Raw genomic sequence first — 106187 nt, 5'->3', positions numbered from 1 at the left:
TGAAAATGTCGCCACCATCCCACGGAGGCAGGACAGCAACAACCCATCAACCGAAAAAACATTCGGTATCAACAAACATGGCACACTATTGAGTTCTCAAACAACAGACCAGCAACCAGGCACCACACCCGGAAACCGTGTTGGAATTTTCGGTGCCCTCCGCGTCGGAACGTCTGTTCCCCGCCTCAGGCAGCTCGACCATCCTACGCAGTCCGTTCTCGGCGTGTCAACTTGCGTTGTCCCGGGTCCGGACCGACCTGAACGGTCGCTCCCGCATGAACTAGGCAGCACCCGTGGGTCCTGCTGCTCTTTGCGGTTCTGCCGTCCGCCGGCCTCTCGGCCCTGCCTGACGACTCGATGAACACTACACCCCCGCCCAGGGGCCTGCAAGCCGAGCTCCGGGACGGGGGTGGGGGGGTGCGTCGACCCGCGGCTCAGGCCTCCACGGTGACGGCCGCGAGGTGCTTCTTGCCGCGGCGCAGGAGTGCCCACCGGCCGTGCAGGAGCTGGTCGGGGCCGAGCTCGGCGTCCTCGCCGACGACCTTCTCGTTGTTGACGTAGGCCCCGCCCTCCTTGAGGGTCCGGCGGGCGGCGGACTTCGACTCCGACAGCCCGGTCGCCACCAGCAGGTCGGCGACCTGGAGCCGGCCCGGTTCCACACTGGCCCCGGGGAGCTCACGGGTCACCGAGCCCAGCGTCTCGGCGTCGAGCTCCGCGAGCTCGCCGCGGCCGAAGACGGCGGCCGAGGCCGCGATCGCCTTCTCGGTGGCCTCCACCCCGTGCACCAGCGAGTTGACCTCCCAGGCGAGGGTCTTCTGGGCCGCCCGCTTGTAGGGCTCCTCCGCCACCGCCCGGGCGAGCTCCTCGATCTGCTCGCGGGTGAGGAAGGTGAAGACCTTGAGCCGGTCGACCACGTCCGCGTCGGCGGTGTTGAGCCAGAACTGGTAGAAGGCGTACGGCGAGGTCAGCTCCGGGTCCAGCCACACGGCGTTGCCCTCGGACTTGCCGAACTTCGTGCCGTCGGAGTTGGTGATCAGCGGGGTGCCCACCGCGTGCACGGAGGTGCCCTCGACCTTGCGGATCAGCTCGGTGCCGGAGGTCAGGTTCCCCCACTGGTCGGAGCCCCCGGTCTGCAGGGTGCACCCGTGCTCGCGGTAGAGGTTGAGGTAGTCCAGGCCCTGCAGGATCTGGTAGCTGAACTCGGTGTAGGAGATGCCCTCGTCGGAGTGCAGGCGCTTGGCCACGATGTCCTTCTTGATCATCGTGCCGACCCGGAAGTGCTTGCCGATGTCCCGCAGGAAGTCGATCGCGGAGAGCTGGGAGGTCCAGTCCAGGTTGTTGACCATCACCGCCCGGTTCCCGCCCTCGAAGGAGAGGAACCGCTCGACCTGGGCGCGCAGCAGGTCGACCCACTGCGCCACGGTCTCCTTGGAGTTCAGGATGCGCTCGGAGCTCTGCCGGGGATCGCCGATCAGACCGGTCGAGCCGCCGACCAGGCCGATGGGGTGGTGCCCGGCGAGCTGGAGCCGGCGCATGAGCAGCAGCTGCACCAGGTGCCCGAGGTGCAGGGAGGCCGCGGTGGGGTCGAACCCGCAGTAATAGGTGACCGTCTCCTCCGACAGCGCCCGCTCGAGGGCCGCCTCGTCGGTCGACACGTGCACGAGGCCGCGCCACTGCAGCTCCTGCCAGACGTTGGCGAAGGACGGATCGTTGTGCTGGAGGTCCAGGTCTATTGCGTTCGACACGGCTTCCAAGGTACCAGGACGCGGAGGGGGAACCCCTCCGCGTCCTGGTGTCTCCGGCCCGCCCGACTCAGAACCGGTCGAGGCCGGCCGGGAGCGGGCGGGCCGCGACGACGCGCAGCCGCTGGGTGGGCCGGGTCATCGCCACGTAGAGGTTGCCCACGCCGCCGCCGACCTCCTCGACGAGGGCCTGCGGTTCGACGACCACCACGGAGTCGAACTCGAGCCCCTTGGCGTCCCACGCGGAGAGGACCACCACCTGCCGGTCCAGCCGGCGGACCCCGGCGCCCACGAGCCCGGGCAGGGCTCCGGCGAGCGCGGTGCCGATCTCCTGCACCCGGTCCTCGGGCACGATCACGGCCACGAGCCCCCCGTTGACGAGCTCGAGCTCGGTGCGCACCTGCTCGAGCACGCCCTCGACCACGTCCTCGGCGCCGACGCGCTGCACGATCGGCGCCGCACCCTCGCGGACGGCCCGTGGGGCCGAGATGTCCAGGCCGGCGGCCCGGGCGACGTCGACCGCGGCCTCCGCGATGGCGGCGGGCGTGCGGTAGTTGACCGTGAGCTCGTCGAGGACGAACCGCTCCCCCACGAAGGGCTCGAGGGCGTCCCGCCAGCTGCGGGCGGCGGTGGCCGAGCCAGCCTGGGCGATGTCGCCGACCACGGTGAAGGACTTCATGGGGCACCGGCGCATGAGCACGCGCCACTGCATGGGCGTGAGCTCCTGCGCCTCGTCGACGACGACGTGCCCGTAGGCCCACGTGCGGTCCGCGGTCGCGGCCTCCGCGGCGGTCATCCGGTGCTGGCTCACCGCGTTGAAGTCGGTGAGCTGGGCCGCGGTCACGATGCCGTCCGCGCCGACGTCCTCGAGGCTCTGGTGCATGTTCTGCAGCGCGTGCTCGGCGTTGTCCGTGGCCTTGCGGTGCTCCCGGTCCGCCTCGGCCCGCCGGCGCACCCCGGCCTCGTCGAGGTCGCCGAGCAGCTCGGCGGCCTCGTCCAGCAGCGGCACGTCCGCCACGGTGAAGGGGGCGCCGGCCGGGCGCAGCAGCGCCTCGATCTGCGCGACGTCCAGGTGCGGGGCGGCGGACTCGAGATAGTGCCGCTTGCTGAAGAGCTGGCCGACGAGGGTCTGGGGCGACATCGGCATCCACGCGAGGTTGAGCGCGATCCGCACGTCCCGGGACTGCCGGATGTCCTCCGCGAGGTAGGAGCGGTCCATGACGTTGCCGCTGGTGCTGTTGAGGTGCTCGCCGAGCTGCTCGGTGAGCTCCCGCAGCGCGATCTTCACGAAGGTGTTGCGCGCCTCGTTGTGCGGCTTCCCGGTGGCGCGCGCCTTGTCCCGGGCGCGCTTGACCATGCGGGGGGTGAGCGTCACGCGGTGCGTGTCGACGCGCAGGACCTGGTCCTGGGCGGGGACCTTCTGCCGGTCCCGCACGGCGCGCGCCACGACGTCGGCCATGTCGAGGCCCGCCTTGAGCCGGGCGGCGAGGGGGTCCCGCTCGGGGACGGCGGCCACGCCGGGGAACAGCTCGGACAGGGAGGACATCACGACGCCGGTCTCCCCGAGCGCCGGCAGCACCCGCTCGATGTACCACATGAACGACGACGACGGACCGACGATCAGCACCCCCGCCTTGCGCAGCCGCTCCCGGTGCTCGTAGAGCAGGTACGCCGCCCGGTGCAGCGCCACGGCGGTCTTGCCGGTGCCGGGCCCGCCCTGCACCACGCGGACGCCGGGCAGCGGGGCGCGGATGATCCTGTCCTGCTCCGCCTGGATCGTCGCGACGATGTCCGACATCCGCCCGGTGCGCTTCTGGTTCAGCGCCGCGAGCAGGGCGCCCTCCCCGTGGAGCACGCCCTCGTCCCCGAGCATGTCCGGGTCGAGGACGTCGTCCTCGAGGGCGGCGACGTCGCGGCCCTCGAGGATCAGGTGGCGGCGCCGCCGGACGCCCATGGGGCTCTGCGCGGTGGCCTGGTAGAAGGCGGCCGCCTCCCGGGCGCGCCAGTCCACCATGAGCCGCTGGTGGTCCGCGGTGGCCAGGCCGATCCGCCCGACGTACCGGCGCTCGCCGTCCTGGCCGTCCAGGCGGCCGAAGACCAGCCGGTGGTCCACGGCCTCGAGCTGCGCGAGACGGTCCTCGTAGTGGGACGCGAACGCGTCCCGTTCCGCGCGGTTCTGGTGGTTGCCGGAGGACTCGCTGCGGCGCACGGCCGCGAGCTCCGCGGTCTTCTCGGCCCGCAGCTCGTCGAGCCGGTCGTAGAGCATCGCGACGTACGCGCGCTCGACAGCAAGTTGCTCGGCCGCCATCGTGGCGACGGTCTCTGCCATGGGGGGACACCTCGTTCCGGATCGAACAGACCATCGAGTCTAGCGGTCCGCGGGCGTTCGCACGGCGACGGCGCCGCCCGGCGCGTAACAGGGCTTCGCCGCGTGGTGACGTCCCTGGTCAGACCCGGTACAGGGCCCGGACGCGGTGCCCGCCGAGCTGGCTGCGTCCCCGGAGGTCGGTGAGCTCCATGATCAGCCCGAAGCCGGCGACGTGCAGCCCCGCCCGGTGCAGCAGCTGCGCCGTGGCCCCGAGGGTGCCGCCGGTCGCGAGGATGTCGTCGAGCACGAGCACGCGGGCGCCGCGGGGGACGTCGTCGGTGTGGATCTCCAGCACCGCCGACCCGTACTCCAGGACGTACTCCTCCCGGAACGTCTCCCGCGGCAGCTTCCCGGCCTTGCGCACGGGGATGAGGCCCACACCCGTCGCGTAGGCCACGGCCCCGGCCATGAGGAAGCCGCGGGCCTCGATGCCGGCCACGTAGTCGAACTGGCCGCGGAAGGCGTCGGCCAGGGCGTCGACGGTCCGCCGGAAGCCGGCGCCGTCCGCGAACAGGGGCGTCAGGTCGCGGAAGAGGACCCCCGGTTCCGGGTAGTCGGGGATCTTCACGCACAGGCGCTCGATCATCTGCTCAACGGATTCAGTCACGCCGCTCATGCTATCCGTCCGGGCCCCGGGCCCGGTCAGCGGCGTCGGCGCGGGACCGCGCGGCGGTACGGGGAGACGGAGGGCTCGCCGGGGAGCCACCACCGCCAGGGGAACTCCGCGGTCCCGCCGGGGCCGGACACCCCGGTGCGCGGGCCGTGCCCGGCGGAGGCACCGGTCCCCGGGCGGGGCAGGCGCAGGAAGAAGCCCGGTGCCGCGGCGTCCTCGCCCGCGGTCAGCGGGGCTCCGTCGTGGCTCAGGTCGATGCCCAGGGCCTTGGCGAGATTGCCCGGCCCCCGGGCCAGTGCGGCGTCGGGCACGGGGCCGGACCGGCCCACCGCGCGGCGGGCGCGGGCCAGGTCCGCGCCCGCCACCACCTCGCCGGCCCGGATCAGGCACCCTCCGGCGGTGCCCTCGGGGCGGCAGACCAGGTTCACCGCGTGGTGCATCCCGTACGTGAAGTAGACGTAGACGTGCCCGGGGGCACCGAACATCGTGGCGTTGCGCGCGGTCCGCCCGCGCCACGTGTGCGCCCCGGGATCCGGCAGGTCGGAGCCGTCCGGACCGCCGTAGGCCTCGACCTCCGTGATCCGCAGGACCACGGCGCCCTCGCCGGTCCGGTGGCCGAACAGTCCGCCGAGCAGCCGCGGGGCGACCTCGGGAGCCGGCCGGGACAGCAGCTCGAGCAGCTCCGGCTCCGCGCCCGGCCCGGCACCGGGCCGGTTCATCCGGCGACGATCGGGGCCCGCCGCGAGAAGGCCGCCGCCTCGGCCACCTGGCGCTCGAGCTCGCCGATCTGGGCGGCCACGGCCGAGGGCGCCGTCCCGCCCTGCGCGCTGCGCGAGGCCAGCGAGCCCTCGACGGTGAGCACCTCGCGCACTCCCGGGGTGAGCCGGGCGGAGATGGCGGCGAAGTCCTCGTCGGAGAGGTCCCACAGCTCGATGCCGCGCTGCTCGCACACCCGCACCGCGTCCCCGGCGATCTCGTGGGCGTCCCGGAAGGGCACTCCCTGGCGCACGAGCCACTCGGCGACGTCCGTGGCGAGGGCGAAGCCCTGCGGGGCGAGCTCGGCCATGCGCCCGGTGTTGAACGCCAGCGTCCCGATCATCCCGGCCACGGCGGGCAGCAGGACCTCGAGCTGGTCGATCGCGTCGAAGACGGGCTCCTTGTCCTCCTGCAGGTCCCGGTTGTAGGCCAGGGGCAGGCCCTTGAGCGTGGCCAGCAGGCCGGTGAGGTCCCCGATCAGCCGGCCGGCCTTGCCGCGGGCGAGCTCGGCGATGTCCGGGTTCTTCTTCTGCGGCATGATCGAGGACCCGGTCGAGAAGGCGTCGTCCAGGGTGACGAAGGAGAACTCCTTGGTGGCCCACGTGGTGATCTCCTCGGAGATCCGGGACATGTCCACGGCGATCATCGCGGTGACCCACGAGAACTCGGCGTAGACGTCCCGGGCCGCGGTGCCGTCGATGGAGTTGTGCACGGCGGAGTCGAAGCCCAGCTCGGCGGCGACGGCGCCCGGGTCCAGCCCGAGCGAGGACCCGGCGAGCGCCCCGGAGCCGTACGGGGAGACCGCGGCGCGGGCGTCCCAGTCGATCAGGCGCTGGACGTCGCGGAGCATCGCCCAGGCGTGGGCGAGCAGGTGGTGGGACAGCAGCACGGGTTGGGCGTGCTGGAGGTGGGTGCGCCCGGGCATCGGGGCCTCCGGGTGGGCCTTGGCCTGGTCCAGCAGGGCCTGCACCACGTCGAGGACGTTGCGGGCGATGATCGCGGCGTGGTCGCGCAGGTACATCCGCCCGAGCGTGGCGATCTGGTCGTTGCGGGAGCGCCCGGCGCGCAGCTTGCCGCCGAGCTCGGGGCCGGCCCGCTCGATCAGGCCCTTCTCGAGGGAGCCGTGCACGTCCTCGTCCGAGGGGGCGGGGGTGTAGACCCCGGAGCGGACGTCGGCCTCGAGCCGGTCCAGGGCGGCGAGCATGCCCTCGAGCTCCTCGCCGCTGAGCAGGCCCGCCGTGCGCAGGACCCGGGCGTGGGCGCGGGAGCCCGCGATGTCGTAGGGGGCCAGCCGCCAGTCGAAGTCCGTCGACTTGCTGAGCGCCGCGAGGGCGTCGGCCGGCCCCCCGGCGAAGCGCCCGCCCCAGAGCGCGCCCTCGTTGGTCCCGTGCTTGTCCTGCTGCGCCATGTCTCTCCTCGTTGCGTCCTGGCCGGTCGGTCCCGGCCGTGCCCGGCCGTCCGGGCCGGACCGGGTGCTCCGGCGTGCGCGGAGGGCCCCACCGCCGGGATGGGGCCCTCCGTCGTCGTGCCCGTTCCTGCTCGGCACGAGCCTACGTGCTCCTGGCCTACTTGCCCTCGGCCGCGAGGCGCTGCTCGCGGGAGGCCGCGACCTTCGAGGACATGCCGAACAGCTCGATGAACCCGCGGGCCTGGGACTGGTCGAAGGCGTCGCCCTCGTCGTAGGTGGCGAGGTTGAAGTCGTACAGCGAGGTGTTCGAGCGGCGGCCGGTGACCGTGGCCTGGCCGGCGTGCAGGGTCATCCGGATGTCGCCGTCCACGTACTTCTGGGTGTCCTGGATGAACGCGTCGAGGGACTGCTTGAGCGGGGAGAACCACTGGCCGTCGTAGACGAGCTCGGTCCAGCGCTGGGTGGCGATCCGCTTGAAGCGGGCCTGCTCGCGCTCGACCGTCACGTTCTCCAGCTCCCGGTGCGCGGCGATGAGGGCCATGGCGCCGGGGGCCTCGTAGACCTCACGGGACTTGATGCCCACGAGCCGGTCCTCCACGATGTCGATCCGGCCCACGCCCTGGGCCCCGGCGCGCCGGTTCATCTCCTGGATCGCCTCGAGCGGCGTGACGGGCTGGCCGTCGAGCGCCACCGGGATGCCGCCCCGGAAGCTGATCACGACCTCGTCGGCCGGCGGCGGGAACGTGGGGTCGTCCGTGTAGTCGTAGACGTCCTTGGTGGGGGCGTTCCAGATGTCCTCGAGGAACCCGGTCTCCACCGCGCGGCCCCACACGTTCTGGTCGATCGAGAAGGGGTTCTTCTTGGTCGTGGCGATGGGCAGGTGGTGCTTCTCGGCGTAGTTGATCGCCTTGTCGCGGGTCAGGGCCAGGTCGCGGACCGGGGCGATGCACTTGAGCTCCGGGCCCAGCGTCTGGATGCCCACCTCGAAGCGGACCTGGTCGTTGCCCTTGCCCGTGCAGCCGTGGGCCACGGTGGAGGCGCCGAAGCGCTTGGCGGCGGCCACGAGGTGCTTGACGATCACCGGGCGGGACAGCGCGGAGACCACGGGGTAGGCGTCCATGTACAGGGCGTTCGCCTGCAGCGCCGGCATGCAGTACTCCGCGGCGAACTCGTCGCGGGCGTCGGCCACGTAGGCCTCGACGGCGCCGCAGTCCAGCGCCCGCCGGCGGATGGTCTCGAGGTCCTCCCCGCCCTGCCCGACGTCGACGGCCACGGCGATGACCTCGGCCCCTGTCGCCTCGCCGATCCAGCCGATGGCCACGGAGGTGTCGAGACCTCCGGAGTAGGCCAGCACAACGCGCTCGGTCACGGTGTTCTCCTTCGTCGGTGGTCCGGGCGCCACGACGTGGCCCCGCCTTCTGTGCATGACTATACACGTCAGCTTGTATTTATGCATACCGCGCGGGCCGCTCCCGCCCGCACCGGCGCGCCACTCCGCAATTATGAATCGCTAGCAATAGCCCGGCGCTTCCGACATACTGGTCGGCAGGTGTCGTCCTCACCGATGAGCACACCCGGGCGGGCCGGAGCACTCGTGCGCCGGCCCGGCCGAACATCCGGTCCCTACCCCGAGAGGAACCCCATGACGAACGTTCCCGACCAGACCCTGACCACGCGCCAGGGCCACCCGGTCCACGACAACCAGAACACCCGCACCGTCGGCTCGCGCGGGCCCGCGACCCTCGAGAACTACGCGTTCCTCGAGAAGATGAGCCACTTCGACCGCGAGCGCATCCCCGAGCGCGTGGTCCACGCCCGTGGCACCACGGCCTTCGGCTACTTCGAGGCCTACGGCAAGCTCGGCGACGAGCCCATCGCCAAGTACACCCGCGCGAAGCTCTTCCAGGAGGCCGGCAAGCGCACCGAGACCGCCGTGCGCTTCTCCACCGTGGCCGGCGGCCGGGACTCCTCCGAGGTCGCCCGCGACCCCCGCGGCTTCGCCGTGAAGTTCTACACCGAGGACGGCAACTGGGACCTCGTCGGCAACAACCTCGGCGTCTTCTTCATCCGTGACGCCATCAAGTTCCCGGACTTCATCCACTCCCAGAAGCCGGACCCCGTGAACTTCGAGGCCGGTGTCGCCAACCGCGCGTTCGACTTCTGGAGCCAGTCCCCCGAGGCCATGCACATGGTCACGATCGTCTTCTCCCCGCGCGGGATCCCGGCGGACTACCGCCACCAGCAGGGCTTCGGCGTGAACACCTACAAGTGGGTCAACGCCGCCGGCGAGTCCGTGCTGGTGAAGTACCACTGGATCCCGAAGCAGGGCGTGAAGTCCCTGACCTCCGAGGACGCGGCGAACATCCAGGCCGAGACGCTCGGCTCGCACACCAAGGACCTCTACGACGCGATCGAGGCCGGCGACTACCCCGAGTGGGAGCTGCAGGTGCAGATCATGGAGGACCACGACCACCCGGAGCTGGACTTCGACCCGCTGGACGACACGAAGGTCTGGCCGGAGGAGCTCTTCCCGCCGAAGCCGGTCGGGCGCATGGTCCTCGACCGCAACCCGCAGAACTTCTTCGCGGAGAACGAGCAGATCGCCTTCGGCACCGGCGTGCTGGTGGACGGCCTGGACTTCTCCGACGACAAGATGCTCGTGGGCCGCACCTTCTCCTACTCGGACACCCAGCGCTACCGGGTGGGCCCGAACTACCTGCAGCTGCCGGTCAACGCGCCGAAGGCCCCGGTGGCCACCAACCAGCGCGACGGCCAGATGGCCTACGGTGTGGACGTGGCCCCCGGTCAGAACCCGCACGTGAACTACGAGCCGTCCATCACCGGTGGCGTGCAGGAGACCCCGAAGCCCGAGGGCTACCAGCCCGAGGTCGGCCCGCGGATCGACGCGCGCCTCACCCGCGCCCAGATCGAGCGGACCAACGACTACAAGCAGGCCGGCGAGCGCTTCCAGCTCCAGGAGGACTGGGAGAAGGAGGAGCTCATCGACAACCTGGTCGGCGCCCTGTCCCAGTGCGACCGCCCGATCCAGGAGCGCATGGTCTGGCACTTCTACATGATCGAGGACGAGATGGGCCGCCGCGTGGGCGACGGCATCGGCGTCTCCCTCGAGGACGTCAAGGACCTGGGCCCGCTGCCGACCCAGCGCCTGACCGAGGAGGAGCTGCAGCGCGTGGCCAACCTGGGCAACAACGGTCCGCGCAGCGTGGAGGGTCTCACCATGACCCACTGCGTGCCCAACGAGCGCGTCGTCGTGGAGCGGGAGCCCCAGCGGAGCCCCGCGATGATGTCCAGCTGATCCCGTGCCGGAGGCGCCCCGCGCGGGGCGCCTCCCCGGGGTCCCGGTGGACCCGCGCACGGAAGGGGCCGGCCGCTGTCCAGCGGCCGGCCCCTTCCGTGCGTCCGGGAGACGGACTCAGCCGCGGCGCCCGGCGCCCTCGAGGTCGAGGGAGCGCTTGAGGATCTTGCCGGTCGGGCCCTTCGGCAGCTCGTCGACCACCTTGTAGTAGCGGGGGTGCTTGTACTTGGCCACGCGCTCGCGGACGAAGGCGTCCAGCGCGTCCACCGTCGCGCCCCGCTCCCCCTCGGGCACGTCCCGGAAGGCGACGACGGCGGCGACCTCCTCGCCCATCGCCTCGTCCGGGACCCCGACGACCGCGGCCTCGGCGATGCCCGGGAACTGGTAGATGACCTCCTCCACCTCGCGCGGGTACACGTTGTAGCCGCCCCGCAGGACCATGTCCTTCTTGCGGTCCACGATGTAGTGGAAGCCGTCCTCGTCCACCCGGGCGAGGTCCCCCGTGTGGAACCAGCCGTCGCGGATCGCTGCCTCGGTGGCCTCGGGGTTGCGCCAGTAGCCGGCCATCACGTACTCCCCGGCCACGACGAGCTCGCCGATCTCGCCCACGGGGACCTCCTCGTCGAGGTCGTCGACCACCTTGAGCTGCGCCCCGCGCACCACGGTGCCGATCGACCCCGCCCTGCGCCCGTGCGCCTCCTGGTTGAAGCACACCACCGGGGAGGTCTCGGACAGGCCGTACCCCTCGTAGATCGGCGCCCCGAACACCTTCTCGAACCGCTCCAGGACCTCGACCGGGAGCGGGGACCCGCCCGAGACCCCCGCCCGCAGGCGGGGCAGCTCGACCGGTCCCTCCCCGGCCGCGGAGAGCAGTGCCACGTACATGCTCGGCACCCCGGCGAAGACCGTGACCTCGTCCCGCGCCAGGATCTCCAGCGCGCGGGCCGGGTCGAAGCGCGGCAGGAGCGTGACGGCGGCCCCGGCCTGGACCACGCCGTTGAGCGCCACGGTCTGGCCGAACACGTGGAAGAACGGCAGGGCCCCGAACATGACGTCCCCGGGGCCCAGGTCGAAGAGGCTCGCGGACAGCTCCGCGTTGGTCCGCAGGTTGTGGTGCGTCAGGACGGCGCCCTTGGGCCGGCCCGTGGTGCCGGAGGTGTAGAGCAGGACGGCCGGCTCGTCGTCGTCGCGGTCGGCGACCCCGGGACGCGGCGGCACGTCCGCGAGGGCCTGCAGGGTCCCGGCGGCCGAGACCTCGACCACGGGGACCTCGCGGTCCAGGTCGGCGACCGCGGCCCGCGTGGCCTCGGCCATGGCCTCCCAGACCAGCACCAGGGACACCTCGGCGTCCGTGAAGTGGTAGGTGAGCTCCCGGGGGCTGAGGAGGGGGTTGAGGGGCACGACGACGCCGCCCGCGCGCAGGATCCCGTAGTAGGCGATCGGCATGTGCGGGACGTTGGGCAGGATCATGGCCACCCGGTCCCCCGCCCCGATGCCCCTGGCGGCGAGCATCGACGCGACCCGCGCGGACAGGTCGTCGAGGGCCCCGTAGGTCAGGACCCGGTCGTCGAGGACCACCGCCCGGGAGTCCGGGGAGGCCGCGGCCGTGTCGGTGAGCAGGGTGGCGAGATTCGTCATGGAGGAACTCCGGATCCCCGGTGCGCGGGCACCGGCGCGTGGTGAGCTGTGTCACACGAGCGTGCCAGCCGGTTACTGCAACGTCAAGACCCGGGTATTCCCGGGGCGGCGCGTGTCGCGGGCCCCGCCTTCGATAAACTGGGCGGCAGGAACTCCGTACGACCGACCGAACCTCGTAGGACCGACCGCGAAGGACCACCAGTGACCGAGAACTCCCAGCAGCCCCAGGATGGGGCGGCCCCCCAGCTGACCGAGGAGGAGATGGCCTACGTGCTCTCCCTGTTCGAGATGGCCCGGACCGGGGACACCGAGAACCTGCTGCCGGCCGTGCGCGCGGGCGTCCCGGCCGACCTCACCAACGGCAAGGGCGACACCCTGCTGATCCTCGCGGCCTACCACCAGCACGAGGAGACCGTCGCGGCGCTGCTCGAGGCCGGGGCGGACCCGGACCGGGTCAACGACAACGGTCAGACGGCGCTGATGAGCGCGGTCTTCCGGGGCAACGAGACGATCGTCCGGACGCTGCTCGGGGCCGGGGCCTCCCAGACGGCCGGCGCCCACTCCGCCCTGGACTTCGCCCATGTCTTCGAGCGCACGGAGCTCGTCCCCGTCCTGCAGGAGCACGCGGACCGCTGAGCCCGCCGGGCGTCCGCGCGCCGGCGGCCCGGGCTCACTCGGCGAGCTCCAGGAAGCGGCGGGCCACGGCGGGACCGCCGTCGGCGTCCCGGCACACCACCACGATCGTGTCGTCGCCGGCGATGGTGCCGAGGACGGCGGGCAGCACGGACGTGTCGATGGCGGACGCGAAGTACTGGGCGGCCCCCGGCGGGGTGCGCAGCACCACGAGGTTCGCACTCGCCTCGGCGGTCACCAGCAGCTCGCGGCACAGGCTGGCCAGACGCGCGTCCAGCACCTCCTGGGTGATCCCCGAGGCGGGCGAGCGGTCGGCCCCGGCCTGCGGGACGGCGTAGACGAGGGAGCCGGAGCCGTCCCGGACCCGGACGGCCCCCAGTTCCACGAGGTCGCGGGAGAGCGTGGCCTGGGTGACCTGCACGCCGTCCTCGGCCAGCCGGGCGGCGAGCTCGGCCTGCGAGTGGATCGCCCCGCCCGTCACGAGGGCCACGATCCGGGCCTGCCGCGCGGTCTTGGTCGCGGGGATGCTCATGCCGGGACGGAAGGCGTGCCGGCGGCGTCCAGGTCGTACCGTCCGGAGCGGGCCATGAGCCACACGAGAAGGGCCTTCTGGGCGTGCAGCCGGTTCTCCGCCTCGTCCCACACGACGGACTGCGGGCCGTCGATGACCTCGGCCGCGACCTCGGCGCCGCGGAACGCGGGCAGGCAGTGCAGGAACAGCGCGCCGGGCGCGGCCCGGGCCATCGCCGCGGCGTCCACGGAGTACGCCCGGAAGATCTTCGCCCGGGCCTCGGTCTCCGCCTCCTGCCCCATGGACACCCAGGTGTCGGTGCAGACCACGTCCGCCCCGGCGAGCGCCTCGGCCGGGTCCGCGGTCACCTGCACGGACCCGCCGGTCCGTGCGGCGCGCTCCTCGGCGGCGCGCACCACGGCCGGGTCCGGGTGGTGGCTCGCCGGGCCGGCGACGCGCACGTGCATGCCGGCGGTGGCCCCGCCCAGCAGGTAGGAGTGGGCCATGTTGTTGGCGGCGTCCCCGAGGTAGGCGAAGGTCAGCCCGGCCAGGCGTCCCCGGTGCTCCCGGACCGTGAGCAGGTCCGCCAGGATCTGGCACGGGTGGTAGGCGTCGGAGAGCCCGTTGACGACGGGCACGGTCGAGGCCGCGGCCATCTCCTCCAGCCCGGACTGCGCGTAGGTGCGCCACACGATGGTCGAGACCATGCGGGAGAAGACGCGCGCGGTGTCCGACACGCTCTCCTTGCCCAGCTGGGACTCCCCCGGGTTGATCATCAGGGGGTTGCCGCCGAGGTCCGCGATCCCGGCGGAGAAGGAGGTCCGGGTGCGGGTCGAGGTCTTGTCGAAGACCACGGCCACGGTCTGCGGACCGGCGTAGGGCCGGTGGGCCCAGCGGTCGGCCTTGAGGCGGAGGGCGAGCTCGAGCACCTCGGCCTGCTCCTGCTGGGAGAGATCGGTGTCGACGAGGAAGTGGCGGGGGGTCATGGACGGGTTCATGCTTCTTTCGGCGGGGTCTCGGCCGAGGCCGCGGCGGGGGCCGTGACAGCGGCGGTGGCGGTGCTCAGGATCGCGGGGAGCGCGTCGAGGAAGGTGCGGGCCTGCTCCTCGGTCAGGACCAGGGGCGGGGCCAGGCGCAGGGTGCCGGGGCCGGTCGCGTTGACGATGAACCCGGCGTCCCGGGCGGCGTCGACCACGGCGGGGCCGAAGGGGGCGGTGGCCCCCTCGGGGACCTCGAGGTCGGCGCCGATCAGCAGCCCGCGCTGGCGCACGTCCCCGATCCCGGGCACCGCCCGCAGGCCCTCGCCGAGCACGGCGCCCACGGTGCGGGCGTGCTCGAGCAGGCCGTCCTCCTCGATCACGGTCACGGTCGCGAGGCCCGCGGCGGTGGCCGGCGGGTTGCCGCCGAACGTCGTGCCGTGCTGGCCCGCGCCGAGCAGCGCGGAGACCTCGGCACCGACGGTGAGCATCGCGCCGATCGGGAAGCCGCCGCCCAGGCCCTTGGCCAGGGTGATCGCGTCCGGCAGGTCGCCGCCGGTGAGCTCCGCGGAGGAGGCGAACCAGCGGCCGGTGCGGCCCATCCCGGTCTGCACCTCGTCCACGACCAGCAGCGCGCCGTGCCGGCGGGTGAGCTCCCGTGCCCGCCGGAGGTAGCCCTCGGGCAGCTCGCGCACGCCGGCCTCGCCCTGGACGGGCTCCACGATCAGCGCGGCGACGGTCCCGTCGAGGTGCTCCTCGAGGGCCTCGACGGTCGCGGGGATGTGCTGCACCCCGCCGGGCAGGGGCTCGAAGGGCGCGCGGTAGGCCTCCTTGGCGGTCAGGGCGAGGGCGCCCATGGTGCGGCCGTGGAAGGCGGACTCGAGGGCCAGGACGGTGCCGCGGGGCCGGCCGTCCGGGCCGGGGTGCTCGTGGCCGTGGCGGCGGGCCAGCTTGAACGCGGCCTCGTTGGCCTCCGCCCCGGAGTTCGCGAAGAAGACGTGGGAGCCCGCGGGCGCGCCGGCCAGGGACAGCAGCTTCCCGGCGAGCGCGATCTGCTGGGGGGAGGTGAAGAAGTTGGAGACGTGGCCCAGGGTTGCCAGCTGGCGGGAGACGATCTCCACCCAGCGCGGGTGGGCGTGGCCGAGGGCGTTGACGGCGATGCCGGCGAGCAGGTCGAGGTAGTCCCGGCCGTCGGCGTCGGTGACCACGGCACCCCTGCCGTGGGTGAGCACGAGCGAGGGGCTGCCGAAGACGCCGAGCAGCGAGTCGGCGTACTCGCCGAGCAGGGCGGTCTGGGCGGAGTAGCGGGACGCGGTGTGCTGGCCGGCGGTGTGCTGGGCGGTCATGACGATGCTCCGTGGTCGGGGACGAGCTGGGTTCCGATGCCGGTGTCGGTGAAGATCTCGAGCAGGCACGTGTGCGGGCTGCGCCCGTCCACGATGGACGCCCGGCGCGCCCCGCCCTCCACGGCCCGCAGGGCCGCCTCCATCTTGGGGATCATCCCGGCCTGCAGGCTCGGGAGCATCGCGCGCAGCTCGGAGGCGGAGAGCGACGCGATGAGCGAGTCCTTGTCCGGCCAGTCCGCGTAGAGCCCCTCGACGTCGGTGAGGGCCACGAACTTCTCGGCGCGCAGGGCCACGGCCACGGCGGCGGCGGCGGTGTCCGCGTTGACGTTGAGGATCTCCCCCGTGGGGCGGCCGCGGGCGTCGACCTCGGGCGCCACGGAGGAGATCACGGGGATCCGTCCCGCGTCGAGCAGCTGGGTCACGGGCTCGGGGTTGACGCCGACGACCTCCCCCACGTGGCCGAGGTCCACCTCCTCGCCGTCCACGACGGTGCCCCGGCGGACGGCGCGGAACAGCTCGGCGTCCTCCCCCGAGAGCCCGACGGCGTACGGGCCGGTGGCGTTGAGCAGGGAGACGAGCTCCCGCTGCACCTGCCCGGTGAGCACCATGCGGATGGCGTCCACGGCCTCCCGGGACGTGACCCGCAGCCCGCCGCGGAACTCGGACTCGATGCCCAGCCGCTCCAGCATCCGGTTGATCTGGGGGCCGCCGCCGTGCACCACGACCGGCTTGATCCCGACGTGGCGCAGGAACACCATGTCCTCGGCGAAGGCCTGCCGCAGCGGCTCGGACACCATGGCGTTGCCGCCGTACTTGAAGACCATCACGGACCCCGCGTAGCGCTGGATCCAGGGCAGGGCCTCCATCAGGGTGCCCGCCTTCAGCTGGGCGGTCTCGTAGCGGGTCGGGTCACTGGGGTCGGTCATGGTTCTCCTGCGCCGTGGGTCGGTGCTGTCCCGGTCGGTGGGCCGGTCAGCTGGAGTAGGCGCTGTTCTCCTCGACGTAGTCGTGGGTGAGGTCGTTGGTCCAGACGGTGGCGTCGGCGTCCCCGGCCTTGAGGTCGACCAGGACGGTCACCTTGCGCCCGGCCGCCAGGTCCACGCCCTCGCGGGGGTCACCGATCATGCCGTCGCGGCAGACCATGACCCCGTTGATCGTGACGTCGAGCCGGTCCGGGTCGAACGCGGCGTCGGTGGTGCCGACCGCGGACAGCACGCGGCCCCAGTTGGGGTCGTTGCCGAAGATCGCGGCCTTGAACAGGTTGGAGCGGGCCACGGAGCGGCTCACGTCCTCCGCCTGCCGCTCGGTCGCGGCGTTGACCGTGGTGATCTCGATGTCGTGGGACGCCCCCTCGGCGTCCGTGATGAGCTGCTGGGCCAGCGAGTGGCACACGGCCGTGACGGCCTGGCTGAACTCGAACTCGTCCGGGGTGATCCCGGAGGCGCCCGAGCCGAGCAGGACCACGGTGTCGTTGGTCGACATGCAGCCGTCGGAGTCGGTGCGGTTGAACGTGACCTTCACCGCGTCCTCGAGCGCCCACTGCAGGGCGTCCGAGGAGAGCTCCGCGTCGGTCGTGAGCACCACGAGCATCGTGGCGAGGCCGGGGGCGAGCATGCCCGCGCCCTTGGCCATGCCGCCGACCGTCCACCCGTCGCGGACGTAGGCGGCCTGCTTGGAGACGGAGTCGGTGGTCATGATGGCCCGGGCGGCGGCGGCCCCGGCGTCGTCGTCGTCCCCGAGCGCCGCCACGACCCCGGGGAGGCCGCGCTCCATGACGTCCATCGGCAGCTGGACGCCGATGAGCCCCGTGGAGCACACCACGACGTCGCCGCCCCCGACGCCGAGCGCCTCGCCGACGAGCTCCGCGGTCCGGTGGGAGGCCTGGAACCCCTGCGGTCCGGTGCAGGCGTTGGCCCCGCCGGAGTTGAGGACCACGGCGGCGGCCCGGCCGTCCGCGGTGGCGGCCTTGGACCACTGGATGGGCGCGGCGGCGATCCGGTTGGTCGTGTACACGGCCCCCACGTGGTGCTGGGGCCCGTCGTTGACGACGAGGGCGAGGTCGGGCCCGCCGGAGTCCTTGAAGCCCGCCGTGGTGCCGGCCGCGCGGAAGCCCTGGGCGGCGGCCACACCGCGGGTGGTGTCGACCTGCAGGGTGCCGGCCGGCTGCTGGGACGGGTACGTTCTCACGGTGCGACTCCTTGGAGGTTCAGGCCGGTGTCCTCGGGCAGGCCGAGGGCGAGGTTCATGGACTGGACGGCACCGCCCGCGGTGCCCTTGACGAGGTTGTCGATGACGCAGGTGACGATGACGCGGCCCGCCCGGGCGTCGAGGGCGAGCTGGAGCTGGGCGTGGTTGGAGCCGGCCACCGACTTCGTCGCCGGCCACCGGCCCTCGGGCAGGACCGTGACGAACTGCTCGGCCACGTAGGCGGACTCCCAGGCCTCCCGCAGCTGCGCGGCGCTCACGCCCTCCGCGACGCGCGCGGTGGCGGTCGTGAGGATGCCCCGGGGCATGGGGGCCAGCGTCGGAGTGAAGGAGACCCGCACGCGGCGCCCCGCGGCCTTGGCGAGGCCCTGCTCGATCTCGGGGGTGTGCCGGTGCGCGCCGCCCACCCCGTACGGGCTCATCGAGCCCATGACCTCCGAGCCCAGCAGGTGCGCCTTGACGGCCTTGCCGGCCCCGGACGTGCCCGACGCCGCGACGATCACGACGTCCTCGGGCTCCAGGAGCCCGGCCGCGAAGCCGGGGCCCAGGGCCAGCAGCGCGCTGGTCGGGTAGCACCCCGGCACCGCGATGCGCGTGGCGCCGCGGAGCTGCTCGCGCTGGCGGGTGCCCTCGGTGTCCACGACGAGCTCGGGCAGCCCGTACGGCCACGTCCCGGCGTGCGGGGAGCCGTAGAACTGGTCCCACTCCTCGGCGGAGTCGAGCCGGTGGTCGGCGCCGGCGTCGATGACCACGGTCTCCGGCGGCAGCTGCGCGGCGATCGCGGCGGACGCGCCGTGCGGCAGGGCGAGGAAGACGACGTCGTGGTCGGCGAGGTTCTCCACCGTGGTGTCCACGAGCACCCGGTCGGAGAGGGAGTGCAGGTGCGGCTGCAGCTCCCCCAGCCGCTGGCCCGCGTTGGAATGGGCCCCCATGGCCCCGATCTCGATCTGCGGGTGACCGGCGAGGATCCGCAGAACCTCGCCACCGGCGTAGCCGGAAGCCCCCGAAACTGCTGCGCTGAACGTCATAGGACCCACTCTAGCTCAAAGTTATGCATAGTCTTCAATAATTATGCACGCTACGGGGAGAGGACCGGCGGCGCGGAGGAGCGGATGCCCCTCGGCGGGGCGCGTCGGAACCCCCTGTCGTCTCGGCCGCTCGTCCCGGCCACGGCCGTCGTCGCATCCCCCCGGAACGGCTGTGCCCCCGAATCTACGCTTCCCGTGTGCAAATCTCGATGATTACGGGGGCATTCCCGTGCCCCCTCTTGTGCTCACGCTACCCCTCGGGGGTCCCCGCAGGCAGAGCGCGGCCGGGCTTCCCGCCTACCATGGCAGGAGTTCCCGTCCGCGATCCCCAGGAGGTACCCGTCATGGTCCGTTCCGTCATGGTCGAGCGAGCCGGAGGCCCCGAGGTCCTGACCCTCGGCGAGCGCCCGGACCTCGAACCGGGCCCCGGCCAGCTGCTCGTCGAGACCCGTGCGGCGGGGGTGAACTTCATCGAGGTGTACCAGCGCGAGGGCGTCTACCCCGTGGAGCACCCCTTCACGCCCGGCTCCGAGGGCATGGGCGTGGTGACAGGCGTGGGCCCCGGGGTGGAGCACTTCGCCCTCGGCGACCGGATCACCACCTCCCAGGCGTCCCGCACCTACGCCGACGCCTTCCTGGTGGACGCCGGCAAGGCCCTGCGCGTGCCCACCGGCGTCTCCGACGAGGTCGCCGCCGCCGTCCCGCTGCAGGGGCTCACCGCGCACTACCTGGTGCGCTCGACGTATCCGGTCCAGGAGGGCGACGTCGCCGTGGTCACCGCGGGCGCCGGCGGGGTCGGTGGCCTCGCGGTGCAGCTGCTGAAGTCGCTCGGGGCCACGGTGATCGCCCTGGTGGGCTCCCAGGACAAGGCGGAGACCGCGCGCTCGCTGGGCGCCGACTTCGCCCTGGTCGGCTACGAGGGCTTCGCCGAGCACGTCCGTGCGGTCACCGGCGGCCGCGGCGCCGACGTCGTCTACGACTCCGTGGGCAAGGACACCTTCGACGAGTCCCTCCGGGCGCTGCGCACGCGCGGGATGCTCGTGCTCTTCGGCGGCTCCTCCGGCCAGGTCCCCCCGTTCGACCCGCAGCGGCTCGCCCAGCACGGGTCCCTGTACATCACCCGGCCCACGCTCAACGACTACCTGCTCGACGAGAAGGAGCGGAACTGGCGGGCGGGCGAGCTCTTCGACGCGGTGCTCGACGGGTCCCTGACCGTCCGGGTCGCCGAGACGTTCCCGCTCGAGCGGGCACGGCAGGCCCACGAGCTGCTCCAGTCCCGCGCCGCCCAGGGCAAGCTGCTGCTGGTCCCGTGAGCACGGCACAGACGCACCGCTTCCTCGGCGCGGACGGCGCGCGGGACCCGTACACCCCGTTCGTCGGATGCTGCACGGCCACCGTGGAGCACTACGACCTGGACCTCGACTACGACGTCGAGGACAACGGCCTCGAGGCGCGGGCGACCCTGACCTGCCGGGCCCTGCAGGACACGGACCGGATCGAGCTGGACCTCACCGAGCTCGCCGTGACCGACGTCCGGTTCGGCACCGGCGGGCTCGGCGGGCTGCTCGGCGGCCGCAGGGTCCGCGCGGACCACCGCGGCAGCCGCCTCGTGCTGAGCCTGCCGCGCACGGTCCCCGCCGGGGAGTCGTTCACGCTCACCGTGGCCTACGAGGGCTATCCCGAGTCCCTGGACGGGCCCTGGGGCGAGATCGGCTGGGCCGAGCTCGACGACGGCGTCCTCGTCGCGGGCCAGCCCACCGGGTCCTCCACCTGGTTCCCGTGCGTCGACCACCCCTCCCACAAGGCCACCTACCGGGTCGCCGTGCACGCCGACGCCGACTACGAGGTGGTGGTCCACGGCGAGCTGGAGTCCGTGGTGGAGCGCGACGGCGAGCGCCACTGGGTCTACACCTCCCGGGTGCCGCTCCCTCCGTACCTGGCGACCGTGCAGATCGGTCCGTACGAGCGGCGGGAGCTCACGGGCTCCCGCGTCCCGCAGCACCTCGTGTGCTCCAAGAAGCGGCGCAAGAAGGCGGAGAAGACGTTCGCGGAGCAGGGCCGGATGATCGAGGTGTTCGGCGACTGGTTCGACCCATACCCCTTCCCGAGCTACACCGTGGTGGTCGTCGACGAGTCCCTCGAGGACCCGTTCGAGTGCTACGCGTGCTCCGTGTTCGGGAAGAACCAGCTCGGCACGGACTGGGAGGAGCAGCGGCTCGTGGCCCACGAGCTCGCCCACCAGTGGTTCGGCAACAGCCTGGTCCTGTCCTCGTGGCAGGACATCTGGCTCAACGAGGGGTTCGCGTCCTACGCGGAGTGGATCTGGTCCGAGGCCTCGGGCGGCCGGCCGGCCAGCTGGCACGCGGAGAAGGCCCACCGCACGCTCTCGAAGATGCGCCAGGACCTCGTCATCGGCGACCCGGGGCAGGTGCGCCTCTTCGACGACGTGGTGTACGTCCGGGGCGCTCTCACCGTCCACGCGATCCGCGAGACCGTGGGCGAGGACGCCTTCCGCGCCCTGCTGCACGGCTGGGCCACCGCCAACCGGGACGGGTGGGTGAGCACGGCGGGCTTCCGGGAGCACCTGCGCGGCTTCGTGCCCCAGCACCGGTGGGCGGAGGTCGACGGGCTGCTCGACGCGTGGCTGCTCCGGCGGGAGCTGCCCGCCCTGCCCTGACCCGGCTCGGCGCCGGGTCTCCGGCGCCGAGNNCCCGCCGGACGCACAGCGTCCGGCGGGGGCCGTTCCACGGCGCGGGCCGCGGGCCGTCCTCAGCGCTCCCGGCGGTAGAGCCGGCGGGCGAACCAGACCCCGCCGGCGGCCGCGCCGAGTCCGGCGAGCAGCAGCAGGGCGGCCTGCACGCGCTGCCACGCGATGGTGCCCGCGGTGATGCCGTCCCCGAACTCGCCGGCCTCGGCGGTCTCGACCACCTGGAGCGTGCCGTCCTCCACGGCGAGCAGGGCGTCGGCCTCCTGGTGGAAGTCGTCCTCGCCGGAGCCCGTCTGCGTGCCGCGGAAGACGATCTCCTCGCCCGCCTCCGGGACGCGCGGGTCGGCGAGGCCCGAGTCGAAGGGCTGCTCGGTGACCGCCTCGTCCGCGGGCAGCACCCCGCGGTAGATGGGGTTCCAGGTCTTGGTCCGCAGGTCGTTGGTGAGGTCCTGGTACTGCCCGGAGATCACCCACGACCGGTCCGCGTAGCCGGCCAGCTTCCGGGAGTCGTCCCAGGCGAGCGCGGCGCTCACCGCCAGGACCAGCCCCAGGAGGAGCCCGAGCAGCCCCACGGCCGTCGGCTTCCAGGCGATCGACCGGCGGGCGCGTCCGCGCTCCTGCTCGTCGTCGTCGTCGAAGGCGAAGAACGCCTCCTGCCGGTCGGTGGTCTCCTCGGTCATGCTGAACTCCTGGAAAGGGGTCGGGGAAGGGGGCGACCGCGGCGCCGGGCGGCGGTCGGGGACCCGGTGCCACAGTACCGAAGTTCCCCCGCCGCACCCGGACCCCGTTCGCGTTTGTTACCGGCGGCGTCCCCGGACGGCGCGCGGCCTCACGGCACGACACGGCCCGCTCCCCGGTGCGGGAAGCGGGCCGTGCCGCGCGGGGTGCGGCGGGTGCGGTGGCGTGCCGGTCAGCCGCGGAGCACGGCGCCGTGGCGCTCGGCCGCCACGGCGACGGCCGCCGCACGGGCCGCGGAGGCCTCGTCCGCGGTCAGGGTGCGGTCCGGGGCCCGGAAGCGCAGCGCGAAGGCCACCGACTTCCGGCCCTCCTCGATGCCGGGGCCCTGGTAGACGTCGAAGACGCGGACGTCCTCGAGCAGCTCCCCGGCGCCCTCCTCGAGCGCGGCCCGCAGCTCGGCGGCCGGCACGGCGGCGTCCACCACGAGGGCGACGTCCTGGGTGGCCGCCGGGTAGCCGGAGATCGGGCGGGCCTGCACGACCTCGACCTCGGCCCCGACGAGCGAGCTGAGGTTCAGCTCCATCGCCACGGTCCGCTCGGGCAGGTCCTGGGCCGCCACCAGCTGGGGGTGCAGCTCGCCGGCATAGCCCAGCGGGGTGCCGTCGGCGGTGGCGAGCACCGCGGTGCGGCCCGGGTGGAACGCCTGGTGGGTGCCCTGCCGGACGGTCAGCTCGACCCCCAGGACCTCGGCGGCCAGCCGGGCGGCGTCGAGGGCGTCCTGCCAGTCGAAGGCCCGCGGTGCGGTCCACGGACCCTGGGCCGCGTCCCGGCCGGCCAGGACCGCGGCGAGGTGGCGCGGCTGCGCGGGGATGCCGGCCTCGATCTCGTCGAGCACCGCCCGGCCCGGGTGCGCTCCGAGCGGGGGGATGCCGGCGCTGCCGAGCTGCTCGCCGGGACGGAAGACCCGCCCGACCTCGTAGAGCGCCAGGTCCCGGAAACCGCGGGAGGTGTTGCGCCGCAGCACCTCCAGCAGCCCCGGGAGCAGGGAGACGCGCAGCATTCCCTGGGCCTCGCTGATCGGGTTGGCCAGCTTGACCGACGGCACGGGCACGCCGGGCTCCGGGGCGCCCCACAGCTCGTTGTCCGCCTGCGAGACGAACGGGTAGGCGAGCACCTCGGTGAGCCCGGTTGCCGCGAGCGCGTCGGCGACCCGCTTCCGGGCCTGCTGCTCGGCGGTCAGGCCGCGGCCCGGGGGCGCCACCGGCAACCGCGAGGGGATCGTGTCGTAGCCGACGAGGCGGGCGATCTCCTCGACCAGGTCCTCCTTGGCGACCAGGTCCGGGCGCCACGACGGGGGCACGACGCGCCAGCCGTCGTCGGTGGCCTCGACCTGCGCGCCGAGCTCGGTGAGGGTCGACACGACCTGGTCCGCCGTGTACTCCACGCCCGTGCGGCGCCCCGGGTAGTCCCAGGGCAGCTCGATGGGCGCGGGGGCGGTGGTGTCGTCCACGTCCGTGACCCCGGGACCGGGCGTGCCGCCGGCCAGCTCCACGAGCAGCTCGACGGCGCGCTGGGCCGCCACCGGGGCGATCTGCGGGTCCACCCCGCGCTCGAAGCGCTTGGACGCCTCCGAGGGCAGCCGGTGCCGCCGGGTGGTGCGGGCGATCGAGACCTCGTCGAAGCGGGCCGCCTCCACGAGCACGTCGGCGGTGCCGTCCGAGACCTCGGTGGCGGCGCCGCCCATGACCCCGGCCAGGCCGATCGGTCCGGAGCCGTCCGTGATCAGCAGGTCCTCGGGGTCCAGGGCCCGCTGCCGGCCGTCCAGGGTGGTCAGCGTCTCGCCCGGCGCCGCCCGGCGGACCCCGATGCCGCCGGTCAGCTTCCCGAGGTCGTAGAAGTGCAGCGGCTGGCCCAGCTCGAGCATCACGTAGTTGGAGACGTCCACGGGCAGGGAGATCGAGCGGATGCCCGCCAGGCGCAGCCGCGCCGACATCCACGGGGGCGTGGGGGCGGTCGCGTCGATGCCGGTCACGGTGCGGGCGACGAAGCGGGTGCACCCGGGGTTGCCGTGGATCGGGGCGTCGTCGTCGACGGCCACGGGGAACCCGTCCCCGGTGGGGGCGGGCACCCGGGCGGCCACCGTCCCGGCCGGGTCCGTGAAGGGCTCGTGCACGGCGTGGCAGTACTCGCGGGCCACGCCGCGGATCGAGAACGCGTAGCCGCGGTCCGGGGTCACGTTGATCTCGGCGGCCTCGTCGTGCAGCCCGAGCAGCTCCAGGGCGTCGGAGCCGATCTCCGGGTCCAGGCCGAGGGTCGAGAGCACCAGGATGCCGTCGTGGTCCTCGCCGATGCCGAGCTCGCGCACGGAGGCGATCATGCCGGCGGAGGTGTGGCCGTAGGTCTTGCGCGCCGAGATCCTGAAGTCCCCGGGCAGGACGGCACCGGGCAGGGTCACGACGACCTTGTCCCCGACCTCGAAGTTGTGGGCACCGCAGATCACGCCCTGCACTCCGGAGGGGTCGATGCCCTTGCCGGTCAGGGTCTGCTCCTGGCCCTCGGGGACCACGCGGACGGTGCACCAGTTGACGGTCTTGCCGTTGGAGTGGGTCTCCGGCTCCTTGGAGAGCACCTGGCCGACCACGACCGGGCCCTTCAGGTGGTCCGTGGGGCGGTGCACGTCCTCCTCCTCGAGGCCCACCGTCACGAGGGTGGCCAGGACGTCCTCGGCGGTCGCGCCGGCCGGGACGGGGGCGTGCTCGCGCAGCCATGACAAAGGAACTCGCATGTCTTAGATCTCCATCCCGAAGTGCTCGCTGAAGCGGACGTCGCCCTCGACCATGTCGCGCATGTCCGGGACGTTGTTGCGGAACATCAGGGTCCGCTCGATGCCCATGCCGAACGCGAAGCCCGAGTGGACCTCGGGGTCGATGCCGGCCGCGCGCAGCACGTTCGGGTGGACCATGCCGCAGCCGCCCCACTCGATCCACTGCGGCCCGCCCTTGGCGTGGGGGTGCCACACGTCCAGCTCGGCGGACGGCTCGGTGAAGGGGAAGTAGTTGGGCCGCAGCCGGATCCTCGCCTCGGGGCCGAACATCTGCCGGGCGAAGTGCTCGAGCGTGCCCTTGAGGTCGGCCATCGACAGGCCCCGGTCCACGGCCAGGCCCTCGACCTGGTGGAAGACGGGGGTGTGCGTGGCGTCGAGCTCGTCGGTGCGGTAGGTGCGCCCCGGGACGACGACGTAGACCGGCAGCTCGCGGTTCAGCAGCGTGCGCATCTGCACCGGTGAGGTGTGCGTGCGCAGCACGAGGTGGGCCTCGGGCGGGTCCACGAAGAACGTGTCCTGCAGCTCCCGGGCCGGGTGGTCCGGCTTGAAGTTGAGGGAGTCGAAGTTGTACCACTCGGACTCGACCTCGGGGCCGTCGGCGACCTCCCAGCCCATGGCCACGAACGTCTCGCCGACGCGCTCCATGAGGTTGGTCAGCGGGTGCCGCCCGCCCAGGCGCCGGCGCCGGCCGGCGGCGGTGACGTCCACGGCCTCCTCCACGAGGATCCGGGCGTCCCGCTCCTCCTCGAGCACCGTGGTGCGGGCGGCGATCGCCTGGTTGACGCGGCCGCGGGCCTGGCCGACCAGCTTGCCGGCGGCGGCCTTCTGCGTCTTGTCGAGCGAGCCGATCCGCCGGTTGGCCAGCGCCAGCGGCGAGCGCTCCCCCGCGTGGGCGAGCCGGACCTCCTTGAGCCCGTCCAGGTCGTGGGCGTTCTGCACGGCGGTCAGGGCCGCCTCGACGGCGGCGGCGACCGCCGCCTCGTCGGTCGGGTCGACCGCGCCGCTCGGGGCGGTCTCGGGTGGCAGTTCAGACATCAGCTGGCGACTTCTTCGGCTCGGGGACGGCTTCGTCCGGGCGCGCGGGTCCACGGTGCGTGGAGCGCGTACCACGGGAAAGCCCGGATCGGCACGGATCGCGGGCGGGTCCCAGTCTATGGCACGTCCCCCGGGGCCCGCCCACCGCTGCCCGGGCTCGTCACGGCCCCTCCGGGCCCGGGAGGACCGCCCCGCCGGTCCCGGAGGAAGTCCGCCCCGGGACCCCGATCCGGGCGGGGCGCGCCGGGCGGGCCTAGGCTGGTGCCATGAACCCCGGTCCGAGCCGCGCAGCACGCCTGCGGCAGGTGTGGAACATGATGAACCTGTCCACGCCGCTGGGTCTGCTGGTCGCCGCGGCCACGCGCACGCCGGTGGTCCGCGGGCCCGAGGGGCTGCTCCTGGGGTTCGGCTACCGGCCGCGGCTGCCGCGGGCCGGGGCCTTCACCGTGGGCAACGTCGTCCTGTTCCGGGCCGGGATCGGCGACGTCGCGGCCCGTCCCCGGCTCCTGGCCCACGAGTCGCGGCACGCGAGCCAGTGGGCCAAGTGCCTGGGGCTGCCGTTCCTGCCGGTCTACCTCGTGGCCGCGGGGTGGTCCATGCTGCGCTGCGGGCACCCCGCGCTGCACAATCCCTTCGAGGTGCGCGCCGGCCTCGCCGACGGCGGCTACCGCCCGCCGCGATCCCCCGGGCCGTGACTGACCACGGGATCCCGTGGTCAGTCGGCGAGGTGGTCCAGCAGGGCGTGGACGATGGGCAGGTCCGCCGGGATCCAGGGGAGCTCGAGCGCGGCGGCGGGGTCGGCCAGCGGGAGCCAGCGCACGGCCAGGTGGTCCTCCCCGACCACGGGCCGGGGGTCGCCGCCGGCGGCCACGGCCGTCCAGACCCGCATCGCCGCGGTGTCCTTGAGCGGCCAGCCCTGGGCGTGCGGTCCGCGCACCTCCGCGAGCAGCCGGACGTGCACGCCGAGCTCCTCGGCGCACTCCCGCACCAGGGCCTGCTCGCAGCTCTCGCCCGGCTCCTGCTTGCCGCCGGGGAACTCCCAGAGGCCCCGCAGGGCCTCGGGATAGGCCCGCTGCGCGGCGAGGAAGCCCGTGGGCCGCTCGGCGTCGTCGAGGAGGGCGGCACCCACCACCTGGGTGCGGTAGACGGCGGGCAGCGGCGCGCTCATCGGCTCACCGCCCGGCCCCGGGGCGTCGCTGGGCGCGGGCCGAGGCGTAGAGGCACACGGTGGCGGCGGTGCCCACGTTGAGGGACTCCGCCCGCCCGTGCACCGGCACGGCCACCCGGTGGTCGGCCAGCGCCTTCTCCTCCTCGGAGAGGCCCCGGGCCTCGTTGCCGAACAGCCACACGGTGGGCCGGGCCAGGTCGTAGCCGGAGTCGTCGGACGGGACTCCGGCGGCGCGGGCGGCGGAGGCGTCCTGGAGCCGGTCGAGGTCGACGTCCCCGTGGCCGTCGGCGGCCAGCACGCCGCAGCCGGCGGCGCGGGCGGCGTCGAGCAGCGCGGGCAGGTCGGCACCGACGACCACGGGCAGGTGGAAGAGGGAGCCGGCGGTCGAGCGCACGGTCTTGGGGTTGTAGACGTCCACGCTGCCGGTGGTGAGCACCACCGCGTCCGCGCCGGCGGCGTCCGCCGCGCGCAGCACGGTGCCGGCGTTTCCGGGGTCCTGGATACGGGCCAGCACGGCCACGAGCCGCGGCCGGGCAGCGAGCACCGCCCCCAGGTCCGTGTCGAGGGGTCGGCACACGACGACGACGCCCTGCGGGGTCACCGCGTCGCTCATGGCGGCCAGCACCTCACGGGTCACGAGGCGGACGAACACGGAGCGGTCCTCGGCCACCCGCTCGAGGAGGGCGGCGATGTCCGGGTGGCGGTCCAGGGCGTCCTCGGTGACGTAGACGGCGTCCGCGCACGGGGACTCCAGGTGCCGGGCGAGGGCCTCCCGGGCGTTCTGCGGGCCCTCGGCGAGGAACAGCCCGCGCTTGGCACGCGCGGAGCGCCCGGCCAGTCCCGCGACGTCCCTGACCCGATCGGCTCGGGGGTTGGACATCGGCTGGGCGGCCAGGCGCTCCGTGAGGTTCACTGCTCCGACTGGGCTCAGGCGGCGGCTTCGCGCGGCGCGGAGGTGTCCTCGGGCAGCGCGTTCTTGGCGATCTCGACGAGGCCGGCGAACGCCTTCTCGTCGTTGACGGCCAGCTCGGCCAGCATGCGGCGGTCGACCTCCACCTCGGCGGCCTTGAGGCCCTGGATGAAGCGGTTGTAGGTCAGGCCGTTGGCGCGGGCCGCGGCGTTGATGCGCTGGATCCACAGCCGGCGGAAGTCGCCCTTGCGCTTGCGGCGGTCGTTGTAGCTGTAGACGAACGAGTGGGTGACCTGCTCCTTCGCCTTGCGGTACAGGCGCGAGCGCTGGCCGCGGTAGCCGGAGGCCTGCTCGAGGATCTCCCGGCGCTTCTTGTGGGCGTTGACCGCCCGCTTCACACGTGCCACGTGTGTACTCCTTCGCTTCGGTCCCGGCCGGTCGGCCGGGAGGTCAAATCTGTGGGGGCGGGGAGGCTGGCTCCCCTGCGGATGCGGTGGGGACTACTTGCCCAGCATCTTCTTGATGACCTTGGCGTCGCCGGGGGCCACGATCTGGTCGGAGGCCAGGCGGCGGGTCAGCCGGGAGGACTTGTGCTCCAGGTAGTGGCGGCGGTTGGCCTGCTGGCGCTTCACCTTGCCGCTGCCGGTGAGCTTGAAGCGCTTCTTCGCCCCGCTGTGGGTCTTCATCTTCGGCATCTGGGCCGCTCTCCTTGCGATTCTTCCGGTGGTGGCCACCGGAGGGCACGGCGACGTCCGCCGCACCTCCACGGTGCCCCCGGGCGCAGCCGGTCCCGGCTGCGCCCGCGGGGCGCTGTCAGTTCTGCTCCGCTCGCGCGGAAGGTCGTGCGCCGCTCAGGCCTGGGGCCCGGGCTTGGCACCCGGCTTGGGGCCGGGCCGGGGGGCCTTCGGCGCCGCGGCCGGAGCCTTCGGCGCCGGGGCCTGGGGCGCCGGCGGCTTCGGGGCCGCCTGCGGCGCCGGGGTCTCGACGACCTCGGGCTCCGGGGCCTCGGCGGCCGCAGGCGCCTCGACGGCCTCGGGGGCGGCGGGCTGCGCCGTCTCCGGGGCCGGCTGCTGGGCCTCGGGCGCCGGCTGCTGCACCGGCTCCTCGGTCCGGCCGGCCTGCTCGCGCAGCTCGGCCGGGAAGGAGTCCCCGATCGTCTGGGTCACGGGCGCCGCGGAGGACGTGTCGACCTTGTCCTTCGCCTTGCGCTCGTTCTCGGCCTTCGCCTCGTCGCGCTGCTTCTGGCGGCGCGCCTCGGCCTTGGCCTCGGCCTTGTTCTTCAGCGGGCCCACGACCATCACCATGTTGCGGCCGTCGACCCGGGGGCTCGACTCGACCGCGCCGACCTCGGCGACGTCGTTCGCGAAGCGCTCGAGCAGGCGGACGCCCATCTCGGGGCGCTGCTGCTCGCGTCCGCGGAACTGGATCATGGCCTTGACCTTGTCACCGGCCCCGAGGAACCGCTTGGCGTGGCCGACCTTGGTCTCGTAGTCGTGGGTGTCGATCTTGAGCCGGAACCGGACCTCCTTGAGGACCGTGTTCGTCTGGTTCTTGCGCGACTCCCGGGCCTTGACCGCGGCCTCGTACTTGTACTTGCCGAAGTCCATGAGCTTGGCCACCGGCGGCTTGGCGTTGGGCGCCACCTCGACCAGATCGAGATCCGATTCGCGGGCCAGCCTCAGTGCGTCCTCGACGCGGACGATGCCGACCTGCTCGCCTGCGGGTCCGACGAGACGGACTTCGGGGACTCGGATTCTGTCATTGATACGTGGATCGCTAATGCCGTGCTCCTGATGTCTGGCGTGATCGCCCGGAGGTTTCCGGGGACCTCATGGTTCGGTCCGGTCCGCAACGACAAAAGCCCCCGCTGCGGTCGGCAAGCGGAGGCTCATCGGTGCGCCGCCCGAGGGTGGCGCATTGCGTGACGGTGCGGACGAGGGATGCCCCGGCCGTGCCGTCGTGCGGACGATGTCGTCGCGGACCCGGCGGCCGTGCTCCGGTCCTCCGAGAGGCTCGCAGGACCGTGGCCGGCGCGGGTGGGAGTCTCCTCCACTTGCACACTGCCGACCAGTCTAGCCCATGGGCCGCCGGTTCGGGAAACGACGGCCGCGCCGGCGTCTCACTCGTCCTCGGTGCTGTGCAGGGCCCGGCGGGCCGAGAGCAGCTCCGTCTCCGGCCGGGCGGCGACGAAGCGCTCGACCTCGTCGAGGACCTCGACGAGACGGGCGGCGTCCGCGGCGACCACGGCGGTGCCCACGAGGGCGCGCCGGTGGAGCTCGAGGTGGCCGACCTCGGCGGCGGTCACCGGGAACCGGCGGCGCAGCTCCGCCACGAGGGGCCGCACCACGGAACGCTTGGCCTTGAGGGAGTGGACGTCCCCCAGGAGCACGTCGAACTCGATCCACCCGATCCACACGGTGCTCCGCCTCCTTCCGGCCGGCGCCCGGCCTCCCCTGCAGGATAGTGCGCAGGGCCGCTGGGACGGTCCGGGCGGCGACCGGCGGTGTGGCAGAGTTGGGCCATGACTTCCGAGAACACCTTCCGCTTCGACGACGACGCCGCACGGTCCGGCCAGGAGATCCCGCAGGAGACGGTCAGCGCCGTCGACGAGCAGATGCGCGACATCGCGGAGGTCCCCGCCATCGAGGTCATCACCACCGCGGCCGTGCACCTCATGAGCGCGGCCGCCGTGAAGTGCGGGCTCGCCGCCGGCGAGGACGCCGAGGAGCTCAAGGACCTCGACGAGGCGCGCAAGCTCATCACCGCGCTGGCCGGTTTCGTCACCGCCGCGGCGCCGGAGATCGGCTCGCAGCACGCCGCTCCCCTGCGCGACGGCCTGCGCACCCTCCAGCTCGCGTTCCGCGAGGCCTCGCGCTTCCCGGACGCCCCCGGCCAGGGGCCCGGCGAGCGGTTCACCGGCCCGGTCAGCTGAGCACCGCCGCCTCCGTCCGTCGCGGGCTGGTCCGGGCTTCCCGGGTCAGCCCGCCGTCGTGAGGCGCAGCTGCATCGAGTCGACGTCCTCGGCGAGGGCCGGCTCGACGCTCAGCCGGGCCTGGAACCGGGCGACGACGTCGTCCAGCTGCCCCTGGTCGAGCCCGGCCTGCAGGGACAGCACGACGGCGAGCTCGGGGCCGGCCCCGCCGCCCCGGACGAGCGTCCCGTCCGCGGCGCGCACGGCCACGCCGTCGCCGGGGGCGGTCCCCACCCCGACGAGCCCGGGCAGGCCGGTGGCGCAGCGCCGGACCGCCGCCTCGACGTCCGGGCTGCGGTAGGAGGGGGTCCAGGCCCTGCCCCGGGCCAGCGCCCAGAGGGCCGGGCGGCGCACCACGAACGGGAGGTCGGTGCCGGGGTCGAGCACCAGCAGCTGGGTGCCGTCCTTGACCGCGGCCACGGCGGCCCGGCGGAGGTCCGTGGCCACCGGCCGCGCCCGGGCGTGCCAGTCCGCGAGCGCCGCCGTGGAGCTGAAGACCGGCAGCACCTGCCGGCCGTCCGCGGCCCGCAGGGACACGAGCGCCATGTCGGCCTCCTTGTCGGCCACGAGACCGGCCTCCGTCACGGTCGAGGACGAGACCTCGGCCACGACGGGCACGAACACGCGGGTGCCGGCGAGCGCGGCGACCACGGCGGACTCGTCCCCGGTGCCCGCCCGCAGGGCCCGGAGGGCCTGCAGCACGGCGGGGGCGGCGGCGCCGTCGTCCGCGGGGAACCGGTGGGTGTGGCTGGTGCCCTCCCCCAGGTTGCGCCCGGCCCAGGCCTGGCCGCCGGTGTCCTCGGTGCCGCCGGCGCCCGCGAGCTGGGCGGCGATGTGCTCCGGCAGGGGCCGCTCCGTCACCGCGCTCCCGGCCGGCCCGCCACGTCGAGGGCCTCCTCGAGGGTGAACCGGCCAGCATAGAGGGCCTTGCCCACGATCGCGCCCTCGACGCCCGAGGGCACGAGCGTCCGCAGGGCGGAGAGGTCGTCGAGGGAGGAGATCCCGCCCGAGGCGACCACGGGCTTGTCGGTGCGGGTCGCGACCTCCTTCAGGAGCTCGAGGTTGGGGCCCTTGAGAGTGCCGTCCTTGGTGACGTCGGTGACCACGTAGCGGGCGCAGCCGTGGTCCTCGAGGCGGTCCAGGACCTCCCAGAGGTCCCCGCCCTCCTCGGTCCAGCCGCGGGCGGCGAGGACGGTGCCGCGCACGTCGAGGCCCACCGCGATGACGTCGCCGTGCTCGGCGATGACCTTCTGCGTCCACTCCGGGTTCTCGAGGGCCGCGGTGCCCAGGTTGATCCGGGCGGGGTCCAGGGACAGCGCCCGCTCCAGGGACGCGTCGTCCCGGATGCCGCCGGACATCTCGACCTTCAGCTCGAGCTCGGCGGCGACACGGCGGAGCACGTCGATGTTGTCGCCGCGGCCGAAGGCGGCGTCGAGGTCCACGAGGTGGATCCACTCGGCGCCGGCCTCCTGCCAGGCGAGGGCGGCCTCCAGCGGGTCGCCGTAGCCGGTCTCGGAGCCGGCCTCGCCCTGGACCAGGCGCACGGCCTGGCCGTCCGCGACGTCGACGGCGGGCAGCAGCTGGAGGCGGGGGGTCTCGCTCAGGGGCATGGGATCTCTCTTCTCGGGTTGCGGGGTCTCGGACGGACGGGCGGACGGGACGTGCTCAGCGGCCCTGGAACCAGGCGTACCCGCCGTAGCCGATGAGGGCCGCCGCGACGGCGGCCAGGAGCACGACCGTCCAGACGGGCTTCTGCTGCTGCTGGAAGGAGATGGCCCCGCCGGCGAGGAACGCGCCGAGGACCATCACGAGGACGGCGGCGCTCACGCCGCGCCGTCCCCGGCCTCCAGGGTCGGCCGGCCGGCCAGGGTGTCCCCGCCCAGGGGGTCACCGGCCTTCAGGTGGTCCAGGCGTCCCGTGCGCGGCAGCGTGCCGAGCCAGTTGCGCAGGAGCTGGATGCCGGCCTCGGAGGACTTCTCCGGGTGGAACTGGGTGGCGCACAGCGGCCCGTTCTCCACGGCCGCGACGAAGCGGCCCCCGTGGTCGGACCAGGTGACCTGCGGCGCCCGCATCTTCTCGATGTTCTGCGGGAAGTCCCACTCCTGCACCCCGTAGGAGTGCACGAAGTAGAACCGCTGGTCCTCGATCCCCCGGAACAGCACCGAGTCCTCGGGCGGCTCGACCGTGTTCCAGCCCATGTGCGGGACCACGTCGGCCTTCAGCCGTTCGACGACGCCGGGCCACTCGCCCATGCCCTCGGTCTCCTGGCCGTGCTCCACGCCGGAGTCGAAGAGGACCTGCAGCCCCACGCAGATGCCCAGCACGGGGCGGCCGCCGGCGAGGCGGCGGCCGATGAGGCGCAGGCCGTCCACGGAGCGCAGTCCTTCCATGACGGCGGCGAACGCGCCGACGCCGGGGACCACGAGGCCGTCGGCGTCGAGCACCGCCTCGGGGTCGGCGCTGAGCACCACGTCCGCGCCGGCCGCCTCGAGGGCGCGCACGGCCGAGCGCACGTTGCCCGCGCCGTAGTCGAGGACGGTGACGGTGGGCCGGGAGCCGCCGGGGCCCGTGGTGCTGTCCTCGGTGCTCACAGGGCTCCCTTCGTGGACGGGATGCCGTGCACCCGGGGGTCGGGCTCCACGGCTTGGCGGAGGGCTCGGGCCACGGCCTTGAATTGGGCCTCGGCGATGTGGTGCGGGTCCCGGCCGGCCAGCAGCGTGACGTGCAGGCAGATCCCGGCGTGGTGGGCCAGGGACTCGAAGACGTGCTGGACCATGGAGCCGGTGAAGTGCCCGCCGATGAGGTGGTACTGCTGGCCCTCGGGCTCGCCCGTGTGCACCACGTAGGGCCGCCCGGAGATGTCGACCACGGCGTGGGCCAGGGCCTCGTCCAGCGGGACCGTCGCCTCGCCGAAGCGGCGGATCCCGGCCTTCTCGCCCAGCGCCTGGCGCAGGGCGTCCCCGAGGACGATCGCGGTGTCCTCGACGGTGTGGTGGACGTCGATGTGGGTGTCGCCGGTGGACCGGATCCGCATGTCGATCAGGGAGTGCTTCGACAGCGCGGTCAGCATGTGGTCGTAGAACGGCACGGAGGTGTCGATGTCGTTCTCGCCGGTGCCGTCGAGGTCGATCTCGACGGACACCGATGACTCGCTCGTGCGCCGGTCCAGGGCCGCGCGGCGGGGCGCGCGGGCGCCGGTGGGGGTCTGCTCGCTCATTTCGGTGGGAACTCCTCGCGGACGCGGCGCCGCCCTCGGCGGGCCGCGGATGGTCCGGGCCGGGCCGCGGGCGGCGGCTCGGGCCCAGGGGTGGTCTGCTTCCATGCTATCCGGGCCGGGGCACGCCCCGGCCCGGGCTGCTCAGGCGCCGGAGAGGATCCGCTCCAGGCTGGTCAGGAACGCGGTGGTCTCCGCCTCGGTGCCGGCCGTGACCCGCAGGTGGCCGGGGATCCCGACGTCCCGCACGAGCACCCCGTCCTCGAGCAGCGCCTCCCACATGCCCCGGGAGTCGGCCATGCCGCCGAAGAACACGAAGTTCGAGTCCGACGCGGCGGGCTCGAGCCCGAGCCGGGTCAGCCCCTCGACGATCCGGTCGCGCTGGACCTTGATGTCCTCGACGTTGGCCAGCAGCGACCCCGAGTGGCGCAGCGCCGCGAGGGCCGTGGCCTGGGTGACGGCCGAGAGGTGGTAGGGAAGCCGGACGAGACGCACGGCGTCGGCGACCTCCGGCGCGGCCGCGAAGTAGCCCAGGCGGGCGCCGGCGAGCGCGAACGCCTTGCTCATGGTGCGGGAGACGATCAGGCGGGGCCGGCCCTCGAGCAGGGTGAGCGCGGTGGGGGTGCCGCCGTGCGAGAACTCGGCGTAGGCCTCGTCCACCACCACGACCGTGCGGAACTCCTCGCCCGCCTCATACACCGCGGTCACCACGTCCGCGCCCAGCGCCGTGCCCGTCGGGTTGTTGGGCGAGCACAGGAAGACGACGTCCGGCCGGTGCCGGCGCACCTGCTCGGCCGCGGACTCCGGGGACAGCCCGAAGTCCGCCGCCCGCTCCCCCGCGACGAAGGCGGTGTGCGTCCCGGAGGCCAGGAGCGGGTACATCGAGTAGGTGGGGACGAAGGTGAGCAGGGTGCGGCCGGGGCCGCCGAAGGCCTGCAGGATCTGCTGCAGGATCTCGTTGGAGCCGTTGGCCGCCCACAGGTTCTCGGCCCCGAGCCCGTGGCCGAGGTACGCGGCGAGCTCCTCGCGCAGGGCGGTGAACTCGCGGTCGGGGTACCGGTTGAGGGCCCAGGCCGCCCCGGTGACCTCCTCGACGATCGCCGCGTGCACGTCCGCGGGGACCGGATGGGTGTTCTCATTGGTGTTGAGCGCCACGGCGACGTCGAGCTGCGGGGCGCCGTACGGCGTCCTGCCGCGCAGGTCGTCGCGGAGCGGGAGGGCGTTGAGTCGGTCCAGGTTCTGCGTCACCCGGACAGTTTAGTGCTCCGCCCGGACCCTCCGGCCCAGGAGCCGGTCACGGGCCCAGGGCTCCCGCGGCGGCTCGGGGCCACCCGCGGCCGGCCGGACCGGGCGGGCGGCTCAGGCGGCCGGGACCTCGAGCAGCTGGCCGGCCACGAGCACGGAGCTGTCCAGGTCGTTGAGCTCCACGATCTCGTCCATGACCTCCCGCGGGTCCCGGTCCGGGTCCGCGGTCACGGCGAGCTCCCACAGGCTCTGCCCGGGGAACACGGTGGCCTGCTCCGTCCCGGGGCCCGGGACGGGCTCGCTCGTGGCCGTGGCCGTCGAGGGGACGAGGAAGATCACCGCCAGCACCACGAGGGCGGCGGAGCCGGCGAGGACGGGCAGGCCCAGGAACACCAGGCGGCCGCGGCGGGTCAGGGTCAGCGGGGTGCGGGAGCCGGAGCCTGCGGGGCGGGCCCGCCGGGCCGCACGGCCGAGGCCGCCCGCCGCCGCGGTTCCGCGGCGGCGCTCGACGACGGCGCTGAGGGTGGCACTGGCACTCATGACATGAACTCCTTGACGTTCCCGCACGGGCGGGCGATCTCGAACACCGGTCCGGTCGACGGCCCGTGCGGGCCTTCATTCGATCGAACATACTTTCGAATACCGATGACCCATGTCTAGCACGTGCCTGCGAACGCTGTCGACACCGGCTCGTACATATGTTTGAACACCCACGGCGTGTCGCCTAGGCTGAGGACGTGTTCGGGCCTCGGGCCGGCGCGCGCTGCGGACCCCCTGCGCGTGCCGACCGGGACTTATCGAACCACCCGGGTCCGACATCGGAACCGGGACCGTGAGGACCGGCGGCACCGGCAGCCGGACGGGAAAGGACGACGCTCCCATGGCCCAGCCCCCCACCCCCGAGGAGCCCCGCGCCCGGGGCGCCCGCCCCGGGGCGCGCTCGCGCAGCCGCGGGCTCAGCGTGCGCCAGCGCACGATCCTCGAGGCCATCCAGCGCTCCATCGCCGAGCACGGCTATCCGCCGTCCATGCGGGAGATCGGCGACCTCGTGGGCCTGGCCTCGCTCTCGAGCGTCACCCACCAGCTCTCCCAGCTCGAGAAGCTGGGCTACCTGCGCCGCGACCCCAAGCGGCCCCGGGCCATGGAGGTGCTCACGCCGCTGCAGCTGCGCGGGACCGCCGGCGCGGAGGCCCCCGAGCCGCCGGCCGAGACCGCGGCGGCGCCCGCCGGCCACGCGGTCCACGATCCCGTGGCCGAGCTGTCCACCTCGGCCGACGTGACAATGGTCCCGCTGGTCGGCCACATCGCCGCCGGCGGGCCGATCACGGCCGAGCAGGCCGTCGAGGACGTCCTCGCGCTGCCCCGCCAGCTGGTCGGGCACGGCGAGCTGTTCATGCTGCGCGTCAAGGGCGACTCGATGATCGACGCCGCGATCTGCGACGGCGACTGGGTGGTGGTGCGGCGGCAGAGCGCCGCCGACAACGGGGACATCGTGGCGGCCCTGCTCGACGACGAGGCCACGGTCAAGACCTTCCGCCAGCGGGACGGCCACACGTGGCTGCTGCCGCAGAACACCCGCTACGAACCGATCCTCGGCGACCACGCCACCGTGATGGGCAAGGTCGTCTCGGTGCTGCGCAGCCTCTGAGCCGCCGCGCTCCCCGGTGACCGGGCCCCCGCCGCCGGCGGGGGCCCGGTCTCGTGCGGCCCGGCGTCGTACGGTTCCCTGTCGAACGCGCCGGCCGGGCCCGGCCGGTTCGCACCCCGCCCGCACGGACGTCCGGGCGGGGGCGGCACCGGGTCGGCGCCGGGCCTGCTCAGCCCGTGGCGAGCCGCTGCAGGGCCCCGAGCACCACCGAGCGGTCCGTGGTGGTCCACAGGGGCGGCAGGGACCCGCGGAGGAAGCCGCCGTAGCGGGCGGTCGCGATCCGCGAGTCCAGGATCGCCACGACGCCCCGGTCCCCGCCCGAGCGGATGAGCCGCCCGGTCCCCTGGGCGAGCCGCACGGCCGCGTGCGTCGCGGAGACGGACATGAAGCCGTTGCCGCCGGCCCGCTCCGCGGCGCGGCTGCGGGCGCTCGCCAGGGGGTCGTCCGGGCGGGGGAAGGGGATCCGGTCGATCATCACGAGCCGGCAGGAGGCCCCCGGGACGTCCACGCCCTGCCACAGGCTCATCGTGCCGAACAGGCTCGTGGAAGGGTCGTCGGTGAACTCCTGGACGAGGCCCGCGAGCGAGGACTCCCCCTGGCACAGGATCGGCAGGTCGGTGCGCGCGCGCAGGGCCTCGGCCGCCTCCTCCGCGGCCCGGCGGGAGGAGAAGAGCCCGAGGGCCCCGCCCCGGGAGGCCTCCAGCAGCGCCAGCATCTCGTCCAGCTGGGCCTCCGTGAGCCGGCGGCCGGGCTTCTCCAGGTGCTTGGCGAGGTACAGGATGCCCTGTCTCGGGTAGTCGAACGGGCTGCCGACGTCCACGCCCTCCCAGCGCGGGGCGCCCTCGCCGCGCAGGCCCAGGGCACCCGCGGCGGAGTCGAAGGACGAGCCGACGGACAGGGTCGCCGAGGTGAGGACCACGGTGCGCCCGTCGAAGAGCCCCTCCCGCAGGGTGCCGGCCACGCTGAGCGGCGCCACGTGCAGGGTCGCCGGATCGGTGTCCTCGGCGGGCACGTAGCCGCGGCCGGGCTCCCAGCCGCCCTGCCGGGAGATCCACAGCACCTCGCGGTGCTCCTCGGCGGCGAGGATCCGCTCGGCGAGGTCGAGGACGTCGCTGACCCGGGAGCGGGCCAGCTGCCGGCCGGCGTCCCCGTCCTTCTCCCCCGCACCGGCCTTCGACTCGGTCATCACGGTGCGGGCGGCGTCCCGGATCTGGGCCACGGCCGCCGCCTGGACGTCCCCGAGGCCCCGGTGCAGCAGCTCGGCCGCAGCGCCCGTCAGGGCGGCCTCCAGGTTGGCGGCCCCGGCCGTGAGGGAGTCGGCGCTCGCGGAGGTGTGCTTGCGCACGGACGCGGCGGCCGAGCGCACCATGGCCGCGGAGAGCTGGCCGGTGACCGCACCCGTCACCCGGTCCTGGAGCTCGTGGGCCTCGTCGATGACCACGACATCGTGCTCGGGCAGCACGGTGATCCCCTCGAACGCGTTGATCGCGAGCAGGGCGTGGTTGGTGATGACGATGTCGGCCTCGCCGGCCCGCTGCTTGGCGAGCTCGGCGAAGCAGTCCTCGACCAGGGGGCAGCTGCGGCCCAGGCACTCCTTGGCGGTGACGGACACCTGGCGCCAGGCGCGGTCGCTGACACCGGGGAGCACCTCGTCCCGGTCCCCGGTCCCGGTGTCCCGGGCCCACTCCCGCAGGCGCTGGACCTCCTGGCCCAGCCGCCCGGGCTGCTCGGCGGCCTCCGGCTGCGGCGCACCGGGGTGCGGGGCGGCGTCGGGCAGGGCGAACAGCGCGCCGGGGTCGTCGTCGGACGGATAGCCGCCCTCGATCTTGTGCAGGCACGCGTAGTTGCTGCGGCCCTTGAGCAGGGCCACGTCCACGTCGCGCTCGAGCTCGCCCTCGAGGGCGGCCAGCAGCCGGGGCACGTCCCGGCCCACGATCTGCGACTGCAGCGCGAGCGTCGCCGTGGCCACGACCACGGGCTTGTCCGCGTGCTGGGCGTGCTCGACGAGCGGTGCCAGGTACGCGAGGGACTTCCCCGTGCCGGTCCCCGCCTGGACCAGCAGGTGCCGGCCGCGGTCCAGGGCCTCGGCGACCTTCGCGGTCATCAGCCGCTGGCCGTCCCGGACCTGCCCGCCCATCGCGGTGACGGCGGTGTCCAGCAGGGCCAGGGCGTCCTTCGCCCCGGGCAGGGTCTCGGGGCGCACGTCCGGGACGGCGTGCCCGGACTCCTCCACGGATGCGGCGGCCACGCGCTCAGGCGCTCTCGGCGCCGAAGCCGGGAGCGCGCTCGGGGGCGAACTCCGCGAGCTCGGCCGCGAGGTCCTCGCGGACCTTCACGAGCAGGTGGGTGCCCTCGGCCAGGTGCTCGGTGCGCAGGATCTCGGCGTCCCAGTCGTGCAGCCGGCTGACCACGTCGCCGCGCTGGTACGGGACCAGCAGCTCCAGCACCGTCTCGGGGCGCGGGATGGACTCGCTGATCCGCTGCCGGAGCTCGTCGATGCCCTCCCCCGTGCGGGCGGAGACGACGACGACGTTGCGCTCGCGCTGCTTGATCCGCTCGACCACGAACGGGTCGGCGGCGTCCACCTTGTTCAGGGCGATGATCTCGGGGATGTTCTGGGCGTCGATGTCCGTGAAGACCTGGCGGACCGCGCGGATCTGGCCCTCCGGGTCCGGGTGGGAGGCGTCCACCACGTGCAGGATGAGGTCGGAGTCGGCGACCTCCTCGAGGGTGGAGCGGAACGCCTCGACGAGCTGGGTGGGCAGCGAGCGGACGAACCCCACCGTGTCCGAGAGCGTGTAGCCGATGCCGTCCGGGGTCTGCGCGCGGCGGACCGTGGGGTCCAGGGTGGCGAACAGGGCGTTCTCCACGAGCACCCCGGCGTCCGTGAGCCGGTTGAGCAACGAGGACTTGCCCGCGTTGGTGTAGCCGGCGATTGCCACGGAGGGCACGGAGTGGCGGCGGCGGTTGAGCCGCTTCGTCTCGCGCGCCGGCTTCATGGCGGCGATCTCGCGCCGCAGCTTGGCCATGCGGGTGCGGATGCGGCGGCGGTCCAGCTCGATCTTGGTCTCACCGGGGCCGCGGGAGCCGATGCCCTCACCGGCGGCGGCGCGGCCGCCGGCCTGGCGGGACAGGGACTCGCCCCAGCCGCGCAGGCGCGGCAGCAGGTACTCGAGCTGGGCGAGCTCGACCTGGGCCTTGCCCTCCTTCGACTTGGCGTGCTGGGCGAAGATGTCGAGGATCAGCCCCGTGCGGTCGATGACCTTGACCTTCACGACGTCCTCCAGCCCGCGGCGCTGGGAGGGGGCGAGCTCGGAGTCGACGACGACGGTGTCCGCGCCGGTCGCGGCGACGATGTCCCGCAGCTCCTTGGCCTTGCCGGAGCCCAGGTAGGTCGCCGGGTCCGGCTTGGTCCGGCGCTGGACGATGCCGTCGAGCACCTCGGAGCCCGCGGTCTCGGCGAGCGCGGCCAGCTCGCGCAGGGAGTTCTCGGCCTCGGCGAGCGTGCCGTCCGTCCACAGCCCCGCGAGCACCACGCGCTCCAGGCGCAGCTGCCGGTACTCGAGCTCGGTGACGTCCTCGAGCTCGGTGGACAGTCCCGCGACGCGGCGCAGGGCGCGGCGCTCCTCGAGGTCCTGCTGGTCGCCGTCGTGGACGGTGTGCCCGTCCTCGGCGTCGGCGAGCTCACGGGCCCGGCCGGAGAGCCGGCCCGGCGTGCTGGGGTCGTCCTCGGGCGCGGCGTCCTGGCCGGCGGCCTGCTCCCGGGCGCGGGCCCGGGACAGCACGCGCTCGACGACGTCCTCCAGGTCCTGCCGGCTCAGGCCGTTCTCGGGCTCCGCGGCGGCGCGGGGCTCGGCAGGGGTTTCACGGGGGTGGGTCATGGTTCCTTTCGAAACGGGCTGCTGATCGGCCCAGTCTAGTGGCGGCGCCGGACATCCCGGCGGCGGAGGCGGTGGTCCCCGCCCGGCCCGCGCCGAGGGCCGGCCCGGCTCGCGGTGCGGGGGCCGGCGGGCGCTGTCGGTAGCATGGGGCGCTATGGCACCGCGTCCCGACTCCCCCGATCCCGTGGCCGGCCCGGCGACCCCGAACCCGGGGACCGAGCACTACTTCTCCGAGGACCCCTCGGCGCCCGAGGTGCGGCGCTCCGTGGCCGTGACCCTGCGGGGGCGGGAGGTCGTGCTGCAGACCTCCAACGGGGTGTTCAGCCCGCGAGGCCTCGACAAGGGAACGTCCGTGCTGCTGGAAAATGTTCCCGATCCCGCCGGTGCGGAGCTCCTCGACATCGGCTGCGGCTGGGGTCCGATCGCCCTGGGCCTGGCCGCCGCCGCCCCGGGGGCCCGGGTCACGGCCGTGGACGTCAACGAGCGCTCGCTGGGGCTCACCCGGGACAACGCCGCGGCCCTGGGCCTGGCCGGCGTGGAGGCGCTGCTGCCGGAACAGGTGCCCGCGGACCGGCGCTTCGACACCATCTGGTCCAATCCGCCCATCCGGATCGGCAAGCAGCAGCTGCACGAGCTGCTGCTGCAGTGGCTGCCGCGGCTGGCCCCCGGCGGCACGGCGTGGCTGGTGGTGCAGAAGAACCTCGGCGCGGACTCGCTGCAGAAGTGGCTCGGCACCGCGCTGGGCGGCGGCTTCCGGGTCTCCCGGCACACGACCGCCAAGGGTTTCCGGGTTCTGCTGGTCGAGCGCCGGGACTGAGCCGAGCGCCGGGACCGAGCGGCCGTCCCGGGCGGTACCCGCGGCCGGGCCCCGGCGGCAGCCCCGGTCCGGGTCGAATCCTGGGCAATGGCGGACGGGACCGGGCGCCCGCTCCGGTGCGGGGCGCCGGGCCGGGCGCGTCAGACGAAGGTGCCGTCCGCCACCAGCACGGCCGGTCCGGCGAGCACCACGTGCTCGGCGCCGTCGGGCGCCGGCACGAACGTCACGGAGACGACCCCGCCGGGCACCTGCACGAGCCACTGGTCGGGCGCCGTGGCGCCGCCCCAGAAGCGGGTCGCCGCCGCCGCGGCGCACGCGCCAGTCCCGCAGGACTGCGTCTCGCCCACGCCGCGCTCGTGCACGCGCATCCGCACCCGGCCCACCCCGTCGTCGTCGCCGTCGGCGGGAACCACGAACTCGACGTTGGTCCCGTCCGCGGGCTCCGGGCGCACGACCGGGGCGGTGTGCAGCTCCAGCTGGTCGAGCTTCTCCCCCTCGGCGAGCGCCACCACCGTGTGCGGGTTGCCCATGCCGATCGACAGCGCGGGGCGGGACACCGTCAGCCCGCCGGCCGTCACGACGGCGTCCGAGCCCCGGGTCCGGGCCGCCTCGCCGTCGAGGAAGGTCCACGGCCCCATGTCCACGGCCCAGCCGGAGTCGGTCCGGGCCACGGTCTTCACGCCGGCGCGGGTGCCGATGCGCAGCACGTCCCCCTCCGGGACCTCGGCGAGGCCCCGCTGGACGAGGTAGTGGACGAACACCCGCACCCCGTTGCCGCACATCTCGGCGACGGAGCCGTCGTTGTTGCGGTAGTCCATGAACCACTCGGCGTCGGGCGCCTCCGCGAGGACGGCCCTGCCCTCGGGGATCGCCTCGGAGCGCACGGCGCGGATCAGCCCGTCCCCGCCGATGCCCCGGTGCCGGTCGCACACCAGGGTCACCAGCTCCGCGTCCAAGGCGAGCTGGGCGTGCGGGTCGGTCAGCAGTACGAAGTCGTTGCCCGTGCCGTGGCCCTTGGCGAAGCGGCGGCCGCCGAGCTCTCCCCACGGGCCGGCGTCGGCGCCCGGAACGGCGTCCGGGGCGGGGCGGGTGTCGTGCGTCGGGGCGGGGCTGGTCCGGGCGGAAGTCACCCGACCATGATACGCGGGCCCGGACGGGGTCGTGGGCTGGGTCCTGGGCGGGGTCCCGCCGGCCGGGCTGCACTCCGGGACGCGGAGGGCGCCGCGAACCGGGACGCGCTCGGTGTCGCGGGGCGGGACGCGCTCGGTGCCGTGGGCCGGGCCACGGCCGGGGCCACGGGCCGGGCAGCGGCTCAGCGTGCGGCGCCGGCCCGTTCGACGGTCCGCACGGCGCGCTCCACGAGGCCGGGCTCGGCGGGGTCCAGCCAGTGCACCCGCGGGTCCGCGCGGAACCAGGTCCGCTGGCGGCGGGCGAACCGGCGGGTGGCCGTCACCGTGGCCTCGGCCGCCTGCGCCACGGTGGCACGCCCGTCCACGACGTCGAGGAACTGCCCGTACCCCAGGGCCCGGGACGCCGTGCGGCCCTCGCGCAGCCCGCGGGCCGCCAGGGCGCGCACCTCGGTCTCCAGGCCGGCCTCGACCATGGCCCCGACCCGCCGGGCGAGCCGGTCGTGCAGCGCGGCGCGGTCGACGTCCAGGCCGATCTGCACCGTGGGCTCCACGTGCTCGCGGCGCGGCATGAACGCGGTGAAGGGGCGACCGGTCAGCTCCCACACCTCCAGGGCGCGGACCAGCCGCCGGTCGTCCCGCAGGCGGGCGGCGGACTCGGGGTCCACCTGCCGCAGCCGCTCCCGGAGGGCACCGGGGCCCTGCTCGGCGAGCTCGCCCTCGATCCGCGCCCGCACCGCGGGGTCCGTGCCGGGCAGCTCGAGCACGTCCAGGGCCGCGCGCACGTAGAGCCCCGAGCCGCCCACCAGGACGGGGACCCGCCCGCGGGAGCGGATCCGGGCGAAGCACGCCCGGGCGTCGCGCTGGAAGTCCGCGACCGAGGCCTCCTCGGTGACGTCCAGGACGTCCAGGAGGTGGTGGGGCACCCCGCGCCGCTCCGGCACGGTCGCCTTGGCGGTGCCGATGTCCATGCCGCGGTAGAACTGCATGGAGTCGGCGTTGACCACCTCCCCGCCCAGCCGCAGCGCGAGCTCGACGCCCAGCGCCGTCTTGCCGGTGCCCGTGGGACCGACGACGGCGACGACCGGCAGGTCCGCGCCGGTCACCGGACGGGCAGGCCCGGCATGCCCAGGCTCACGGGTCCGGGGCCGGTGGCGGTGCCCGGGGCGGCAGGAACGCCGCAGGACGCGGCCTGGCGGCGGTCCCAAGCGTCCCCGGCGCGCGAGCGCCGCAGCGCGTAGTCCTGCGGGGAGCGCGGGTCGGCGACGAGGTGGTAGGCGGCGGCGCCGGTGACCTCGACCGTCACGAAGTCGCCGGGGCGCGGGACCTCGGCGCCCTCGGGCACGGAGAAGTGCACGAGCCGCTGGTCCCGGGCGCGGCCCGAGAGCCGGTGGGTCTGCTCGGACTTCTTGCCGGCCTCCGCGGTGACGAGCAGCTCGACCTGCCGGCCGACGACCGCCCGGTTCTCCTCCGCCGCGATCCGGTCCTGCAGGGCCACGAGCCGCTCGAAGCGCTCCTGCACCACAGCCTTGGGGACCTGGTCCGCCATCTCGCCCGCCGGGGTCCCGGGCCGGACGGAGTACTGGAACGTGTACGCGGAGGAGAAGCGGGAGGCGGCCACGACGTCGAGGGTGGCCTGGAAGTCCTCCTCGGTCTCTCCCGGGAAGCCAACGATGATGTCGGTGGTGATGGCGGCCTCCGGGATCCGTTCGCGGACGGTGTCCAGAATACCGAGGAACCGCTTCGAGCGGTAGGAGCGGCGCATGGTCTTCAGGATCCGGTCGGAGCCGGACTGCAGGGGCATGTGCAGCTGGGGCATGACGTTCGGGGTCTCCGCCATGGCGTCGATGACGTCGTCCGTGAACGCGGCCGGGTGCGGGCTCGTGAAGCGCACGCGCTCGAGGCCCTCGATCTGCCCGCACGCGCGGAGCAGCTTCGCGAACGCCCCGCGGTCCCCGAACTCGACGCCGTAGGAGTTCACGTTCTGCCCCAGCAGGGTGACCTCGACGGCGCCGTCGTCGACGAGGGCCTGCACCTCGGCGAGCACTTCCCCGGGCCGGCGGTCCTTCTCCTTGCCGCGCAGGGAGGGGACGATGCAGAACGTGCAGGTGTTGTTGCACCCCACGGAGATCGAGACCCACCCGGAGTAGGCGCTGTCCCGCTTGGTGGGCAGGGTCGAGGGGAAGACCTCGAGGGCGTCGAGGATCTCCAGCTGCGCCTCGGCGTTGTGCCGCGAGCGCTCCAGCAGGGCGGGCAGGGAGCCGATGTTGTGGGTGCCGAAGACCACGTCCACCCACGGGGCCCGCTCGAGGATCGTGTCCTGGTCCTTCTGCGCGAGGCAGCCGCCGACGGCGATCTGCAGGTCCTGGTTGCGCTTCTTGGCGGGCACGAGCTGGCCGAGGTTGCCGTAGAGCTTGTTGTCAGCGTTCTCGCGCACGGCACAGGTGTTGAACACCACGAGGTCCGGCTCGCCGCCGGCGGCGGGGACGTAGCCGGCGGCCTCGAGCAGACCCGTGATCCGCTCGGAGTCGTGCACGTTCATCTGGCACCCGAAGGTGCGCACCTCGTAGGAGCGCGGGGCGGGCGCGGCGGAAGACGCGGTCGGGGACGGGGTTACGGGGGTCGACATCACCGGACAATTGTACGGGCCCGGCCCGGTCACGGGGTGTCCAGGTGCTCCTCGCCGTTCCCGTCGTCCTGGACCGGGGCGCCCGAGCGCGCCTCGAGCTCCTCCTTCACCACGGCGAAGGCCAGGCCGGGCGGGTAGCCCTTCCGGCCGAGCATGCCGACCAGGCGCCGCACGGCCTTGTCCCGGGCGGCGCGATCGGCGGGGTCCAGCCCGGCGGGGAGCTTGCGGCGCACCAGCTCGGCGGCGTCCTCCCGCTCGTCCTCGTCGGTGCGCTGCTCGAGCGCCGACTCGGCGATCTCCCCGGTCACGCCGCGGGTGGCGAGCTCGCGGCGGATCGCGGAGCGGGAGAGCTTGCGGGAGCTCGCGCGCGAGCGGACGTAGAGCTGCGCGTACTGGGCGTCGTCGACGAGGTCGACCTCCTCGAACCGGTCCAGCACCTCCCGGGCCACGTCCTCGGGGACGTTGCGGTCGGCGAGCTTGTCCTCGAGCTGCTTGCGGCTCTTCGCGGAGGCGGTGAGCTGACGCAGGACGATCGCCCGGGCCACCTCGCGGGGATCCGGCTCGGCATCCTGCGCCGGGGACGACGACGCCGCCGGGCCCTCCGGCCCGCGGTGGCGGGCGGAGGACCGGCGGCGCCGGCGTGCGTACGGGCTCTCGGTCACGGGCCCGCTCAGAAGGCCGGGCCGGGGACCTCGGTGGGCAGGCCGGCGACCGGCGGCTCCGCCGCGGTCTCCTCGGCCGCCTCCGGCTCCTGGACGACCCCGAGCTTCACCAGGATCCGGCGCTCGATCTCCTCGGCCAGCTCCGGGTTGTCCTTGAGGAACCGGCGGGAGTTCTCCTTGCCCTGTCCCAGCTGGTCGCCCTCGTAGGTGAACCACGCCCCGGACTTCTTCACGATGCCGTGCTCCACGCCCATGTCGATGAGCCCGCCCTCGGTGGAGATGCCCTCCCCGTAGAGGATGTCGAACTCGGCCTGCTTGAAGGGCGGGGCCATCTTGTTCTTGACGATCTTGGCCCGGGTCCGGTTGCCCACCGGGTTGGCCCCGTCCTTGAGGGTCTCGATGCGGCGCACGTCCACGCGGACCGAGGCGTAGAACTTCAGCGCCTTGCCGCCGGTGGTGGTCTCGGGGCTGCCGAAGAACACGCCGATCTTCTCGCGCAGCTGGTTGATGAAGATCGCGGTGGTGTTGGAGTGCGAGAGCCGGCCGGTGATCTTGCGCAGCGCCTGGCTCATGAGGCGGGCCTGCAGGCCCACGTGGCTGTCGCCCATCTCGCCCTCGATCTCGGCCTTGGGCACCAGGGCCGCCACCGAGTCGATGACGATGATGTCGATGGACCCGGAGCCCACGAGCATGTCCATGATCTCCAGGGCCTGCTCGCCGGTGTCCGGCTGGGAGACCAGCAGGCTGTCCGTGTCCACGCCGAGCTTCTCGGCGTAGGCGGGGTCCAGGGCGTGCTCGGCGTCGATGAAGGCGGCGATCCCGCCGGCCTTCTGGACGTTGGCCACGGCGTGCAGGGCCACGGTCGTCTTGCCGGAGGACTCCGGGCCGTAGATCTCCACGACGCGCCCGCGCGGGAACCCGCCGATGCCCAGCGCGACGTCCATCGCGATGGAGCCGGTGGGGATGGTCTCGATCTTGGTCGCCGGGCGGTCGCCCAGGCGCATCACCGAGCCCTTGCCGTAGTTCTTGTCGATCTGCGCGAGAACGGTCTCGAGAGCCTTCTCGCGGTCGCTGCCGAACTGCTGGTCGGAGCTCTGCTTGTTGCCCTTGGCTGCCATGGTTCACCTCGTGGTCGGGGGGCTCCGCCGGTGCGGCCGGAACCGTTGCTGCTGGTCTTTTCGTGTTCCACGGTATCGCCGGGGTCGGACACCGTAAGGCGTTCGCGCGGGGTCTGGGGAGGATCGGCGAGCACCGTCCCGGACGGCACGGGCTGTGCAGTCCGCCCTCGGTCTTCGAATATACCTTCGAAGCGCCCCGGGATCCACGCCCGCGCCGGGACGAGCCCCGCGCGTCAGTCCCGGGGCGGGCGGTCCACGCCCCACCAGCGGGTCTCGGGGACGTCCTGGGCCCGGCAGAGGGCGAACCACACGGTCCGCGGGTCGACCCCGGCCTCGATGGCCTCGGCGGCCGTGCGGTGGTCCAGCTCCCCGAGCACCAGGTCCCGGGCCAGGACCTTGCTGTAGCCCGCGCCGAACTCGTCGGCCATGAGCTGCCAGAAGCTGCTCAGCCGCATCCGCGTCCTCCTTCGTCGTGCCCCCGCCCGGCGGCGTGCCGGGCGTCGTGCCCGTCCATCCTGCCATCCGCGGCCCGGCCGCCGCAGACCGGAGGGCCCGCCGGTCCTGGGACCGACGAGCCCTCGGGAACGTCGTGGACGGGCGGCGGGCCGCCCGGGCGGATCAGCGGGCGCCGGCCGCGGCGGCCTCGCCGCCGTTGACCCGGCCGAACTCCCGCGAGTACTGCTCGGTGAGGTCGCTCGGCACGGTGTCCGGGACCAGGAGGCCCTCGGCGTAGGCCAGGCGGTCCGCGACCTCGCGCAGCATCTGGGACATCGGGATGTCGAGCGCGGCGCAGATCGACGCGAGCAGCTCGGAGGAGGCCTCCTTCTGTCCGCGCTCCACCTCGCTGAGGTAGCCGAGGGACACGCGGGCGCTGTGGGAGACCTCTCGGAGGGTGCGCCCCTGGCGCTGGCGAACGCTGCGCAGAACCTCACCGATCTCCTGGCGGAGTACACCCATCTTCATGTCCTTCGTCTCGGTGCTGTCGTCCTCGTCCAGGCCCACGTCCTTCCAACGGACGACGCCATTGACGGACACGGGTTGCTTGGTCATGTGAATCGCTTGTCTCCTCGTGTGTACGGCAGCTTCACCGCCTGGTGCGGGCGGTGCCCCGGCGCCGGCCGGTCGACGCCTTGACGTCCACCGGCTCAAGTCGAGCCTGCGATCATTGCTAACCCCGCTGACGGTTCCATTCTTCCCCCCGGGAGGCCTTTTTTCACTGGGAGTTGGCTGGGAGCACCATCGCCGCGGTGAGCCGCTCCAGCGCGGCGTGCACCGCGGCCGTCCGGACCGCCGCCCGGTCCCCTTCCGCGGCCAGCTCGTGGACCGCGGAGCCGGCCGGTCCCGCGATGCCCAGGTAGACGGTGCCCACGGGCTTGCCGTCGTGCGGTTCGGGGCCCGCGACGCCCGTCGTGGAGACGGCCCAGTCCGCGCCGAGGCGGCGGCGGGCGCCCTCGGCCATCGCGACGGCGACGTCCGGGTCGACGGAGCCCCGCTCGGCGAGCAGCCGGGCCGGGACGCCGAGGACCTCGGTCTTGACCCGGTTCGAGTAGGACACGACCCCGCCCTCGAAGCAGGCCGAGGCCCCCGGCACGTCCACGACGGCGGCGGCGAGCGCGCCCCCGGTGAGGGACTCCGCCGTGGCGACCGTGAGCGCCCGGCGGACGGCCTCCTCGACGAGGGCCCGGGCCGCCGGCCGCGGCTCCGTCACGCCGCGTCCCGCTCGGCCAGCGCCCGGCGGCGCAGCTGCACGGCCTTGACGACGTAGTCCACGCCGGTCACGACCGTGACCACGAGGGCCGCGCCCATCACGGTCCAGCCCAGCCACGGCCACCACGCGCCGACCAGCGGCACCAGCGGGAGCAGCAGGAGCAGGAGCGCCACGGTCTGCAGGACCGTCTTGAGCTTGCCGCCCTTCGAGGCCGCCATCACCCCGTAGCGGATGACGACGAAGCGCATCAGCGTGATCCCCCACTCCCGGACGAGGATCACCACGGTCACCCACCACCACAGCTCGCCGAGCATCGAGAGCACCACGAAGGCGGCGCCGGTCAGCAGCTTGTCCGCGATGGGGTCCGCGATCTTGCCGAAGCTCGTGATCAGCCCGCGCGCCCGGGCGATGTCGCCGTCGAGCTTGTCCGTGTACATCGCGACGGCGAAGACGGCCAGGGCCGCCCACCGCATGCCCAGGGAGTCCTCCCCCTGGGTGCCGCCCGCCCACAGGAACCAGACGAAGAAGGGCACCAGCACGATGCGCAGGGCGGTCAGCGCGTTCGGGAGGTTGAGGTTGGACGCCGGGTCGGCGGGGCTCATCGTGTGCTCGCTTCCAGGTGGGGTGGGGCCGGCTCAGCGGCCGGTCAGCTGCCAGGCGTCCTCGGAGCCCTCGGGGTCCTCGGCGCCGTCGCCGTGGTCGGCCGCGGTCCGGGCCAGCGAGGCCTCGACCGGGTCCTCGCCGTAGTCCACGGACCCGCCCTGCGGCGCGGGCGGGTCCTCGCCGCGGATCACGGCGAGGGTCGCGGCGAGGTCGTCCGGCTTGACGAGCACGTCGCGCGCCTTGGACCCCTCCGAGGGGCCGACGACGCCGCGGGACTCCAGCAGGTCCATGAGCCGGCCGGCCTTGGCGAAGCCGACGCGCAGCTTGCGCTGCAGCATGGAGGTCGACCCGAACTGGGTGGTCACCACGAGCTCGGTCGCCTGCAGCAGGACGTCGAGGTCGTCCCCGATGTCCTCGTCGATGGTCTTCTTGGGGGCCTCCTGCACCACGTCCGGGCGGTAGTGGGCCTTCATCTGGCCCTTGACGTGGTCGACGACCTCGTGGATCTCGGACTCGGAGACCCAGGCGCCCTGCACGCGCATCGGCTTGGAGGCGCCCATGGGCAGGAACAGGGCGTCGCCCTGGCCGATGAGCTTCTCGGCGCCCGGCTGGTCCAGGACCACGCGGGAGTCGGTGACCGAGGACGTCGCGAACGCCATCCGGGAGGGCACGTTGGCCTTGATCAGCCCGGTGACCACGTCCACCGAGGGCCGCTGGGTGGCGAGCACCAGGTGGATGCCGGCGGCGCGCGCGAGCTGGGTGATCCGCACGATCGCGTCCTCGACGTCGCGCGGGGCGACCATCATGAGGTCCGCGAGCTCGTCCACGATGACCAGCAGGTACGGGTACGGCCGGATCACGCGCTTCGAGCCGGGCTCGGGCTGGACCTTGCCGTTGCGCACGGCCTTGTTGAAGTCGTCGACGTGCTTGTACCCGTAGTGGGAGAGGTCGTCGTAGCGGGCGTCCATCTCCCGCACGACCCACTGCAGCGCCTCGGCGGCCTTCTTGGGGTTGGTGATGATCGGCGTGATCAGGTGCGGGACGCCCTCGTAGGCGGTGAGCTCCACCCGCTTGGGGTCGACCATCACCATCCGCACCTCGTCCGGGGTGGCGCGCATCAGGAGCGAGACGATCATCGAGTTCACGAAGCTCGACTTGCCCGCGCCGGTGGCGCCGGCGACCAGCAGGTGCGGCATCTTCGCGAGGTTGGCCACCACGTAGCCGCCCTCCACGTCCTTCCCCACGCCCATGACCATGGGGTGCTCCGTCTTGCGGGCGTTGTGCGAGCGCAGGACGTCGCCCAGGGACACGGTCTCGCGGTCGGTGTTCGGGATCTCGATGCCGATCGCGGACCGGCCGGGGATCGGCGAGAGGATGCGCACGTCCGCGGAGGCCACGGCGTAGGCGATGTTCTTGGACAGGGCCGTGACGCGCTCCACCTTGGTGCCGGAGCCGAGCTCGATCTCGTACCGGGTGACGGTGGGCCCCCGGGAGAAGCCGGTGACCACGGCGTCCACGTTGAACTGGTCCAGCACGCTGGTGAGGGCGGCGACCACGGCGTCGTTGGCCTCGGAGCGCTCCTTCGGCGGCGGCCCCTGCACGAGGGCCCCGGGCGCCGGCAGGGAGTAGGCGATGTCGCCCTCGAGCTTGAGCTGCTCCGCGCGGGCGGGGATGGGCGACTCGGGGGTGTGGGTGCGGGCGGTGACGGCCGTGGAGCCGGTGGGCTCGGCGGCCACGTCCTCGAGCGCCGGCGAGCCGGAGCCCGCCGCGGTGTCCGCGGCCGGCTCCAGGCCCTGCTCACGGCGGAGCCGGCGGGCCGCCAGCTGCTCCTGGGTGGGCCGCTTCTGGCCCGGCCGCGGGGTCCCGCCGCCGTCCTCCGCGTCCGCCGGACCGGCGGCCGGTCCGGCGGGCGCGGCCGCCGGACCCGTCCCCGCCGCGGCGGCCCGCTGCCGGGCGGCGCGCGCGGAGTCGACGTCGAAGACGCGGGTGGGCGCCTGGCCGTCGGCGGCCTCCTCGTCGACGACGGCCCGCTCGAACGCCTCGTCCCCGCGGTAGCCGTCGAGGGCGCGACGCTCGGCCTCGGCCTCCTTGCGCTCGCGGCGCTTCTCGCGGCGGGTCTTGGCGGCCTCGGCGCGCGCACGGTGCTCGTCCAGGTAGGAGCGGTCGTGCCGGGCGGCGGAGACGTCGGTCGCGGAGACCGGGCCGTCCTGGCCCATGAGCCGCCAGTAGCCCTGCCGCAGGCGCGGCAGGATGAGGTTGACGGGCGTCGCGGTGACCACGAGCACCGACAGGAACAGGGCCGCGACGAAGATGGCGCCGGCGCCGGCCGGGGTGATGAGGGCGCTCAGCGGGTCCGCGGCGAGGAAGCCCACGTAGCCGCCGGCGCTCCGCAGCGCCTCCTGGCCCTGGCTCGGGGACGGCCGGCCCAGGAGCACGTGCGCCAGGCCGGAGCCCGCGACGACGGCGGCGCCGAGCCCGATCGCGATGCGGTTGTTGGCCGAGGTGTCCTCGGGGTGGCGGAAGCGGCGCAGCGCGAAGCCCACGAGCGGCAGCGGCAGCACCAGGGCCGTCCAGCCGAACGTCCCGGCGAGCACCTCGTGCACCGCGACCGCGGGGACCGCCAGCCACGGCGCCGAGGCGCCGGGCAGGTTCCACCACTCGACGGCGGCGGCGAGCAGGCCCAGCAGCAGCAGGAACAGGGCGCCGCCGTCCCGCAGCGACTCCGCGGGCACGTCGGTGCGCAGGGTGCCCATGCGGCGCACGGCGCCGCCGACCACGTGGGCGATGGCCGTCCAGAGCCCTCCGACGAGGCGGGCGCACCACGCCAGGGCGGCGCCCAGACCGTGCAGCACCCGCGGGGAGGCCGGGGCGGGGGCGCCCCGCCCGGCGGACGCGGGACGGCGGGAGGAGGTGGACCGGCTGGATCCCGACGACCGCGCAGAAGACGTGCTGTTCTTGCCACGCGACGTCGAGGCGCCCTTGCGGGCGGGGGAAGTACGAGTCGCCATGCTCCCAGGGTAGACCACGGCCCCCTCCCGCCCGCGGTGCCGCACGGGCGGGAGGGGACCCGGCGCTCAGGCCTCGATGACGACCGGCACGATCATCGGCTTGCGGCGCAGCCGGCGGCTGACCCAGGAGCCGATGGTGCGGCGCACCACCTGCTGGAGCTGCTGGGTGGTGTGGTTCTTGCCCGAGTGGTTGATGGCGTCCTCGAGCGCGGCGGTGATCTTCGGCTTGATCTCGTCGAACACGCTGTCGTCCTCGGCCACGCCGCGGGCGTGCACGTCCGGGCCGGTGACGACCTTGCCGGTGTCCCGGTTCACCACGGTGATCACGGAGATGAAGCCCTCCTCGGCCAGCACCAGCCGGTCCTTGAGGTCGGCGTCGGTGATGGTGCCCACGGAGGAGCCGTCCACGTAGACGTAGCCGCACTCGATCTGGCCGGTGATCCGCGCCTGCCCGGCGGCCATGTCCACCACGGTGCCGCCCTCGGCCATGAGCACGTGGTCGGTGGGCACCCCGGTCTCCTCGGCGAGCTTGCCGTTGGCGATGAGGTGGCGGACCTCGCCGTGCACCGGCATGACGTACTCCGGCTCCACGATGTTGTAGCAGTACAGCAGCTCGCCCGCGGCCGCGTGCCCGGAGACGTGGACCCGGGCGGTGCCCTTGTGGACCACGGTGGCGCCCAGCCGCATCAGCCCGTTGATGATCCGGAAGACCGAGTTCTCGTTGCCGGGGATGAGCGAGGACGCGAGGATCACGGTGTCGCCCTCGGTGAGCTGGACCTTGTGGTCGCCGTTGGCCATCCGCGACAGCGCGGCCATCGGCTCCCCCTGCGACCCGGTGCACATGATGACCAGCTCCGAGTCCGCGTGGTCGTCGATCCGCTTCTGGTCGACCAGGGTGTTCGGCGGGACCTCGAGGTAGCCGAGCTTCTCGGCGATGGTCATGTTGCGCACCATGGACCGGCCCATGAACGCCACCTTGCGCCCGTGCTCGGCGGCGGCGTCGAGCACCTGCTGCACGCGGTGGACGTGCGACGAGAAGGACGCCACGACCACGCGCTTCGGCGCGCGCCCGATCACGTCCGCAAGGACGGGGCCGATGTGCTTCTCCGTGGGGGTGAACCCGGGGACCTCGGCGTTGGTGGAGTCCGTGAGGAACAGGTCCACGCCCTCCTCCCCCAGCCGCGCGAAGTGCCGCAGGTCGGTGATCCGGCCGTCGAGCGGCAGCTGGTCCATCTTGAAGTCGCCGGTGTGCAGGACGGTGCCGGCCTTCGTGCGCAGGAACACCGCGAGCGCGTCGGGGATCGAGTGGTTGACGGCCACGAACTCGCACTCGAACTCGCCGAGCCGCTCGACCTGCCCCTCGCGCACCGCCATGGTGTAGGGCTTGATCCGGTGCTCCTGGAGCTTCGCCTCGATGAGCGCGAGCGTCAGCCGGGACCCGATGACGGGGATGTCGGGGCGGCGCTTGAGCAGGTACGGGACGGCGCCGATGTGGTCCTCGTGGCCGTGGGTCAGCACCACCGCCACGACGTCGTCGAGCCGGTCGACGATGTGGTTGATGTCCGGGAGGATCAGGTCCACGCCCGGCTGGGTCTCCTCGGGGAAGAGCACGCCGCAGTCGACCACGAGCAGCTGCCCGTTGATCTCGAACACCGTCATGTTCCGTCCCACCTCGCCCAGCCCGCCCAGCGGGACGACGCGCAGGACGTCCTTGCCGAGGGCGGGCGGGGCCGACAGGTCAGTGTGCCACTGGGTCATGTGACCTCTTTCGTCAGTCGATGGTCTCGAGGAGGGTGTCGGAGATGACCGAGCCCGCCAGGTCCGCGCGGATCAGGGCGGCCTCGGCCTCCGTGGGCGGGACGTGCGGGAGCCGCACGGTGTTGTGCGGCAGGCGGCCCTGCCACTTGAGGATCGTCTTGGCCGCGACGGCGCCGGGGGCGCGGGTCATGGTCGCGCGGACCACGGGCTCGAGCTCGCTGTTGATCCGCTGGGCCGTGGCCAGGTCCTGGGCGCGGACCGCGTCGACGAGACGGCGGTACCGGGCGGTGGCCACGTGGGTGGTGACGCCGATGAGCCCGGCGGCGCCGATGGCCATCCAGGGCAGGGTCAGCCCGTCGTCGCCCGAGTAGTACAGCAGGTCGGTCTCGGCCAGGACCCGGGTCGCGGCGACCAGGTCCGCCTTGGCGTCCTTGACGGCCACGATGTTCGGGTGCCCGGCGAGGGAGACGAGGGTCTCCGTGGCGATCGGGATGCCGGCGCGGCCCGGGATGTCGTAGAGCATGATGGGCAGGTCCACGGAGTCGGCGAGGCTGCGGAAGTGGGCCTCGACGCCGGCCTGGGAGGGCTTGTTGTAGTACGGGGTGACGATGAGCAGCCCGTCCATGCCGATCTTCTCGGCGGCCCGGGAGAGGTACCGGGAGTGCTCGGTGTCGTTGGAGCCGGTGCCCGCCAGCAGGGGCACGCGGGAGCCCACGGCGTCCTTGACCACGCGGAACACGGAGAGGTTCTCGTCGTCGGTCATGGTGGAGTACTCGCCCGTGGTGCCGCACACCACCAGGCCGTCGCAGCCGTCGTCCACGAGCTGCTCGGCCATGGTCGCGGTGGCGTCCAGGTCCACGGAGCCGTCCTCGGCGAAGACGGTGATCATGGCGGTGAGCAGCGTCCCGAACATGGGCTCGGACCGGGTCGCGGGCAGGTCGGCGGGGGAAGGTGAGGCGTTGGCAGTCATGGGTGCCAGGTTACCGTCTTCGCTGCGGGCGCACCGCCGGGGGACGCGTCCGGGCGCACTGTGCCCGCCACGGGCTTCAGGCCCGCTCCCCGCCCGGGGGGTCGGCGGGCTCCGTGCCGCGGGCGGCGCGCCCGCGGGAGAGGGCCACGGCGTCGCGCATCGCGGCGCGGGCGCGGGTCCGGTCCCCGGCGGCCGCGTAGGCGAGGGAGAGCCGGTACCAGTTGCGCCACTCCCCCGGGTCCTCCTCGGTCTGCGCCCGGTACGTCCCGAACCGCTCGTCGGCGGCCTCGCGCACGATGCGCCCGCCGGGGGTGCGCGGCAGGTCGTCGGGCGGCAGCCCGCCCTCCTCGTGCAGGGTCCGGCCGAGCTGCTCGGTCCGGACGCCGAAGAGCACCTCGCGCACCAGCGCCCACACGCCCACGGCCGGCAGCACCAGCATGGCCACGCCGAAGGCCTTGGCGATCCAGCCGTCCGTGCCCAGCAGCAGCACGGCGCGGTGCAGGCTCAGCCCCAGGTAGACGACGAGCAGCGACACCATGGCCGCGGCGAGCAGCTTCGCCTTGCTCGTGGACTCCAGGAGCGTGAAGACGCCCGCGAAGACGAGCACCGCGAGGATCCACAGCTTCGAGCCGCCGGGGATCGGCAGCAGCCACAGGGTCAGCAGGGCCACCGCGAACAGGCCCAGGACCCAGGTCCGGATCGAGTCCATCGGCGCTACAGGCCCAGGTCGAGGTAGTCCTCGAGACCGTGCGTGAGCCCGGGGTGGGAGACGACCTGCCGGACGCCGAGCACCACGCCGGTCATGAAGGAGATGCGGTCGAAGGAGTCGTGCCGGATGGTGAGCTGCTCGCCGAGGTTGCCGAGCAGCGTCTCCTGGTGGGCCACCAGCCCCCGCAGGCGCACCGAGTGCACGCGGACGTCGTCGACGAGAGCCCCGCGGGCCCCGTCCGGGTCCTGCTTCGTGGCGTCGGGCGAGGGCGCGACCCCCGCGGCCCGCCGGGCCTCGCCGACGAGGGCGGCGGTGCGGGCGGCCGTGCCCGAGGGGGCGTCGACCTTGTCCGGGTGGTGCAGCTCGACGATCTCGACGGACTCGAAGAACCGGGCGGCCTGCGCGGAGAAGCGCATGGCCAGGACCGCGCCGATGGAGAAGTTGGGGGCGATGAGCACGCCCACGCCCCGGTGCCGCTCGAGCAGCGCCCGGGTCCGGTCCAGGCCCTCGTCGTCCCAGCCGGTGGTGCCCACCACGCAGTGGATGCCGTGCTCCACGGCGAAGCGCACGTTGTGCTCGGTGACCGACGGCACGGTGAAGTCGATGACGACCTGCGCGCCCGCCGAGACCAGGACCTCCAGGGAGTCCTCGTGGTCGAGCTCCGCGACGAGCTCCAGCCCCTCGGCGCGGCGGACCGCCTGCGCGGCCTCGCTGCCCATGCGGCCGCGGGCGCCGAGGACGGCGACCCGGAGCCCGCCGGTGGTGGTCGCCGCGGCGGTGGTGGTCTCGGTGGCTGTGCGCTCGGTCATGGCTCCAACTCTAGGTCACGGGCTCGCGGGTCACGGTCCCTGGGTCGCGGGGCGGGCGGGCCCCGGCGGCGGGGCGGGCTCAGCGCCGGGTGGGCGCCACGATGGTGGTCACGACGGGCCCCTCGGCCAGCCAGGCGGCGAGCTCCCGGACCTGCTCCGGCGTCACGGCGCGCACCCGGTCCAGGGACTCGTCGATGTCGAGGAACTCCCCCGACTTCAGTTCCGCGGAGCCCAGCCGGGACATCCGCGAGCCGGTGTCCTCGAGGGCGAGCACGGTGCCCCCGCCCAGCTGGCCCACGACCTTGCGCAGCTCCTCCGCGCCGATGCCGTCCCGGGCGAGCGTCTCCAGCTCGCCCGTCATGAGCGCCACGACCTCGTCGGTGCGCGCAGGCAGGCACCCGGCGTACATCCCGAAGTAGCCGGCGTCCGAGTAGGCCCCCGAGAAGGAGAACGTGCTGTAGGCCAGGCCCCGCTTCTCGCGGATCTCCTGGAACAGGCGGGAGGACATCCCGCCGCCCAGGGCCGCGTTGAGCACCGTCATCGCGAACCGGCGGTCGTCCCCGGACACGAGCCCGGGCCGGCCGACGACCACGTTGGTCTGCTCCACGGGACGCTCCAGGAAGTGCTCGCCCCAGTCGGGGGCCAGGGGCGCCGGGGTGCGCTCGCGCCGCGGGACGGGCGCCGCGGGGACGGCGGGGTCCCAGCCCGCCCGCTCGAGGGCCTCGGCGACGAGGGCGACGACGACGTCGTGCTCGAGCCCGCCCGCCGCCGTCACCACGAGGCCCTCGGGCCGGTAGTGGCGGCGGTAGTGCTCGACCACCGCGTCGCGGGGCACCTCGAGGATCTCCTCGGGGGTGCCGCCGATGGGCCGGCCCAGGGGGTGGTCGCCGAGCACGCGCTGGGTGAACTCCTCGAAGGCGACGTCCTCGGGGTCGTCCTTGTCCATGGCGAGCTCCTCGAGGATGACCCCCCGCTCCCGCTCGAGCTCCTCCGGGTCCAGGGCGGCCGACGTCACCATGTCGGTGATGACGTCGATCGACATCGGCAGGTCCTCGGCGAGCACCCGCGCGTAGTAGCACGTGTGCTCCTTGGCCGTGGCCGCGTTGGACTCCCCGCCCACCTCGTCGAAGGCCTCCGCGATCTGCAGCGCCGAGCGCCGCGCGGTGCCCTTGAACAGCAGGTGCTCGAGGAAGTGCGTGGAGCCCAGCCGGCCCGGCTGCTCGTCCCGGGAGCCGACGCCGACCCAGAAGCCGACGGTCACGGCCCGCTGGGCGGGCATCCGCTCGGTGAGCACGCGCGTGCCGCACGGCAGGACCGTGCGGCGGACCACGTTGCCGCCCGCGCCCTCGTGGAGGGTGTGGCTGAAGCCCGCGGCGGCCGTGGTCAGGGCCGCCGCCGCGGCGGAGGGGGAACTGCGGGGAACCGCCGAGAGGCGGGCGTCCGGGCCCGGGGTGCTCCCCGGGCCGCGGTCGCCCGCCTCCAGCGGCAGATCGACTGCCGTCATCCAGCTGTGCTGCCTTCTCTGCTCGTGCGGTGCTGTGCGCGGGACGGGCCCGGCTCAGGCCTCGGTGTCGTCGTCGTCCTCCGGGAAGACGTTCGGCTCCTCGGCGACCACGGGGGCCAGCGAGAGCTTGCCGCGGTCGTCGACCTTGGTGATCTCGACCTGGACCTTCTGGCCGACGCCCAGGACGTCCTCGACGTCGGTGACGCGCTTGCCCTCGTTGAGCTTGCGCAGCTCCGAGATGTGCAGCAGGCCGTCCTTGCCGGGGGTGAGGGACACGAAGGCGCCGAAGGTCGTGGTCTTGACCACGGTGCCGAGGTAGCGCTCGCCGACCTCGGGGACCTGCGGGTTGGCGATCGCGTTGATCGCGGCCCGCGCCGCCTCGGCCGAGGGGCCGTCGGTGGCGCCGATGTAGACGGTGCCGTCGTCCTCGATCGAGATGTCGGTGCCGGTGTCCTCCTGGATCTGGTTGATCATCTTGCCCTTGGGGCCGATGACCTCGCCGATCTTGGAGACGGGGACGGTCACGGAGATCACGCGCGGGGCGAACTCGCTCATCTCGTCGGGCTGGTCGATGGCCGCGTTCAGGACGCCGAGGATGTGCAGCCGGGCCTCGCGGGCCTGGGTCAGCGCGGCGTCGAGCACCGAGGAGGGGATCCCGTCGAGCTTGGTGTCGAGCTGGATCGCGGTCACGAACTCGGAGGTGCCGGCGACCTTGAAGTCCATGTCGCCCAGCGCGTCCTCGGCGCCCAGGATGTCGGTCAGCGCGGCGTAGCGGGTCTCCCCGTCCACCTCGTCCGAGACCAGGCCCATGGCGATGCCGGCCACCGGCGCGCGCAGGGGCACGCCGGCGTTGAGCAGCGACAGGGTCGAGGCGCAGACCGAGCCCATCGACGTGGAGCCGTTGGAGCCCAGCGCCTCGGAGACCTGGCGGATCGCGTAGGGGAACTCCTCGCGGGAGGGCAGCACCGGGGTGATGGCCCGCTCGGCCAGCGCGCCGTGGCCGATCTCGCGGCGCTTCGGGGAGCCCACGCGGCCGGTCTCGCCGGTGGAGTACGGCGGGAAGTTGTAGTGGTGCACGTAGCGCTTGTGCTTGACCGGGGACAGCGAGTCGATCTGCTGCTCCATCTTGAGCATGTTCAGCGTGGTCACGCCCATGATCTGGGTCTCGCCGCGCTCGAAGATCGCGGAGCCGTGCACGCGGGGCAGGACCTCGACCTCGGCGGTGAGCTGGCGGATGTCCGTCAGGCCGCGGCCGTCGATGCGGACCTGCTCGGTGAGGATGCGCTGGCGCACGGTCTGCTTGGTGAGGGCCTGGTAGGCGCCGTTGACCTCGTCCTGACGGTCGGCGAAGGGCCGGCCCTCACCGGTGAGCTCGGCCAGGGTGGACTGGTGCAGCTCGTCGGTCGCGGCCTCGCGCTCCTGCTTGTCGGCGATCGAGTAGACCTCGGCGAGCCGGGACCCGACGGAGGCCGCGACGGCCTCCCGGACGTCGTCGCCGAAGCCGCCGAAGCGGGGCAGCTCCATCTCCGGCTTGCCGGCGCGGGCCCGCAGGTCGGACTGGGCGTCGCACAGCGCCTTGATGGCCGGCTTGGCGGCCTCGAGGCCCTGGGCCACGAGCTCCTCGGTGGGGGCCACGGCGCCGTTGTTCTTGATGAGGTTCCAGGAGTTGTCGGTGGCCTCGGCCTCGACCATCATGATCGCGACGTCCTCGGAGCCGTCCTTGCCGGTGACGACGCGGCCGGCCACGGCCATGTCGAACACGGCGTTCTGGAGCTGCGAGTGCTTGGGGAAGGCGACCCACTGGTGCTGGCCGTTCTCCCCGGCCATGAGGGCGACGCGGACGCCGCCGACGGGGCCCTGGAAGGGCATGCCCGACAGGGTCGTGGCCATCGACGCGGCGTTGATCGCGACGGTGTTGTAGATCTCGTCCGGGTTCATGGACAGGATCGTGACGACGACCTGCACCTCGTTGCGGATGCCCTTGCCGAAGGCGGGGCGCAGCGGGCGGTCGATGAGCCGGCAGGTGAGGATCGCGTCCGTGGAGGGACGGCCCTCGCGGCGGAAGAACGAGCCCGGGATGCGCCCGGCGGCGTACATCCGCTCCTCGACGTCGACCGTCAGGGGGAAGAAGTCGAAGCCCTGGCGGGGGGACTTGCCCACCGTGGTGGCCGCGAGCATGGTGGTGTCCTCGTCGATGGAGACGAGGGTGGAGCCGGCGGCCTGCTTGGCGAGGCGGCCGGTCTCGAAGCGCACGACGCGCTTTCCGTAGGAGCCGTTGTCGATGACGGCTTCGGCGTACTGGATTTCGGGACCCTCCAAGGGTCACCTCCGTTTCGTGTCGGCGGGACCGTCCGCGCGTCACCCGGTCTTCGATCGAGATCCACGGAAGGGCCGGGGCCGCGAGGGCCGTCCGGTGTCCGGAGATCACTACCGAGGACCGCGAATGATCGGCGCGGTGGCCCCGTCTGGTGTTCGATGGTGCTGTCTGTGGTGGTGCACCACGCCCGTCCGGCTGCCGTGCCGGGCGGGCCCGGTGCTCCGGCGGCGTCCTCCCGTTGCCGGGCGGACGCCGCCGGGTGCCGACTAGCGGCGCAGGCCGAGCCGCTCGATGAGCGTGCGGTAGCGCGTGATGTCGGTGTCGCGCAGGTAGGTCAGCATGCGGCGGCGGCGACCGACCAGGGCCATCAGGCCGCGGCGGGTGTGGTGGTCGTGCTTGTGCTGCTTCAGGTGCTCCGTCAGATCGGCGATCCGGCGGGTCAGGACCGCGATCTGCACCTCGGGCGAACCGGTGTCGCCCTCGTGGGTCGCGAAGTCCTTGATGATCTCCTGCTTGATGGCGGCGTCGAGTGCCACGTGTAACTCCGTTCGAGTCAGTACCGTGCGGCCCGGACGACGGGCTCGTCGCCGGGTCCCGGGGCTCCCCGGGGGTCCGACAACCACGGACTGCAGTCGGACCGCCGTCCAGTCTAGCGGACGCGGGCGCGCCGCCCCACCCTCGCCCCGCGCGGCGCGCTGGGCTGGGCGCGCCCCGCCCGGTGGGCCAAGATGGGAGGGACACGACGGCGGGGTCCCGGCGCACGGGCGCCGGGACGAGCAGCACGAGACGAGCAGGAGCAGCGCGTGAGCAAGGACGAGAAGGACGGGCGGGGGACGGCGGTCGCCGACCGCACGCACACGATGCGGGACGGCCGGCGGATCCCCGCGATCGGTCTGGGCACCTATCCGATGGACGACGCCGCGGCCGAGGCCGACGTCGCCGAGGCCCTGATGCGGGGGTACCGGATGGTGGACACCGCGGTGAACTACGGCAACGAGACGGGCGTGGGCCGCGCGGTCGCGGCCGCCGGCGTGCCGCGCGGCGAGCTGTTCCTCACCACCAAGCTGCCCGGCCGGGACCACGGCACGGACTTGGTGCGGCGCTCGCTCGAGGGCTCCCTGCGGCGGCTGGGCACCGACCACGTGGACCTCTACCTCATCCACTGGCCGAACCCCTCGGTCGGCCGGTACGTGGAGACGTGGCGGACGATGCTGGAGCTGCGCCAGGAGGGCCTGGTCCGCTCGGTGGGAGTGTCCAACTTCACGCCCGCCCACATCCGGCGCCTGATCGAGGAGACCGGCGAGACGCCGGCGGTCAACCAGGTGGAGCTGCACCCGCAGTACCAGCAGGAGCGGCTGCGGGAGTTCCACGAGGAGCACCGCATCGTCACCCAGGCCTGGTCCCCGCTGGGCCGCAAGACCGACCTGCTCCAGCACGAGTGGATCGCCCGGATCGCCCGGCAGACCGGGCGGACCCCGGCCCAGGTCGTCCTGCGCTGGCACCTGCAGTCGCACACCGTCCCGATCCCCAAGAGCTCCGACCCCCGGCGCATGGCCGAGAACCTCGACGTCCTCGACTGGGAGCTGGACGAGGACCAGATGCGCCGGATGCGGATGCTGCACACCGGCATCAGCGGCTCCGGCTTCGACCCGAACACGCACGAGGAGATGTAGCCGGCGCGGGCACGGCCGAGGGGGGCGCCGCCGGGCGGTGCGGGGCGGCGGCGCGGGCCGCCGGGGCTCAGGCCTCGGCGGCCAGGATGCCCCGGGTGCGCTCGACGTCGTCGTCCATCTGCGCCACGAGCTTGTCCACGCCCTCGTAGGCGACCATCCCGCGCAGCCGGGCGACGAACTCCACGACCACCTCCTGGCCGTAGAGGTCGAAGTCCTCGACCCGCTCCTCGGGGCGGTCGATGACGTGCGCCTCGACCTGCCGGGGCACGTTCTCGAAGGTCGGGTTGGACCCCACGGAGATCGCGGTGGGCCAGCGGGTGCCGGAGGCGTCGACCAGCCACCCGGCGTACACCCCGTCGGCGGGCACGAAGCCGGCCGCCTCCGGGGAGAGGTTGGCCGTGGGATAGCCCAGCTCCCGCCCGCGGGCGGCCCCGTGCACCACCTCCCCGCGCATCCGGTGGTGGCGCCCGAGCAGCCGGGCGGCCGCGCGCACGTCCCCCGCCTGCAGGCAGGCCCGGATCCACGTGGAGGAGCAGCGCCGCTCCCCCGCGGTCGTCACGGCCGGGGCGTGCTCCGGGTGCTCCTCGTGCAGCGCGTCGAGCAGGTCGTCGACCACCCGGACCTCGAAGCCGTGGCGCTCCCCCAGCTCCCGGAGCGTGTCGATGTTGCCCGTGTTGTCCTTGCCCAGGCGCGTGTCCTCCCCCACCACGAGGCAGCGGGCGCCGAGCGGCCCCACCAGGGTGCTCAGCACGAACTGCTCCGTGGACTGGTCCGCGAACTGCAGGGTGTACTCCAGCACGAGGGCGGCGTCCGCGCCGGTCCGCTCGAGGGCGTCCAGCTTGTCCTCGGTGCCCATGATCAGTCCCGGGTGGCTGCCGGGACGGTGCACCTGTGCGGGGTGCGGGTCGAACGTCACGACCACCGAGGCCCAGCCCCGCTCGCGGGCCGCGTCGACGAGCTCGGACAGCACCCGCTGGTGACCCCGGTGGACGCCGTCGAAATTGCCGATGGTGACCACCGACGGGCCGAAGCCCGGGGGGACGTCAGAGAGATCTCGCCAGCGGAACACGGTTCTCCTCGCAGGAACGACAACAGGCAGGTACGGGTGGGGCTCGTCAGCGCGGGCCGGGTCGGTGCGGGCCGCCGGGCTCCTCCGCCGGCGCCGCGGACGGGGACGGCGGGCCGTCCCACTGGGTCTGCGGGGTGCGGGGGTCCTCCGCGCCGAGGGTCAGGATCCAGGCGTCCACCGAGGCGCCGCGCTGCTCCATGAACCCGTCGATCCGCACCGGGGAGCGGAAGCCGAGCCTCCACGCGAGCTTGCGGCTGGCCCAGTTGGGGACCTTGGCCATCCAGTAAGCATAGGTGAGGCCCAGGGACCCGAACGCGTGCTCGAGCAGCAGCCGGCAGGCGGCCTCCGCCGCGCCGGAGCCGCGGGCGTGCGGGCCGAAGTTGAGCCCGATGTCGGCCGTGGTCCCGCGCAGGGCGTTGAGCCCCACCGTCCCGTGCAGGCGGTCGGTCCGGGCGTCCGCCACGGCCCAGTTGTACTCGCGGCCGGCGCGCCAGGCCGCGGGGACGAACTCCTCGACGTACCAGCGGGCGTCCGCCTCCGTGTAGCCGAGCGGCACGGTGGTGAACTCCGCCGCCGCGGGGTCCGCGCAGTTGCGGGCCAGCTGCGGGACGTCGCGCTCCTCGAGCCGGCGCAGCACCACGGTGCCGTCGGTGAGGACGGGGACGTCGTAGTCCTCGGCGCCGTCGGGGCGTACGGGCATCGGCGGGAATCCTTTCGAACGGCGTGCGGCGCGGGGCGCTGCGGCCCGCGACCGAGCCTACCCGGTGCGTGCCGGGGCGCCGCGCCGGGCAGGACCGGCGTGCGGTCAGGGCGGGGCGGGCGGTCAGGCCGGGGCGCCCCCGCCGCGGGGCCGGGACCGGCGGAGCCAGGCGAGGCCGACCACCGGCAGCACCAGCGGCACGTAGCCGTAGTCCTGCCCGAAGCGGGACCACACGCTGGCCTCGGGGAACAGGGCCGGGGCGAGCACGGAGAGCAGCCCCACGCCGAGCACCCCGAGCAGCTCCACGCCCACGGCCGCCGTGGCCAGTCGGTGCCACCGGGGGCCGGGCCGGGCGAGGGCCACGGTGGCCACCACGTAGACGGCCGCGGCGAACGCGGAGAGCAGGTACGGCAGCGGCGCGGTCCCGAAGCCGGTCAGGATCTGGTACAGCGAGCGGACACCGGCCGAGAGGGAGAAGACCGCGTAGACCACGACCACCAGGCGCCCGAAGCCCGAGGACTTGCGGTCGCCGCGCGCCGTGCCGGCGCGCGGCCCGAAGCGCTGCTGCAGCCGGGTGGGCCCGCTCTCCGGGGCGTCGTGCGTCATCGGGGTGCCTCCTGCGGGGTCGGGGCGGTGCGCGGGCTCACTGGTAGTACCAGATGAAGTTCATGCGGTAGACCATGATCGCCACCACGGGGCCCGCGGCCGCGAGCACCCAGTTGGACCAGCTCGAGCGCTCCACGAGCGACCACACGAAGGTGCCCGCCGGGACGAGCAGCGCGGTCAGGAGGTAGCCCCAGTGCTCGAGGGCCGAACCGGTGGGCCCCGGACCCAGCACGTGCATGACCACCGTGCCCACCGCGTGGACGAGCAGGAACGCCTCGAGCAGCAGCACGGAGCCCTGGGTCCAGTCGTCGGGCCGCCGTCCGCGCACGGCCTGCACGGCGCACACCAGGAAGGAGAGGCCGCCCAGCAGCACCGCGGCCCAGAACCAGCCGTCGTAGCCCCACAGCATCAGCGCTCCCCCGGCGGGGTCCCCGGCGGCCCGGGAAACCGCTCCCCGGGCAGGAAGACGAGCACGGGCTTGGCGGTGCGCTCCCCGCGGTGGCCGCGGTCCGAGAGCAGGGCCACGAGCCGCCCGTCAGGGGCGAAGCCGCCCGTGACGGCCTCGTTGTCGAGCGGACCCGCACCGGGGTCCGCAGTGCTGGCGCCGATCCGGCGGCCGTGGGCGACGTCCTCGGCCTCGGCCGCCGTCAGCCGGCGGACGGGGAACAGTCCCGCCGCGGCGTCCTCGAGGCTCGTCACGGGCAGCCGGCGGCCGGCGGCCACCTCCGCGGCGAGCTCCTCGAGGGTCGAGGCGTCCTCGAGGCCCCACGCGCCCACCCGGGTCCGGCGCAGGGCGGTCAGGTGGCCGCCGACCCCGAGGTCGGCGCCGAGGTCCCGGGCCAGGGCCCGGACGTAGGTGCCGGAGCTGCAGGTCACGGTGACGTCGACGTCGAGGACGTCGCGCCCGGCGTCGTCGCGGGTCCGCACCAGCCGGTGCACGGCGAACTCGGACACGGTGACGGGGCGGGCGGCGAGCTCGACGTCCTGCCCGGCCCGGACCTGCGCGTAGGCGCGCCGGCCCTCGACCTTGATGGCGCTGACCTTCGCGGGGACCTGCTGGAGGTCACCGGTGAGCCGGGCGACGCCGGCGGCCACCGCGTCCTCGTCCACGGCGGCGACGGCTCCGGGGCCGGCGACGTCGAGGACCTCGCCCTCGGCGTCGTCGGTGACGGTGGTCAGGCCGAGCCGGATCGTCGCGGCGTACGTCTTGTCCCGCCCGACGACCCAGGTCAGGAGGCGGGTGGCACGGTCCACGCCGAGGACCAGGACGCCGGTGGCCATGGGGTCCAGGGTCCCGGCGTGGCCGACCTTGCGGGTGCCCGCGAGGCGCCGGGCGCGGGCGACGACGTCGTGGCTGGTCCAGCCGGCGGGCTTGTCCACGACCACGAGCCCGGACGGCGTCGGCAGGGACGGGTCCGGGCTCGGGACGTCAGGCTTCGTGCGGGTCACTTCCCCGGTGCCTCCGCCCGCTCAGCGGTCCCGGGAGGACTCGTCGTCCTCCTCGGCCGGCTTCCGGTAGGGGTCCTCCCCCGCGGCCCAGCTGGCGCCGGCCGCCTGGGCCGCGACCTGGGCGTCCTTCTCCTTGGCCGCGCGCAGCACCTCCTCGAGGTGCGAGGCGTTGACCGGGATCTCGTCGGGGACGAAGGTCAGCGTGGGCGTCAGGCGGGCCGTGATGTTGCGGCCGACCTCGCTGCGCAGGACGCCCTTGGCGGACTCCAGGGCGGCGCGGGTGCTCTCCTGCTCCTCCGCGGTGCCGAACACCGTGTAGTACAGGGTGGCGTGCTGGAGGTCGTTGGTGACGCGGGCGTCCGTGATGGTCACGAAGCCCAGCCGGGGGTCCTTGACCCGGCGCTCGAGCGCCTGGGCCACGACGACCTTGATCCGGTCGGCGAGTCGGGCGGCGCGTGCTGCGTCAGCCATGGTGGATGCTCCTCGGGTCGGGACGGTGCACGAAGCGGTGCTGGAAGGGTCGCGGCGGCACGGGCGGGCGCTGGGCCCGCCCGTGCCGCCGCGGGCGTCCCGCGCGCGGGGCGCGGGACGCGGGACGGGTCAGGCGCGCGGCTTCTCGCGCATCTCCCACGTCTCGATGAGGTCGCCCTCGTGGATGTCGTTGAAGGAGCCGAGCCCGATACCGCACTCGTAGCCCTCGCGGACCTCGGTCGCGTCGTCCTTGAACCGGCGCAGCGAGTCGATCGTGAGGTTGTCCGCCACGACGCTGCCGTCCCGGACGAGCCGGGCCTTGGCGTTGCGCCGGATGGTGCCCTTGGTGATGTAGGCACCGGCGATGTTGCCCCACTTGGAGGACCGGTAGACCTCGCGGATCTCGGCGGTGCCGAGCTCCACCTCCTCGTACTCCGGCTTGAGCATGCCCTTGAGCGCGCTCTCGACGTCGTCGATGGCGTTGTAGATCACCGAGTAGAACTTCATCTCGACGCCCTCGCGGTCGGCCAGCTCCGTCACGCGCTCGGCGGGACGGACGTTGAAGCCGATGATGATCGCGTTGTCCACGGTCGCCAGGTTGACGTCGTTCTGCGTGATCGCGCCGACACCGCGGTGGATGACGCGCAGCTGGACCTCCTCGCCCACGTCGATCTTGAGCAGCGAGTCCTCGAGCGCCTCCACGGCACCGGACACGTCGCCCTTGATGATGAGGTTGAGCGTGTCGATCTTGCCGGCGGCCACGGCCTCGTCGAAGGACTCGAGCGTGATCCGCTTGCGGCGCTTGGCGAGCAGGGCGTTGCGGTCCGCCGCCTGGCGCTTCTCGGCGATCTGGCGCGCGGTGCGCTCCTCCGGGGTGGAGAGGAACGTGTCGCCGGCCCGGGGCACGGAGTCCAGGCCCAGCACCTGCACGGGGCGCGAGGGACCGGCCTCGTCGACGGCCTGGCCGTTCTCGTCGAACATGGCGCGCACGCGGCCGTACGCGGCGCCGGCGACGATCGCGTCGCCGACGCGCAGCGTGCCGGACTGCACGAGCACGGTCGAGACCGCACCGCGGCCCTTGTCCAGGTTCGCCTCGATGGCCACGCCGCGGGCATCCTTGTTCGGGTTCGCCTGCAGCTCGAGGGCGCCGTCCGCGGTCAGCACGATCGCGTCCAGCAGCTCGTCGATGTTGAGGTCCTGGCGCGCGGAGACGTCGACGAACATGGTGTCGCCGCCGTACTCCTCGGGGACCAGGCCGTACTCGGTGAGCTGGCCGCGGATCTTGTCCGGGTTCGCCTCGGGCTTGTCGATCTTGTTGACCGCCACCACGATCGGCACACCGGCGGCCTGGGCGTGGTTGAGCGCCTCGACCGTCTGCGGCATGACGCCGTCGTCCGCGGCGACCACGAGCACGGCGATGTCCGTCACCTGCGCACCACGGGCACGCATGGCGGTGAACGCCTCGTGGCCCGGGGTGTCGATGAACGTGATCTGCCGCTCCTGGCCGTCCAGCTCGGTGCTGATCTGGTAGGCGCCGATGTGCTGGGTGATGCCGCCGGCCTCGCCCTCGGTCACCTTCGTGTTCCGGATGGCGTCGAGCAGGCGGGTCTTGCCGTGGTCGACGTGGCCCATGACGGTGACGACCGGCGGGCGCGCCTCCAGGACGTCGTCGCCCTCGGCCGCGGCCTCGGCCTCCAGGTCGATGTCGAAGGACTCGAAGAGCTCCCGCTCCTCGTCCTCCGGCGAGACCACCTGGATCCTGTACCCGAGCTCGGCACCCAGCAGCTGGAAGGTCTCCTCGTCGAGGGACTGCGTCTGCGTGGCCATCTCGCCGAGGTGGATGAGCACCGTGACGAGGGAGGCCGGGTTCGCGTTGATCTTCTCGGCGAAGTCCGTCAGGGACGCGCCGCGGCGCAGCCGCACGACCGTGGTGCCGTCGCCGTGGGGCACGGAGACGCCGCCGACGGACGGGGCCTTCATCTGCTCGAGCTCCTGGCGCTTCGCCCGCTTCGACTTGCGCTGCTTGCCGCGGGCGCCGCCGCGCCCGAAGGCGCCCTGGGTGCCGCCGCGGCCGCCGCGGCCGGGGCCGCCGCCGGGACGGGAGAACCCGCCCCCGCCGCCGGGACCGCCGCGGCGCGGACCGGCGCCGCCGCCGGCCGGCCGCGAGCCGATCGGGGCCACGCCGGTGGTGTGGCCGGGCATCATGTTCGGGCTGGGGCGCGCCCCACCGGGACGGGGACCGCCCTGGGGACGGGGTCCGCCCTGGCCCTGCGGACGGGGACCGCCCTGACCCTGGCCCTGCGGACGAGGTCCGCCCTGGCCCTGGGGACGGGGACCGCCCTGGCGCTCGGGACGGCCCGAGCGCATGCCCTGCTGGGCGGCGAACGGGTTGTTGCCCGGGCGGGGGCCCGCCGGGCGGGGTGCGCCGGGGCGCGGCGCGGCCGAGCCCGGACGGGGCGCGGTGCCGCCGGGGCGCGGCGCGGCGGAGCCCGGACGGGGCGCCCCGCTGCGGCCCATGCCCTGCTGGCTGGCGAACGGGTTGTTGCCCGGGCGCGGGCCCGGGGCGGGTGCCTTGGCGCCCGGGGACGCCGGGCGCTGCGGGGCCTGCTCCGCAGGCTTCTGCTCGGGCGCCTGCTCGGCCGGCTTCTGCTCGGCGGGCTTCTGCTCGGCGGCCTTCTCGGGCGCCTTCTCCGCCGGCTTCCCGGCGGGCTTGGCGGCAGCCGGGCCCGGGGCGGGCGCGGCGCTGCCGGGCTTGGACGACGTGCTGGGCTTCGGCGCGGGCCTGCCGGCCGGCGCAGCGGCGGCCGTGGCGGACTTCTCCGCCCTGCCGGCGAGGGCCGAGCGCAGCTTCTTGGCGACGGGCGGCTCGACGGTCGAGGACGCGCCTCGGACGAACTCACCCAGGGTCTGAAGCGTGGAAATCGCTTCCTTGGACGTTATTCCGAGCTCTTTCGCGAGCTCGTGAACGCGGGGCTTGGCCACTTCTCTCCTGTCTCGGTCCGCACCGAAACAGGCACGAACCACTTATTTTCCGTTGAGGCTCCCGGAGCGTCGGCCGTCGAGGACGGCGCGGGGTCGCGGGAGGCCGTTGGCAGAGCACAACGAAGCACTCATCGCTGGGCACTCATCGGTTTTCCATCGGTTCTCTGACTCGCTTTCCAGTTCTGCACCCGCGTGCGGACGTGGTCACCGGTCCGGTCGGACCGCGCGGGCTGCCGTCCGGGGACGGCTGTGGTCGGCACTCGTGCGCCCGGTCACGGGGCTGCCCTCGTGGACAGCAGGGCGTCCAGTCCGGGGGCGACCGCCTCCGTGTCCACGACCGCCCGGAACGCGCGCCGGAAGGCGCGCCGGCGCAGGGCCGTGTCCAGGCACTCGTGGGAGGGGTGGAGCCAGGCTCCGCGACCGCCGAGGCGCCCCGTCCGGTCGACCACGGCCCGGAGGCCGCCGTCGGTCGGTTCGGTCACCACACGTACGAGCTGGTCAGGGTGTTCGGTGGTCCGGCATCCGATGCACGTGCGACGGGAGTCTGCACTCACTCGCTCCGCACTCCTCGTCTCGCGCCGGGACGTCGGGGACGTCCCGTGCGGGCCGGGAGCCGGCGCCGGACAGGGACCACCAACGGTCTGACCGCTGTCCAGTCTATCCCGGGGACCGCCCTGGGCCGAAACCGGGCGCGCGCGGGATCCCGGGACGGGCCCCGGTGCGGGGCGCCGGGGCCCGCGCCGGGCCCGCGCCGGGGCCGGTCTCAGCCGCGCTCGGCGGCCTTCGACTCGGGGACGATGTCGATCTTCCAGCCGGTGAGCTTCGCGGCCAGGCGGGCGTTCTGCCCCTCCTTGCCGATGGCCAGGGACAGCTGGGTGTCGGGGACGACGGCGCGGGACGAGCGGGCCCGCTCGTCGAGCACGCTCACCCGGGACACCTTGGCCGGGGACAGCGCGTTGGCGATGCACCGGGCGGGGTCGTCCGACCAGTCGACGATGTCGATCTTCTCGTCGTGCAGCTCGTTCATCACGGCGCGCACGCGGGAGCCCATCTCCCCGATGCAGGCGCCCTTGGCGTTGATCCCGGCCTGGGTGGCGCGCACGGCGATCTTCGTGCGGTGCCCGGCCTCGCGGGCCACGGCCATGATCTCCACGGTGCCGTCGGCGATCTCCGGCACCTCCATCTCGAACAGGCGGCGCACCAGGTCCGGGTGGGAGCGGGACAGCGTGATCGAGGGGCCCTTCATGCCGCGCTTGACTTCGACGACGAACGCGCGGATGCGGGCGCCGTGGGGGTACTTCTCGCCGGGGGCCTGCTCGTGCGGGGGCAGCACGCCCTCCACGGTGCCCAGGTCCACCTGGACCATGTGCGGGTTGTGCCCCTGCTGGATCTGCCCGGAGACGATCTCGCCCTCGCGGCCCTTGAAGTGGCCCAGCACGGCGTCGTCCTCGACGTCGCGCAGCCGCTGGAGGATGACCTGGCGCGCCGTGGAGGCGGCGATCCGCCCGAAGCCGGCCGGGGTGTCGTCGAACTCCCCGACCGCCTCGCCGTCCTCGTCCAGCTCGGGGGCCCAGATGGTCACGTGGCCGGTCCTGCGCTCGATCTCCGCGCGCGCGCCCGGGAGCGCGCCGGCGGTCTTGTGGTACGCCAGCAGGAGGGCCTGCTCGATGGTGGGGATGAGCAGGTCCACGGGGATGTCGCGCTCACGCTCCAGCAGTCGGAGGGTGCTCATATCGATGTCCATGTCCGGCCTTCCTCACCTCTCGACCCCGGGGGCGGAGCGGCACGCCGTCGGGGATGACGGGGCGCCGTCACGGGTCGTGCTCGCACGATCGTCGTCGCACCCGGTGGTCGTCGCACTGCGGACCGCGGCGCCGGTGGGCGCCGCGGCGTCAACGGCACATCTTACACTCGTGCCGGGTCCGGGCGGGCCGTCAGTCCGTGAACTCGACCTCCACCTTGGCGCGGCGCACGGCGTCGAAGGCCCAGCGCTCCGGGTCCAGCAGCCGGGGCGGCATGCCCTTCTTCACCTGGTGGCTGCGCTGCAGGACCACGCCGTCCGGCTCCACCTCGAGCAGACGGGCCGTGAACTTCTCGCCCTCCACCGGGATGACGCGCACCAGCCGGCCGATCGAGCGCCGCCAGTGCCGCGGCGCCGTGAGCTCCCGGGTGGCCCCCGGGGAGGAGACCTCCAGCTCGTAGGCGGAGCCCGGCACGGGGTCCGTGCGGTCGAGGAGCTCGGACACGGCGCGGGAGACCGTGGCGATCCGGTCGATGTCCACGCTGGCCGTGCTGTCCTCCGGGAGGTCCACGAGCACCTGCAGCACGAGGCCGGTGCCGGTCGGCTTCAGCGCGACGCCCTCCAGGACCAGCCCCGACTCCTCCACGGCGGGGCCGATCAGCTCGGCCAGCCGCCGGTCGTCGTCGGGTCCGGGGGTGCTGTGCTCGCTCACGGGGTCTCCTCGTGCTGTCGGGACGGCGGGGTCGGTCCTGGAGATCCTATGATGAACCCGCCCCCTCTCCCGTGCCCGTCCCCCAGGAGCCGTCCGGTGACCGATCCGCGCACGACCGCTTCCCGGGTGCTCCCGCTGCTGCTGGGCGTCCTGCTCGTGACCGGCGGCGCCGGGGCGTGGTGGCTGGAGTCCGCCCGCCCGGTGCCCCCGGACGAGGTCGCGCGCGCCGACGCGTGGCTGCGCACCCGGGCCGTGCTCGCGGTCCCCTCCCCCGGGCCGGTGCCCGCCGGCCGGCGGGAGGGCGTGCGCGCGGACCTGGCCCGGCAGCTCGAGGCCCTCGGCCCCGCGCCCGACGACCGCACGGGCGCCGCCGCCCGGGCGCGGCGCCCGTCCCCCGCGGACGTCGTGGCCGCGGACGGCACGGCGTCCACCGCGCTGCGCACGACGGCGACGGCCCTGGCCCGGGACGCCCTGACGGCCGAGGACCCCGCCCTGGCGCGGGTGCTCGGCGCCGCGGCGGTCTCGCGCGCCACGGCGGCCCGGCAGCTGGACGGCCCCGGGCCCCCGGCCCCGGACGGCGGCGCGCTGTGCGACGCGGCCGCGGCACCCGCGCCCGGCGCCCCGAGCGCACCGGGCGCCGTCCTGTGGTCGGCGCTGGACCGGGCCGGCTACGCCTTCGAGGCGCTGGCCGCCCGCACCGGCGCCTCCGCCGGCGGCTCCGTCCCCGACGGGCTCCCGGCCCGGGGCCGGGAGGACGTCGAGGACCTGCTCGAGCTCCCCGCCGCCCGGCAGGTGCTCGCGGCCGACCCGGGGCTGCCCGCGGGCGCCTACGTGCTCCCCGGCGACCTGCGGGCGCACCCCGGCCGCGTCGCGGAGACCGCGGTCCGGGACGTGCAGGAGGCCGCCGCGCACGTGCTCGCCCGGGGGGACGCCGGCACGCGGTGCTGGGCGCTCGTGGCGCTCGAGCGCGCCACCGGGCTGCAGGCCGAGCTCACCGGGGACGTGGAGGCCCTGCCCGGGGTGCTGCGCGACCCCGGCCCGCCGTGAGCGCGCGGACCGTCGGGGCCGCTCAGGCCCCGCGCAGGACGTCGACGCCCAGCTTGAGGATCAGCAGCGAGACCACGGTCAGGAACACGACCCGGATGAAGCGGCTGCCGCGGGCCACGGCGGTGCGCGCCCCGAGGTAGCCGCCGAGCATGTTGGACAGCCCCAGGACGAGGCCCAGGCCCCACAGCACGGAGCCGTGGCCGAAGAAGAAGACGAGGGCGCCCACGTTGGTGGCGAGGTTGACGATCTTGGCCTTGGCGCTCGCGGCCAGGAAGCTGTAGCCCAGCAGCGTGATCATGGCGATGACCAGGAACGATCCGGTGCCCGGGCCCATCACGCCGTCGTAGAAGCCGATCACGGTGCCGATGACCATCGCGGTGCCGTAGTGCCGCGCCCCGCTGTGGCGCAGCTCGGTGAGCTGCCCGACGGTCGGCCGCGCCACGGTGAAGAGGAGCACGGCCACGAGCGCGGCGAGGATGATGGGCCGGAACACCTCCTCCGGCAGGGACGCGGCGAGCGCCGCCCCGCCGAAGCTGCCGACCAGGGCGACGCCGGCCATGGGCAGGGCCGTGCGCAGGTCGGGGGACGTGCGGCGGTAGAACGTCACCGCGCTCGTCGCCGTGCCGAACACGGAGCCCATCTTGTTGGTGGCCAGGGCCTGGACCGGGCTGATCCCCGGGACCATCAGGACCACGGGCAGCTGCAGCAGCCCTCCGCCGCCGACGACGGCGTCCACGAAGCCCGCGGCGAGTCCGGCGGCCACCAGCAGGGCGACGACGCCGGGGTCCATCTGCTCCAGGCCCGAGGGCCCGAGCCAGGCGCCGAGCCCGTGCACGGGCTCAGCCGCGCACGGCTGCGGCGACCACCGCGGCGACGCCGTCGCGGGCCACGTCCTCGCTGGACCCGCTCGCGCGGTCCTTGAGCTCGAGGACGCCGTCCTTGAGGCCCCGGCCGACCACGAGCACGGTGGGCACGCCGAGCAGCTCGGCGTCGCCGAACTTCACGCCCGGGGAGACCTTGGGCCGGTCGTCGAAGAGCACCTCGAGTCCCTCCGCCTCGAGCTCGGCCACGACCTTCTCGGCCTCCTCGAGCACCTCGGGGCCCTTGCCGGTGGCGACCACGTGGACGTCCGCCGGGGCGACCTGGCGGGGCCAGATCAGGCCCTTGTCGTCGTGGTAGGCCTCGGCCAGGGCCGCCACCGCCCGGGTGACGCCGATCCCGTAGGAGCCCATCGTCACGGTGACGAGCTTGCCGTTGCGGTCCAGGACCTTCAGCCCCAGCGCCTCCGCGTACTTGCGGCCGAGCTGGAAGATGTGGCCCATCTCGATGCCGCGCGCCGCCTCGAGCGGGCCGGAGCCGTCCGGCGCGGGGTCGCCCGCCCGGACCTCGGCGCACTCCAGGACGCCGTCCCAGGCGAAGTCGCGCCCGGCCGTGAGGTCGTAGACGTGCTGGCCGGCCACGTTCGCCCCGGTGACCCAGCGGGTGCCGCGGACCACGCGCGGGTCCACGAAGAAGGGGATGCCGGTCGCGGACTTCTCGCCGAGCACGGCCTGGTCGAGGGACAGGCCCGGACCGATGTAGCCCTTGACCAGCAGCGGGCAGGCGCGCAGGTCGTCGTCGCCGGCCTGCTCCACCAGCAGCTCCCCGGAGACGTCCAGGGCGGCGCCGATGCCGGCCTCGATGCGCTTGAGGTCCACCGCGCGGTCCCCGGGCAGCCCGACCGCCACGAGACGGCGCTCGCCGTCGGGCAGGATGACGGCCAGCACGACGTTCTTGAGCGTGTCGGCGGCGGTCCAGGCGCCCTCGGCGCGCGGGTGCAGCTCGTTCGAGCGCTCCACGAGCGTGTCGATCGTGGGGCTGTTCGGGGTCTCGAGCACCCGGGCCTCGGGGGCCTCGGCGGGGTCGCGCTCCTCGGGCACCACGGTGGTCACCGCCTCGACGTTGGCGGCGTAGCCGCCGGGCGAGCGCACGAACGTGTCCTCGCCGATGACCGTGGGGTGCAGGAACTCCTCGGAGCGGGACCCGCCCATCGCCCCGGACTGGGCCGAGACGGCGACCACGGGCAGGCCGAGGCGCTCGAAGATCCGGACGTAGGCCTCGCGGTGCCGGGTGTAGGACTCGTCGAGCCCGGCGTCGTCGACGTCGAAGGAGTAGGAGTCCTTCATCACGAACTCGCGCCCGCGCAGCAGGCCGGCGCGGGGGCGGGCCTCGTCCCGGTACTTCGCCTGGATCTGGTAGAGGGTGACGGGGAGGTCCTTGTACGAGGAGTACAGGTCCTTCACGAGCAGCGTGAACATCTCCTCGTGCGTGGGCGCGAGGAGGTAGTCGGCCTCCTTGCGGTCCTTGAGGCGGAAGAGGTTCTCGCCGTACTCCGTCCACCGGTTGGTGACCTCGTAGGGCTCCCGCGGCAGCAGCGCCGGGAAGTGCACCTCCTGGGCCCCGATCGCGCCCATCTCCTCGCGCACCACCTGCTCGACCTTCCCGAGCACCCGCAGGCCCATCGGCAGCCAGGTGTAGATGCCGGGCGCGGCACGGCGGATGTACCCGGCGCGCACGAGCAGCTTGTGGCTGTCCACCTCGGCGTCGACGGGGTCTTCGCGGAGGGTCCGCAGGAACAGGGAGGAGAGGCGCAGCGCCACGTGGGCTCCGTTTCTCCCGGGGAGCGCGGCGAGGTGCGTCCGGGCCCGGGCGTCATGAGGGTGGGCGGCGCCGACGGCGCCGCGGATTCCGGTCAAATCTACACCCCCGGCCCGGCGCGCCGCGCCGGGATCGGCCGGCCCGGCGGCTCAGAGCAGCACGGTGGCGAAGGTCCCGACGCGCTCGAAGCCGACCCGCCGGTAGGTGGCGAGGGCCCGGACGTTGTAGTCGTTGACGTAGAGGCTGACCACGGGGGTGCGCAGGCGGGCCAGGCGCACGGCGGCGGCCATGCAGGGCGCCGCCAGCCCCCGGCCGCGGTGCGCCGGGTCGACCCACACGCCCTGCACCTGCGCCACCCCGCGCACCACCGAGCCGAGGTCGGCCTTGAACACCACGCGGCCGCCGTCGTCGGTGAGCACGAGGCAGCGCCCCGCCCCGACGAGCGCGGAGACCCGGTCCCGGTATCCGCGGTCACCGCCCGTGTACGGGGAGTAGCCGACCTCCTCCTCGAACATGGCGGCGCTCGCCGGGAGCACGGCGGGGAGGTCCTCGGGGCCGGCGACGCGGACACCGGGGTGCGGGACGGGCAGCGGGTCCCGGTCGATCGCCAGCAGGGGCTGGACGGGGCGCACGTCGAAGGGCCGGGGCCAGGAGCGCTCCACCCGGGCCCACAGACCGAGCACGAGCTCGGCGGGCCCGAACAGCGAGGCGTGCCGGGACCCGCCGCGCCGCAGGTGCCCGCCCACGAGGTCCAGCCCCTGGGCGTCGAGGGCCACGGGCACCACATTCGTGCCCACCCAGCAGGCACCGGTCAGCTCCCCGTCCGGCCCGGCGGTGCCCACCACGGGCGGGATCCGCGAGCCCTCGGCGCCGCGGCAGGACTCCACGTGGGCGGCCACGAACGCGTGCGCGACGGGGTCCGCACCGAGCAGCCGGTCCAGCTGGGCCGGATCGACCTCCCCCGCCGGCACCAGCCGCGGCGCCGTCCTCCGCTGCGTCCTCAACCGCCCGTCACCGGCCCGTCAGCCGACGCTCACGACGGGGCTGCCCGCGGTGCTCTCCCCGTTCTCGTCCGTGTCCATCTCGGCGGCGATGCGGTTGGCCTCCTCGATCAGGGTCTCCACGATCCGGTCCTCGGGGACGGTCTTCACGACCTCGCCCTTGACGAAGATCTGGCCCTTGCCGTTGCCGGAGGCCACGCCGAGGTCGGCCTCGCGGGCCTCGCCCGGGCCGTTGACGACACAGCCCATCACGGCGACCCGCAGCGGGACGGTGAGCCCCTCGAGGCCGGCCGTCACCTCGTCGGCGAGGGTGTAGACGTCCACCTGCGCGCGGCCGCACGAGGGGCAGGAGACGATCTCGAGCTTGCGCGGGCGCAGGCCCAGGGACTGCAGGATCTGGTTGCCGACCTTGACCTCCTCGACCGGCGGCGCCGAGAGCGAGACCCGGATCGTGTCGCCGATGCCCTGGGAGAGCAGGGCGCCGAAGGCGGTGGCGGACTTGACGGTGCCCTGGAAGGCGGGGCCGGCCTCGGTCACGCCGAGGTGCAGGGGCCAGTCCCCGCGCTCGGCGAGCAGCTGGTAGGCCCGGACCATGGTGACGGGGTCGTTGTGCTTCACGGAGATCTTGAAGTCGTGGAAGTCGTGCTCCTCGAACAGGGACGCCTCCCACACCGCGGACTCCACGAGCGCCTCCGGGGTGGCCTTGCCGTACTTGTCCATGATCCGCTGGTCGAGCGAGCCCGCGTTCACGCCGATCCGGATGGACACCCCGGCGGCCTTGGCCTCGCGGGCGATCTGACCGACCTGGTCGTCGAACTTGCGGATGTTGCCGGGGTTCACGCGCACGGCCGCGCAGCCGGCCTCGATGGCGGCGTAGACGTACTTCGGCTGGAAGTGGATGTCGGCGATCACCGGGATCGGGGACTTCATGGCGATGATCGGCAGGGCGTCGGCGTCGTCCTGGGACGGGCAGGCCACTCGGACGATGTCGCAGCCGGTGGCGTTGAGCTCGGCGATCTGCTGCAGGGTGGCGTTGATGTCCGTGGTGGGGGTGGTCGTCATGGACTGCACGCTCACCGGCGAGTCGGAGCCGACGCCCACGGACCCGACCCGGATCTGCCGGGTCTTCCGGCGCGGGGACAGGACGGGCTGGGGCGCGGCGGGCATGCCGAGGCTGACCGGGGTCAAGGAGTTCCTCCGAGGTTTCGGGAGCAGGTTGCGGGAGCAGGGTTCGAGGGCAGGTTCTGGGGTCGTGGCGCCGGGGACCGGTCGCCGGGCCCGTCGCCGGTTCCCATTGTGCCCCATGCTCCGGGGCGGTCCCCGGCGCGCGGGGCGGAATTCCTCCCTGGCCGAACGCCGGGCGGCCGGGTCCCGGGGCTCCCGGGTCCCGGGGCGGGGCTCAGAAGAGCCGGACGGGCTTGACGATGTCCGCGTAGACCAGCAGCACGGACATCCCGATCATCAGCACGGCCACCGCGTAGGTCACGGGCAGCAGCCGGGCCGGGTCGAACGGGCCGGGGTCGCGCCGGCCGAGGAGCCGGGCGCCGCCACGCCGCAGCCCCTCCCACAGGGCCCCGGCGACGTGCCCGCCGTCCAGCGGCAGCAGCGGGAGCAGGTTGAACACGAACAGCGCCAGGTTCACGGAGCCGACGAGCCCCACGAGGGTGGCGGCCTTGTCCCGCAGCGTGATCTCCTCGTGCGCGGCGATCTCCCCGGAGATCCGCCCGATCCCCACCACGGAGATCGGCCCGTCCGGGTCCCGCGGCGCGTCGGAGAACGCGGCCTCCGCGACCTCGTAGATCCGCTGCGGCAGGTGCAGGACGACGCCGGCGATCTGCTGCAGGCCGTCGAGCACCGCCGGGGGCACCGCGCTCAGCGGCTGCCGGACGGGCTCGGTGGTCGGGCTGATCCCGATGAAGCCGACCTGCTCGTAGCGGGGGGCGCCGTCCTCGCCGGTCACCGCGGCGCCGGAGTCGTCCAGCACGGGACGCGACGACAGGATCGGGGTGAGCTCGGTGGACACGGTCCGTCCGTCCCGCTCGACCAGCACCGGGATCCGCTCCCCGGCCCGGTCCCGGATGCGGCCGGTGAGCTCGTCCCAGGAGGCGACCGGGGCGCCGTCGACGGCCGTGACGACGTCCCCGGGGCGCAGCCCGGCGGCGTTCGCGGGGGCCTGGGGGTCCTCCGGGCGGCACTCGGTCTGCCCGGCGGCCTGGCGCTCGGCGGCCACCACGCACTCGGAGACCCACGCGACCGTGGTGGTGGGCGTGGCGGTCCCGAAGCCGGAGAGCAGCACGGCGAGGCACAGGGCCCCGAGCAGCAGGTTCATCACCGGGCCGCCGAGCATGATCACGATCCGCTTCCCCACGGGCAGGCGGTAGAACGCGCGCTCCTCGTCCCCGGGAGCGAGCCCGCCCGCGGCGCCGCGGGCCTCGGCCGCCAGCTGCTGGAACACGCCGGTGCTCGAGGCCCGGGCCGTGGCGCCCGCGCGCGCCGGCGGGTACATGCCCACCATGGAGATGTAGCCGCCCAGCGGGACCGCCTTGAGCCCGTACTCCGTCTCGCCCCGGCGGCGGGAGAACACGGTGCGCCCGAAGCCGACCATGTACTGCGTGACGCGCACGCCGAAGAGCTTGGCCGGCACCAGGTGGCCGATCTCGTGGAGGGCGATGGAGACCGCGATGGCGACCGCGGCCAGCAGCACGCCCACGAGGAACAGCACGACGCCCATCCGTCGGACCTCCCGGGATCGTCGAGGGTCCCCGGCGGACGCCGGGGACGGCGGGGCCGTGCGCGCGGCACGGCGAGGACCAGTCTGCACCACCATCCTGGACGGCGGGTGGCAGGCGCACCGGTCCACGACGACGGCCGGTGCGCCTCCCGGGAGGAGACGCACCGGCCGTCGCGGGGTGCCCGGGCGGGGGCCGCCTCAGCGGCGCAGGATCCGGCGGGCCAGCCGGTTGCCCACCACCTGCACGAGCTGGACCAGGACCACGATGACGGCGACCGCCGCCCACGTGACCTCGTCGTTGAACCGCTGGTAGCCGAGCCGCAGGGCGAAGTCGCCCAGGCCGCCGGCGCCGATGGCCCCGGCCATCGCGGACATGTCCGTGATGCCGATGACCAGGAAGGTGTAGCCGAGCACCAGGGGCCCCAGCGCCTCGGGCAGGATCACCGTGGTGATGATCCTGCCGCGGGAGACGCCCATCGAGCGGGCCGCCTCGACGACACCGGGGTCCACGCTCATGAGGTTCTGCTCGACGATCCGCGCCACGGCGAACATCGCGCCGATGGTCATCGCGAAGATCGCCGCGTTGGGCCCGAGCCGGGTGCCGACGACGTCCTGGGTCACCGGTCCGAGCGCGGCCAGCAGGATGATGAACGGGATCGGCCGGACGAAGTTCACCACGAGGTTGAGGCCCTCGTGGACCGCGCGGTTCTCCAGGATGTTGCCGCGGCGGGTGACGTAGAGGCCCACGCCCACGAGCAGCCCGAGCAGGCCGGCGAGCAGCAGCGTGACGGCCACCATGTACAGGGTCTCCCCGAGCGCGGCCAGCAGCTCGGGTCCCAGGACGGACCAGTCGTTCACGCGGCCACCTCTCTCAGGGTCGTGATGCGGGACATCTCGTCGACCACGGCCTGCACGGCCGTGTCCTCGCCCGTCAGCTCGAAGGTCAGGGACCCGAAGGACTGCTCCTGGAGCACGCTGATCCCGCCGTAGGCGATGGTGAAGCGGACCCCGCGGGCGGCGCCGTCGGAGAGCACGCCGCCGATGTCCACGCCGTCGCCGACGTCGACGATCACCAGGCGCCCGCGGTGGGCGCGGCGCAGCCGCTCCACCTCGCGGGCGTCGGGCTCCGAGTGCAGGACGGAGGAGACGAAGCGGTGGGCGGTCTCGGTGCGGGGCCGGGCGAAGATGTCCACGGTCGAGCCGTGCTCCACGACCTTCCCGTCCTGCATCACGGCCACGCGGTCGGCGATCGCCCGGACCACGTCCATCTCGTGGGTGATGATCACGATGGTGATGCCCAGCTCCCGGTTGACCCGCTGCAGCACCTGCAGCACCTCCTGCGTGGTCTCCGGGTCGAGGGCGCTCGTCGACTCGTCGGCCAGGAGCAGCTTCGGGCTGGTCGCCAGGGCGCGGGCGATGCCCACGCGCTGCTTCTGCCCGCCGGAGAGCTGCTCCGGGTAGTTGCCGGCGCGCGCGGACAGGCCCACGAACTCGAGCAGCTCGGCCACCCGCGCCCGGCGCTTCTCCTTCGGCCAGCCGGCCCGCTTGAGCGGGTACTCGACGTTGCCGGCCACGGTCCGGGAGGTGAAGAGGTTGAACTGCTGGAAGATCATGCCGATCTCCTGCCGCACCGGCGCCAGCTCGGTCTCGCGCCGGCCGGCCACCTCGAAGCCCTCCACGGTCAGGGAGCCGGAGGTGATGGGCTCGAGCCCGTTGATCAGGCGCACGAGGGTGGACTTGCCCGCCCCGGAGTAGCCGATCACACCGAAGATCTCGCCGCGGCGGACGTCGAGGCTCACGTCGTCGACCGCCACCACCTCGCGCGCCGCCCGCCCCGAGCCGGTGCGGAAGGTCTTGGAGACGTTGCTGAAGCGCACGAGCACCTCGTCCGGGCGCCCGGGTGCGGACGGCCCGGTGGGGACCGCCGCGCTCACTGCTCCTGGTCCTTGAGCTCCTGCTGGTAGCGCTCCGTCAGCTCCTGCAGCTCCTGCTGCTCCAGCTGCAGCGGCACGGCGGTGTCCTTGGTCTCCGTCATCTCGGCGTCGAGCACGGGCTGCTCGTGGTAGAGGTCGGCCACCTGCCGGAGGGTCTCGTCGTCGGCGAGCTCCTCGGTCGTGGTGAACAGGTTGACGTAGGCGCGGGAGCCCTCGGCGTCGGGGTCGTCCTGGGCGAGCGCGGACTTCGGGTCGATGTCCGCCCGGGAGAGGAAGTCGTTGTTGATGACCGAGCCGGCCACCGAGTCGAGCGAGAGCACCGTCTGCTCCGCGGAGACCGGGGTGACCGTCACCGTCGAGGCCTCGGTGTCGACGTCGAGCTCGGTGGGGATCAGGGTGTCGGAGGTCAGCTCCACCAGCCCGGCGGCCTCGAGCACGAGCAGCGCGCGGGAGAGGTTCACGGCGTCGTTGGGCACCGCGATCTCGTCGCCCTCCTGGAACTGCTCCACGGAGTCGTACTGGTTGGAGTACAGGCCCAGCGGGTAGATCGAGGTCGAGCCGACGGGGGTGATCGAGCCCCCCGCGGAGTTGTTGTAGTCGGCGAGGAACGGGATGTGCTGGAACCAGGTCATCTCCACGTCGCCGGACTCGTTGGCGGGGTTCGGCTGGTTGTAGTCGGAGAAGTCGACGTACTCGACGGTGATGCCCTGCTCCTCGGCCAGCTGCTTGAGGGCGTCGTGGGTCGGGTCCGTGCCCACGACACCGATGGTGACCTTGTCGTCGGCGAGGACGCCCTCGCCGGAGGACTCCCCCGCGGAGCCGCCGCAGGCGGTGAGGGTGAGGCCGAGGGTGGTGGCCAGGGCGAGGAAGGGGAGGCGCTGCGATCGCATGTGGTGCCTTTCCGTGGGTCCGTAGGTGTCGGAGGTGTCCACCAGGGCCGGGATCCGGCGGCGTCGGCTGATCGGCGCGCGAAAGGGCGCGGGAGGCGTCGAGCCGTACTTGCCGCCGGCCGTCGTCGGCCGTGGCCGGATGGTTCACCTGGGGCACCCCACTACGGGAGAGGGTTGCCGCCCAGCCAGCCAGGGCTTCGTGCTGGGACTCGTCATCCGACCGACAGACTAGCACGGGGACGCCGTGGCCCGGGGGCCCGGTCAGCGGGCGAGGACCTCGCGGGCCCGGCGGCGGGCCCAGTGCTCAGCCGCCAGGACGGCCTCGAGCTCGAGCGGGCCGTCGTCGTCGTGCCCGTCCAGCACCGCCTCGACCGTGTCCACGATGGCCGGGAACCGGATGCGGCCGTCGTGGAAGGCGTGCACCGCCTCCTCGTTGGCCGCGTTGAACACCGCGGGGAAGGTCCCGCCCCGCTCCCCCGCCGCCTTGATCAGCTCGACGGCCGGGAACGCCACGGGGTCCAGGGGCTCGAAGGTCCACTCGGCGGCGCGCGTCCAGTCGCACGCCGGGGCGGCCCCGGGCACCCGGTGGGGCCAGGCCAGGCCGAGGGCGATGGGCAGGCGCATGTCCGGGGGCGAGGCCTGGGCGAGGGTGGAGCCGTCCACGAACTGGACCATGGAGTGGACCACCGACTGGGGGTGGACCACCACGTCGATCCGCTCGAGGGGGACGTCGAAGAGCAGGTGGGCCTCGAGCACCTCGAGGGCCTTGTTCACCATGGACGCGGAGTTGGTCGTCACCATCAGGCCCATGTCCCACGTGGGGTGGCGCAGCGCGTCCTGCGGCGTGACCGCCTCGAGCTCCGCCCGGGACCGGCCGCGGAACGGCCCGCCCGAGGCCGTCAGCACGAGCCGGTCCACCTCCCCGGCGGAGCCGCCGCGCAGCGCCTGCGCGAGCGCCGAGTGCTCGGAGTCCACGGGGATCAGCGCGTCGGGGTTCCCGGTGGCCGCCGCGGCGGCCTTGACGAGGGCGCCGCCGGCGATCAGCGACTCCTTGTTCGCCAGCGCGAGCTTGTGCCCGGCCCGCAGCGCCGCCAGCGTGGGCGCGAGCCCGATGGAGCCGGTGATGCCGTTGAGGACCAGGTCCGCGCCGGGGTGGGCGGCGGCCGCGGACGCCGCGGCGGGCCCGTGCTCTATCTCGGGGCGGTAGTCCCCCGCCCCGGCGGCCGCGGCCCGCTCCGCGATCAGCCGGGCCAGCCGGGCGGCGTCCTGGCCGGTGCCGCTCGTGGCCACGAGCGCGGCGCGGGTCTCGACGGCCTGCTCGGCCAGCAGCTCGAGGTGGTTCCGCCCGGCGGCGAGGGCGACCACGGTGAACGGGGCCCGGCCCTCCAGCTCGCGGGCCGCCCGCACGACGTCGAGGGCCTGGGTGCCGATCGAGCCGGTCGAGCCGAGGACGCTGATCCTGCGGGGACCGGCGGCGACCAGGGCGGCCAGCTCGGGCGTCTGCCGGGTGCGGGGCGAGGAGGCGGGGGGCGTCATGGCCCCAGTATCCCCCGGATCGCCCCGCGGGCCCGCCCCGGGCACGGACGCCACGAGGCCCCGTCCACCGGGAACGGTGGACGGGGCCTCGTGGACCGGTGGGGCCGGGTCAGTGCGTGCGGCCCTTGCGGCCGGTGACCGCGCCCCAGATGAAGAGCACGATGAGCGCTCCCACGACGGCCGTGATGATGGTGCCGATGTCGAACACGGACTCCAGGTCGCCGATGCCGATCAGCGACCCCAGGAAGCCTCCGAGGAGGGCTCCGACGATGCCGAGGACCATGGTGACGAGAATGCCGCCGCCCTGGTTGCCCGGCATGATCAGCTTGGCGAGAGCACCGGCGATGAGGCCGAGGACGATCCAGCTGATGATTCCCATGATTGCTCCTTATCCGTCCCGGGAGGGACTTTCATTGTAAGCAACCGGCGAGTTCCCCAGGAATACCCTGAGCCGGCTTCGTCGCCAACCCTAGCGGACGCTCAGCCTCCTGTCCTTTTACTTCAGTGAATTCGTGGGTGTCCGCCGGACACGGACCGGCCCGCCGGAAGCCGGGGCTTCAGGCGGGCCGGGGATCGTCCCAGGTGGGAGCGGAGATCGCGTCAGTGCGCGACGGGCTTCTCCGCACCGATGCCTGTGAGGGAGCGCACCTCCATCTCGGACTGCTTGACCGGGTCCTCGAGACGGCGCTCCGTCATGGAGCCGATGAAGCCGAGGAGGAAGGAGGCCGGGATCGAGACGATGCCCGGGTTCTGCAGCGGGAACCACGCGAAGTCGGCGGTCGGGATCATCGACGTCTCGGTGCCGGACATGACCGGGGAGAAGACGATGAGGCCCACGGAGATGATCAGGCCGCCGTACATGGACCAGACCGCGCCGCGGGTGGTGAAGCGGCGCCAGTACAGGGAGTACAGGATGGTCGGCAGGTTCGCCGAGGCCGCGACCGCGAAGGCGAGCGCCACGAGGAACGCGACGTTCTGGCCCTGCGCGCCGATGCCGCCCGCGATGGAGACGAGGCCGATGACCACCACGGTGGTCTTGGCGACCTTCAGCTCCTTGCGGGGGTCCGAGTCGCCCTTCTTGATGACGCTGGTGTAGATGTCGTGCGCGAAGGACGCCGAGGCGGTGATGGCCAGGCCGGCGACGACCGCGAGGATCGTGGCGAAGGCCACGGCCGCGATGATGCCCATCAGCAGCGAGCCGCCGAGCTCGAACGCCAGCAGCGGGGCCGCGGAGTTCACGCCGCCGGGGGCCGCCTGGATCCGCTCGGCGCCGATGAGGGCCGCCGCGCCGAAGCCCAGGATCAGGGTGAAGAGGTAGAACAGGCCGATCAGCGAGATGGCCCAGACCACGGAGGTGCGGGCCTCCTTGGCGGTCGGCACCGTGTAGAAGCGCATCAGCACGTGGGGCAGGCCCGCGGCGCCGAAGACGAGGGCCAGGCCCAGGGAGATGAAGTCCAGCTTGCTGGTCTCGCTCACGCCGTACTTCAGGCCCGGCTCGAGGATGGCCGGGTTGCCGGAGACGGCGACCGCGTCACCGAGCAGGGACGAGAAGTTGAAGCCGTACAGCGCCAGGATCCAGACGGTCATGACCGCCACGCCCGTGACCAGGAGCACGGCCTTGATGATCTGCACGTAGGTGGTGCCCTTCATCCCGCCCACGAGGACGTAGACGATCATGAGCACGCCCACGACCACGATGACGAGCGACTGCCCGGCCTTCGAACCGATGCCCAGCAGCAGGGACACCAGCGCACCGGCGCCGGCCATCTGCGCCAGCAGGTAGAAGGCGGACACGGCGAGGGTGGAGATGGACGCCGCCACGCGCACGGGGCGCTGGCGCAGCCGGAAGGACAGCACGTCCGCCATCGTGAACTTGCCGGTGTTGCGCAGGAGCTCCGCGATCAGCAGCAGCGCCACGAGCCAGGCCACGAGGAAGCCGATCGAGTACAGGAACCCGTCGTAGCCCTGGATGGCGATCGCGCCCACGATGCCCAGGAAGGACGCTGCCGAGAGGTAGTCGCCGGCGATGGCCAGGCCGTTCTGGGTGCCGCTGAAGCCGCGGCCGCCGGCGTAGTAGTCGGCCGCCGTGGCCGTGGACTTCGAGGCCCGCAGGACGATGACCATCGTGACGACGACGAACGCGCCGAAGATGGAGATGTTGATCCAGGGCGTGCCGACCGTCTCCGTGGTGCCGGCCGCCATGGGCACGAGCGCGGAGTGCAGAGGATTCATCGATCAGTTCTCCTGTCCGTGGGCGCCGCCGGGGAGGTCGAGAGCGGGCTCGAGGCGCTCCCGGATGGCCGTGGCTTTCGGGTCCAGCTTGCGGTTGGCGAAGGACACGTAGGCGCCCGTGATCGCGAAGGTCGTGACGAACTGGAGCAGGCCCAGGACGACGCCGAGGTTGACGTTGCCGATGACCTGGATGGCGAACAGCTGCGGCACGTACATGGCGAGCACCACGTACAGCAAGTACCAGACCAGGAACACGACGGCGAGCGGGAAGACGAAACCGCGGTGGGCTTTCCGCAGCTCCTGGAACTCTGGCGACCGCTGGGCCGCGGGGAAGTCGACGTCGGCGACGAGGTCGTCGGCGTCGATGGGTGGCTGGTTGGCCATGGGCTACCTCCTCATGTGATGTGGCCCACACTAGGCCGTTGTATGCACAGGAGCAAGACGCTACGCCCAAAAGTTCCTATTCAGCGGCAAAACATGACATGCATCGGCGTTTCTGGACGTTGCCTGGTCCAGCATGTATACACAGGACCGCTGGACGGCTCGGTTCAGCGGACGGCCAGGAGCAGCTGGACGGCGCGGTCCAGGAAGGCGTCCACCTGCTGCTCCTCGTAGCTGCGCTCGCCCTGCGCGGGCGGGAAGACGGCCCGCCGCAGCTCGGCCGGCTCCAGGGGGGCCGCGCCCGCGAGCCGGGCGCCGAGGCGCTCGCACAGGACGTCCACGTGCGCCGCGGAGTAGCCCTGGGCCCGGGGCCGGGAGGGGCGCCGGAAGCGCTGGGTGCGCGGGCGGTCGAGGCGGTTCCGGAGCAGCCGCGCCAGGGAGTCGACGTGCTCCTGCCAGGCCTCGGGGCCCCGGGCGCGCAGGCACTGCTCGCGCTCCGCCGCGGCGAGCGCGTCCTCGGCGGCCTCCAGGAGCTCGTCCACGGCCTCCGGCCGGTAGCCGCCCCGGGCGGCGGCGAAGACGACCGCGCGGACCTGGGTGCTCGTCAGGGCCCGGGGATCCTCTCCGGCGGCGGGCCCGTCCGGGGCGGACCCATCCGGGGCGAACCCGTCCGGGGCGAACCCGAGGGCCGCTCGCACGCCGGCCAGGACGTCGTCGACCTGCTCGACGTCGTAGCCCCGTTCGGCCGGGCTGCACCGGGGGATGCGGGCGGTGGGAGGCCGGGCTCCCGGGGGTTCGGAGGGCATGTGCTGCGGGTCCTGGATGCCCGGCTCAGGCGCCCGCGGCGAACAGCTCGAAGAGCAGGTACCCGGCGGGAACGGCGAAGAGGATGGAGTCGATCCGGTCCATCACTCCCCCGTGGCCGGGCAGCAGGGTGCCCATGTCCTTGATCCCCAGCTCCCGCTTGACCATGGACTCGGAGAAGTCGCCGAGGGTGGCCGCCAGGACGAGGACCGCGGCCAGCACGGCGCCCTCCCACCAGGCGTGGTCGAGCAGCAGGACGGCGCACAGCACGCCGATGACCACCGAGCCGCCGAGCGAACCGGCGAAGCCCTCCCAGGACTTCTTGGGACTGATCCGCGGCGCCATGGGGTGGCGGCCCCAGACCACTCCCACGGCGTAGCCGCACGTGTCGGAGCCGATGGCCAGCAGGATCACGGTGAGCACCTTCAGCGGGCCCGCCTCGGTGTGGTAGAGCAGCAGGGCGATGCTGAGCAGGAAGCCCACCCACACCAGGGCGAAGACCGAGCCCATGATCGACAGGACCATGCCGTCCCGGTCCCCCAGGGCCCGCCACACGATGACGAGCGTCAGTCCCACGATCACGGCCATCATGAGCGCCTCGCCCCCGCCGGCGAAGGCGGCGACCGGCATCAGCACGCCCGCCGTCACCGCCGGCACGCGCGGGATCGCGATGTCGCGGTAGCGCAGCGACCGGCCGACCTCCCAGACCCCGATCCCCGCGGCCGTCCCGGCGAAGAGCGCCAGGACGAGGGGCTGGACGAACAGCCCGACGAGGAGGGTCCCGATGAGTACCGCGGCGACGCCCACGGCCGCCGGCAGGTTCCGCCCGGCGCGGGAGGGCGCGGTGTGCCGGCGCCCCGGGGCCGGCACGGCGCCGTCCGGGACGGGCTCGGCCCGGGTCCGCGAGGAGAAGGCCCCCCCGGCGGTGCCGGGGGAAGCCTTCGTCTCCTGGTGCGGTCGTCGCTGGTGCGGCATCAGACCTGCAGCAGCTCGGCTTCCTTGTTCTTGAGCATCTCGTCGATCTGGTCGATGTGCTTCTTGGTCGAGGCGTCGAGGTCCTTCTCGGCGCGCTTGCCCTCGTCCTCGCCGATGTCGCCGTCCTTGACGGCCTTCTCGATCAGGTCCTTGGCGTGCCGGCGGATGTTCCGCACGGAGACGCGCGCCTCCTCGGCCTTGTGCCCCACGACCTTGACGTACTCCTTGCGCCGCTCCTGCGTCAGCTCCGGCATGACCACCCGGATGACGTTGCCGTCGTTGGCGGGGTTCGCCCCGATGTCCGAGTTGCGCAGCGCCTTCTCGATGTCGTTCAGGGCGGAGCGGTCGTACGGCGTGATGAGCAGGGTGCGGGCCTCGGGGTTCTGGAAGGAGGCCAGCTGCTGGAGCGGGGTGGGAGTGCCGTAGTACTCGACCAGCACGCCCGAGAAGAGGGAGGGGTTGGCCCGGCCCGTGCGGACCGCGGCGAAGTCCTCCTTGGCGCCGTCCACGGCCTTGCCCATCTTGGTCTTCGCTTCGGACATGGTCTCTGAGATCACGTAGGGGCTCCTTCGTCGTGTCGCACGGAGTCCTCCGCGCGGGGTCGGTCCGGCCGGTCGCTGCGCGGTGACCGCGCGGCCCGGCCGTGCTGGCCCCAGTCTAACCGGGGGCCGTCCCGCACCGGCTCACGCGGTGACGAGGGTGCCGATCTGCTCCCCGAGGATGGCGCGGGTGACGTTGCCCTCGCCCTCCATGCCGAACACGCGCATCGTCACGTCGTTGTCGCGGCACAGGCTGAAGGCGGTCTGGTCCATGACCCGGATGTCGCGGGCCAGGGCTTCGCCGTAGGTGAGGGTGGACAGCCGCTGGGCGTCCGGGTTCGTGCGGGGGTCCGCGGTGTAGACGCCGTCCACCCCGTTCTTCGCCATGAGCACCTCGTCCGCGTGCACCTCGAGGGCGCGCTGGGCGGCGACGGTGTCGGTCGAGAAGTAGGGCAGCCCGGCGCCGGCGCCGAAGATCACGACGCGGTCCTTCTCCATGTGGCGGATGGCCCGGCGGGGGATGTAGACCTCGGCCACCTGCTCCATCTTGATCGCGGACTGCACCCGGGTGTCCACTCCGCACTGCTCGAGGAAGTCCTGCAGCGCCAGGCAGTTCATGACGGTGCCGAGCATCCCCATGTAGTCCGCCCGGGACCGGTCCATGCCGGCCTGGGAGAGCTCCGCGCCGCGGAAGAAGTTGCCGCCCCCCACCACGACGGCGGTCTCGACCTGGCCCACGGTGGCGGCGATCTGCTCGGCGATGTCGCGGACCACGCGCGTGTCCACCCCGATGGAGCCGCCGCCGAACACCTCGCCCGAGAGCTTGAGGAGCACCCGGCGGCGGGTGGGGGCGACCCGGGGGTCCCTGCTCAGGCGCAGGGCCTCGTCCTTGATCTCGGAGGCAGAAGTGGTGGGCATGGTTCCTCCCGGCGACGACGGAGCTGCGTGGACGGCTCGACCCCGCGAGGGTGCAGCTGGCTCGGGGCCGGGCCTCCCTCAGCATACAGAACGCGTCCGCCCGCCGACGTCGCCCCGGGGGGCACTGGGAGCGTCGCCGCAGGTCGGAGCGGGAACGACGAAGGAGGCGCCCCTGCGGTGCAGGGGCGCCTCCTCGGCTCGGGCGCGGGGCGCCCTGACGGGACCGGTCAGGCGCCGACGCGGAAGCGGGCGAAGGCCGTGGCGGTCGCGCCGGCCTCCTCGAGCACCTTGCCGACGGTCTTCTTCGAGTCCTTGGCGAAGTCCTGGTCGAGCAGGACGACGTCCTTGAAGTAGCCCTTGAGCCGGCCGTTGATGATGTTCGGCAGGATCTTCTCCGGCTTGCCCTCGGCGCGGGCGGTCTCCTCGGCCACGCGCTTCTCCGACTCGACGGTCTCGGCGGGCACGTCCTCCTGGGAGAGGAACGTCGGGGACAGCGCGGCGATGTGCACGGCGACGTCGTGGGCGACCTGGCCCGCGTCGGCGCCGGCGACGGCCAGCAGCACGCCGACCTGGGCCGGGAGGTCCTTGGAGGTCTTGTGCAGGTAGACGGCCACGTTCTCGCCCTCGACCCGGGCGATGCGGCGGACGACGACCTTCTCGCCGAGCAGCGCACCGGTCTCGGTGACGAGCTCGGAGACGGCCTTGCCGTCGACCTGGGCGTCCAGGAGGGCCTCGAGCGTGGTGGCGTCGGCGGCCACGGCGGCGTCGAGCACCTTGTTGCCGAACTCGACGAACGGGGCGGACTTCGCCACGAAGTCGGTCTCGGAGTTGACCTCGACCATGTACCCGACGGTGCCCTCGACGCGCGCGGCGACGAGGCCCTCGGCCGTGGCCCGGCCCTCGCGCTTGGTGACGCCCTTGAGGCCCTTGACGCGGATGATCTCCTGGGCCTTCTGGAGGTCGCCGTCGGCCTCGTCGAGCGCCTTCTTGACGTCGAGCATGCCCGCGCCGGTGCGCTCGCGCAGGGCCTTGATCTCAGCGGCGGTGTAGTTCGCCATGGAAACTCCTCACGTAGTCGGTGGTGCCGGCCGGGACGGGCGCGTGCCCGTCCCGGCCGGCCCCGGGCGGGGACGGCGCCCCGACCGGGGGGAACGAACGGTGGACGGAGACTACTCGGCGGCGGTCTCGGTCTCGGCCGGGGCGGCGGCCTCGGCGGGGGCCTCGGTCGCGGCGGCGGTCTCGGCGGGAGCGGCGGTCTCGGCGGGAGCGGCGGTCTCGGCCGGGGCCTCGGCCGCGGCGGTCTGCTCGGCGGCGTGCTGCTCGAGCAGCTCGCGCTCCCACTCGGCCATCGGCTCGGCGGCCTGGTCGGCGCCGCCGGACTTCTTGTTGTGGCGCTCCATGAGGCCCTCGGCCACGGCGTCGGCGATCACGCGGGTCAGCAGGTTGACGGAGCGGATGGCGTCGTCGTTGCCCGGGATCGGGAAGGCGACCTCGTCGGGGTCGCAGTTGGTGTCGAGGATCGCGACGACGGGGATGCCCAGCTTCTGGGCCTCGTCCACCGCGAGGTGCTCCTTCTTGGTGTCCACGATCCAGATCAGGGACGGGGCCTTGGTCAGGTTGCGGATGCCGCCGAGGGTACGCTCCAGCTTCTCCTTCTCACGGCGCAGGAGCAGGAGCTCCTTCTTCGTGTACTGCGAGCCGGCGACGTCGTCGAAGTCGATCTCCTCGAGCTCCTTCATGCGCTCGATGCGCTTGGAGACCGTGGCGAAGTTGGTGAGCATGCCGCCGAGCCAGCGGTGGTTCACGTAGGGCATGCCCACGCGGGTGGCCTGCTCGGCGATGGCCTCCTGAGCCTGCTTCTTGGTGCCGACGAAGAGGATGGTGCCGCCGTGGGCCACGGTGGTCTTCACGGCCTCGTAGGCGCGGTCGATGAAGGACAGCGACTGCTGGAGGTCGATGATGTAGATGCCGTTGCGCTCGGTGAAGATGAAGCGCTTCATCTTCGGGTTCCAGCGGCGGGTCTGGTGGCCGAAGTGCACGCCGCTGTCGAGGAGCTGGCGCATGGTAACGACAGACATGTCGTCTCCTTGTTCTCGTGCGGGAGGGCGTGCGACGACGCCCGGCCCGCGGGTACGGTTCTCGGCTGCGTCCGGCGGACGAGCCCCTGGCACAGCGGTGGGCGGACCCTGCGGGTCCGTCTCCCGACCGCCGTGCCGCACCCCGCCGGGACGGGGAACGCGGACCGGGGCGGCCGGGCCGGGACGGGAGGTCCCGGCGGCGCTGCGCGCGAAGTCAGCTGCTCGCCACCGCGCCGCCGGCTCCGGCGTCGGGGCCGGGTCCGGGAAGGTCGCGAAGGCACGCCACGGAGGGCGCGGCAGAGCACACTGCGGGCCCAAGTGTACTACAGGGCCTCGTCCGTCCTGCACATCCCCGGGGGGCGGCGAACGCGCTCGGGACGCATCCACAGCACGGGGCCGGAGCCGCCCGCCGCCCGGGGCGCGGCCCGACAGTGGGAGCATGCTCCTCCGACGCGACCGGCTCCTCCGGGCCTCCCGCCCCGCGCGCCCGGGACACCCCTGGACGGTGCGGGCCGCGGCGCTGGGGCTCGTGCTCGCCCTCGGGGCCGCCGCCCCCTCCCCCGGCTCGGCGGCGCCGGGGTGGACGTGGCCGCTGGCGCCGCGACCGGCCGTGGTGGGCGACTGGGTCCCGCCCGCCCAGCGGTGGGCGCGGGGTCACCGGGGAGTGGACCTCGGGGCCGCCCCGGGCGCGACCGTGCGCGCCCCCGCGGCGGGGACGGTGAGCTTCGTGGGGTTCGTGGTGGACCGGCCCGTGCTGACGCTCGACCACGGCCGGGGCGTGCGCTCGAGCTTCGAGCCCGTCGAGTCGGACCTCGCCGCCGGGGACCGGGTGCGCCGCGGGCAGGCGGTGGGCGTGCTGAGCGGCCGCGACCACTGCGGTGCGGGCACCTGTCTGCACTGGGGCGTGCGCCGGGACGGCGACTACGTCAATCCGCTCGGGTTCGTCGGCGCGCTCGGCCCGTCGGTGCTGCTGCCCGTGCCCGAGGAGCGGCGGCGGGCGGCCGCTCAGCCCTCGCCGCCCTGCACGTCCTCGACGCCCTGCTCGACCTCCTGCTGGAGCTGGTCGGCGCCCTCCTGCAGCTGACCGGCGCCCTCCTCCACCTCCTGCTGGACCTGGTCGGCCCCCTCCTGGAGCTGGTCGGCGCCCTGCTCGAGCTCCTGCTGGACCTGGTCGGCGCCCTGCTCGACGTCCTCGGCGGTCGTGTCGCAGCCGGTCAGCGCGGCGGCCCCCAGGGCGGCGACGGACAGGAGGCTCCACGTCGTGCGGCGGCTCATCTCGGGGTCCTTACGGTGGGCGGAACTCGGATCGGACCACCAGTGCACCACATCCGCGGCGGACGCGCACCCGGTGGCGGCGTGGTCCGGCGGGAGCGTCCCCGCCACCGGGAGGGCAACGGTGACAGGGACGGGGAGTAGGGCCGGTGGGGCTTGAACCCACGACCGAAGGATTATGAGTCCTCTGCTCTGACCAGCTGAGCTACGGCCCCGCGCCGGGCCGGGCCCGGCGGCGCAGCACCACGTTACCGCACGAGCGAGGCGAGCCGGCTGCGCAGCCGCCCCGGGCCTGCGGCGCGGGCGCGCACCGGTTCCGGGTGCTGCCCGCGGTAGAGCCGCAGGAACGTCTCGAGGGTCCGCGGGAAGCTGTGCTGGGCGACCTTGCGGCGGCTCTCCCGGCCCATCCGTGCGCGCTCCTCGGGCGGGGCGCCCAGGACGAGGGCGAGCTTGCGCGCCAGGTCCTGCGCGTCGCCGGGGGCGAAGAGCCAGCCGTTGACCCCGTCCTCGGCCAGGTGCGGCAGGGCCCGCGCGTTCGCCAGGACGACGGGCCGCGACGCCGCCATGGCCTCGAGCGTCACCAGGGACTGCAGCTCCGCGGTGCCCGGCTGGCAGAACACGTCCGCCCGGAGGTAGGCCGCGCGCAGCTCCTCGTCGGGAACGTAGCCCAGGAAGCGAACCCGCTGGGCGACCCCGAGGGCCCTCGCCAGCTTCTCGAGCGCGGACCGCTGCTCGCCGTCGCCCACGAGCTCCAGGTGGGCGTCGAGCTCGGCGGGCAGCAGCGAGAGGGCCTCGATGAGCACGTCGACGTTCTTCTCGACCGCCAGCCGGCCGGTGAACAGGACCGTCGGGGGCGCGCCCCGCTCCCGCTGCTCGCCGTCGTGGGCCTCGTAGTCGGCGATCCGGATCCCGTTGGACACGGCGAGCACGGTGCCGGGGAAGCCGTTGCGGCGCATGGTCTCGACCGCGAGCGGGGTGGGCGCGGTCACCACGTCGCAGGCGCCGAACACCCGCACCATGTCCCGCCACGACACCGCGCGGTACCGGTCCAGCACCCACGCGGGGAACGGCAGGAACGGTTCCAGGTTCTCGGGCACGAAGTGGTTGGTGGCCACGGTGCGGATGCCCCGGCGCCGGGCCTCCCGCACCAGCATCCGGCCGATGATGTAGTGGTTCTGGACGTGGACGACGTCGGGGCGGACCTCGTCGAGCACCCGGCGGATCTCCCCGGCGACCTGCCACGGGAAGCACAGGCGGAAGTACGGGTGGGTGAACGCCCGGTGGGAGCGCAGGCGGTGCTCCAGCACGCCGTCGTCCTCCGCCCGGCAGGACGGCCCCGGCTCGGGGCGGGCGCACAGCACGTGCACCCGGTGGCCCCGCTCGTGCAGGCCGCGGGCGAGACGGTGGCCGAACTGCGCGGCCCCGTTGACGTCCGGCGGATAGGTCTCGGCGCCCAGGAGGACGGTGAGGGGGCGGTCGGCGGTCGTGGTGTCGGCGCTCAAGCGTGTCTTCCCGGTCGGTCGTGTGCTGGGCGGTCGGGTGCTGCAGGATGCGGTGCCGGAGGGTGCGGGGCCGCGGGGCCCGGGGCGGGCTGTGCGGCGTCCCGCCGTGCGAGCTCGGCGCGGCGCTCGAGCACCTCCGGGTGGTGCTGCGAGAGCACGGCGACCCCGACTATAGCAACGGCGCCGGCCCCGGCCATGAGGACCCCGACCGGGACGGAGAAGCCGGGCGCCGCCTCTCCCAGGACCAGCAGTCCCAGGAGCACGCCCACCATCGGGTCGATCACGGTCAGCCCGGCGATCACGAGGTCCGGCGGCCCCGCCGCGAACGCCGTCTGCACGAACCACCCGCCCAGCACGGCCGCGAGCACCGCGGTGGCCACCGCCAGCCAGTTGACGTCGTCCAGGGGCGTCCCCGCGCTGCCCTGGATGCGGATGAGCGTCAGCCGCACCAGCACCGCCACGAAGCCGTAGAGGATGCCGGCCCCCACCACGTAGAAGGTCCCGCCCAGACGGCGGCCGAACATGGCCGCGGAGACCCCGAGGACACAGGTCAGCACCACGAGCATGACCACCACGGTGTGCTCGGCCCACTGCGAGATGCCCTGGGCGGGATCGGTCGCCGCCACCGCGCAGGTCACGAAGACCGCCCCGCCGGCGGTGCACAGACCTATGGCCGTCCAGGTCCGCCGGTTGATCCGCAGCCGGCGGTGCCGGGCGTGCAGCAGCGTGGTGATGACCAGGGCCACGACGCCGATCGGCTGGACCACCGTCACGGTGGCCAGCCCGAGCGCGGTGACGTTGAGGGCCGTGCCGGCGCCCAGCAGGCCCAGCCCGAGCAGCCAGCGGGGACGGCGCAGCAGGACCCCGATGCTGCGCAGGCCCAGCCGCCCGTGCGCGACGTCGGCCACGGCGCTGCCCTGCTGCTGCGTCCCCATGGCCAGGCACACGGCCGAGAGCAGCGCCAGGACCACGGCCAGCCACTGGCTCACGGGGCCCTCCGATCTGTCGTCACGCCCGGGAGTCTATCGAGCCGGCCCGCCCGTCCGGTCCGCAGCGCGTGGACGCCCGATGAACGCACGGAGAAGGCCCGGAAGCCTGTGGCTTCCGGGCCTTCGACCGGTGCGATCGTCCACGGGCGGCCCGTGGACGGCGACGTCACCGGAACAGCTTGCGCAGGAAGACGACGAACGCGCTCCCCGCCACGGCCAGCACCGTGAGCGGCTGCCACCGCTCGCCGATCCCGGCCTGCCCGGCGCCGGCCCGCGAGCCGGACTTCGCCCCGCCCTGGGCGAGCAGGCCCTTGACGTCCTTCGGCGTGGCCTTCACGGTGCGGCTGGTGCGGTCCACGAAGCCCTTGGTGGTGGACTGAATGGTCTCCGCGCGGCCCTGGACGTCGTCGCGCAGCGTCTTGAGGTGCTCGCGGCGCAGCTTGAGCCGGTGCCGCAGCTGCTCCTCGGTGGGCGCCGGGGGCTTCTGCCGGGCCGGGTCCTGGGCGGCCTCGCGCTTCTCCTGCTCCTTGCGCTCGCGGGCCAGCTGCTCCTCGCGCTGGACGCGGCTCTCGGTGTAGGCGGACCCCTCCTTGACCACGCCGAGGTCGTACTTCGTCCCGAAGACCGCCTTGCGCGGCACGAGCGGCAGGGCCTTCTTGATGGTCGACACCCCGATGAGCGCCGCGACGGCCAGGATGATCAGGAACAGCACGGCGAGCAGCAGAGCGGCCAGCCAGGCGGGCATGACCTGCGCCAGCCCGGCGATCGCCGCACCGACGAGGGCGATCGTCGCCAGCAGCAGGAACACCAGGCCGACGACGACGAAGGCCGCTCCCTTGCCCAGCGTCTTCGCCTTCTCCGTGAGCTCGAGCTTGGCGAGCTGGGCCTCGTCCTTGAGCTGCTTGGGCAGCAGCCGGGCGAAGACCTTCACGACGTCGAGGATCGACGCCGATCCCGGATCGGAGTGCTCCGACCTGGTTCCTGACGTCCCGCCCGTGCTGGGGCCTACCGAATGACTCATGCCCGCCTCCGTTGATGATGTGAAAAGTACGTGGACTGAGCACCAAACTACCATCGGGGACGCCGGGGGCGGGCGAGCACCGGGCCGTGAAGCGGCCTGCGGCAACGCACGGGAGGGCCCGTCCGGAATCCCGGACGGGCCCTCCCGTCAGTGCGCCAGGACCGGTGTCAGTCCTTCTTGTCCCTCTTGTCCTTCTTGTCCTTGCCGTCGTGCTTGTCCTTGTTGTGGTCCTTGTCGCGGCCCTTGTCCTTGTCCCAGTGCCGGTCCTTGTCCTCGTCCTGCTCGAAGTAGACCTTCACGTACCGCTTGTCGCAGACCTTGTCCGACTTGCCGGTCCGGTCCACCTTCCGGGCGTCCTTGTAGTAGTCCCACCAGTCGCCGCCGTGGCACTTCTCCTTGGCCTTGGACGCCGCCTCCTTGAGAGTCTGGTCCTCATAGGTCTTCGACTTCCAGTGCCCGTGGTGCCGGTACTTGACGACGACATCCACCTCGCCGTTCTTGCGCTCGTCGTACCGACCGTGGCCCTTGTCGTCTTTCTTGTGCCGGTCGCCACCGCCGTCAGCGAGTGCCGGCGAGGCTCCCCCGAACAACAGTCCCGCCACCGCGACGCTGGCTACCATCTTTTCCAGAGTTTTCACTGTGTTCCCCCTTGGTGTATCTGGTGTGATGAGCGTAATTCGCTTCTGACAAGGGACTCAATAGCAAACGATGACGATCCGGGCGCGGTACGGTCACGCTTCGGCACTACTGCTCGGTGGACGCGGCAGTAGCTCTGAAGATGCCCGGACAAGGGGATCCGTCGCCACACGCACCGCGCGGTGTCACCGCGAACCGCCGGATGTCCGGGCCCGCTCGTGCCGACGGTACGGCGTTCCGTGCCGGCCCCGTCTCCGCGGCCCGACCAGGCGAAGCCGAGGCAGTCCCGTCCGCCGGGGAGCGGCGTGTCGGCCGGAGGACGTGGTGAGCTCAGGAGGGCGGGCGGTGGTGAATTCGCGGGCAGGATTGCCCCCGAACGACGAGAAGGAGGGGATCTCCGTGCCCTTCATGACGAACGTGTCGACTTCCACCACCGCGCCGTCCCCGACCGTGGCGCCGTAGTGGACGAAGGAGTTGGCTCCGAGCGTGCACCGCGCACCGACCGTCGTTCCCTCGACCTTGAACGCCCCGTCCTCCATGGAATGGCATTGCACGATCGACAGAACATTCAGTGTGCAGTCATCGCCGATGCTGACGAGCGTCCGTTCCGGAATGTAGCAACCGTCGTCCAGCACGCGCCGGCCCATCCGCACGCCCAGCAGACGCCAGATGAGCGGTTTGAACGGCGTGCCGTTGAACACCTCCAGGTAAGCCCTCGCGCTGAGCTTCCAGAACCGCTCCGTGCGCCAGAATGGTTCCTGGTAGATCGAGCAGAAGATCGGCCGGAGCCGGCGGAAGCCGAGCGAGGCCCGTTCCACCAGCACGAAGTAGGCGACGCTGAAGAGCAACATCCCCAGGAATGCCCCGGCGACCGCGAAAACGTCGAAGATGCTGTGCAGGGCGACGGCGTAGGAGGCGAGCAGCAGTCCTGCCGCAGCATAGATCCAACCCCGCAGCAGGAAGAACAGGATAGTCACCGCATTGTGCCGGTTCTTGGCTCGCAGCAGCGCGTGCAGCTCGGGTCCGGTCCCCTGCGCCCTGAAGTCGACGTCCCTGCGGACCGTGCGGGGGATCTCGAAGGCCGGTGAGCCCAGCAGTCCGACCCCTTCGCGGGCCGGACCGTCCACGGGGACCATGACCTTGGTGGCGTAGAGGCAGTTGTCGCCGGTCGCAGCGGTGGACGGATAGTAGATGTTGTTGCCCAGGAAGCTACGGGCTCCGATGGTCACGGGCGAGACCATGAACGAGCTGCCGGAGAAGTCCGCGTTCATGATCGCCAGTCCGTCGGCGATCATCGTCCCGCTGCCCGTGGTGACCAGGTACGGATTGTCCTGTTTTGTGGCCAGTCCGAAGTTCGAGCCCGTCTGCACCAGATCGGGCTGCTTGTAGCCGAGCAGGCGCACGTAGTGGACGATCAGCGAACTGTCTCCCGTCAGCCGCATGAAGAACTGCACGTTGGTCATCCGATCGATCGCTCGTTGCACTGCGTAGCGCCAGCTGTACAGCGGGTAGGCGCGCCCGGGCGTCAGGCACAGGTTGAGGACCCGGGGTACGACGGCGAGCGCGCCCACGGAGACCGTGAGCCCCACCAGGAGCAGAAGCAGCGTGAGCGCCAGGAGGTCGACGTAGAACCACGGACTGCCGTGGTCGAGGTGCTCGAGCCCGAGGTAGAAGGGAATGAGCAGGGCCAGCACGCCGAGGCCGATACCGGGTGTCAGTACGAGCCGGTAGAGAACGGCGGCGGTGCTGTAGACGACGCGCCGGCGCAGACCGCAGTCGGCCGGCGCAACGGTCCGGAAGTCCGTGTCGGTCGGCTGGGCCGGTGATCCGTGCCACCGCTGCCCCGAGGGCACCGTCTGTGACGCGTGCAAGGACGAGGCGTGGCCCAGCTGCGCCCCGTCTCCGAGAGCGGTGTGGATGTCCAGGACGGAGCCCTCGCCGACCAGTGCATCACGACCGAGGCGGACGGTGCCCGTCTGGATGAAGCCGTCATGGGCCCGGTAGCAGCTGATCAGCGCGTCCTTCCGCACCACGGCGTCATCATAGATCGTGAGCAGATCGGTGCACACCGGCACGAAACGGGAGAAGATCGCCGTCCGCCTGCCGACCTTGGCGCCCAGTGCCCTCAGGTAGAGCGGATAGACGGGGGTGCCGATGAACATCCGCATGGGCGTGGCACGGATGATGTTCTTGACGAGCCAGAACCGGAAGTACGCCAGGCTCCAGACGGGGAACTCCTGGACCGTCCAGCGCCCGACGAGCAACCACTTGGCCGCGATCGGGAACAGGCTCCACCCGACGAAGGACAGGGTCCCGAAGACGAAGGCACGCCAGAGGACGTCCGCGAGCCCCTGACCGCTGCTGGCGAAGAGGTAGCCCTCCAGGAGGACGAGGCTCGCCACGAACGTGGTCAGGACGAAGACCAGGGCCTGCAGCGTGCCGCACAGGATGTGCTGCGCGGCGCCGAGGGGCTCGGGACGCGGGGACCGGGCCGACGTGCTCTCGGCCGGAGCCTGGACGGGAACGGCTTCGAGCGTCTTCGCAAGCGCAGAGATCGTCGGGGCGGTGTAGAGGTCGCGCATCGCCGGCACGGGAACTCGCGCGTCCTTGCGCAGACGACCGGCGAACTGGGCCATGAGCATCGAGTTCGCGCCGAGATCCGTGAAGAAGTTCGCGGCCGCCGAGACCTTCTCGAGACGGAGCACGGAGGAGAGCGCTTCTGCGAGCACTTCTTCCGTCCCGGACGAAGGAGCGACGTACTCGTCGTCGACGCCCGTCGTGCGATGCCCCCGGGGGGCCGGAAGGCTCTTCCGGTCGGCCTTGTCGCTGGGCAGCGTCGGAATGCGGTCGAGCCGCTCGAGGTACGCCGGCACCATGTAACCGGGCAGGCGTTCACGGAGCTGTCCGCGGATCTCCTGGTCCTGGAGGTCCGCCCCGTCGTGGCGAACGGTGTAGTACCCCACGAGCTCGACGAATCCAGGCTCCGGTTCGTACGTGTTGACCACGGCCTGGGCGATCCCCGGGACGCGGAGGAGGACGGATTCGATCTCGCTCAGCTCGATGCGGTAGCCCCGCACCTTGACCTGGGTGTCGATGCGGCCGTGGTACTCGATGTCACCGTCCTCGGTGAACCTGCCCAGATCCCCGGTCCGGTAGATCCGTCCCGACGGGTTCTCGGGAATCCCGATGAAGTCGGGGATGAACGCCTTGGCCGTGAGATCGTCCCTGTTGACATACCCCTTGGCGAGGCCGATGCCCGCCAGCCCGATCTCGCCGAGTTCACCGCGAGGAAGGACCCGGGGACTTTCCGGATCGAGGATGACGGCGGAGTAGGTCGGCAGGGGCTCCCCCAGGGTGACCGGCCGATCGGGATGGGCCACAGCCATGGTGGCCGTGACGGTCGCCTCCGTCGGGCCGTAGACGTTGAGGAAGCGACGGCCGGGCCGGTGCCAGCGGGCGATCAGGTCCCGCGGGCAGGCCTCTCCGGAGACCAGGAGGAAGCTCAGGTCGGGAAGGTCGTCCTCGATGGTCGACAGGAGTGTCGGGACACAGCACATCGCCGTCACCCGTTGCTCAGCCAGGAAATCGGCCAGCTCGGGACCGAGCAGTGCGGCACCACGTGGTTTCGGCACAAGTGTCGCCCCGGCCATCCACGGGACCCAGATCTCCTCGACGGAGAAGTCGAAGGCGATGGTCATGCCCTGGTAGACGCGGTGCTGCGGTCGGATCCCGTAGACGTCGGCGGCGACGCGGACGAAGTTGCAGATGCTGGCGTGCTCGATGGCCACCCCCTTGGGGCGGCCGGTGGAGCCCGAGGTGTAGATGATGTAGGCCAGATCGTCCTGACCCACGGTGCTCCGTCCGATCTGCACCCGTGCGGAATCCCGCCTGTCGATCTGCTCCTGCTCGCGGTCGAGGCACACGAGAAGGGCTGAGACATCGGGCACGACGGCTTCCAGGCCCGCCAGCGTGAGCACACGTGAGACGTCGGCGTCCTCGATGATGTAGGCGATCCGGTCCGGGGGGAATCCCGGATCCAGGGGCACGTACGCCGCGTGGATCTTCAGCACCGCGAGCATGGCCGTGTAGGCGGGCACGGCGTGGTCGAAGAGCAGCGCGATCCTGTCCCCCGGACCCGCCCCGAGCTCGAGAAGGTGGCGTGCCAGGCGGTTCGCCTGGGCATCGAGCTCGGAGTAGCTCAGACGCGTCTCGTCCGCATCCACGGCGAGGCAACTGTCCCGCCCCGCGTTCCCGAAGCGGTCGCAGACGGCTTCGAAAAGCTGCTCGAGCCGGGCCTCGCATCCACCGAGGACACTGCCGTCCCCCATGAAGGAAGTGAGAACGGGTCCGTCGTTCTGCGGGAGCAGGGTCGACATCGCCTGGTCACGGCGCTGTGGTCTGCTGTCGACGTTCGAACTCATGTGACTCCCCGAAGCACTGCAAAGAAAGCCGTGATGCAGGCATGGAAATGCTCGAGCACCATGGATTCGACCAAACTTTTGAAGTCTCCGGAATTCCCCTGCCGAAGTGGTCGAACGGAAATCAGAGTAACGCCGCCAATGCATGCAGTGGAGAGTTTTTCGCGATGTTTCTGCAGGTCAGATCGGTGCCAACGCAAATTGTCACGAACGAGGCGGGTGTCTCGGACCCTGATGGAAAACCGTCGGTAATGTTCGGGAATGTCTGGGCATCTCATGGGAGCGTGAATAAGGTCTGAGCCATGTCGAACGAGTGCGCTGACCGGCCGGTAATTCCGTCTGGATGTGATTCCAGGCTCTCACGGAACACGGCGCCGCCCGAGCACGGCCGGTCGTCGCATCCCATTCCTGTTGCACACGTCCGTCCGTCCCGGCGTCCACCCGGATGGGCGCCCCGCCCTACGCGACCGACGAGCGCTCAGCGGGAGAACCGGCCGGCCCGATGACCACCTAGCCCATTCCTCACCACCGGGAGTCGTCACCATGTCCACCACGATCTTCGAGGCCCTCGAGTCCGACGTCCGCAGCTACTGCCGCAGCTGGCCGGTGGTCTTCGAGACCGCTCGCGGCTCCCGGCTGCACGCCGAGGACGGCGAGGTCTACCTCGACTTCTTCTCCGGCGCCGGGGCGCTGAACTACGGGCACAACGATCCGGACCTGAAACGTGCGCTGCTCGAGTACCTGGCCGCCGACGGCGTCGTCCACTCCCTCGACACCTACACCACGGCCAAGCGCCGCTTCCTCACCGCCTTCGAGCACCATGTCCTCCGGCCGCGCGGCCTGGACCACAAGGTCCAGTTCACCGGACCCACAGGGACCAACAGCGTGGAGGCCGCCCTCAAACTGGCACGGCTGAACACCGGGCGCACCGGCGTCACCGCCTTCACGAATGCCTTCCACGGCATGACCCTGGGGTCCCTGTCGGTCACCGGCAACGCCATGAAGCGCAACGGCGCAGGAGTGCCGCTGCCGTTCGCCACCACCGCACCGTACGACGGCTATCTCGACGACCCGTCGTGGGGGCTGTCCTGGCTGGCCAGGACGTGGGGGGACTCCAGCTCCGGGGTGGAACGTCCCGCCGCCGTCATCGTCGAGACTGTTCAGGGCGAAGGCGGCCTGAACGCCGCCCGTGCCGGGTGGTTGCGCGAACTCGAGGCTCTCTGCCGGGAGCACGAGGTCCTGCTGATCGTCGACGACGTCCAGGCGGGCTGTGGGCGCACCGGCACCTTCTTCAGCTTCGAGGAGGCCGGGATCACCCCGGACATCGTGTGCCTGTCGAAGTCCATCTCGGGCTACGGGCTGCCCATGGCGCTGGTCCTCCTGCGCCCCGAGCTGGACATCTGGCAGCCCGGCCAGCACAACGGGACGTTCCGCGGCAACAACGCCGCCTTCGTCACCGGCACCGCCGCTCTCGAGAAGTACTGGGCCGACGGCGGCGTCTTCCAGCGATCCGTCGTCGAGCGCGGGAGGCAGCTCGGGGACGGCCTCGCGCGGATCGCGGCGCTGGTGGAGGGAGCGACCTGTCGCGGACGGGGCCTGCTCGCAGGAGTCCACTTCCCCGACCCGGAGCTGGCGGAGCGGATCGCTGGCGCCGCCTTCGAACGGCATCTGCTCGTCGAGACCTCGGGCGCGCGGTCCGAGGTCCTCAAGGCCATGCCCGCCCTGAACATCTCCCGAAAAGACCTCGACGAAGGTCTTGAGCTGCTGATGGACGCCACGCGGGCCGTGCTCGCCGATCGCTATCCGATCACCGCCTCGCGCGTGGAGGCCAGGGAGACGATGCCCAGCACCAGCGGCCGCTGAGCTCCGGGCGGCACCGCGGCACCGCGGGGGGAACGCCGGTTCCGCAGCGGGTCCCGGCCCTTAGCCGGGACCCGCTCCGGCGGATGCAGCCAACGAGCGCCGGCGAGCGCCCTTCGCCACGGCGCCGACCATCCGCTCCAGCGGCCCCTGGCCCAGTGCTCGCCGCCATGCCACCGCGAACAGGACCGCCGCCACCAGCTGGATCGTGAACCACAGGTAGGGCCGGTCGTAGTGGACCTCGAAGGACAGCGCAACCAGGTGAGCGGTGTACAGGGACAGGGTCATCGATCCCATCGCCGAGAGCGGCAGCAACCAGGAGCCGACCACGCGGGAGATCAGCAGAAAAAGGCCCAGCACCGCCATGCCGGTGCCGAGGCTTGCCGCAATGGCGAGCGGGGCGTTGGTGTGCGGCGTGGCGACCGCCAGTGACCACCACGTCTCGGTGGGTAACCAGTCCGATCCCCAGACCAGCACGTCAGCCAGTTCCTCCTCGTCACCCGACGAGGCGGCCAGCAGCCGTTCGTAACCGCCGGCGCCGTGGATCAGAACGTACGAGACGACCTGGGCGCAGGCTGACAGGCCGACGCCGACCACCATCAGGCGGAGCTGGATCGCTCTGCTCCCGAGGTCGAGCCGGCCCAGTCCCATGCCGGCCAGCAGATAGGTCAGATAGGCCAGGGCCGGATAGGTGCCGGTCAGCAACAACTGGGTGGTCGTCGCCACCGGTTGCGTCAGCAGATCCCCGAACGTGGGGTTGCCGGAGACGAAGCCGGGCAGGTTGTCGCGCAGCACCTGCATGAGCACCGGCGCCGTGACCAGGAAGACCGCCGCCGAGCCGAACAGCGTCCTCGGACCCGAGCGCAGGAAGGGGGCGGCCAGCAGGAAGAACACGCCGTAGTAGATCAGGATGTTGTCCGCCGGCAGGTCGTCGGACATCAAGGATCCGATCCCCAGTCCCAGCACGGCGATCAGCACGGCTCGCACCACGAGCGCCACCCGGTCTGCGGCCAGCTCCCTGTCCCCGTGCGGACGGGTCCCGCCGGAGGCCAGGGCCAGGCCGACGCCGGCCAGCAGCGCGAAGAGCGCCGCAGAGTCCCCGGAGAAGAGAATGTGGGACCAGGTCGGCTCCAGGGTCTCGTGGTCGTAGGACGGCAGGATGTGCACGGACATCAGACCGATGAGAGCCAGACCACGGGCAGCGTCGACGCCGACGAGGCGATGGTAGGGCCTCCGCGCCCCACGTGGGCCCCGCGAAGCGACAGCTCCAGCAGTCCTGACCGACCAACGCATGCTTCCCCCTGTGCACCGGACGCCGTCCGGGATCCCGGCGCTTCCGGAGCCGCCCCGGACCCAGCATGCGGAGAGGACTTCGGTCCCCGCTAGGAGGAACCTATGAACTTCATGATTTCTTGGGGCTGCAGAGCCCCGCCCCGAAGCGGGATGTCCACCGAAGAGCGGGCATTATTTTCGCGACTGGATGCGAGTCAATGGAAGTGAGCTTGATCCGAGCTCCCGCCGGAAGGACCACGCCATGACCACCATCCCCCACACCCGTCCCGCAGAGTCCCTCGTGAGCACCGGTGTCGCCGGGGCGCTGGCCGCCCGGGGCATCACCGTCACGGCCGTCGAGATGCTCTTCGACGGCCGGGAGTGGGCCGTGTCCGTGTCCTCCCGCCCCGAGGCGATGTCGGAGACCGAGGTCCGCGTGGCCGTCTGGACCGCCGTCCTCAACTACACGGCGGTCTTCGACGTGCCCGCCCCCACGGACGGGGTCCGGATCAGCCTCCTGGGCTGAGGACCGCCCGCACCGGCAGGACGTCGGCGGCACGAGAAAGGCCCTCACCGGCGTTCGACGCGGTGAGGGCCTTCTGAATGGCTCCCCCGACTGGACTCGAACCAGTAACCCTTCGATTAACAGTCGAATGCTCTGCCAATTGAGCTACGGGGGACCGTGCACGCACGCGTGCAACGAGCCATCACTTTACCGTTCCCGCCGGGCTTCGACAAATCCGGCTGGTCCGACGGGTCAGTCCTGGCGGAGGCCCCGCCGCTGCATCTCCAGTTCCAGCAGCTCCCGCTGGAGCTGCTGGTAGCGCTCGCGCTGCCCGGTGGGGTCGGTGCGCTGGAGCTCCGCCAGCCGGTCCGACTTCCGCCGGTTGATCTGCAGCTCGAAGAGGCGGTTGAGGATGTCCGCGGTGTAGCGCTCCAGCTGCTGCTGGGTGGTGGCGGGCAGCGGCGTCACGGCGAGCTCGGCGAGGTAGCCGTGCAGGGGCTCGGGGAGGTGGCCGCGCACCGCGTCCACCCAGACCTGACCGCCCGGCACGGCGGACCCGTCCCCGAGGAGCCCGGCGCGGGCGGCCAGGACCGCGTCGTGCACGGCCCCGTGCACGGGGTAGCGGAAGGCGCTGAGGCCGAACTCCTCCCAGTGCCGCTCGAGCATCAGGTCCGGGCACTGGATCACGGTCTCGAGCGCCTCGCGCTCCATCCGCGCCACGGGCTCGCGGGGGTCGGGCAGCTCGACCGGGGCGGGCCCGGACGCCTCGGGCTCCACCGGCCGGTGCGGCGACGGACGCCCCTCCTGCCGGTCGCGGCCCGCGGAGTCGACGGCGCGCTGGACCTCCGCCGGCTCGAGGCCGAGCCAGCCCGCCAGCTGCCGCGCGTAGGCCGGGCGCAGGGAGCGGTCCCGGATCCGCGCCACGATGGGGGCGCAGGCCCGCATCGCGCGGATCCGGCCCTCGATGGTGTCCAGGTCGAAGTTCTTCAGCGTCGCCCGGATCGCGAACTCGAACAGCGGCCGGCGGTTCTCCACGAGCTCGGCC

The 106187-nt window shown here is 73.1% G+C and carries 97 protein-coding genes, 2 tRNA genes and 1 riboswitch (1 of these 100 only partly in view); of the genes, 13 read left to right on the top strand and 86 right to left on the bottom strand.

Features of this window, described 5'->3' with window-relative positions; genetic code table 11:
* Positions 1 to 434 precede the first annotated feature (434 nt).
* The 6 genes from tyrS to AVL61_RS06545 form a co-directional block, all read right to left on the bottom strand.
* Complete coding sequence (gene tyrS, locus AVL61_RS06570; RefSeq protein ID WP_058873545.1) at positions 435 to 1745, bottom strand: tyrosine--tRNA ligase; 1311 nt, start codon at positions 1743 to 1745, stop codon at positions 435 to 437.
* 67 nt (positions 1746 to 1812) lie between these two features.
* A complete protein-coding gene (locus AVL61_RS06565; RefSeq protein WP_058873544.1) occupies positions 1813 to 4071 on the bottom strand; it encodes a HelD family protein in 2259 nt (752 codons plus the stop codon).
* A 118-nt stretch (positions 4072 to 4189) separates the two neighbouring features.
* Positions 4190 to 4726, bottom strand: coding sequence for an adenine phosphoribosyltransferase (locus AVL61_RS06560; protein ID WP_231738302.1), 537 nt, complete (start codon positions 4724 to 4726; stop codon positions 4190 to 4192).
* A 26-nt stretch (positions 4727 to 4752) separates the two neighbouring features.
* Positions 4753 to 5442: a DNA-3-methyladenine glycosylase gene (locus AVL61_RS06555; protein ID WP_157571314.1), complete on the bottom strand. Its 690-nt coding sequence runs from the start codon at positions 5440 to 5442 to the stop codon at positions 4753 to 4755.
* On the bottom strand, positions 5439 to 6887 hold the full coding sequence (argH, locus tag AVL61_RS06550; RefSeq protein ID WP_058873542.1) for an argininosuccinate lyase: 1449 nt from the start codon (positions 6885 to 6887) through the stop codon (positions 5439 to 5441). The genes AVL61_RS06555 and argH overlap by 4 nt, the downstream gene beginning before the upstream one ends.
* Positions 6888 to 7044: 157 nt before the next feature.
* The gene (locus tag AVL61_RS06545; protein WP_058873541.1) at positions 7045 to 8256 is read right to left on the bottom strand and encodes an argininosuccinate synthase; all 1212 of its coding nucleotides are present in this window, start codon (positions 8254 to 8256) and stop codon (positions 7045 to 7047) included.
* Positions 8257 to 8529: 273 nt separating this feature from the next.
* Here AVL61_RS06545 and AVL61_RS06540 point away from each other — a divergent pair, with 273 nt between their 5' ends.
* A complete protein-coding gene (locus AVL61_RS06540; RefSeq protein ID WP_058873540.1) occupies positions 8530 to 10203 on the top strand; it encodes a catalase in 1674 nt (557 codons plus the stop codon).
* A 117-nt stretch (positions 10204 to 10320) separates the two neighbouring features.
* On the opposite strand, the gene AVL61_RS06535 is transcribed toward AVL61_RS06540, so the two are convergent.
* Positions 10321 to 11841 carry a long-chain-fatty-acid--CoA ligase gene (locus AVL61_RS06535; RefSeq protein WP_058873539.1) on the bottom strand — a complete coding sequence of 507 codons (1521 nt, stop codon included), beginning with the start codon at positions 11839 to 11841 and terminating at the stop codon, positions 10321 to 10323.
* A gap of 201 nt (positions 11842 to 12042) precedes the next feature.
* On the opposite strand from AVL61_RS06535, the gene AVL61_RS06530 reads away from it, so the two are divergent.
* Positions 12043 to 12477, top strand: coding sequence for an ankyrin repeat domain-containing protein (locus tag AVL61_RS06530; protein WP_197412656.1), 435 nt, complete (start codon positions 12043 to 12045; stop codon positions 12475 to 12477).
* A gap of 34 nt (positions 12478 to 12511) precedes the next feature.
* Here AVL61_RS06530 and AVL61_RS06525 read toward each other — a convergent pair whose 3' ends face one another.
* From AVL61_RS06525 to argC, 6 genes are read right to left on the bottom strand one after another with little or no spacing between them, the layout of a single operon-like run.
* Positions 12512 to 13006 (bottom strand): arginine repressor, encoded by a 495-nt coding sequence (locus AVL61_RS06525; RefSeq protein WP_058873538.1) that lies wholly within the window; start codon positions 13004 to 13006, stop codon positions 12512 to 12514.
* Positions 13003 to 13983, bottom strand: coding sequence for an ornithine carbamoyltransferase (gene argF, locus AVL61_RS06520; protein WP_058873537.1), 981 nt, complete (start codon positions 13981 to 13983; stop codon positions 13003 to 13005). Before argF ends, AVL61_RS06525 begins: the two co-directional genes overlap by 4 nt.
* Positions 13980 to 15308 carry an acetylornithine transaminase gene (locus AVL61_RS06515; RefSeq protein ID WP_058873536.1) on the bottom strand — a complete coding sequence of 443 codons (1329 nt, stop codon included), beginning with the start codon at positions 15306 to 15308 and terminating at the stop codon, positions 13980 to 13982. The genes argF and AVL61_RS06515 overlap by 4 nt, the downstream gene beginning before the upstream one ends.
* On the bottom strand, positions 15305 to 16234 hold the full coding sequence (gene argB, locus AVL61_RS06510) for an acetylglutamate kinase (RefSeq protein ID WP_058873535.1): 930 nt from the start codon (positions 16232 to 16234) through the stop codon (positions 15305 to 15307). Before argB ends, AVL61_RS06515 begins: the two co-directional genes overlap by 4 nt.
* A gap of 46 nt (positions 16235 to 16280) precedes the next feature.
* Entirely contained in the window at positions 16281 to 17495 is a 1215-nt protein-coding gene (gene argJ / locus AVL61_RS06505) for a bifunctional glutamate N-acetyltransferase/amino-acid acetyltransferase ArgJ (RefSeq protein ID WP_197412655.1), read from the bottom strand.
* Entirely contained in the window at positions 17492 to 18541 is a 1050-nt protein-coding gene (gene argC, locus AVL61_RS06500) for an N-acetyl-gamma-glutamyl-phosphate reductase (protein ID WP_058873534.1), read from the bottom strand. Before argC ends, argJ begins: the two co-directional genes overlap by 4 nt.
* A gap of 344 nt (positions 18542 to 18885) precedes the next feature.
* Here argC and AVL61_RS06495 point away from each other — a divergent pair, with 344 nt between their 5' ends.
* Both AVL61_RS06495 and AVL61_RS06490 read left to right on the top strand, forming a co-directional pair.
* Positions 18886 to 19854, top strand: coding sequence for a quinone oxidoreductase family protein (locus AVL61_RS06495; RefSeq protein WP_058873533.1), 969 nt, complete (start codon positions 18886 to 18888; stop codon positions 19852 to 19854).
* A complete protein-coding gene (locus AVL61_RS06490) occupies positions 19851 to 21218 on the top strand; it encodes a M1 family metallopeptidase (RefSeq protein ID WP_058873532.1) in 1368 nt (455 codons plus the stop codon). Before AVL61_RS06495 ends, AVL61_RS06490 begins: the two co-directional genes overlap by 4 nt.
* Before the next feature lie 92 nt (positions 21219 to 21310).
* On the opposite strand, the gene AVL61_RS06485 is transcribed toward AVL61_RS06490, so the two are convergent.
* From AVL61_RS06485 to pheS, 3 genes are all read right to left on the bottom strand, one after another.
* Positions 21311 to 21928 carry a hypothetical protein gene (locus AVL61_RS06485; RefSeq protein WP_058873531.1) on the bottom strand — a complete coding sequence of 206 codons (618 nt, stop codon included), beginning with the start codon at positions 21926 to 21928 and terminating at the stop codon, positions 21311 to 21313.
* A gap of 230 nt (positions 21929 to 22158) precedes the next feature.
* Positions 22159 to 24711, bottom strand: coding sequence for a phenylalanine--tRNA ligase subunit beta (pheT, locus tag AVL61_RS06480; RefSeq protein ID WP_058873530.1), 2553 nt, complete (start codon positions 24709 to 24711; stop codon positions 22159 to 22161).
* Between the two features lie 3 nt (positions 24712 to 24714).
* Positions 24715 to 25785, bottom strand: a complete 1071-nt coding sequence (pheS, locus tag AVL61_RS06475) for a phenylalanine--tRNA ligase subunit alpha (RefSeq protein WP_058873529.1) — start codon at positions 25783 to 25785, stop codon at positions 24715 to 24717.
* Between the two features lie 314 nt (positions 25786 to 26099).
* Here pheS and AVL61_RS06470 point away from each other — a divergent pair, with 314 nt between their 5' ends.
* Positions 26100 to 26480, top strand: coding sequence for a DUF4157 domain-containing protein (locus AVL61_RS06470; RefSeq protein WP_157571313.1), 381 nt, complete (start codon positions 26100 to 26102; stop codon positions 26478 to 26480).
* 20 nt (positions 26481 to 26500) lie between these two features.
* Here the strand turns inward: AVL61_RS06470 and AVL61_RS06465 are convergent, their stop codons facing one another.
* The 6 genes from AVL61_RS06465 to AVL61_RS06440 form a co-directional block, all read right to left on the bottom strand.
* Positions 26501 to 26953 carry a (deoxy)nucleoside triphosphate pyrophosphohydrolase gene (locus AVL61_RS06465; protein WP_058873527.1) on the bottom strand — a complete coding sequence of 151 codons (453 nt, stop codon included), beginning with the start codon at positions 26951 to 26953 and terminating at the stop codon, positions 26501 to 26503.
* Positions 26954 to 26957: 4 nt separating this feature from the next.
* Complete coding sequence (locus tag AVL61_RS06460) at positions 26958 to 27866, bottom strand: TrmH family RNA methyltransferase (RefSeq protein WP_058873526.1); 909 nt, start codon at positions 27864 to 27866, stop codon at positions 26958 to 26960.
* A gap of 14 nt (positions 27867 to 27880) precedes the next feature.
* The gene (gene rplT / locus AVL61_RS06455) at positions 27881 to 28270 is read right to left on the bottom strand and encodes a 50S ribosomal protein L20 (RefSeq protein WP_058873525.1); all 390 of its coding nucleotides are present in this window, start codon (positions 28268 to 28270) and stop codon (positions 27881 to 27883) included.
* Between the two features lie 93 nt (positions 28271 to 28363).
* Positions 28364 to 28558 (bottom strand): 50S ribosomal protein L35, encoded by a 195-nt coding sequence (gene rpmI / locus AVL61_RS06450; protein WP_058873524.1) that lies wholly within the window; start codon positions 28556 to 28558, stop codon positions 28364 to 28366.
* A 156-nt stretch (positions 28559 to 28714) separates the two neighbouring features.
* Positions 28715 to 29617, bottom strand: coding sequence for a translation initiation factor IF-3 (gene infC / locus AVL61_RS06445; RefSeq protein WP_231738307.1), 903 nt, complete (start codon positions 29615 to 29617; stop codon positions 28715 to 28717).
* 365 nt (positions 29618 to 29982) lie between these two features.
* Entirely contained in the window at positions 29983 to 30279 is a 297-nt protein-coding gene (locus tag AVL61_RS06440; protein ID WP_058873522.1) for a DUF503 domain-containing protein, read from the bottom strand.
* 105 nt (positions 30280 to 30384) lie between these two features.
* Between AVL61_RS06440 and AVL61_RS06435 the strand changes: the two genes are divergently transcribed.
* The gene (locus AVL61_RS06435; protein ID WP_058873521.1) at positions 30385 to 30795 is read left to right on the top strand and encodes a DUF1844 domain-containing protein; all 411 of its coding nucleotides are present in this window, start codon (positions 30385 to 30387) and stop codon (positions 30793 to 30795) included.
* Between the two features lie 45 nt (positions 30796 to 30840).
* On the opposite strand, the gene AVL61_RS06430 is transcribed toward AVL61_RS06435, so the two are convergent.
* The 7 genes from AVL61_RS06430 to AVL61_RS06405 form a co-directional block, all read right to left on the bottom strand.
* On the bottom strand, positions 30841 to 31695 hold the full coding sequence (locus AVL61_RS06430; RefSeq protein ID WP_058873520.1) for an SseB family protein: 855 nt from the start codon (positions 31693 to 31695) through the stop codon (positions 30841 to 30843).
* Entirely contained in the window at positions 31692 to 32444 is a 753-nt protein-coding gene (gene priA, locus AVL61_RS06425) for a bifunctional 1-(5-phosphoribosyl)-5-((5-phosphoribosylamino)methylideneamino)imidazole-4-carboxamide isomerase/phosphoribosylanthranilate isomerase PriA (protein WP_058873519.1), read from the bottom strand. The genes AVL61_RS06430 and priA overlap by 4 nt, the downstream gene beginning before the upstream one ends.
* A gap of 55 nt (positions 32445 to 32499) precedes the next feature.
* Positions 32500 to 32661: a hypothetical protein gene (locus AVL61_RS18125; RefSeq protein ID WP_197412654.1), complete on the bottom strand. Its 162-nt coding sequence runs from the start codon at positions 32659 to 32661 to the stop codon at positions 32500 to 32502.
* On the bottom strand, positions 32658 to 33425 hold the full coding sequence (gene hisH, locus AVL61_RS06420; RefSeq protein ID WP_058873518.1) for an imidazole glycerol phosphate synthase subunit HisH: 768 nt from the start codon (positions 33423 to 33425) through the stop codon (positions 32658 to 32660). The genes AVL61_RS18125 and hisH overlap by 4 nt, the downstream gene beginning before the upstream one ends.
* Positions 33422 to 34051 carry an imidazoleglycerol-phosphate dehydratase HisB gene (gene hisB / locus AVL61_RS06415; RefSeq protein WP_058873517.1) on the bottom strand — a complete coding sequence of 210 codons (630 nt, stop codon included), beginning with the start codon at positions 34049 to 34051 and terminating at the stop codon, positions 33422 to 33424. Before hisB ends, hisH begins: the two co-directional genes overlap by 4 nt.
* A gap of 141 nt (positions 34052 to 34192) precedes the next feature.
* A complete protein-coding gene (locus AVL61_RS06410; protein WP_058873516.1) occupies positions 34193 to 35296 on the bottom strand; it encodes a histidinol-phosphate transaminase in 1104 nt (367 codons plus the stop codon).
* Between the two features lie 111 nt (positions 35297 to 35407).
* Positions 35408 to 35833 (bottom strand): hypothetical protein, encoded by a 426-nt coding sequence (locus AVL61_RS06405; RefSeq protein WP_058873515.1) that lies wholly within the window; start codon positions 35831 to 35833, stop codon positions 35408 to 35410.
* 340 nt (positions 35834 to 36173) lie between these two features.
* Between AVL61_RS06405 and lexA the strand changes: the two genes are divergently transcribed.
* Positions 36174 to 36941, top strand: a complete 768-nt coding sequence (gene lexA / locus AVL61_RS06400) for a transcriptional repressor LexA (protein ID WP_058873514.1) — start codon at positions 36174 to 36176, stop codon at positions 36939 to 36941.
* A 169-nt stretch (positions 36942 to 37110) separates the two neighbouring features.
* Here the strand turns inward: lexA and AVL61_RS06395 are convergent, their stop codons facing one another.
* Together AVL61_RS06395 and hflX are read right to left on the bottom strand one after the other, a co-directional pair.
* A complete protein-coding gene (locus tag AVL61_RS06395) occupies positions 37111 to 39189 on the bottom strand; it encodes an ATP-dependent DNA helicase (protein ID WP_269433308.1) in 2079 nt (692 codons plus the stop codon).
* Between the two features lie 4 nt (positions 39190 to 39193).
* Entirely contained in the window at positions 39194 to 40822 is a 1629-nt protein-coding gene (hflX, locus tag AVL61_RS06390; RefSeq protein WP_058873513.1) for a GTPase HflX, read from the bottom strand.
* 154 nt (positions 40823 to 40976) lie between these two features.
* Between hflX and AVL61_RS06385 the strand changes: the two genes are divergently transcribed.
* The gene (locus AVL61_RS06385; protein WP_197412653.1) at positions 40977 to 41639 is read left to right on the top strand and encodes a class I SAM-dependent methyltransferase; all 663 of its coding nucleotides are present in this window, start codon (positions 40977 to 40979) and stop codon (positions 41637 to 41639) included.
* Positions 41640 to 41779: 140 nt separating this feature from the next.
* Here AVL61_RS06385 and dapF read toward each other — a convergent pair whose 3' ends face one another.
* The 17 genes from dapF to rpsO form a co-directional block, all read right to left on the bottom strand.
* Positions 41780 to 42769, bottom strand: coding sequence for a diaminopimelate epimerase (gene dapF, locus AVL61_RS06380; RefSeq protein WP_058873512.1), 990 nt, complete (start codon positions 42767 to 42769; stop codon positions 41780 to 41782).
* Positions 42770 to 42951: 182 nt separating this feature from the next.
* Positions 42952 to 43872, bottom strand: a complete 921-nt coding sequence (gene miaA / locus AVL61_RS06375; protein WP_058873511.1) for a tRNA (adenosine(37)-N6)-dimethylallyltransferase MiaA — start codon at positions 43870 to 43872, stop codon at positions 42952 to 42954.
* Positions 43869 to 45395, bottom strand: a complete 1527-nt coding sequence (gene miaB / locus AVL61_RS06370) for a tRNA (N6-isopentenyl adenosine(37)-C2)-methylthiotransferase MiaB (RefSeq protein WP_082697005.1) — start codon at positions 45393 to 45395, stop codon at positions 43869 to 43871. Before miaB ends, miaA begins: the two co-directional genes overlap by 4 nt.
* Before the next feature lie 29 nt (positions 45396 to 45424).
* Positions 45425 to 46057 (bottom strand): regulatory protein RecX, encoded by a 633-nt coding sequence (locus AVL61_RS06365; RefSeq protein ID WP_082697004.1) that lies wholly within the window; start codon positions 46055 to 46057, stop codon positions 45425 to 45427.
* Positions 46058 to 46065: 8 nt separating this feature from the next.
* Positions 46066 to 47175 (bottom strand): recombinase RecA, encoded by a 1110-nt coding sequence (gene recA, locus AVL61_RS06360; protein WP_058873509.1) that lies wholly within the window; start codon positions 47173 to 47175, stop codon positions 46066 to 46068.
* Between the two features lie 233 nt (positions 47176 to 47408).
* A complete protein-coding gene (locus tag AVL61_RS06355; protein ID WP_058873508.1) occupies positions 47409 to 47630 on the bottom strand; it encodes a DUF3046 domain-containing protein in 222 nt (73 codons plus the stop codon).
* A 163-nt stretch (positions 47631 to 47793) separates the two neighbouring features.
* On the bottom strand, positions 47794 to 48225 hold the full coding sequence (locus AVL61_RS06350; RefSeq protein ID WP_017832912.1) for a helix-turn-helix domain-containing protein: 432 nt from the start codon (positions 48223 to 48225) through the stop codon (positions 47794 to 47796).
* Positions 48226 to 48388: 163 nt separating this feature from the next.
* Complete coding sequence (locus tag AVL61_RS06345) at positions 48389 to 48883, bottom strand: CinA family protein (RefSeq protein ID WP_058873507.1); 495 nt, start codon at positions 48881 to 48883, stop codon at positions 48389 to 48391.
* Positions 48880 to 49485 (bottom strand): CDP-diacylglycerol--glycerol-3-phosphate 3-phosphatidyltransferase, encoded by a 606-nt coding sequence (pgsA, locus tag AVL61_RS06340; protein ID WP_058873506.1) that lies wholly within the window; start codon positions 49483 to 49485, stop codon positions 48880 to 48882. Before pgsA ends, AVL61_RS06345 begins: the two co-directional genes overlap by 4 nt.
* 33 nt (positions 49486 to 49518) lie before the next feature.
* A complete protein-coding gene (locus AVL61_RS06335) occupies positions 49519 to 52494 on the bottom strand; it encodes an FtsK/SpoIIIE family DNA translocase (RefSeq protein ID WP_058873505.1) in 2976 nt (991 codons plus the stop codon).
* A gap of 66 nt (positions 52495 to 52560) precedes the next feature.
* Positions 52561 to 54252, bottom strand: a complete 1692-nt coding sequence (locus AVL61_RS06330; protein WP_058873504.1) for a ribonuclease J — start codon at positions 54250 to 54252, stop codon at positions 52561 to 52563.
* A gap of 13 nt (positions 54253 to 54265) precedes the next feature.
* Positions 54266 to 55222, bottom strand: a complete 957-nt coding sequence (gene dapA, locus AVL61_RS06325; RefSeq protein WP_408669411.1) for a 4-hydroxy-tetrahydrodipicolinate synthase — start codon at positions 55220 to 55222, stop codon at positions 54266 to 54268.
* A gap of 76 nt (positions 55223 to 55298) precedes the next feature.
* Positions 55299 to 55931, bottom strand: coding sequence for a hypothetical protein (locus tag AVL61_RS06320; RefSeq protein WP_197412652.1), 633 nt, complete (start codon positions 55929 to 55931; stop codon positions 55299 to 55301).
* A gap of 5 nt (positions 55932 to 55936) precedes the next feature.
* Positions 55937 to 56740 (bottom strand): 4-hydroxy-tetrahydrodipicolinate reductase, encoded by an 804-nt coding sequence (gene dapB, locus AVL61_RS06315; RefSeq protein ID WP_058873503.1) that lies wholly within the window; start codon positions 56738 to 56740, stop codon positions 55937 to 55939.
* Between the two features lie 79 nt (positions 56741 to 56819).
* Positions 56820 to 58244, bottom strand: coding sequence for a M16 family metallopeptidase (locus tag AVL61_RS06310; protein WP_058873502.1), 1425 nt, complete (start codon positions 58242 to 58244; stop codon positions 56820 to 56822).
* 54 nt (positions 58245 to 58298) lie between these two features.
* Entirely contained in the window at positions 58299 to 60563 is a 2265-nt protein-coding gene (locus AVL61_RS06305) for a polyribonucleotide nucleotidyltransferase (protein ID WP_058873501.1), read from the bottom strand.
* A 264-nt stretch (positions 60564 to 60827) separates the two neighbouring features.
* Positions 60828 to 61097, bottom strand: coding sequence for a 30S ribosomal protein S15 (rpsO, locus tag AVL61_RS06300; protein WP_017832923.1), 270 nt, complete (start codon positions 61095 to 61097; stop codon positions 60828 to 60830).
* 267 nt (positions 61098 to 61364) lie between these two features.
* Between rpsO and AVL61_RS06295 the strand changes: the two genes are divergently transcribed.
* Positions 61365 to 62234 carry an aldo/keto reductase gene (locus AVL61_RS06295; protein WP_231738300.1) on the top strand — a complete coding sequence of 290 codons (870 nt, stop codon included), beginning with the start codon at positions 61365 to 61367 and terminating at the stop codon, positions 62232 to 62234.
* Between the two features lie 67 nt (positions 62235 to 62301).
* On the opposite strand, the gene AVL61_RS06290 is transcribed toward AVL61_RS06295, so the two are convergent.
* The 10 genes from AVL61_RS06290 to AVL61_RS06245 all read right to left on the bottom strand — a co-directional run bounded on the left by AVL61_RS06290 (position 62302) and on the right by AVL61_RS06245 (position 71964).
* Complete coding sequence (locus tag AVL61_RS06290; RefSeq protein WP_058873500.1) at positions 62302 to 63303, bottom strand: bifunctional riboflavin kinase/FAD synthetase; 1002 nt, start codon at positions 63301 to 63303, stop codon at positions 62302 to 62304.
* Positions 63304 to 63349: 46 nt separating this feature from the next.
* Positions 63350 to 64003: a GNAT family N-acetyltransferase gene (locus AVL61_RS06285; protein WP_058873499.1), complete on the bottom strand. Its 654-nt coding sequence runs from the start codon at positions 64001 to 64003 to the stop codon at positions 63350 to 63352.
* Positions 64004 to 64126: 123 nt separating this feature from the next.
* On the bottom strand, positions 64127 to 64609 hold the full coding sequence (locus AVL61_RS06280) for a hypothetical protein (protein WP_197412651.1): 483 nt from the start codon (positions 64607 to 64609) through the stop codon (positions 64127 to 64129).
* Between the two features lie 37 nt (positions 64610 to 64646).
* Complete coding sequence (locus tag AVL61_RS06275) at positions 64647 to 65018, bottom strand: hypothetical protein (RefSeq protein ID WP_058873498.1); 372 nt, start codon at positions 65016 to 65018, stop codon at positions 64647 to 64649.
* Positions 65018 to 66058, bottom strand: coding sequence for a tRNA pseudouridine(55) synthase TruB (gene truB / locus AVL61_RS06270; protein ID WP_058873497.1), 1041 nt, complete (start codon positions 66056 to 66058; stop codon positions 65018 to 65020). Before truB ends, AVL61_RS06275 begins: the two co-directional genes overlap by 1 nt.
* A gap of 21 nt (positions 66059 to 66079) precedes the next feature.
* A complete protein-coding gene (gene rbfA / locus AVL61_RS06265; RefSeq protein ID WP_058873496.1) occupies positions 66080 to 66529 on the bottom strand; it encodes a 30S ribosome-binding factor RbfA in 450 nt (149 codons plus the stop codon).
* 129 nt (positions 66530 to 66658) lie between these two features.
* Complete coding sequence (infB, locus tag AVL61_RS06260; RefSeq protein WP_058873495.1) at positions 66659 to 69511, bottom strand: translation initiation factor IF-2; 2853 nt, start codon at positions 69509 to 69511, stop codon at positions 66659 to 66661.
* 272 nt (positions 69512 to 69783) lie between these two features.
* Positions 69784 to 70065 carry a YlxR family protein gene (locus AVL61_RS06255; protein ID WP_058873494.1) on the bottom strand — a complete coding sequence of 94 codons (282 nt, stop codon included), beginning with the start codon at positions 70063 to 70065 and terminating at the stop codon, positions 69784 to 69786.
* 209 nt (positions 70066 to 70274) lie between these two features.
* Entirely contained in the window at positions 70275 to 71255 is a 981-nt protein-coding gene (gene nusA / locus AVL61_RS06250; RefSeq protein ID WP_058873493.1) for a transcription termination factor NusA, read from the bottom strand.
* 190 nt (positions 71256 to 71445) lie between these two features.
* Positions 71446 to 71964, bottom strand: a complete 519-nt coding sequence (locus AVL61_RS06245; protein ID WP_058873492.1) for a ribosome maturation factor RimP — start codon at positions 71962 to 71964, stop codon at positions 71446 to 71448.
* A gap of 96 nt (positions 71965 to 72060) precedes the next feature.
* Between AVL61_RS06245 and AVL61_RS06240 the strand changes: the two genes are divergently transcribed.
* Positions 72061 to 73011 carry a hypothetical protein gene (locus AVL61_RS06240; protein WP_058873491.1) on the top strand — a complete coding sequence of 317 codons (951 nt, stop codon included), beginning with the start codon at positions 72061 to 72063 and terminating at the stop codon, positions 73009 to 73011.
* A 22-nt stretch (positions 73012 to 73033) separates the two neighbouring features.
* Here AVL61_RS06240 and AVL61_RS06235 read toward each other — a convergent pair whose 3' ends face one another.
* The 18 genes from AVL61_RS06235 to rpsB form a co-directional block, all read right to left on the bottom strand.
* Entirely contained in the window at positions 73034 to 73801 is a 768-nt protein-coding gene (locus AVL61_RS06235; RefSeq protein ID WP_058873558.1) for a TSUP family transporter, read from the bottom strand.
* A 49-nt stretch (positions 73802 to 73850) separates the two neighbouring features.
* Entirely contained in the window at positions 73851 to 75650 is a 1800-nt protein-coding gene (locus tag AVL61_RS06230; protein WP_058873490.1) for a proline--tRNA ligase, read from the bottom strand.
* A gap of 147 nt (positions 75651 to 75797) precedes the next feature.
* Positions 75798 to 76619 (bottom strand): GNAT family N-acetyltransferase, encoded by an 822-nt coding sequence (locus AVL61_RS06225; RefSeq protein WP_058873489.1) that lies wholly within the window; start codon positions 76617 to 76619, stop codon positions 75798 to 75800.
* A gap of 51 nt (positions 76620 to 76670) precedes the next feature.
* The gene (gene ispG, locus AVL61_RS06220) at positions 76671 to 77837 is read right to left on the bottom strand and encodes a flavodoxin-dependent (E)-4-hydroxy-3-methylbut-2-enyl-diphosphate synthase (protein ID WP_058873488.1); all 1167 of its coding nucleotides are present in this window, start codon (positions 77835 to 77837) and stop codon (positions 76671 to 76673) included.
* 211 nt (positions 77838 to 78048) lie between these two features.
* A complete protein-coding gene (locus AVL61_RS06215; RefSeq protein WP_058873487.1) occupies positions 78049 to 79380 on the bottom strand; it encodes a M50 family metallopeptidase in 1332 nt (443 codons plus the stop codon).
* Between the two features lie 198 nt (positions 79381 to 79578).
* Positions 79579 to 80178, bottom strand: a complete 600-nt coding sequence (locus tag AVL61_RS06210; protein WP_082697010.1) for a methionine ABC transporter permease — start codon at positions 80176 to 80178, stop codon at positions 79579 to 79581.
* Between the two features lie 56 nt (positions 80179 to 80234).
* Complete coding sequence (locus tag AVL61_RS06205) at positions 80235 to 81314, bottom strand: methionine ABC transporter ATP-binding protein (RefSeq protein WP_058873485.1); 1080 nt, start codon at positions 81312 to 81314, stop codon at positions 80235 to 80237.
* Positions 81311 to 82204 carry a MetQ/NlpA family ABC transporter substrate-binding protein gene (locus AVL61_RS06200; protein WP_058873484.1) on the bottom strand — a complete coding sequence of 298 codons (894 nt, stop codon included), beginning with the start codon at positions 82202 to 82204 and terminating at the stop codon, positions 81311 to 81313. Before AVL61_RS06200 ends, AVL61_RS06205 begins: the two co-directional genes overlap by 4 nt.
* A gap of 100 nt (positions 82205 to 82304) precedes the next feature.
* Positions 82305 to 82421: riboswitch (SAM riboswitch) on the bottom strand.
* A 44-nt stretch (positions 82422 to 82465) separates the two neighbouring features.
* A complete protein-coding gene (gene dxr / locus AVL61_RS06195) occupies positions 82466 to 83740 on the bottom strand; it encodes a 1-deoxy-D-xylulose-5-phosphate reductoisomerase (protein WP_231738298.1) in 1275 nt (424 codons plus the stop codon).
* A 109-nt stretch (positions 83741 to 83849) separates the two neighbouring features.
* Positions 83850 to 84119, bottom strand: a complete 270-nt coding sequence (locus AVL61_RS06190) for a GlsB/YeaQ/YmgE family stress response membrane protein (protein ID WP_058873483.1) — start codon at positions 84117 to 84119, stop codon at positions 83850 to 83852.
* Positions 84120 to 84340: 221 nt separating this feature from the next.
* Positions 84341 to 85972 (bottom strand): solute symporter family protein, encoded by a 1632-nt coding sequence (locus AVL61_RS06185; RefSeq protein WP_058873482.1) that lies wholly within the window; start codon positions 85970 to 85972, stop codon positions 84341 to 84343.
* A gap of 3 nt (positions 85973 to 85975) precedes the next feature.
* Positions 85976 to 86356 carry a DUF485 domain-containing protein gene (locus AVL61_RS06180; RefSeq protein WP_058873481.1) on the bottom strand — a complete coding sequence of 127 codons (381 nt, stop codon included), beginning with the start codon at positions 86354 to 86356 and terminating at the stop codon, positions 85976 to 85978.
* A 164-nt stretch (positions 86357 to 86520) separates the two neighbouring features.
* Positions 86521 to 87159: a DivIVA domain-containing protein gene (locus tag AVL61_RS06175; protein WP_058873480.1), complete on the bottom strand. Its 639-nt coding sequence runs from the start codon at positions 87157 to 87159 to the stop codon at positions 86521 to 86523.
* 25 nt (positions 87160 to 87184) lie between these two features.
* Positions 87185 to 88132, bottom strand: a complete 948-nt coding sequence (locus AVL61_RS06170; protein WP_058873479.1) for a phosphatidate cytidylyltransferase — start codon at positions 88130 to 88132, stop codon at positions 87185 to 87187.
* Positions 88132 to 88689 carry a ribosome recycling factor gene (gene frr, locus AVL61_RS06165; RefSeq protein ID WP_058873478.1) on the bottom strand — a complete coding sequence of 186 codons (558 nt, stop codon included), beginning with the start codon at positions 88687 to 88689 and terminating at the stop codon, positions 88132 to 88134. The genes AVL61_RS06170 and frr overlap by 1 nt, the downstream gene beginning before the upstream one ends.
* Before the next feature lie 126 nt (positions 88690 to 88815).
* Positions 88816 to 89589 carry a UMP kinase gene (gene pyrH / locus AVL61_RS06160; protein WP_231738297.1) on the bottom strand — a complete coding sequence of 258 codons (774 nt, stop codon included), beginning with the start codon at positions 89587 to 89589 and terminating at the stop codon, positions 88816 to 88818.
* 227 nt (positions 89590 to 89816) lie between these two features.
* Positions 89817 to 90647, bottom strand: coding sequence for a translation elongation factor Ts (gene tsf, locus AVL61_RS06155; protein WP_058873477.1), 831 nt, complete (start codon positions 90645 to 90647; stop codon positions 89817 to 89819).
* A gap of 111 nt (positions 90648 to 90758) precedes the next feature.
* Positions 90759 to 91667: a 30S ribosomal protein S2 gene (gene rpsB, locus AVL61_RS06150; RefSeq protein WP_058873476.1), complete on the bottom strand. Its 909-nt coding sequence runs from the start codon at positions 91665 to 91667 to the stop codon at positions 90759 to 90761.
* A gap of 439 nt (positions 91668 to 92106) precedes the next feature.
* Between rpsB and AVL61_RS06145 the strand changes: the two genes are divergently transcribed.
* On the top strand, positions 92107 to 92751 hold the full coding sequence (locus AVL61_RS06145) for a M23 family metallopeptidase (RefSeq protein ID WP_082697003.1): 645 nt from the start codon (positions 92107 to 92109) through the stop codon (positions 92749 to 92751).
* Here the strand turns inward: AVL61_RS06145 and AVL61_RS06140 are convergent.
* The 7 genes from AVL61_RS06140 to AVL61_RS06110 form a co-directional block, all read right to left on the bottom strand.
* A complete protein-coding gene (locus tag AVL61_RS06140; RefSeq protein ID WP_058873475.1) occupies positions 92673 to 92942 on the bottom strand; it encodes a hypothetical protein in 270 nt (89 codons plus the stop codon). The genes AVL61_RS06145 and AVL61_RS06140 overlap by 79 nt on opposite strands.
* 138 nt (positions 92943 to 93080) lie before the next feature.
* Positions 93081 to 93154: transfer RNA gene (locus AVL61_RS06135), tRNA-Ile, on the bottom strand.
* A gap of 33 nt (positions 93155 to 93187) precedes the next feature.
* Entirely contained in the window at positions 93188 to 94441 is a 1254-nt protein-coding gene (locus AVL61_RS06130; RefSeq protein WP_058873474.1) for a glycosyltransferase, read from the bottom strand.
* On the bottom strand, positions 94438 to 95430 hold the full coding sequence (locus tag AVL61_RS06125) for a DMT family transporter (protein WP_231738295.1): 993 nt from the start codon (positions 95428 to 95430) through the stop codon (positions 94438 to 94440). The genes AVL61_RS06130 and AVL61_RS06125 overlap by 4 nt, the downstream gene beginning before the upstream one ends.
* A gap of 166 nt (positions 95431 to 95596) precedes the next feature.
* Positions 95597 to 96451: a phage holin family protein gene (locus tag AVL61_RS06120; RefSeq protein ID WP_058873473.1), complete on the bottom strand. Its 855-nt coding sequence runs from the start codon at positions 96449 to 96451 to the stop codon at positions 95597 to 95599.
* 167 nt (positions 96452 to 96618) lie between these two features.
* The gene (locus AVL61_RS17805) at positions 96619 to 97071 is read right to left on the bottom strand and encodes a hypothetical protein (RefSeq protein ID WP_058873472.1); all 453 of its coding nucleotides are present in this window, start codon (positions 97069 to 97071) and stop codon (positions 96619 to 96621) included.
* Positions 97072 to 97272: 201 nt separating this feature from the next.
* The gene (locus AVL61_RS06110; protein WP_231738294.1) at positions 97273 to 101652 is read right to left on the bottom strand and encodes a Pls/PosA family non-ribosomal peptide synthetase; all 4380 of its coding nucleotides are present in this window, start codon (positions 101650 to 101652) and stop codon (positions 97273 to 97275) included.
* 396 nt (positions 101653 to 102048) lie between these two features.
* On the opposite strand from AVL61_RS06110, the gene ectB reads away from it, so the two are divergent.
* A complete protein-coding gene (gene ectB, locus AVL61_RS06105) occupies positions 102049 to 103368 on the top strand; it encodes a diaminobutyrate--2-oxoglutarate transaminase (protein ID WP_058873471.1) in 1320 nt (439 codons plus the stop codon).
* A 60-nt stretch (positions 103369 to 103428) separates the two neighbouring features.
* On the opposite strand, the gene AVL61_RS06100 is transcribed toward ectB, so the two are convergent.
* The gene (locus tag AVL61_RS06100) at positions 103429 to 104658 is read right to left on the bottom strand and encodes a heparan-alpha-glucosaminide N-acetyltransferase domain-containing protein (protein WP_058873470.1); all 1230 of its coding nucleotides are present in this window, start codon (positions 104656 to 104658) and stop codon (positions 103429 to 103431) included.
* A 241-nt stretch (positions 104659 to 104899) separates the two neighbouring features.
* On the opposite strand from AVL61_RS06100, the gene AVL61_RS06095 reads away from it, so the two are divergent.
* Positions 104900 to 105163, top strand: coding sequence for a hypothetical protein (locus AVL61_RS06095; RefSeq protein ID WP_058873469.1), 264 nt, complete (start codon positions 104900 to 104902; stop codon positions 105161 to 105163).
* 78 nt (positions 105164 to 105241) lie between these two features.
* Here the strand turns inward: AVL61_RS06095 and AVL61_RS06090 are convergent.
* Together AVL61_RS06090 and dnaG are read right to left on the bottom strand one after the other, a co-directional pair.
* Positions 105242 to 105317, bottom strand: a tRNA-Asn gene (locus AVL61_RS06090).
* A gap of 77 nt (positions 105318 to 105394) precedes the next feature.
* Positions 105395 to 106187: the 3' end of a DNA primase gene (gene dnaG / locus AVL61_RS06085; RefSeq protein WP_058873468.1), read on the bottom strand. The gene runs 1088 nt beyond the window's last position; the window shows 793 of its 1881 coding nt (coding positions 1089–1881); its start codon lies off the right edge, out of view; its stop codon occupies positions 105395 to 105397.

Origin of the sequence: Kocuria rosea subsp. polaris (assembly GCF_001483755.1) — a bacterium.
GTDB classification, from domain to species: Bacteria; Actinomycetota; Actinomycetes; order Actinomycetales; family Micrococcaceae; genus Kocuria; species Kocuria cellulosilytica.
The sequence above is the reverse complement of the archived record's forward strand: the minus strand, read 5'-3'. Positions and strand labels throughout refer to the sequence as shown.

Bases quoted from the DNA above. Each gene is read 5' to 3' on its own strand.
- AVL61_RS06405 (WP_058873515.1), bottom strand. From the start codon at position 35,833: ATGAGTGCCAGTGCCACCCTCAGCGCCGTCGTCGAGCGCCGCCGCGGA.
- lexA (WP_058873514.1), top strand. From the start codon at position 36,174: ATGGCCCAGCCCCCCACCCCCGAGGAGCCCCGCGCCCGGGGCGCCCGC.
- priA (WP_058873519.1), bottom strand. From the start codon at position 32,444: ATGCCCCTGAGCGAGACCCCCCGCCTCCAGCTGCTGCCCGCCGTCGAC.
- dxr (WP_231738298.1), bottom strand. From the start codon at position 83,740: ATGACGCCCCCCGCCTCCTCGCCCCGCACCCGGCAGACGCCCGAGCTG.
- rbfA (WP_058873496.1), bottom strand. From the start codon at position 66,529: ATGGCTGACGCAGCACGCGCCGCCCGACTCGCCGACCGGATCAAGGTC.
- rpsB (WP_058873476.1), bottom strand. From the start codon at position 91,667: ATGTCTGTCGTTACCATGCGCCAGCTCCTCGACAGCGGCGTGCACTTC.
- AVL61_RS06095 (WP_058873469.1), top strand. From the start codon at position 104,900: ATGACCACCATCCCCCACACCCGTCCCGCAGAGTCCCTCGTGAGCACC.
- AVL61_RS06485 (WP_058873531.1), bottom strand. From the start codon at position 21,928: ATGACCGAGGAGACCACCGACCGGCAGGAGGCGTTCTTCGCCTTCGAC.
- AVL61_RS06110 (WP_231738294.1), bottom strand. From the start codon at position 101,652: ATGCATTGGCGGCGTTACTCTGATTTCCGTTCGACCACTTCGGCAGGG.
- hflX (WP_058873513.1), bottom strand. From the start codon at position 40,822: ATGACCCACCCCCGTGAAACCCCTGCCGAGCCCCGCGCCGCCGCGGAG.
- AVL61_RS06540 (WP_058873540.1), top strand. From the start codon at position 8,530: ATGACGAACGTTCCCGACCAGACCCTGACCACGCGCCAGGGCCACCCG.
- AVL61_RS06235 (WP_058873558.1), bottom strand. From the start codon at position 73,801: ATGGACCCCGGCGTCGTCGCCCTGCTGGTGGCCGCCGGACTCGCCGCG.
- AVL61_RS06565 (WP_058873544.1), bottom strand. From the start codon at position 4,071: ATGGCAGAGACCGTCGCCACGATGGCGGCCGAGCAACTTGCTGTCGAG.
- AVL61_RS06555 (WP_157571314.1), bottom strand. From the start codon at position 5,442: ATGAACCGGCCCGGTGCCGGGCCGGGCGCGGAGCCGGAGCTGCTCGAG.
- nusA (WP_058873493.1), bottom strand. From the start codon at position 71,255: ATGGACATCGATATGAGCACCCTCCGACTGCTGGAGCGTGAGCGCGAC.
- AVL61_RS06535 (WP_058873539.1), bottom strand. From the start codon at position 11,841: ATGACGAATCTCGCCACCCTGCTCACCGACACGGCCGCGGCCTCCCCG.
- AVL61_RS06330 (WP_058873504.1), bottom strand. From the start codon at position 54,252: ATGACCCAGTGGCACACTGACCTGTCGGCCCCGCCCGCCCTCGGCAAG.
- AVL61_RS06175 (WP_058873480.1), bottom strand. From the start codon at position 87,159: ATGCCCTCCGAACCCCCGGGAGCCCGGCCTCCCACCGCCCGCATCCCC.
- AVL61_RS06465 (WP_058873527.1), bottom strand. From the start codon at position 26,953: ATGAGCGCGCCGCTGCCCGCCGTCTACCGCACCCAGGTGGTGGGTGCC.
- pgsA (WP_058873506.1), bottom strand. From the start codon at position 49,485: ATGAGCCCCGCCGACCCGGCGTCCAACCTCAACCTCCCGAACGCGCTG.
- recA (WP_058873509.1), bottom strand. From the start codon at position 47,175: ATGGCAGCCAAGGGCAACAAGCAGAGCTCCGACCAGCAGTTCGGCAGC.
- AVL61_RS06525 (WP_058873538.1), bottom strand. From the start codon at position 13,006: ATGAGCATCCCCGCGACCAAGACCGCGCGGCAGGCCCGGATCGTGGCC.
- AVL61_RS06350 (WP_017832912.1), bottom strand. From the start codon at position 48,225: ATGACCAAGCAACCCGTGTCCGTCAATGGCGTCGTCCGTTGGAAGGAC.
- AVL61_RS06515 (WP_058873536.1), bottom strand. From the start codon at position 15,308: ATGACCGCCCAGCACACCGCCGGCCAGCACACCGCGTCCCGCTACTCC.
- AVL61_RS06210 (WP_082697010.1), bottom strand. From the start codon at position 80,178: ATGGTGGCCGTCACGCTGCTGCTCGCCGGCCTGCTCGGGCTGCTCGTG.
- AVL61_RS06470 (WP_157571313.1), top strand. From the start codon at position 26,100: ATGATGAACCTGTCCACGCCGCTGGGTCTGCTGGTCGCCGCGGCCACG.
- AVL61_RS06190 (WP_058873483.1), bottom strand. From the start codon at position 84,119: ATGGGAATCATCAGCTGGATCGTCCTCGGCCTCATCGCCGGTGCTCTC.
- AVL61_RS06560 (WP_231738302.1), bottom strand. From the start codon at position 4,726: ATGAGCGGCGTGACTGAATCCGTTGAGCAGATGATCGAGCGCCTGTGC.
- pheT (WP_058873530.1), bottom strand. From the start codon at position 24,711: ATGCGAGTTCCTTTGTCATGGCTGCGCGAGCACGCCCCCGTCCCGGCC.
- ectB (WP_058873471.1), top strand. From the start codon at position 102,049: ATGTCCACCACGATCTTCGAGGCCCTCGAGTCCGACGTCCGCAGCTAC.
- AVL61_RS06335 (WP_058873505.1), bottom strand. From the start codon at position 52,494: ATGGCGACTCGTACTTCCCCCGCCCGCAAGGGCGCCTCGACGTCGCGT.
- AVL61_RS06185 (WP_058873482.1), bottom strand. From the start codon at position 85,972: ATGAATCCTCTGCACTCCGCGCTCGTGCCCATGGCGGCCGGCACCACG.
- AVL61_RS06200 (WP_058873484.1), bottom strand. From the start codon at position 82,204: ATGCGATCGCAGCGCCTCCCCTTCCTCGCCCTGGCCACCACCCTCGGC.
- argF (WP_058873537.1), bottom strand. From the start codon at position 13,983: ATGAACCCGTCCATGACCCCCCGCCACTTCCTCGTCGACACCGATCTC.
- tsf (WP_058873477.1), bottom strand. From the start codon at position 90,647: ATGGCGAACTACACCGCCGCTGAGATCAAGGCCCTGCGCGAGCGCACC.
- rpmI (WP_058873524.1), bottom strand. From the start codon at position 28,558: ATGCCGAAGATGAAGACCCACAGCGGGGCGAAGAAGCGCTTCAAGCTC.
- argH (WP_058873542.1), bottom strand. From the start codon at position 6,887: ATGGCGCAGCAGGACAAGCACGGGACCAACGAGGGCGCGCTCTGGGGC.
- AVL61_RS06495 (WP_058873533.1), top strand. From the start codon at position 18,886: ATGGTCCGTTCCGTCATGGTCGAGCGAGCCGGAGGCCCCGAGGTCCTG.
- pheS (WP_058873529.1), bottom strand. From the start codon at position 25,785: ATGTCTGAACTGCCACCCGAGACCGCCCCGAGCGGCGCGGTCGACCCG.
- AVL61_RS06180 (WP_058873481.1), bottom strand. From the start codon at position 86,356: ATGGCCAACCAGCCACCCATCGACGCCGACGACCTCGTCGCCGACGTC.
- dapA (WP_408669411.1), bottom strand. From the start codon at position 55,222: ATGACTGCCAACGCCTCACCTTCCCCCGCCGACCTGCCCGCGACCCGG.
- dapB (WP_058873503.1), bottom strand. From the start codon at position 56,740: ATGACCGAGCGCACAGCCACCGAGACCACCACCGCCGCGGCGACCACC.
- AVL61_RS06355 (WP_058873508.1), bottom strand. From the start codon at position 47,630: ATGCGGCTGAGCAGCTTCTGGCAGCTCATGGCCGACGAGTTCGGCGCG.
- AVL61_RS06320 (WP_197412652.1), bottom strand. From the start codon at position 55,931: ATGGACTCGATCCGGACCTGGGTCCTGGGCCTGTTCGCGGTGGCCCTG.
- AVL61_RS06310 (WP_058873502.1), bottom strand. From the start codon at position 58,244: ATGACGGCAGTCGATCTGCCGCTGGAGGCGGGCGACCGCGGCCCGGGG.
- AVL61_RS06100 (WP_058873470.1), bottom strand. From the start codon at position 104,658: ATGCGTTGGTCGGTCAGGACTGCTGGAGCTGTCGCTTCGCGGGGCCCA.
- hisB (WP_058873517.1), bottom strand. From the start codon at position 34,051: ATGAGCGAGCAGACCCCCACCGGCGCCCGCGCGCCCCGCCGCGCGGCC.
- AVL61_RS06170 (WP_058873479.1), bottom strand. From the start codon at position 88,132: ATGCCGCACCAGCGACGACCGCACCAGGAGACGAAGGCTTCCCCCGGC.
- AVL61_RS06145 (WP_082697003.1), top strand. From the start codon at position 92,107: ATGCTCCTCCGACGCGACCGGCTCCTCCGGGCCTCCCGCCCCGCGCGC.
- AVL61_RS06435 (WP_058873521.1), top strand. From the start codon at position 30,385: ATGACTTCCGAGAACACCTTCCGCTTCGACGACGACGCCGCACGGTCC.
- AVL61_RS06140 (WP_058873475.1), bottom strand. From the start codon at position 92,942: ATGAGCCGCCGCACGACGTGGAGCCTCCTGTCCGTCGCCGCCCTGGGG.
- AVL61_RS06120 (WP_058873473.1), bottom strand. From the start codon at position 96,451: ATGAGTCATTCGGTAGGCCCCAGCACGGGCGGGACGTCAGGAACCAGG.
- argC (WP_058873534.1), bottom strand. From the start codon at position 18,541: ATGACGTTCAGCGCAGCAGTTTCGGGGGCTTCCGGCTACGCCGGTGGC.
- AVL61_RS06385 (WP_197412653.1), top strand. From the start codon at position 40,977: ATGGCACCGCGTCCCGACTCCCCCGATCCCGTGGCCGGCCCGGCGACC.
- argB (WP_058873535.1), bottom strand. From the start codon at position 16,234: ATGACCGACCCCAGTGACCCGACCCGCTACGAGACCGCCCAGCTGAAG.
- pyrH (WP_231738297.1), bottom strand. From the start codon at position 89,589: ATGCCCACCACTTCTGCCTCCGAGATCAAGGACGAGGCCCTGCGCCTG.
- AVL61_RS06285 (WP_058873499.1), bottom strand. From the start codon at position 64,003: ATGCCCGTACGCCCCGACGGCGCCGAGGACTACGACGTCCCCGTCCTC.
- AVL61_RS06275 (WP_058873498.1), bottom strand. From the start codon at position 65,018: ATGCTGTGGGGCTACGACGGCTGGTTCTGGGCCGCGGTGCTGCTGGGC.
- miaB (WP_082697005.1), bottom strand. From the start codon at position 45,395: ATGTCGACCCCCGTAACCCCGTCCCCGACCGCGTCTTCCGCCGCGCCC.
- AVL61_RS06280 (WP_197412651.1), bottom strand. From the start codon at position 64,609: ATGACGCACGACGCCCCGGAGAGCGGGCCCACCCGGCTGCAGCAGCGC.
- AVL61_RS06215 (WP_058873487.1), bottom strand. From the start codon at position 79,380: ATGGGCGTCGTGCTGTTCCTCGTGGGCGTGCTGCTGGCCGCGGTCGCC.
- AVL61_RS17805 (WP_058873472.1), bottom strand. From the start codon at position 97,071: ATGGTAGCCAGCGTCGCGGTGGCGGGACTGTTGTTCGGGGGAGCCTCG.